General features: G+C 34.9%; 117 protein-coding genes, 6 tRNA genes and 3 riboswitches (1 of these 126 only partly in view). Of the genes, 40 read left to right on the top strand and 83 right to left on the bottom strand.

The window, feature by feature from the left end; translation table 11 throughout:
* From ANASTE_RS01185 to ANASTE_RS01170, 5 genes are all read left to right on the top strand, one after another.
* Window positions 1–166: the 3' portion of a hypothetical protein gene (locus tag ANASTE_RS01185; RefSeq protein ID WP_039944579.1), read on the top strand. 149 nt of this gene lie to the left of the window's left edge; 166 of the gene's 315 nt are visible here — the last part of the coding sequence; its start codon lies off the left edge, out of view; its stop codon occupies window positions 164–166.
* Window positions 167–286: 120 nt separating this feature from the next.
* Entirely contained in the window at window positions 287–601 is a 315-nt protein-coding gene (locus ANASTE_RS01180; RefSeq protein ID WP_007049035.1) for a hypothetical protein, read from the top strand.
* A gap of 4 nt (window positions 602–605) precedes the next feature.
* Window positions 606–1523: a phage major capsid protein gene (locus ANASTE_RS01175; protein WP_039944576.1), complete on the top strand. Its 918-nt coding sequence runs from the start codon at window positions 606–608 to the stop codon at window positions 1521–1523.
* Between the two features lie 68 nt (window positions 1524–1591).
* On the top strand, window positions 1592–1765 hold the full coding sequence (locus ANASTE_RS11635; protein ID WP_187361994.1) for a transposon-encoded TnpW family protein: 174 nt from the start codon (window positions 1592–1594) through the stop codon (window positions 1763–1765).
* A gap of 88 nt (window positions 1766–1853) precedes the next feature.
* Window positions 1854–3506, top strand: a complete 1653-nt coding sequence (locus ANASTE_RS01170) for a recombinase family protein (RefSeq protein WP_007049032.1) — start codon at window positions 1854–1856, stop codon at window positions 3504–3506.
* Window positions 3507–4074: 568 nt separating this feature from the next.
* On the opposite strand, the gene ANASTE_RS01165 is transcribed toward ANASTE_RS01170, so the two are convergent.
* The 3 genes from ANASTE_RS01165 to ANASTE_RS01155 all read right to left on the bottom strand — a co-directional run bounded on the left by ANASTE_RS01165 (window position 4075) and on the right by ANASTE_RS01155 (window position 5257).
* Window positions 4075–4151 (bottom strand) — tRNA-Ile (locus tag ANASTE_RS01165).
* A gap of 25 nt (window positions 4152–4176) precedes the next feature.
* A tRNA-Pro gene (locus tag ANASTE_RS01160) sits at window positions 4177–4252 on the bottom strand.
* Window positions 4253–4486: 234 nt separating this feature from the next.
* Window positions 4487–5257: a TMEM164 family acyltransferase gene (locus tag ANASTE_RS01155; RefSeq protein WP_007049031.1), complete on the bottom strand. Its 771-nt coding sequence runs from the start codon at window positions 5255–5257 to the stop codon at window positions 4487–4489.
* A gap of 510 nt (window positions 5258–5767) precedes the next feature.
* Between ANASTE_RS01155 and ANASTE_RS01150 the strand changes: the two genes are divergently transcribed.
* Window positions 5768–6301: an inorganic diphosphatase gene (locus ANASTE_RS01150; protein ID WP_007049030.1), complete on the top strand. Its 534-nt coding sequence runs from the start codon at window positions 5768–5770 to the stop codon at window positions 6299–6301.
* Between the two features lie 128 nt (window positions 6302–6429).
* Window positions 6430–7338 (top strand): Ppx/GppA phosphatase family protein, encoded by a 909-nt coding sequence (locus ANASTE_RS01145; protein WP_039944574.1) that lies wholly within the window; start codon window positions 6430–6432, stop codon window positions 7336–7338.
* Window positions 7339–7375: 37 nt separating this feature from the next.
* Here the strand turns inward: ANASTE_RS01145 and ANASTE_RS01140 are convergent, their stop codons facing one another.
* The 4 genes from ANASTE_RS01140 to ANASTE_RS01125 form a co-directional block, all read right to left on the bottom strand.
* A complete protein-coding gene (locus ANASTE_RS01140; RefSeq protein WP_007049028.1) occupies window positions 7376–8713 on the bottom strand; it encodes an MATE family efflux transporter in 1338 nt (445 codons plus the stop codon).
* Window positions 8714–9092: 379 nt separating this feature from the next.
* Complete coding sequence (nifJ, locus tag ANASTE_RS01135) at window positions 9093–12605, bottom strand: pyruvate:ferredoxin (flavodoxin) oxidoreductase (RefSeq protein WP_007049027.1); 3513 nt, start codon at window positions 12603–12605, stop codon at window positions 9093–9095.
* Window positions 12606–13248: 643 nt separating this feature from the next.
* A complete protein-coding gene (locus ANASTE_RS01130; RefSeq protein WP_039944572.1) occupies window positions 13249–14571 on the bottom strand; it encodes a replication-associated recombination protein A in 1323 nt (440 codons plus the stop codon).
* A gap of 506 nt (window positions 14572–15077) precedes the next feature.
* A complete protein-coding gene (locus ANASTE_RS01125) occupies window positions 15078–16214 on the bottom strand; it encodes a GGDEF domain-containing protein (RefSeq protein WP_007049025.1) in 1137 nt (378 codons plus the stop codon).
* 112 nt (window positions 16215–16326) lie between these two features.
* On the opposite strand from ANASTE_RS01125, the gene ANASTE_RS01120 reads away from it, so the two are divergent.
* Window positions 16327–16860, top strand: coding sequence for a cysteine hydrolase family protein (locus ANASTE_RS01120; RefSeq protein WP_198004092.1), 534 nt, complete (start codon window positions 16327–16329; stop codon window positions 16858–16860).
* Window positions 16861–17030: 170 nt separating this feature from the next.
* On the opposite strand, the gene ANASTE_RS01115 is transcribed toward ANASTE_RS01120, so the two are convergent.
* The 6 genes from ANASTE_RS01115 to ANASTE_RS01090 all read right to left on the bottom strand — a co-directional run bounded on the left by ANASTE_RS01115 (window position 17031) and on the right by ANASTE_RS01090 (window position 22067).
* On the bottom strand, window positions 17031–17690 hold the full coding sequence (locus ANASTE_RS01115) for a phosphatase PAP2 family protein (RefSeq protein ID WP_007049023.1): 660 nt from the start codon (window positions 17688–17690) through the stop codon (window positions 17031–17033).
* Window positions 17691–17797: 107 nt separating this feature from the next.
* Window positions 17798–18457 (bottom strand): helix-turn-helix domain-containing protein, encoded by a 660-nt coding sequence (locus ANASTE_RS01110; protein ID WP_007049022.1) that lies wholly within the window; start codon window positions 18455–18457, stop codon window positions 17798–17800.
* A gap of 445 nt (window positions 18458–18902) precedes the next feature.
* The gene (locus ANASTE_RS01105) at window positions 18903–19835 is read right to left on the bottom strand and encodes a DMT family transporter (protein ID WP_007049020.1); all 933 of its coding nucleotides are present in this window, start codon (window positions 19833–19835) and stop codon (window positions 18903–18905) included.
* A gap of 14 nt (window positions 19836–19849) precedes the next feature.
* Window positions 19850–20671, bottom strand: a complete 822-nt coding sequence (locus ANASTE_RS01100) for a Nif3-like dinuclear metal center hexameric protein (RefSeq protein WP_007049019.1) — start codon at window positions 20669–20671, stop codon at window positions 19850–19852.
* Window positions 20640–21362: a tRNA (adenine(22)-N(1))-methyltransferase gene (locus ANASTE_RS01095; protein ID WP_007049018.1), complete on the bottom strand. Its 723-nt coding sequence runs from the start codon at window positions 21360–21362 to the stop codon at window positions 20640–20642. Before ANASTE_RS01095 ends, ANASTE_RS01100 begins: the two co-directional genes overlap by 32 nt.
* A gap of 629 nt (window positions 21363–21991) precedes the next feature.
* Window positions 21992–22067 (bottom strand) — tRNA-Asn (locus tag ANASTE_RS01090).
* Between the two features lie 251 nt (window positions 22068–22318).
* On the opposite strand from ANASTE_RS01090, the gene ANASTE_RS01085 reads away from it, so the two are divergent.
* The gene (locus ANASTE_RS01085) at window positions 22319–22948 is read left to right on the top strand and encodes a CatB-related O-acetyltransferase (protein ID WP_007049017.1); all 630 of its coding nucleotides are present in this window, start codon (window positions 22319–22321) and stop codon (window positions 22946–22948) included.
* 168 nt (window positions 22949–23116) lie between these two features.
* Here ANASTE_RS01085 and ANASTE_RS01080 read toward each other — a convergent pair whose 3' ends face one another.
* Window positions 23117–23638: a TetR-like C-terminal domain-containing protein gene (locus tag ANASTE_RS01080; protein ID WP_007049016.1), complete on the bottom strand. Its 522-nt coding sequence runs from the start codon at window positions 23636–23638 to the stop codon at window positions 23117–23119.
* Between the two features lie 131 nt (window positions 23639–23769).
* Here ANASTE_RS01080 and ANASTE_RS01075 point away from each other — a divergent pair, with 131 nt between their 5' ends.
* Entirely contained in the window at window positions 23770–23994 is a 225-nt protein-coding gene (locus tag ANASTE_RS01075) for a hypothetical protein (RefSeq protein ID WP_007049015.1), read from the top strand.
* A 283-nt stretch (window positions 23995–24277) separates the two neighbouring features.
* Window positions 24278–24353, top strand: a tRNA-Asn gene (locus ANASTE_RS01070).
* A gap of 546 nt (window positions 24354–24899) precedes the next feature.
* Here ANASTE_RS01070 and rpoD read toward each other — a convergent pair.
* The 5 genes from rpoD to ANASTE_RS01045 form a co-directional block, all read right to left on the bottom strand.
* Complete coding sequence (rpoD, locus tag ANASTE_RS01065) at window positions 24900–26111, bottom strand: RNA polymerase sigma factor RpoD (RefSeq protein ID WP_007049013.1); 1212 nt, start codon at window positions 26109–26111, stop codon at window positions 24900–24902.
* The gene (gene dnaG / locus ANASTE_RS01060) at window positions 26111–27934 is read right to left on the bottom strand and encodes a DNA primase (protein ID WP_007049012.1); all 1824 of its coding nucleotides are present in this window, start codon (window positions 27932–27934) and stop codon (window positions 26111–26113) included. The genes rpoD and dnaG overlap by 1 nt, the downstream gene beginning before the upstream one ends.
* A 618-nt stretch (window positions 27935–28552) precedes the next feature.
* Window positions 28553–29557, bottom strand: coding sequence for a deoxyguanosinetriphosphate triphosphohydrolase (locus tag ANASTE_RS01055; RefSeq protein WP_039944569.1), 1005 nt, complete (start codon window positions 29555–29557; stop codon window positions 28553–28555).
* 489 nt (window positions 29558–30046) lie between these two features.
* Entirely contained in the window at window positions 30047–30712 is a 666-nt protein-coding gene (locus ANASTE_RS01050; RefSeq protein ID WP_007049009.1) for a site-2 protease family protein, read from the bottom strand.
* Window positions 30713–30723: 11 nt separating this feature from the next.
* Window positions 30724–31494, bottom strand: a complete 771-nt coding sequence (locus tag ANASTE_RS01045) for a murein hydrolase activator EnvC family protein (RefSeq protein WP_007049008.1) — start codon at window positions 31492–31494, stop codon at window positions 30724–30726.
* 113 nt (window positions 31495–31607) lie between these two features.
* Between ANASTE_RS01045 and ANASTE_RS01040 the strand changes: the two genes are divergently transcribed.
* Window positions 31608–31693: transfer RNA gene (locus tag ANASTE_RS01040), tRNA-Leu, on the top strand.
* A gap of 348 nt (window positions 31694–32041) precedes the next feature.
* Here the strand turns inward: ANASTE_RS01040 and ANASTE_RS01035 are convergent.
* Window positions 32042–33001, bottom strand: coding sequence for a reverse transcriptase family protein (locus tag ANASTE_RS01035; RefSeq protein WP_007049007.1), 960 nt, complete (start codon window positions 32999–33001; stop codon window positions 32042–32044).
* A gap of 673 nt (window positions 33002–33674) precedes the next feature.
* On the opposite strand from ANASTE_RS01035, the gene ANASTE_RS01025 reads away from it, so the two are divergent.
* The gene (locus tag ANASTE_RS01025) at window positions 33675–34745 is read left to right on the top strand and encodes a BtrH N-terminal domain-containing protein (protein WP_039944568.1); all 1071 of its coding nucleotides are present in this window, start codon (window positions 33675–33677) and stop codon (window positions 34743–34745) included.
* Between the two features lie 183 nt (window positions 34746–34928).
* Here the strand turns inward: ANASTE_RS01025 and ANASTE_RS01020 are convergent, their stop codons facing one another.
* The 8 genes from ANASTE_RS01020 to ANASTE_RS11165 form a co-directional block, all read right to left on the bottom strand.
* The gene (locus ANASTE_RS01020) at window positions 34929–35201 is read right to left on the bottom strand and encodes a hypothetical protein (RefSeq protein ID WP_007049004.1); all 273 of its coding nucleotides are present in this window, start codon (window positions 35199–35201) and stop codon (window positions 34929–34931) included.
* A gap of 807 nt (window positions 35202–36008) precedes the next feature.
* Window positions 36009–37535 (bottom strand): cardiolipin synthase, encoded by a 1527-nt coding sequence (cls, locus tag ANASTE_RS01015; RefSeq protein WP_007049002.1) that lies wholly within the window; start codon window positions 37533–37535, stop codon window positions 36009–36011.
* Window positions 37536–37788: 253 nt separating this feature from the next.
* Entirely contained in the window at window positions 37789–38352 is a 564-nt protein-coding gene (locus ANASTE_RS01010; RefSeq protein ID WP_007049001.1) for a glycerol-3-phosphate responsive antiterminator, read from the bottom strand.
* 611 nt (window positions 38353–38963) lie between these two features.
* Window positions 38964–39317 (bottom strand): DUF1667 domain-containing protein, encoded by a 354-nt coding sequence (locus tag ANASTE_RS01005; RefSeq protein ID WP_007049000.1) that lies wholly within the window; start codon window positions 39315–39317, stop codon window positions 38964–38966.
* Window positions 39317–40576, bottom strand: coding sequence for an NAD(P)/FAD-dependent oxidoreductase (locus tag ANASTE_RS01000; RefSeq protein WP_007048999.1), 1260 nt, complete (start codon window positions 40574–40576; stop codon window positions 39317–39319). The genes ANASTE_RS01005 and ANASTE_RS01000 overlap by 1 nt, the downstream gene beginning before the upstream one ends.
* 1 nt (window position 40577) lies before the next feature.
* Entirely contained in the window at window positions 40578–42029 is a 1452-nt protein-coding gene (locus tag ANASTE_RS00995; protein WP_242648085.1) for an NAD(P)/FAD-dependent oxidoreductase, read from the bottom strand.
* 346 nt (window positions 42030–42375) lie between these two features.
* Window positions 42376–42627, bottom strand: a complete 252-nt coding sequence (locus tag ANASTE_RS00990; RefSeq protein ID WP_007048997.1) for a hypothetical protein — start codon at window positions 42625–42627, stop codon at window positions 42376–42378.
* 256 nt (window positions 42628–42883) lie between these two features.
* Complete coding sequence (locus ANASTE_RS11165; RefSeq protein WP_007048995.1) at window positions 42884–44197, bottom strand: patatin-like phospholipase family protein; 1314 nt, start codon at window positions 44195–44197, stop codon at window positions 42884–42886.
* Between the two features lie 203 nt (window positions 44198–44400).
* Here ANASTE_RS11165 and ANASTE_RS00980 point away from each other — a divergent pair, with 203 nt between their 5' ends.
* The 3 genes from ANASTE_RS00980 to ANASTE_RS00970 all read left to right on the top strand — a co-directional run bounded on the left by ANASTE_RS00980 (window position 44401) and on the right by ANASTE_RS00970 (window position 46535).
* The gene (locus tag ANASTE_RS00980) at window positions 44401–44718 is read left to right on the top strand and encodes a terminase small subunit (RefSeq protein ID WP_007048994.1); all 318 of its coding nucleotides are present in this window, start codon (window positions 44401–44403) and stop codon (window positions 44716–44718) included.
* A gap of 482 nt (window positions 44719–45200) precedes the next feature.
* Window positions 45201–45707, top strand: coding sequence for a hypothetical protein (locus tag ANASTE_RS00975; RefSeq protein ID WP_007048993.1), 507 nt, complete (start codon window positions 45201–45203; stop codon window positions 45705–45707).
* 9 nt (window positions 45708–45716) lie between these two features.
* Window positions 45717–46535 carry a hypothetical protein gene (locus ANASTE_RS00970; protein WP_007048992.1) on the top strand — a complete coding sequence of 273 codons (819 nt, stop codon included), beginning with the start codon at window positions 45717–45719 and terminating at the stop codon, window positions 46533–46535.
* A 112-nt stretch (window positions 46536–46647) separates the two neighbouring features.
* Here ANASTE_RS00970 and ANASTE_RS00965 read toward each other — a convergent pair whose 3' ends face one another.
* Together ANASTE_RS00965 and ANASTE_RS00955 are read right to left on the bottom strand one after the other, a co-directional pair.
* Complete coding sequence (locus tag ANASTE_RS00965) at window positions 46648–48309, bottom strand: glutamine--tRNA ligase/YqeY domain fusion protein (RefSeq protein ID WP_007048991.1); 1662 nt, start codon at window positions 48307–48309, stop codon at window positions 46648–46650.
* 447 nt (window positions 48310–48756) lie between these two features.
* The gene (locus ANASTE_RS00955) at window positions 48757–49830 is read right to left on the bottom strand and encodes a hypothetical protein (RefSeq protein WP_007048989.1); all 1074 of its coding nucleotides are present in this window, start codon (window positions 49828–49830) and stop codon (window positions 48757–48759) included.
* A gap of 467 nt (window positions 49831–50297) precedes the next feature.
* On the opposite strand from ANASTE_RS00955, the gene ANASTE_RS00950 reads away from it, so the two are divergent.
* Window positions 50298–50903: a 3'-5' exonuclease gene (locus tag ANASTE_RS00950; protein WP_052294574.1), complete on the top strand. Its 606-nt coding sequence runs from the start codon at window positions 50298–50300 to the stop codon at window positions 50901–50903.
* A 376-nt stretch (window positions 50904–51279) separates the two neighbouring features.
* Here the strand turns inward: ANASTE_RS00950 and ANASTE_RS11830 are convergent, their stop codons facing one another.
* From ANASTE_RS11830 to ANASTE_RS00905, 12 genes are all read right to left on the bottom strand, one after another.
* Window positions 51280–51450, bottom strand: a complete 171-nt coding sequence (locus tag ANASTE_RS11830) for a hypothetical protein (RefSeq protein ID WP_007048987.1) — start codon at window positions 51448–51450, stop codon at window positions 51280–51282.
* 66 nt (window positions 51451–51516) lie between these two features.
* Complete coding sequence (locus ANASTE_RS00945) at window positions 51517–52002, bottom strand: hypothetical protein (protein WP_007048986.1); 486 nt, start codon at window positions 52000–52002, stop codon at window positions 51517–51519.
* A 275-nt stretch (window positions 52003–52277) separates the two neighbouring features.
* On the bottom strand, window positions 52278–52586 hold the full coding sequence (locus ANASTE_RS00940; protein ID WP_039944565.1) for a GIY-YIG nuclease family protein: 309 nt from the start codon (window positions 52584–52586) through the stop codon (window positions 52278–52280).
* Window positions 52587–52920: 334 nt separating this feature from the next.
* Window positions 52921–52996: transfer RNA gene (locus ANASTE_RS00935), tRNA-Lys, on the bottom strand.
* 95 nt (window positions 52997–53091) lie between these two features.
* Window positions 53092–54567 carry an Ig-like domain-containing protein gene (locus ANASTE_RS00930; protein ID WP_007048984.1) on the bottom strand — a complete coding sequence of 492 codons (1476 nt, stop codon included), beginning with the start codon at window positions 54565–54567 and terminating at the stop codon, window positions 53092–53094.
* An 863-nt stretch (window positions 54568–55430) separates the two neighbouring features.
* On the bottom strand, window positions 55431–55589 hold the full coding sequence (locus tag ANASTE_RS11630) for an SHOCT domain-containing protein (RefSeq protein WP_007048983.1): 159 nt from the start codon (window positions 55587–55589) through the stop codon (window positions 55431–55433).
* Between the two features lie 269 nt (window positions 55590–55858).
* Window positions 55859–56122, bottom strand: coding sequence for a DUF3795 domain-containing protein (locus tag ANASTE_RS00925; RefSeq protein WP_039944562.1), 264 nt, complete (start codon window positions 56120–56122; stop codon window positions 55859–55861).
* Between the two features lie 185 nt (window positions 56123–56307).
* Window positions 56308–56562: a TfoX/Sxy family protein gene (locus ANASTE_RS00920; RefSeq protein WP_007048981.1), complete on the bottom strand. Its 255-nt coding sequence runs from the start codon at window positions 56560–56562 to the stop codon at window positions 56308–56310.
* Between the two features lie 16 nt (window positions 56563–56578).
* A complete protein-coding gene (locus tag ANASTE_RS12275) occupies window positions 56579–56803 on the bottom strand; it encodes a hypothetical protein (protein WP_256146284.1) in 225 nt (74 codons plus the stop codon).
* A 47-nt stretch (window positions 56804–56850) separates the two neighbouring features.
* Window positions 56851–57228 carry a nitroreductase family protein gene (locus ANASTE_RS12270; RefSeq protein WP_341271222.1) on the bottom strand — a complete coding sequence of 126 codons (378 nt, stop codon included), beginning with the start codon at window positions 57226–57228 and terminating at the stop codon, window positions 56851–56853.
* Between the two features lie 196 nt (window positions 57229–57424).
* Window positions 57425–57889: a hypothetical protein gene (locus ANASTE_RS00910; RefSeq protein ID WP_007048978.1), complete on the bottom strand. Its 465-nt coding sequence runs from the start codon at window positions 57887–57889 to the stop codon at window positions 57425–57427.
* On the bottom strand, window positions 57889–58422 hold the full coding sequence (locus ANASTE_RS00905; protein WP_039944561.1) for a PadR family transcriptional regulator: 534 nt from the start codon (window positions 58420–58422) through the stop codon (window positions 57889–57891). The genes ANASTE_RS00910 and ANASTE_RS00905 overlap by 1 nt, the downstream gene beginning before the upstream one ends.
* 218 nt (window positions 58423–58640) lie before the next feature.
* Here ANASTE_RS00905 and ANASTE_RS00900 point away from each other — a divergent pair, with 218 nt between their 5' ends.
* Window positions 58641–59525 (top strand): helix-turn-helix domain-containing protein, encoded by an 885-nt coding sequence (locus ANASTE_RS00900; RefSeq protein WP_007048976.1) that lies wholly within the window; start codon window positions 58641–58643, stop codon window positions 59523–59525.
* 403 nt (window positions 59526–59928) lie between these two features.
* Here ANASTE_RS00900 and ANASTE_RS00895 read toward each other — a convergent pair whose 3' ends face one another.
* From ANASTE_RS00895 to ANASTE_RS11625, 7 genes are all read right to left on the bottom strand, one after another.
* Complete coding sequence (locus tag ANASTE_RS00895; protein WP_007048975.1) at window positions 59929–60339, bottom strand: hypothetical protein; 411 nt, start codon at window positions 60337–60339, stop codon at window positions 59929–59931.
* A gap of 281 nt (window positions 60340–60620) precedes the next feature.
* Window positions 60621–61130 (bottom strand): flavodoxin domain-containing protein, encoded by a 510-nt coding sequence (locus tag ANASTE_RS00890; protein ID WP_007048974.1) that lies wholly within the window; start codon window positions 61128–61130, stop codon window positions 60621–60623.
* Window positions 61123–61572, bottom strand: coding sequence for a MarR family winged helix-turn-helix transcriptional regulator (locus ANASTE_RS00885; RefSeq protein ID WP_007048973.1), 450 nt, complete (start codon window positions 61570–61572; stop codon window positions 61123–61125). Before ANASTE_RS00885 ends, ANASTE_RS00890 begins: the two co-directional genes overlap by 8 nt.
* 13 nt (window positions 61573–61585) lie before the next feature.
* Window positions 61586–61975, bottom strand: coding sequence for a hypothetical protein (locus tag ANASTE_RS00880; protein WP_007048972.1), 390 nt, complete (start codon window positions 61973–61975; stop codon window positions 61586–61588).
* Window positions 61976–62138: 163 nt separating this feature from the next.
* Window positions 62139–64709: a heavy metal translocating P-type ATPase gene (locus ANASTE_RS00875; protein WP_007048971.1), complete on the bottom strand. Its 2571-nt coding sequence runs from the start codon at window positions 64707–64709 to the stop codon at window positions 62139–62141.
* A 237-nt stretch (window positions 64710–64946) separates the two neighbouring features.
* Complete coding sequence (locus ANASTE_RS11825) at window positions 64947–65102, bottom strand: hypothetical protein (protein ID WP_007048970.1); 156 nt, start codon at window positions 65100–65102, stop codon at window positions 64947–64949.
* Window positions 65103–65223: 121 nt separating this feature from the next.
* Window positions 65224–65388, bottom strand: coding sequence for a ribbon-helix-helix protein, CopG family (locus ANASTE_RS11625; RefSeq protein WP_083781728.1), 165 nt, complete (start codon window positions 65386–65388; stop codon window positions 65224–65226).
* 324 nt (window positions 65389–65712) lie between these two features.
* On the opposite strand from ANASTE_RS11625, the gene ANASTE_RS00870 reads away from it, so the two are divergent.
* Entirely contained in the window at window positions 65713–66255 is a 543-nt protein-coding gene (locus ANASTE_RS00870; protein ID WP_007048968.1) for a beta-class carbonic anhydrase, read from the top strand.
* A 664-nt stretch (window positions 66256–66919) separates the two neighbouring features.
* Here the strand turns inward: ANASTE_RS00870 and ANASTE_RS00865 are convergent.
* The 10 genes from ANASTE_RS00865 to ANASTE_RS00820 form a co-directional block, all read right to left on the bottom strand.
* Window positions 66920–67516, bottom strand: coding sequence for a DNA-3-methyladenine glycosylase (locus ANASTE_RS00865; protein WP_007048967.1), 597 nt, complete (start codon window positions 67514–67516; stop codon window positions 66920–66922).
* Window positions 67517–67634: 118 nt separating this feature from the next.
* Window positions 67635–68060 (bottom strand): hypothetical protein, encoded by a 426-nt coding sequence (locus tag ANASTE_RS00860; protein ID WP_007048966.1) that lies wholly within the window; start codon window positions 68058–68060, stop codon window positions 67635–67637.
* 79 nt (window positions 68061–68139) lie between these two features.
* Window positions 68140–68463, bottom strand: coding sequence for a hypothetical protein (locus tag ANASTE_RS00855; RefSeq protein WP_039944559.1), 324 nt, complete (start codon window positions 68461–68463; stop codon window positions 68140–68142).
* Window positions 68464–68606: 143 nt separating this feature from the next.
* Entirely contained in the window at window positions 68607–69782 is a 1176-nt protein-coding gene (locus ANASTE_RS00850; protein ID WP_007048964.1) for a phosphoribosylaminoimidazolecarboxamide formyltransferase, read from the bottom strand.
* A 42-nt stretch (window positions 69783–69824) separates the two neighbouring features.
* A riboswitch (ZMP/ZTP riboswitch) is annotated at window positions 69825–69908 on the bottom strand.
* A gap of 181 nt (window positions 69909–70089) precedes the next feature.
* Window positions 70090–70842 (bottom strand): GNAT family N-acetyltransferase, encoded by a 753-nt coding sequence (locus tag ANASTE_RS00845; protein WP_007048963.1) that lies wholly within the window; start codon window positions 70840–70842, stop codon window positions 70090–70092.
* A gap of 391 nt (window positions 70843–71233) precedes the next feature.
* Window positions 71234–71446, bottom strand: a complete 213-nt coding sequence (locus ANASTE_RS00840) for a cold-shock protein (protein ID WP_007048962.1) — start codon at window positions 71444–71446, stop codon at window positions 71234–71236.
* A gap of 286 nt (window positions 71447–71732) precedes the next feature.
* Complete coding sequence (locus ANASTE_RS00835; protein ID WP_007048961.1) at window positions 71733–73331, bottom strand: collagen-like domain-containing protein; 1599 nt, start codon at window positions 73329–73331, stop codon at window positions 71733–71735.
* A gap of 193 nt (window positions 73332–73524) precedes the next feature.
* Window positions 73525–74580 (bottom strand): glycosyltransferase, encoded by a 1056-nt coding sequence (locus tag ANASTE_RS00830; protein ID WP_007048960.1) that lies wholly within the window; start codon window positions 74578–74580, stop codon window positions 73525–73527.
* Window positions 74581–74757: 177 nt separating this feature from the next.
* Entirely contained in the window at window positions 74758–76143 is a 1386-nt protein-coding gene (locus tag ANASTE_RS00825; protein WP_007048959.1) for an MATE family efflux transporter, read from the bottom strand.
* Window positions 76127–76726 carry a cytidylate kinase-like family protein gene (locus ANASTE_RS00820; protein WP_007048958.1) on the bottom strand — a complete coding sequence of 200 codons (600 nt, stop codon included), beginning with the start codon at window positions 76724–76726 and terminating at the stop codon, window positions 76127–76129. Before ANASTE_RS00820 ends, ANASTE_RS00825 begins: the two co-directional genes overlap by 17 nt.
* Before the next feature lie 187 nt (window positions 76727–76913).
* Here ANASTE_RS00820 and ANASTE_RS00815 point away from each other — a divergent pair, with 187 nt between their 5' ends.
* Together ANASTE_RS00815 and ANASTE_RS00810 are read left to right on the top strand one after the other, a co-directional pair.
* Window positions 76914–77363 (top strand): MarR family winged helix-turn-helix transcriptional regulator, encoded by a 450-nt coding sequence (locus ANASTE_RS00815; protein ID WP_007048957.1) that lies wholly within the window; start codon window positions 76914–76916, stop codon window positions 77361–77363.
* Window positions 77364–77404: 41 nt separating this feature from the next.
* Complete coding sequence (locus ANASTE_RS00810) at window positions 77405–78214, top strand: alpha/beta fold hydrolase (RefSeq protein WP_007048956.1); 810 nt, start codon at window positions 77405–77407, stop codon at window positions 78212–78214.
* Window positions 78215–78253: 39 nt separating this feature from the next.
* Here the strand turns inward: ANASTE_RS00810 and ANASTE_RS00805 are convergent, their stop codons facing one another.
* The 4 genes from ANASTE_RS00805 to ANASTE_RS00790 form a co-directional block, all read right to left on the bottom strand.
* Window positions 78254–79693: an alanine/glycine:cation symporter family protein gene (locus ANASTE_RS00805; RefSeq protein ID WP_007048955.1), complete on the bottom strand. Its 1440-nt coding sequence runs from the start codon at window positions 79691–79693 to the stop codon at window positions 78254–78256.
* A 100-nt stretch (window positions 79694–79793) separates the two neighbouring features.
* Window positions 79794–79891, bottom strand: a riboswitch (glycine riboswitch).
* A gap of 189 nt (window positions 79892–80080) precedes the next feature.
* Entirely contained in the window at window positions 80081–81082 is a 1002-nt protein-coding gene (locus ANASTE_RS00800) for an asparaginase (RefSeq protein WP_007048954.1), read from the bottom strand.
* Between the two features lie 4 nt (window positions 81083–81086).
* The gene (locus ANASTE_RS00795; protein ID WP_007048953.1) at window positions 81087–81500 is read right to left on the bottom strand and encodes a potassium channel family protein; all 414 of its coding nucleotides are present in this window, start codon (window positions 81498–81500) and stop codon (window positions 81087–81089) included.
* A 60-nt stretch (window positions 81501–81560) separates the two neighbouring features.
* Complete coding sequence (locus tag ANASTE_RS00790; RefSeq protein WP_007048952.1) at window positions 81561–82892, bottom strand: sodium-dependent transporter; 1332 nt, start codon at window positions 82890–82892, stop codon at window positions 81561–81563.
* Window positions 82893–83137: 245 nt separating this feature from the next.
* On the opposite strand from ANASTE_RS00790, the gene ANASTE_RS11820 reads away from it, so the two are divergent.
* The gene (locus ANASTE_RS11820; protein ID WP_007048951.1) at window positions 83138–83311 is read left to right on the top strand and encodes a hypothetical protein; all 174 of its coding nucleotides are present in this window, start codon (window positions 83138–83140) and stop codon (window positions 83309–83311) included.
* A gap of 550 nt (window positions 83312–83861) precedes the next feature.
* On the top strand, window positions 83862–84053 hold the full coding sequence (locus ANASTE_RS00785) for a hypothetical protein (RefSeq protein ID WP_007048949.1): 192 nt from the start codon (window positions 83862–83864) through the stop codon (window positions 84051–84053).
* A gap of 10 nt (window positions 84054–84063) precedes the next feature.
* Here the strand turns inward: ANASTE_RS00785 and ANASTE_RS00780 are convergent, their stop codons facing one another.
* A complete protein-coding gene (locus ANASTE_RS00780) occupies window positions 84064–84999 on the bottom strand; it encodes a DUF1848 domain-containing protein (RefSeq protein WP_007048948.1) in 936 nt (311 codons plus the stop codon).
* Between the two features lie 163 nt (window positions 85000–85162).
* On the opposite strand from ANASTE_RS00780, the gene ANASTE_RS00775 reads away from it, so the two are divergent.
* Window positions 85163–85627, top strand: a complete 465-nt coding sequence (locus tag ANASTE_RS00775) for a TspO/MBR family protein (protein ID WP_007048947.1) — start codon at window positions 85163–85165, stop codon at window positions 85625–85627.
* A 195-nt stretch (window positions 85628–85822) separates the two neighbouring features.
* On the opposite strand, the gene ANASTE_RS00770 is transcribed toward ANASTE_RS00775, so the two are convergent.
* Window positions 85823–86242, bottom strand: a complete 420-nt coding sequence (locus ANASTE_RS00770; RefSeq protein WP_007048946.1) for a hypothetical protein — start codon at window positions 86240–86242, stop codon at window positions 85823–85825.
* A gap of 33 nt (window positions 86243–86275) precedes the next feature.
* Here ANASTE_RS00770 and ANASTE_RS00765 point away from each other — a divergent pair, with 33 nt between their 5' ends.
* The 14 genes from ANASTE_RS00765 to ANASTE_RS00695 all read left to right on the top strand — a co-directional run bounded on the left by ANASTE_RS00765 (window position 86276) and on the right by ANASTE_RS00695 (window position 96615).
* Entirely contained in the window at window positions 86276–86650 is a 375-nt protein-coding gene (locus ANASTE_RS00765) for a TnpV protein (RefSeq protein ID WP_007048945.1), read from the top strand.
* 206 nt (window positions 86651–86856) lie between these two features.
* Window positions 86857–87204, top strand: a complete 348-nt coding sequence (locus ANASTE_RS00760; RefSeq protein WP_007048944.1) for an antibiotic biosynthesis monooxygenase family protein — start codon at window positions 86857–86859, stop codon at window positions 87202–87204.
* On the top strand, window positions 87204–87548 hold the full coding sequence (locus tag ANASTE_RS00755; protein ID WP_007048943.1) for a DUF3795 domain-containing protein: 345 nt from the start codon (window positions 87204–87206) through the stop codon (window positions 87546–87548). Before ANASTE_RS00760 ends, ANASTE_RS00755 begins: the two co-directional genes overlap by 1 nt.
* A gap of 4 nt (window positions 87549–87552) precedes the next feature.
* Window positions 87553–88458 carry a helix-turn-helix transcriptional regulator gene (locus tag ANASTE_RS00750; protein WP_007048942.1) on the top strand — a complete coding sequence of 302 codons (906 nt, stop codon included), beginning with the start codon at window positions 87553–87555 and terminating at the stop codon, window positions 88456–88458.
* A gap of 66 nt (window positions 88459–88524) precedes the next feature.
* Entirely contained in the window at window positions 88525–88695 is a 171-nt protein-coding gene (locus ANASTE_RS00745; RefSeq protein WP_007048941.1) for a cysteine-rich KTR domain-containing protein, read from the top strand.
* 497 nt (window positions 88696–89192) lie between these two features.
* The gene (locus tag ANASTE_RS00740) at window positions 89193–89711 is read left to right on the top strand and encodes a sigma-70 family RNA polymerase sigma factor (protein ID WP_039944555.1); all 519 of its coding nucleotides are present in this window, start codon (window positions 89193–89195) and stop codon (window positions 89709–89711) included.
* 85 nt (window positions 89712–89796) lie between these two features.
* Complete coding sequence (locus tag ANASTE_RS00735; RefSeq protein ID WP_039944554.1) at window positions 89797–90222, top strand: RNA polymerase sigma factor; 426 nt, start codon at window positions 89797–89799, stop codon at window positions 90220–90222.
* 83 nt (window positions 90223–90305) lie between these two features.
* A complete protein-coding gene (locus ANASTE_RS00730; protein ID WP_007048938.1) occupies window positions 90306–90773 on the top strand; it encodes an RNA polymerase sigma factor in 468 nt (155 codons plus the stop codon).
* Between the two features lie 152 nt (window positions 90774–90925).
* Window positions 90926–91978, top strand: coding sequence for an AAA family ATPase (locus ANASTE_RS00720; protein ID WP_007048937.1), 1053 nt, complete (start codon window positions 90926–90928; stop codon window positions 91976–91978).
* 337 nt (window positions 91979–92315) lie between these two features.
* Window positions 92316–93281 (top strand): MobV family relaxase, encoded by a 966-nt coding sequence (mobV, locus tag ANASTE_RS00715; protein ID WP_007048936.1) that lies wholly within the window; start codon window positions 92316–92318, stop codon window positions 93279–93281.
* A gap of 8 nt (window positions 93282–93289) precedes the next feature.
* A complete protein-coding gene (locus ANASTE_RS00710) occupies window positions 93290–94144 on the top strand; it encodes a ParB/RepB/Spo0J family partition protein (protein ID WP_007048935.1) in 855 nt (284 codons plus the stop codon).
* A 67-nt stretch (window positions 94145–94211) separates the two neighbouring features.
* Complete coding sequence (locus ANASTE_RS00705; RefSeq protein ID WP_007048934.1) at window positions 94212–94442, top strand: YdbC family protein; 231 nt, start codon at window positions 94212–94214, stop codon at window positions 94440–94442.
* Between the two features lie 71 nt (window positions 94443–94513).
* A complete protein-coding gene (locus tag ANASTE_RS00700) occupies window positions 94514–94705 on the top strand; it encodes a stage II sporulation protein R (RefSeq protein WP_187361992.1) in 192 nt (63 codons plus the stop codon).
* A 53-nt stretch (window positions 94706–94758) separates the two neighbouring features.
* Window positions 94759–96615 (top strand): recombinase family protein, encoded by a 1857-nt coding sequence (locus ANASTE_RS00695; RefSeq protein ID WP_187361991.1) that lies wholly within the window; start codon window positions 94759–94761, stop codon window positions 96613–96615.
* On the opposite strand, the gene ANASTE_RS12325 is transcribed toward ANASTE_RS00695, so the two are convergent.
* The 7 genes from ANASTE_RS12325 to ANASTE_RS00660 form a co-directional block, all read right to left on the bottom strand.
* Window positions 96534–97061, bottom strand: coding sequence for a methyltransferase domain-containing protein (locus tag ANASTE_RS12325; RefSeq protein WP_083781726.1), 528 nt, complete (start codon window positions 97059–97061; stop codon window positions 96534–96536). The genes ANASTE_RS00695 and ANASTE_RS12325 overlap by 82 nt on opposite strands.
* Window positions 97062–97096: 35 nt before the next feature.
* On the bottom strand, window positions 97097–98449 hold the full coding sequence (gene rlmD / locus ANASTE_RS00685) for a 23S rRNA (uracil(1939)-C(5))-methyltransferase RlmD (RefSeq protein ID WP_007048931.1): 1353 nt from the start codon (window positions 98447–98449) through the stop codon (window positions 97097–97099).
* A 130-nt stretch (window positions 98450–98579) separates the two neighbouring features.
* On the bottom strand, window positions 98580–99200 hold the full coding sequence (locus tag ANASTE_RS00680) for a class II aldolase/adducin family protein (protein ID WP_007048930.1): 621 nt from the start codon (window positions 99198–99200) through the stop codon (window positions 98580–98582).
* A gap of 111 nt (window positions 99201–99311) precedes the next feature.
* Window positions 99312–100253 (bottom strand): NAD(P)-dependent oxidoreductase, encoded by a 942-nt coding sequence (locus ANASTE_RS00675; RefSeq protein ID WP_007048929.1) that lies wholly within the window; start codon window positions 100251–100253, stop codon window positions 99312–99314.
* A gap of 22 nt (window positions 100254–100275) precedes the next feature.
* A complete protein-coding gene (locus ANASTE_RS00670; protein WP_007048928.1) occupies window positions 100276–101694 on the bottom strand; it encodes a PTS transporter subunit IIC in 1419 nt (472 codons plus the stop codon).
* 14 nt (window positions 101695–101708) lie between these two features.
* Window positions 101709–102011 carry a PTS sugar transporter subunit IIB gene (locus ANASTE_RS00665; protein WP_007048927.1) on the bottom strand — a complete coding sequence of 101 codons (303 nt, stop codon included), beginning with the start codon at window positions 102009–102011 and terminating at the stop codon, window positions 101709–101711.
* Window positions 102012–102025: 14 nt separating this feature from the next.
* Window positions 102026–102472: a PTS sugar transporter subunit IIA gene (locus ANASTE_RS00660; protein WP_007048926.1), complete on the bottom strand. Its 447-nt coding sequence runs from the start codon at window positions 102470–102472 to the stop codon at window positions 102026–102028.
* 216 nt (window positions 102473–102688) lie between these two features.
* On the opposite strand from ANASTE_RS00660, the gene ANASTE_RS00655 reads away from it, so the two are divergent.
* On the top strand, window positions 102689–103366 hold the full coding sequence (locus ANASTE_RS00655; RefSeq protein ID WP_007048925.1) for a helix-turn-helix domain-containing protein: 678 nt from the start codon (window positions 102689–102691) through the stop codon (window positions 103364–103366).
* A gap of 29 nt (window positions 103367–103395) precedes the next feature.
* A complete protein-coding gene (locus tag ANASTE_RS00650) occupies window positions 103396–104667 on the top strand; it encodes a BglG family transcription antiterminator (protein WP_007048924.1) in 1272 nt (423 codons plus the stop codon).
* 36 nt (window positions 104668–104703) lie between these two features.
* Here the strand turns inward: ANASTE_RS00650 and ANASTE_RS00645 are convergent, their stop codons facing one another.
* The 11 genes from ANASTE_RS00645 to ANASTE_RS11145 form a co-directional block, all read right to left on the bottom strand.
* Complete coding sequence (locus ANASTE_RS00645) at window positions 104704–105126, bottom strand: YjdF family protein (RefSeq protein ID WP_007048923.1); 423 nt, start codon at window positions 105124–105126, stop codon at window positions 104704–104706.
* A 153-nt stretch (window positions 105127–105279) separates the two neighbouring features.
* Entirely contained in the window at window positions 105280–106023 is a 744-nt protein-coding gene (locus ANASTE_RS00640; RefSeq protein WP_007048922.1) for an ABC transporter permease, read from the bottom strand.
* A gap of 1 nt (window position 106024) precedes the next feature.
* Complete coding sequence (locus ANASTE_RS00635) at window positions 106025–106741, bottom strand: ABC transporter ATP-binding protein (protein WP_007048921.1); 717 nt, start codon at window positions 106739–106741, stop codon at window positions 106025–106027.
* A gap of 55 nt (window positions 106742–106796) precedes the next feature.
* Window positions 106797–107555 (bottom strand): MerR family transcriptional regulator, encoded by a 759-nt coding sequence (locus tag ANASTE_RS00630; protein WP_007048920.1) that lies wholly within the window; start codon window positions 107553–107555, stop codon window positions 106797–106799.
* Between the two features lie 69 nt (window positions 107556–107624).
* Window positions 107625–108041, bottom strand: coding sequence for a DUF3795 domain-containing protein (locus ANASTE_RS00625; RefSeq protein ID WP_039944549.1), 417 nt, complete (start codon window positions 108039–108041; stop codon window positions 107625–107627).
* Window positions 108042–108120: 79 nt separating this feature from the next.
* Window positions 108121–108807 (bottom strand): amino acid ABC transporter ATP-binding protein, encoded by a 687-nt coding sequence (locus ANASTE_RS00620; RefSeq protein ID WP_007048918.1) that lies wholly within the window; start codon window positions 108805–108807, stop codon window positions 108121–108123.
* A gap of 11 nt (window positions 108808–108818) precedes the next feature.
* The gene (locus tag ANASTE_RS00615) at window positions 108819–109469 is read right to left on the bottom strand and encodes an amino acid ABC transporter permease (protein ID WP_007048917.1); all 651 of its coding nucleotides are present in this window, start codon (window positions 109467–109469) and stop codon (window positions 108819–108821) included.
* Window positions 109470–109708: 239 nt separating this feature from the next.
* Complete coding sequence (locus ANASTE_RS00610; protein ID WP_007048916.1) at window positions 109709–110518, bottom strand: amino acid ABC transporter substrate-binding protein; 810 nt, start codon at window positions 110516–110518, stop codon at window positions 109709–109711.
* Between the two features lie 195 nt (window positions 110519–110713).
* Complete coding sequence (locus tag ANASTE_RS00605; protein ID WP_007048915.1) at window positions 110714–112318, bottom strand: Na+/H+ antiporter NhaC family protein; 1605 nt, start codon at window positions 112316–112318, stop codon at window positions 110714–110716.
* Between the two features lie 157 nt (window positions 112319–112475).
* Window positions 112476–112644: riboswitch (Lysine riboswitch) on the bottom strand.
* A 115-nt stretch (window positions 112645–112759) separates the two neighbouring features.
* On the bottom strand, window positions 112760–113149 hold the full coding sequence (locus tag ANASTE_RS11150) for a response regulator (protein ID WP_007048913.1): 390 nt from the start codon (window positions 113147–113149) through the stop codon (window positions 112760–112762).
* The gene (locus tag ANASTE_RS11145) at window positions 113109–115340 is read right to left on the bottom strand and encodes an ATP-binding protein (RefSeq protein ID WP_341271221.1); all 2232 of its coding nucleotides are present in this window, start codon (window positions 115338–115340) and stop codon (window positions 113109–113111) included. Before ANASTE_RS11145 ends, ANASTE_RS11150 begins: the two co-directional genes overlap by 41 nt.
* Window positions 115341–115343: the final 3 nt, after the last annotated feature.

The following is a 115343-nucleotide window of genomic DNA, read 5'->3' as shown; positions in this document are numbered from 1 at the left end:
TTGGAGCATTTTCGGAGATTTATTCGATGCAACATTTCTATCCCGTAAGGACTTAGAAGATTTTATCATCAGCAACAATCTTCACGAGTGGACAGAAGAAGATGACAGGATATACAACAAAAAACTTTCTAACTTCTGTCAAAACAAGTGTCGCATTGAACTTTAACCCCTAGGGGCGGTGCAAATCTCCACGCTTTCTTTTACCGTGGAACGGCGTGGGGTCTTGCGTACAAACAAGGCGAAATCAAAGGGGTAATTAAACCTAAATCAAACACAACAATTTTTTATGAGAAAACGGAGAAATAAACACATGAATATTGATAAGAAGGTTGCACATTATTTACGCAATACATGGATCGATTTTCAGACATTTTACATTCTGGATATCGTCCCTCAAAACAAAGATGACGCTGTTGTTATTCTTTGCCCGCTATATCCAACTGAAGACAAAGTGTTCTTTGTCTGGTATCAGGGCAAACAGTATCCTTATCAGTCATTTGACCATATGATGGATGCACTTATAGAGTGCAGACATATCTCACTCAGAGAAGCTGATTCTCTTAAGAAAAAATATATTAACACCAATGCAAAGGAGATTTAAGATTATGAATTACGACACTTTTACAATTGAATCCGAATCCTACAGAAAAGCATTCTGGAACACGATGATGAAAGGAAAAGGCGTTCTGTATAGTACTATGGGAAAAGGAAACGCCGGAAGTGATATGTTCGTTATTCCATACGACAGTAATCGTATGTTTATGGATGCATTAAAGAAAGAATATATCTTCAGAAATATCTGCACAAGCATTACCACTATTGACTCTGATTTGGATATTTGGCTTTCTGATAGTGATGAGCCAGCCGAATGGGTAGTAAGCAATACCGACCGTTTTATAAAAGATGTAGCATCATCTTTCACTAAGAAAAAGGTGAAATGCCACAAACTTGCCATCATCGATAGAATGGATATGGATTTTATGCAGGATATGAAATTCGACATGGAAGACTTCCTTGTAAACCGCTTTGCTAAAAGATTTGGTAAATCTGAGGAAGACGCATTTGTAAATGGTACTGGTGTAGATATGCCTACAGGATTTTTGCATGATACCGATGGCGCTGAGGTCGGTGTAACAGCAGATGCACTTACCTATGATGATGTCATTGCGCTGTATTTCTCTACCAAACAGGAATATCGCACTAAGGGTGTATGGTTAATGAACGATGAAACTGCACAGAAGTTACGCACTCTTAAGGATAAGGACGGTAACTACATTTGGAATCACATCAACGACACTATCATGAGCAGACCTGTGTACATCTGCAATGCAATGCCAAGCACAGATAAGATTATCGCATTTGGTGACTTCAGCTATTACTGGATCATCAACCGTATGCCAATCTGCGTACGTGCTTTGACAGAATTATTTACCATGCATCACCAAGTAGGCTATCTTGCACATGAGTATCTTGATGCAAAACTAATACGTTCTGAAGCTGTTAAGCTGCTTCAGCTTAAATAAAAATTATCACTCCTAAGGGAGTAGCGTTCTGTTACTCACTTAAGAGTAAATGAAAAGAGGTGGATTCAGTGAAAAGTAAATCTGGTGTAACTGAACTTCAGATCGGGAATACCTTATTTATCATAGAATACGAAACAAGTGCTACGGCTGCCGAAACAGCCTACGATAAGGTAAAAAGGCTTATTACAAGCCATGCAAACGACCATGAAAAGTTATCAGAAATAACACAATTATCAGCGTAATATAACTCGACTAATGCCGAATAGTACGGTAATATGACAATACCCTTACTGGGTGTTCCGCTTGAAGGCTGTCGGAAAGGAGTAGAAAATGAATAATTTAAACAGACAGCCTTATGATGCAGCCCCCGAAAAGATAACTGCACTCTATTGCAGATTATCTCGTGATGATGAACTTCAGGGTGACAGCAACAGTATAAAGAACCAAAAAGCAATATTAAAAAAATACGCTGATGATAACGGATTTACTAACACTGAATTTTTTGTTGATGACGGTGTGAGTGGTACAACCTTTGACAGACCGAGTTTTCAAAGAATGATAGCAGAAATGGACGCAGGTCATATCGCAACGATTATTGTAAAAGATATGAGCAGACTCGGTAGAGATTATCTCAAGGTAGGTTATTACACAGAGATTGCTTTTCCAGAAGCTGAAGTCAGATTTATTGCCATCAACAATGGAGTTGACAGCATCAATCAGCAAGACAGTGATTTTACACCATTTCTTAATATTATTAACGAATGGTACGCCAAGGACACAAGCAAGAAAATCAAAGCCGTGTTTAAGGCTAAGGGCGAATCGGGAAAGCCACTTTGCACAAATCCACCTTATGGATATATGAAAGACCCTAATGATAAGAATCATTGGATTGTGGATGAACCTGCTGCAGAAATCGTAAAAAGGATATTTCAACTATGTATCGAGGGATACGGTCCAAGTCAGATTGCAAAGAAACTTGAAAATGACAAGGTGCTTACGCCTTCTTTCTATTTCAAAGAAATCGACTTGTATCCGACAGCACTTACTACCGAAGAACCTTATGCATGGGTGCCTAGGACGGTAGCAGATATTCTTGACAGGCAGGAATACCTTGGTCATACGATCAATTTCAAGACAAGGAAAAAATCCTATAAGCTAAAGAAAACGATAAAGAATGACCCATCAGAATGGCAGATTTTCAAGAATACACATGAAGCTATTATTGATGAAGATACATTTCAAACGGTAAAGCGAATTCGTGACGGAAGGCGCAGACCTACACCGCTCGGAGAAATGCCGGTACTATCCGGCATGGTATTCTGTGCAGACTGTGGTTCAAAGTTATATCAAGTCAGAGGCAAAGGCTGGAGTCATGACAAGGAATATATGGTCTGTGCCAACTATCGCAAACGAGGCAAAGACACCTGCACTTCCCATCAAATACGCAATGTGGATATTGAAAATGTTCTACTTTACATGATTCAGCAGGTAACAGCGTTTGCTAGAGAGCATGAAGATGAGTTTGTTGAGATGGTTACAAAGTCCAATGCCAAAGCAGTCGAACGTGAAATTCGTGAAAGCAAGAAAGAATACGAACAATCGCAGACCAGAGCCAGCAAGCTCGACACCATTATTCAAAAGTTATATGAGGATAATGTAGAAGGTAAAATCAGTGATGAGCGTTTTGCGAAAATGTTAGCAACTTATGAAACCGAGCAGAGTCAACTAACACATCGTCTTGCAGAACTTAAGCATATCATCGATGCAGCAAAAGAAAAATCTAACAATGTAGACAGTTTCCTTCGATTGGTTAAAACTTACACAGATATCAAGGAACTTAACGCTGAGATCATCAGAACTTTTATTGAAAAGATATATGTTTACGGAAACGAAAAGCCTTGGGATAGGAACACCAAAAAGCTAAAGGTAATTTTCAATTTCATTGGTGAAGTAGATATTCCAAGCAATGTAAAAAAGGCATAGCCGATTATTACGACTATGCCGATATTTTACAGGATTACAAATCCCTTATTGAGTTGCCCTTTGGTTTATCTCTTTTTTATTTACATAAATATATTTTCTGTATTTAATCAGTTTTTTTGTAATTTCTTATAAAAATAATTCAATATGAAATTTATAAACACTTTCTATCATTATTACTATGCATTTAATAAAAAATTTATTATATTAATTTTTAAACTGATTATAAAATATTCACAAGCTTTGCTTGATTTTATTTTCAAGTAAAATATCATTTCTAATTTATATACTGAGAATTATTAAGATTATACTCGTTATGCTAATATTTTCCTGATAGTTACCGACTATTCATAAAATAATACTTCGGATTTTTTCGAATATAAAACAATTTGTTATGATCATTTTTATACTTTAATTTATACTCATAATGCTTCTTTTTACCTGATAACTAACGACTATTCGCAAAAATTAACTTCGTTATTTTCCGCTCATATGAAATCATTCACTACGCTTATTTTTATACAAAAGCATAAAAAACGTCTTTCTGCAGAAAGACGTTGATTTCATATAATGGTGGGCCTTCAGGGACTCGAACCCCGGACCGTCCGGTTATGAGCCGGATGCTCTAACCAACTGAGCTAAAGGCCCCAAAAATGTGTCTTGAAAAAAATAATGGTCGAGGTGAAGGGACTCGAACCCCCGGCCCCATGGTCCCAAACCACGTACGCTACCAACTGCGCTACACCTCGACTTGACACAGGTAATATAATACATGATAAATGTAAAATTGTCAAGAGAATAATGTAATTTTTTTCATGTATTTTTTATAATTTTTTAACTGTTTAAAATCAAAAAAATTCTCATTCGAAATTGATGGATTTGACAGTTTTATTTACTTTGTCTCCCCTTTTAAACATTATTTTTATAAGTTTGGTGTGATTTCACACATCTATATAAAAATCAATTGAAATACGATAATTAAATTAAATTTCTGCTTTTTCTTCTACTTCTTCATCTTTATGAAGAGAGTATTTTTCCTCAGTCGTTTTATTATAGATCATCCAAGGAAGATATGCTATAAGAGCAAGAACTATACTTAAAACTATAAGTATAATGGTTCCAAGGGCTCCTCCCGCCGCTGATGTGACCAAAGACGGTATATAACAAAACATTGTATTTAAATAATCAAATCCGCTTATAAAGCTTATAAGAGCGTTAAAAGCAATTAAAAGAACTATAAACACACTGTAGTTGATTACCGACCTTATACTTTTTATATTCTTGTATTCTATATGGGTAAAATACATTGCGGAAAATATAACGAATATATTGCAAATAAAAAACTGGTAATATCTGAAATGATTTATACCATACCCCCCAAAGTCCGCGAATATAAAGTTAATTGCGGAAAAGAAAGAAATAAAGTAAAGTAAATCAAAGAATATTTGTTTTCTTGTTGCATACAGAAGTACTGAAAGTATCATTGCCGCAAAGGTAAAATCAAAAGGAACGGCATATATTATATTCGCTTCCCCGATGATTGCATAATTCCAAACTATATATATAACTTCAAAAAGAAATGCAAAGAAACCTAAAAACAAAAAATACCATTTACCATTCCCGCTTCTTCTTATTTGTCTTCTTCGTAAAAATAATATACCGCATATTAAAATACAAATTCCAAGTGGTATCAAATGATAAAGTCCGAATCTCGAAAAAGCCGAAGATGTATTTTGAATGCTTAAAAAGTCCATATATTCCTCCTATGATGATAAAAAATCTATAATTTATATGTCATATTTTATATTATAACATTAAATAATAAATTTTTGAATTACCTTTTCCATATATTATGTGTATTTAAATAATAATATAAATATTAATTGGGGAAATTTGTTCTTTTGTTGCAATAAATAACGAATAATATTTAGAGTACCTATCTTAATTTTAAGATTAAATATATAAATCTTCTAAGTATAATAAGGCTCATAACTATTTATTAAAAGATTAATATATAAAAAAGACAGCAAGAAATTTTTCGAGGGGGATTAGTTAAACCTACTAGTTAATCTGAACACTTATTATTTTACAGAAGTAAATTTAATACAATTCTTTTTGCAGGATATAAGATATTTTTATTTATTTAGGAGGTTATCATGATTTCGGAACATATTTATGATACAAAATAATAAATTTTTGTATTGCATTTTCCATATATTAGTGTAAACTTAAATAAAGATATTCATTTATAAAGGAGGACTTATATGAACACCATTTGGCATAATATAGATAAGTCTAGAATTAAAGCTGATGATTTTATAGCTTTTATAGAAATCCCGAAAGGAAGCAATGTAAAATACGAACTTGACAAAGAAACAGGATATATCATCGTAGACAGGATTTTATATACTTCTACTCATTATCCGGGCAACTACGGATTTATACCGAGGACATACGGAGAAGACGGAGACCCCCTCGATGTAATAGTTCTTTGCAGTGAAAAGATACAGCCGACCAGCCTTATCAGATGTTACCCTATCGGGGTGCTTAATATGATAGACGACGGAGAAAACGATGAAAAGATAATAGCTATTCCTTTCAATGACCCCACATATAATAATTGCGAAACCATAAATGATTTACCTTACCATATATTTGAAGAAATACAGCATTTCTTCAGTGTATACAAAACTTTGGAGCATAAAGAAACCACAGTCGAAAAGGTACTTGGAGTAGATGACGCAAAAGAAGTAATAGAAAGAGCAATCGCTCATTACGATAAACATTTCACTAAATAATAAATATGTATCGAAGAGAACCCTTTTGGGTTTTCTTTTTTATATAAATTTAGTATAATACTACATAAAATAATAATATTATACACGTTAATCCTAATTGTACTTAATTGAAAGGAAAGGAAGATAAAATGAAATACGCAGTGATAGATATAGGTTCAAACTCCATAAAGCTAAGAGTATACAAAACAGAAAACGATAAAATAAATATACTCTTCTCAAATAGGATAACAGCGGGGCTTGCATATCATATAGAAGATAATATAATGACGAATGAGGGTATCATAAAAGCCGCAGAAGTGCTCAATGAATACATCGAACTAATAAAGAACTTTTCGGTAGACAAGTATTATATCTATGCAACCGCCTCCATAAGAAATATCAAAAACACAACGGAAGTCATTGATGAAATATTTAGACTGACTGAATGCAAAATAGATGTTTTGAGTGCCGAGGAAGAGGCAATGCTGGGATTTAAAGGTATAATGGAAGATATAGATATTACAGACGGACTTATGATAGACATAGGAGGCGGGAGCAGTGAAGTAGTTTCGTTCATAAACAGTAAAAACAAGGAGAACATAAGCTTCCCTATCGGCTCGTTAAATCTATATAAGAAGTTCGTAAGAGACTTTTTACCGACAAAAGAAGAAAGAAAAAAGATATCCGAGAAAATATCAGAGGAGATAAATAATAAGAGTTCCTTAGATTTTGAAAAATATAAAGATTTCAAAAACATATGTATAATCGGCGGAACGGCTTATTCACTGTTGAAGCTTATAAATGATCATTTTGATTTGAATAAGGATAACATAATAATAGAAGTAAATAAATTCAAGGAATTGAAAGAACTATTATCAAATGATTATAATAAAGCAAAGGAACTGATAATCAAATCATGCCCCGACAGAGTTCATACCATAATCCCCGGGATATTGATACTGGACACTATCATAAATAAAACATACGCAGAAAACATTATAGTCAGCGACTACGGATTGAGCGAAGGTTATCTGCTCAGAAAAATAGAAGAAGTATAAAAGAATAAAAAAGGATTCCGATATTTACAGCGTCCTTTTATTTTACACCACTTATTTCCACCCTTTTCAGCCATGTCTTTTTCTTATAGTATACAAATACAATAAGAGCACCGACTATCCAAGAAATGATTTCGCTGTAAGCTATTATCCTAAAACCGAATACAGACGCAAAAATATAGGAAAGAACCAGTCTTACAAAAAGGCTAATAACATTACTCATTGCAGTGATAACTACACTCCCCGTCCCCTGCAGAAAACCGACGAAGAGATTATGAAGAGCAAAGAATATATAAAATATACTGCATGTGTAAAGGAAAGTCTTTCCGATATAGCATACTTCATCGGAAACTCCGAACATATAAAGGAAACTGCTTCCTCCCAAAACGACTATCAAAGCGGTAAGTATCGATACGGGAAGGATTATAATTGCACCTACTTTAAATCCCTTTTCTACCCTCTCTCTGTTCTTAGCACCGACGTTTTGAGCGGTAAAGGTTGACAGTGCGCTTGACACATTTATCACCGGAAGCAGAGACAGGCTGTCTACCTTATACGCAGTGGTTATATCCGCAACTACGTTGGAACCGAAACCGTTCATTATATTTTGAAGAAGCAGAGAACCGAATGAAACTATGCTTGACTGAAGAGCTACGGGAAGTCCGAGAGAAAAACCCGCTCTTAACATATTTGAATTCACTGATTTAAAACTAAGCTTAAAATGTAGTAGTTTATACTTGATAACTGCCACAATTACAAGATAAACCGCAGAAAAACACTGTGCAGTTATTGTAGCTATAGCAGCCCCGGAAACTCCCATATGAAAGTTTATAACGAATATCAAATCAAGAACTACATTGGTAAAAGCCGCAATGACTATGGCTATAAACGGATTTCTGCTGTCTCCTATCCCTCTAAACAGTGCGGAGTATATATTGTAAACAGTCAAAAACGGTACACCCAAGAATAATATCCTAAGATATGAAACCGTAAGATCCATTATATTGGACGGTGTATTCAAAAGACATGCTATTCCCTCGGTAAAAACGGCACAAACTCCGCTTACCAAAGTGAATATAATAGTAAGGGTTATCACAAAGGAAGCTGTGATTTTAGGTATAAACTCTTTTTTATCTCCTCCGTAATAATTGGATACCAAAATAGACACCCCGGTAGTAAATCCCATCAAAAGGTTTGGTATAAGGAATGTGATACCGTTGGTTGCCCCTATTGCCGCAAGAGAATTTTCCCCTACCACATTACCAACGATTACGGAATCCACTATGGTGTAAAGTTGCTGAAGGATACCGCTTAGAATAAGAGGCAGAGAAAACATTATAAGTATTTTAAATATATTACCTTTTGTCATATCTTTCATAAAAAACTCCAATAAAAAACAAAAAGACTCTAAAAAGCCTTTGTTTTATAATAAATATAGTAACACTATATCTTAAAAAGTACAATATCATTTTAAAGAGAATTTTTATTCAAGTATCATCATATTAAATAATTATATTATAAACATTAATATTTTATATCGAAACGCTTCATTCAAAAAAAGCATGTAATAATTTTATTTATTTAAGGAAAACAAGATACTTTTTTATACAATAAAATAAAGAATATCATTTTATACTGCATACTAGGTTCATTTTTACGCTCCATGGATAAACAAAAATAATAAATATAAATAATCATTTTAATATTTTAAATAAAAAAGACACCCAATAGGGTGTCTTTTTTATTTAGAGAATATATTATTCTTGTTCAGCTAATTTTTTGTATCCAGCATATCTTTCCATAGCGTCTTCTTTGTTCTTTTCGAATAAAGCGTCTGCTTTATCAGGGAAAGCTTTAGCAAGAGAAGCGTATCTTCTTTCACCTTTGATGAAATCAAGGAAACCGTCAAATTTAGGTTCTTTGCTGTCTAAGATGAATGGGTTTTTACCTTCTGCCAATAGTTCCGGATTATATCTGTATAAGTGCCAGTAACCAACTTCAACAGCTTTCTTAGCTTCTTCCCCTGCTTTAGTCATGTTTATACCATGGTTGATACATGGAGAGTAAGCTATGATAAGCGAAGGTCCGTTGTAAGCTTCGGCTTCTTTGATAGCTTTGATTAATTGGTTTCTGTCAGCTCCGATAGCAACTTGTGCTACGTATACATAACCGTAAGTCTTAGCCATCATACCTAAGTCTTTCTTCTTAGTCTTCTTACCTGAAGCAGCGAATTCAGCGATTGCAGCTGCAGGAGTAGCTTTTGAAGATTGACCGCCTGTATTGGAGTAAACTTCTGTATCGAATACAAGAACGTTAACGTCTTCGTTAGAAGCCAGTACATGGTCAAGTCCGCCGTAACCGATATCGTATGACCAGCCGTCACCGCCGAACATCCAGAATGATTTCTTAACCAGTTGGTCTTTGTTAGCTAATACGTATTTAGCGTCAGCATTGTCACATCCGCATGCTTCAAGAGCTTCAACTAACTTAGCACTTGCTTCTTTACTTTCTTCGCCTTTATCTTTAACGTCTAACCAAGCTTTTGCAGCATCTTTAACATCAGCTTTTACACTGTCGTCAGCTACTAAGTTTTCAAGTTTATGAGCGATAGTATCTCTCATTTTCTTAACACCTAGGTACATACCGTAACCGAATTCAGCGTTATCTTCGAATAATGAGTTAGCCCATGCAGGACCTTGTCCTTTTTCGTTAACGGTATAAGGTGTTGTAGGAGCAGATGCACCCCAGATTGAAGAACAACCTGTAGCATTTGCGATATACATTCTGTCCCCGTATAATTGTGTAACAAGTTTAGCAACAGGAGTTTCAACACAGCCCGCACATGCACCTGAGAATTCTAGTAATGGTGTTTGGAACTGACTTCCTTTTACAGTAAATTTATTTACATTTACATCTTTCTTAGAAAGGCTCATTGCGTAATCCCAATGTGCTCCTTCTTCTTCAAGAACATCATCGATAGGTGTCATACTGATTGCATTTGTAGGACAAATTTCAACACATTGTCCGCATCCTAAACAGTCATAAGAAGAAACTTGGATTCTGAAGTTATATCCTTCAACTCCCGGTCCTTTTGCTTCTAATGTTTCAAAACCTTCCGGAGCATTTTTCTTTTCTTCGTCATCTAATAAGAAAGGTCTGATTGTTGCGTGAGGACAAACGTATGAACATTGGTTACATTGGATACATTTGTTTGCGTCCCATACAGGTACGTTTACGGCAGCACCTCTCTTTTCGTATTTAGCTGTTCCGTTAGGGAAAGTACCGTCTTCATAACCGTCAAATGCAGATACAGGAAGTGTATCACCTTTTTGAGCGTTCATGATATCACATACGTTTTCTACGAAATCAGTTCTTTCAGCTTTTGCTTTTGGTTCGTTGTCAGCTGTTTTCCAGCTTTCAGGAACTTCGATCTTAACAAGTTCGCTAACGCCGTTTTCGATAGCAGCGATGTTCATATTAACGATCTTATCACCTTTTTTACCGTAAGTTTTTCTTACAGATTCTTTAAGAAGTTTTTCTGCTTCATCATAAGGGATAACTTCCGAAAGTTTGAAGAATGCAGCCTGCATGATCATGTTTGTTCTTCTGCCAAGACCGATTTCTTCAGCTACTTTTGTAGCATTTATTGTATAGAATCTGATATTGTTGTTAGCAATATATTGTTTAGCTTCTTTTGGAAGATGTCTTTCAAGCTGATCCATATTCCAAACTGTGTTAAGAAGGAATATTCCGCCCGGTTTAACATCGCTTACCATGTCATAGCTTTCAGCATAAGCTTGTGTTGAACAAGATACGAAGTCAGCATCGGCGATTAAGTAAGTTGATTTGATTGGTTCTTCACCGAATCTTAAGTGAGATACGGTAACACCGCCTGATTTCTTAGAGTCATATGCAAAGTAACCTTGAGCATACATATCAGTGTTATCACCGATGATTTTGATTGCAGATTTGTTAGCACCTACAGTACCGTCTGAACCAAGACCCCAGAATTTACAAGAAATAGTTCCTTCAGGAGCTGTAACGATATCTTCTTTTACTTCAAGTGATTTATTTGTAACGTCATCAACGATACCGATCGTGAAATCATTTTTAGGATTTGCTTCTTTTAAATTATCATAAACAGCTTTGATATGTGAAGGTGTAGTATCTTTACTACCAAGACCGTAAATACCGCCGACGATCAAAGGAGCGTTTTCTTTTCCGTAGAAAGAATCTTTGATGTCTAAGTATAAAGGCTGTCCCGGTGCACCGGGTTCTTTTGTTCTGTCAAGTACAGCAACTCTCTTAACTGTCTTTGGAAGAACTTCAAACATGTATTCAGGAGCCCATGGTCTGTAAAGATGAACTTTTAATAGACCGACTTTTTCTCCGTTTTTGTTTAAATAATCGATTGTTTCTTCGATTGTATCACATACAGAACCCATTGCTACGATGATGTCTTCCGCATCTTCCGCACCATAGTAGTTGAAAAGTTTGTAATCTCTGCCTGTGATTTTAGATACTTCTTTCATGTAATCAGCTACGATAGCAGGAATAGCTTCGTAGAATTTATTTGAAGCTTCTCTTGCTTGGAAGAAGATTTCAGGTCCCTGACAAGTACCCTTTGTTGTAGGATGTTCAGGGTTTAATGCGTTATTTTTAAATTCTTGAACTGCATCATAATCAACCATTTCAGCTAGTTTTTCATAAGGCATTTCTTCGATTTTTTGGATTTCGTGACTTGTTCTGAAACCGTCAAAGAAGTGAATGAAAGGAATTCTTCCTTTGATAGCACTTAAGTGAGCAACACTTGCAAGGTCCATAACTTCCTGAACAGAGTTAGAAGCAAGCATAGCAAAACCGGTTTGTCTTGCAGCCATAACGTCAGTATGGTCGCCGAAAATATTTAAAGCGTGTGATGCCAAACATCTTGCAGATACGTGGAATACTCCCGGAAGTAATTCCCCTGCGATTTTGTACATATTAGGTATCATAAGAAGTAGACCTTGTGATGCTGTATATGTACTTGTTAGAGCACCTGATGATAATGAACCGTGCACCGCACCCGCAGCACCTGCTTCCGATTGAAGTTCAATAACATCTACAGTTTCACCGAATATATTCTTCTTGCCTGAAGCTGACCATTCGTCAATGCATTCAGCCATTGGAGAAGACGGTGTGATTGGGTAAATTCCGGCAACTTCAGTAAAGGCATAAGAGCAATAAGCAGCAGCCGTATTCCCATCCATAGTTTTCATTTTTTTAGCCATAATATAATATATCCTCCTAAAAATATTTATCTTAAATTATATTATTATATATTTACATCTTTCCCATTATAATAAAAAATACTTAAAAAATAAAGGATAAACTTAAAAAAATTTCAAAAAAAGAGGATTTTTACCAAATTAAAACAAAACCTTTAAACAAGAGGGTTTGACAGCGTTTTCAGTATAAGAAAAAGCTCACTTTTTGTTATATGTATTATTACATATGTAACCATAAAGTAAGCTTTATTATTTATTTATATTATTGAAAAAAAAGTAACCCAAAAAGAATTCAAATCATGATTAATATCATTCTTTGATACGCTGAAAATCCATAAAACTGTAATACTAAAAGTATCTCGGATATTATATGATAAATTCAATTACCTAAATTTTATTTAATGATTTTAATTATCTTTTATATGAGATTATTTTATACAAAATAGCTTTGATTTAAATTATTTAATCGCTTTTAAAATCATGTTAAATTTTATGATCAAAACAAAATTCATTTGCAGTAAAAATATTAATAAAGATGATTTATTATTATATTTTTCATAAACGTTATTAAAAATATATTTATAGTAATAATTTCGTTTACTTTCTTATTAAAATTATATAAATTTAATAAAAACAGCAAATATCCCTACTTCCTCAAATTCTCAAGATACCTCTTCAAATTCCCCTCTGCCCCGTTTTCCTTAGGCTCGTAATAAACCCTGCCTTTTATTTCATCGGGCAGATAATCCTGTTTTACATAATCATTTTCAAAGTCGTGAGGATATTTATATCCAACCCCTATGCCGAAGTCTTTCTCTCCTTTATAATTTGCGTTTCTTATATGAAGAGGAACTTCATAGTTAGGCTCGTTTTCTATGTCACTCATTGCCTTATTTATCGCCATATAAGAAGCGTTACTCTTAGGCGAGGAAGCAAGGTAGGTAACGCAATGCGCAAGGTTTATCCTAACTTCCGGCATACCTATGACTTCCACCGCTTTAAAAGTGCTTACCGCCAAATCCAAAGCCTTTATATTTGCATTCCCAATATCTTCGGAAGCAAATATTATCATCCTTCTCGCTATGAATTTCGGATCTTCCCCTGCATATAACATCTTTGCAAGATAGTATACGGCGGCGTCGGGGTCCGAACCCCTCATGCTTTTTATGAAGGCACTTATGGTGTCATAGTGTTCGTTATCCCCTTTGTCGTAGGTGACTTTTTTCTTCTGCATACATTCCGCTATTATATCTTTATTGAGTTTTATCACTCCGTTTTCATCTTTAGGCGTGGTAAGATAAGCGAGTTCAAGTGCATTCAAAGAAACTCTTGCGTCCCCGCTTGACATCAAAGAGAGGTAGTCTATTGCTTCTTCGTCTATTTGTATATCGTAATTTCCAAGACCTCTTTCTTTGTTTTTTAAGGTGTTTTCGATTATCTTCCTGACATCTTCTTTTTCTATCTTTTTAAGCTTGAACAAAGTAGAGCGGGAAATCAAAGGAGAATTTATTTCAAAGAAAGGATTTTCCGTAGTCGCACCTATCAATATGATAGTCCCGTCTTCAACACTTGGGAGAAGTGCGTCCTGCTGTGATTTATTGAACCTATGGATCTCATCTATGAACAGTATGCTTTTCTTTCTCTCCATTCCCAGATTAGCCTTAGCATTTTCGATTATTTCCCTAACATCCTTGACTCCGCAGGTAACCGCATTTAAACTGTAAAAATAAGAGCTCGTTTTATTTGCTATTATCCTGGCTAAAGTGGTCTTTCCGCACCCGGCCGGACCGAAAAGGATTATGGAACTTATCCTGTCCGCTTCTATCATCCTGTTTAGAAGTTTCCCCTCTCCCACGATATGTTCCTGACCGAAGAACTCGTCCAAGTTTTCGGGCCTCATCCTAACCGCCAAAGGAGCCTTTGTCTTTAATTGTTCCTCTCTAACATCATCAAATAAATTTCCCTGCATTTTTTTCTCCAATATATTTTCTTTATAATCAAACACTTCGGGGACTCTGCCCTTTAAAACGATTATATTATTTTCTAGTAAAAGATTTCTTAAAAAAATTAAAATCTTGTTAAGTCTGTTATACAAAATTAGGATGTAATAACAAATACGATAACATGAGCGAAAAAGTCAAAATCCATGAATATATAAAAACTATTTCCAAATGGCTGTAAATGTCATCAACTATATATCATAACATTAAAATCATGCTGACTTTTAATTTCTGCGACATGAAATCTTTAACCAAAGTTAAAATTTAAATTGAATTATGTTTCTGTCAAAATGAACGAAACAACTTTGTTGCTCATGATATCAAGAGATTGACCTTTTAATTATTACATTAACTCGACAGATAATTACGAAAAATAGAATTGCAAATATTATTTTATTTACCTTTTCATATAAATCCTCTGCAAATAAATATCATAAACTCACATTTTAAATTTATCAATAATAATATTCGATTTTTAAATCCTCTTATGGATCCTTTTTTCTTTATACATATTCTCATCTGCTTCTGCAATAAGTTTTTCAAGGTCAAAATCTTTACCTTGCGTATAAGAATATCTGATACTTAAACTGAGATTATATCCGCTCGTTATGTTTTCGTTATAAGACTCTACAAATTTATCCATTTCCTTTATGACCCTATCCGCCTGAGTATCATCATTTAAGCTTATGACCACGGCAAACTCGTCACCTCCGTATCTGGATATAAAAGAATGCTTTAAAGAAAAAAATTTCTTCAATATTTCCGAAGTCTTGATAAGAGCTTCGTCTCCTGTGTTGTGTCCGTAAGTATCATTTATATTCTTAAAATCATCTATATCCATCATAAAGAGATATAATCTTTTGCCGCATTTTAAATTTCTTGCGGCAGAATTTATATATTTAACAAATCTTCCTCTGTTATTAAGTCCCGTCAAAGCATCCAGCGATATTTGTTCATTGCTCATATTTATGTATATAAGTAAAAGAGAAAGAGAAGCGGCGGGCCAAAGCACATTTAAATCATATTCAAATATTTGAAGGACTCCTCCTATTATCGGAAGTATTGGAAAGAGTGCAAGATAAAGACACTCATCCTTCTTTGACTGATATATCTCTTTTTTCCTTTGAATCATTGCTATAATGCTGGAAGCAATCAAATATCCGAAGTTTATTATAGTTTGAAGTGCAAACATACTCCCCCTTACATAAGTATAATCTTCAACATAAAAAATTAGCTTTCTAAAAGGAGTCGTGATATTTAGGATAAGAAAAAGAGTCAAAGGCACAGCCAAAAACGCCCACTTCAACTTACCCATATCCATATTTCCGTACAATTTAATGTATACAAATATCATCCAGAAAAAGGCTATGATACAAGACAGAGAAAAATATATTATATCTACGAAGTAAAGTACAATCTCTGAGTAATCCCAAACTCTTTTATCAAAGAACCACCCAAGGGCATCAAAAAAGAGAACAAATATGACCAGTATCATAAGAAAAGAAAGTATCTTGTTATCAAAGCTGTAATTATTGCTTTTCCTTACGTTGAGATATATTATGAAAATCATTATCATAAAACATATATCTATTTGTATATGAGTTGCTAACATTTTTCCGTCCTCCCTCTTTTATTAATTTTATTTTATCATAATAATGAAACAATAACTATCGAACATAAATAAAAAACTATGTTATAATATGAAAAAACAAAAGGAGTTAAATATGGACGCTTTGATAATAGTAGATATGAGCAACGATTTTGTAGACGATAAAGGCGGGCTTACCGCGGGAAAACCAGCACAGAACATAGTAGGTGATATGCTCGAAACAATAAAAAAATACGATAAGGATAATAAGATGATAGTATTTGCCATGGACGCTCACGAAGAGAACGACAAACACTTTGAACTTTGGGATAAACACAATGTCAAGGGAACTTGGGGGCAAGAGCTTTATGGTGAATTAGGCGAATGGTACGAAGAAAATAAGGATAAGGAAAATGTGATATGGCTTGACAAAAGCGAATATGACGCTTTTTATAAGACCGACTTAGCAAATATACTCAATAAAAACAATGTTGACGAAGTACTTATCGGCGGAGTGTGTACGGATATATGCGTATTCAATACAGTTTACGGAGCATATAAGGAAGGATTTAAGACAAAGGTAGATAAAAAACTATGTGCCACCTTTACGGATAACGGGGAAACATTCTTAAATCAAATGAACGCTATTTATAAAACCACTATAATATAAGGTTTTCCTATAAGGGACGCTGTCCCTTAGGAACCCTGCGAAGTTTTTTCCGAAGAAAAAAACTTCGAGAAAAATTCTTCCACTGCGTGGTGCTAAGCCTTCGGCAAAAGGCACCGCGCCCAGCGGCGCACTTTATCCAATATTTATGCGCATAAATATTGGTCGGGTTTTTAAGGGCGGACAGCCCTTAACCATTTTACAAAAGCATAGTATAACATCACAAATGCAAAAGATATAAGTACTCCGGATACTATATCGGTAAACCAGTGAACACCGGAAAGAAGACGACCGACAACGGTCAGTACAAGAACTATCGATGATAGCGCTTCGGCAGTATATCTAAGGTTCTTATTTTTTATCCTCGTGTGAAATTGATAGATCGCAGTGGACATGATGAATACCGCAAGCATTGTATGAGTGGACGGAAAAGAAGCTTCGAGGTTCCCGTCTACTAATATAGGACGGTAATTTATAGTTAGGTTTTCAAATAAGACATAAAATGCGATTATAATTAGATAAAACCCTCCGAGAAGCAAAATATCCTTGTCTACTTTAAATAAACTCTTTCTTTTGATTAGCTGAATCAAACCCAAAATACCAAACCCAAATGCGGTCAGTAAAGCGATAGCCCCTAAAACCTCAGTGATTTTATACCATATACCGCTACCCCCAAAACTGTCAAAAACAAACTTATTGATAGCAGACAGACCTATCATGGATCGGTTCGGTCCTGCCGCTTTGACATCTACTTTTATTACCATAAAAGTAAAAACCGCAAACAGTATAAATAATACACCGGAACATATAAAACTTTTTTTAACTCTTTTCATTTTCTTACCTCCATAAATCAAGTTTAATTACATCCGCTAAAACCATATCATGGAGATGATAAATAAGTAAGAGCCGGACTTTCACATATATGACACTAATGGTGTCATCACTGTTTAAATAAACAAAATACCTTTAAAATAAATATAATGAAAAATAAAAATGCCATATAAGGCTGATTAGACACGATAAATATCATAACGGCAACAATACTTAATATAACCGAAATATAAGTATTGTACCTTTTCCAATTATCGTTGTCATAATTTTGAAGCACGAGCTCCATTATCCCATAAACCGAGCATAAAGTCAAAATCAAGACATAGGGAATAAAAACATAATTTTCAATCCCCTTCAAAGAAAACAGGGATACAGATAATACTTTACTCCCCGACTTCAACCCAAATAAAGGAAGGAAGAACAGAGTAATTGTAAAAACATCAAATAACCCAAATAATATATTTTTAAATGTTTCACCTTTTTTCTTATTATCTTCCTCGACAAGAAGTATAATTTCATCTCCACAAAGGAGTTCATCTATGGTAACACCAAATACCCTTGATATTTCTTTCAAAGAATCGATACTCGGATATCCCCTGCCCGACTCCCATTTTGATACAGCCGTCCTTGAAACGAATAATAAAGAAGCAAGTTCTTCCTGCGTCAAGCCTTTTTCTTTTCTTATTAACACCAGTTTTTCATTAAATTCCACTTCTATCTCCAAATGTGATTTTTTTATTATTCTGCGTAGAATATCAATTGTAGTCATAAAATGATAAAAAAACAAGGTCAATTACCTTGTTCTTTATTATATAATTATTAAAATCAAAGAAGTAAATCATATTTACCCTAAACTTTTTAATACATTATTAATTATAAATATAATTTATCACCTTATTACACAGTCTAATTATTTTGCGTCTTACATTGCTGTATCCTTGCTAACACCAAAACTTTCGTAAAATAATTATTAACCCTCATGCTTTTATTATATACATCTTCTGACTCAGCTTTACATATCGTTAATACTTATAAAACCACTGTCATATATAGTTACATAATCGTCATATTTAAATAGACTTATCATATGAGCGATATTAGTATAATAATGCCAAAGAAAGTGTGTTATATAAAGAAACAAAACATTATATTTTTTAATTATAAGCATGTGTACAAACAACTTCATACTGATTATTATATTCTATATAAAACCCCTAACTGTCAGTTTCAAAGGATTTACCCCCGTTATCCTCGTCTTTGCCCAGCAAATTCACTCCGAACACTCCCGCCACGATTATCGCCGCTCCAAGCATTTGAATAAGGGTAAAAGGTTCTTTCCTTACAAACACTCCCGCAATTACGGAAATTACCGTAATGAGATTTGCAAAGGCTGCCGCAGGTGCTATAGGAAGATTATGCAGGGTAAAATTATAACAGAAAAATGCAAGAACAGAGGAAACGGTTCCGAGATACATCAGTATCAACAGAACTTTCACATTTGTAAACGCAGCGATATATCCCCCAAAACCTTTAGAATAAAATATTGAAATAATCCCAAATGATATAGCAGCAAACCACATCATAAAGAACGTGACTTCTATAGCGGTGAACTTTTCACAGACTATTTTGTTCATTATATTATATCCCGCTCCGGAAATAACAGCACCGAGCAGGCACAATATACCTATTGTCTCGGAAGTACCTCCCGAACTGCCCGAGCCTGTTACGACTATTACGGAACCTATCACCGAAAGTACGATAAAAACCCACTGTAAAAATGAAGGTCTCTCTCTTAAAAAAATCACCGCAAGGATACATACGACAACGGGAATAGTCGCGATCATAGTCCCGGAAAGTGAAGACGTGGTAAGTTTGACCCCGTAGGTTTCGAATATGAAATACAGTAAAGGTTCAAACATAGCCAGTAGTATCAAAAGTTTCAAATCTTTACCTTTATAGTTAAGCTTGAATGCACCGAAGAAGTAAAGAAGGGTTATAAATAAAGCAGCAAATAAAAATCTTACCGCAGGAAGCTGCAAAGGGTGAAGTACAGTAAGCACTTCACTTGTAAAGGCAAAAGAAATGCCAAATATAAAGGAATACAAAAATCCCGTTATATATGGCATGATTTTCTTATTATTACTCATTTATTTACCCCTGCTTAAACGAAATAAGCGAAACTTTCAACATTCTTTTCTTCAGACTTGATAAGTTCTATCTCATGGAATTTCATTTTTAGCAGTTCATTCATTATTTCAAGGAAACAAATTTCCGCATTGTAATGACCTACATTTATAAGGACAATGTCATTGTCTACAAATTCCTGCATCTCATGATACTTTGTATCGGAAGTTATAAATACCTTTGCACCTTTTTCCTTGACCATTTCAAGTAAATCTCCGCCCGCTCCGGTACAAAGAGCTACTTTACTGAGTATTCCGTGAGTGTTGTAATTGTTTGTTACCTTTAACACATTTGTGTTATAAGCCTTTTTAACTTTCTTTAAAAGTCCGTCGATATTAACCGGCATCCTTGTATCCAAATTACCTACAGCACCAAGCCCGAAAAGATTTGCATCGTCTTCGCATTTATCGCTTACGTATCTTTCCAAAGGCTCTATTTCGCTTAATCCGAGCTTTTTCGCCATAAACATATTAAGACCTATCGTGGAAACATCCATAGGCGTATGAGCGGAATAAACATTGATATTGTTCTTGATAAGTTTAAATATCATATCCCCTTTTATACTCGACTGTTCTATATTCATCGAAGTAGAAAAGAACAAAGGGTGATGTGATATTATCATATCGCAGTGTTCTCTTATTGCTTCGTCTATTACTTCATTTGTGATATCAAGTGTTATAAGTATCCTTCTGACTTCATCGTTCCTGTTTCCAAGCTGAAATCCGGAATTGTCCCACTCATACTGAAAACTCTCGTTTGCAAATACATTAATATACTCTATTACATCTTTTACTCTCATAATCTTTTTTTACCCCTTCCAGCCTATTTATATAATCAACCGCTTTTTCCTTCGCCCTTTTGGCATTTTCGGAATTTTTACTTTTACAATTCTCTATTATTTTTTTATTTACTCTTATTTTATAATCTATAAATTCGATAAAATTTTCATTTCCTTCTTTAAAAAGTTCATATCCCAAGTCAAAGAATATCTCATCGAATTCTCTATTATCTTTCTTTGGTATGACTTTTAATATATTATAAAAGTGATGTCGGTCTTTTACCAAATCCTCTTTTACAATGGTATAGCCGTTTTCGTAAAGATACTTTCTAACGAGGTTCACACTGTTCATAGGTTGGAGTATAAGATAATCAAATCCTTTTGCTTTTGTTTTATCTTCTTCGAGAATACTTATTATAAGCTCACCGCCCATACCGCATATGGAGACTGCGTCGATATCCCTCGTTTCTATATCTCTAAGTCCGCCTGTGAGTATAAACTTAGCCTTATCCCTCATTTTATATAATTCAAAGTTTTCCTTTGCATTAAAAAGAGGTCCCTCATTTATATCACTGACTACAGCTTTATTTATTATATTATTTTTTATCAGGTGAAGCGGTAAATATCCGTGATCGGAACCTACATCCAAAAATGTATCGCACTTTTCCGCCAAATCATACACCGCTTTTAGTCTTATATCCAAATTAACCATAATTATTCCTTTAAATAACAAATTTAGTATACCATAAAATCCTTGATTTTAAAATAATTTCTTTTCAAGAAACAAACAAATAAGGGATTTTACCCCTTAAACATCTATAAGTGACGCTGTCCCTTAAGAACCCAGCGAAGTTTTTTTAGAAGAAAAAAATAACTTATGGAAACTCGCAAATATTGCTGTTGCAAATCCGCTCGTGCTGTTTAACGTGCCGAGGCACATCCGGATTTTTTTAATCCAGCCCATTTTTCAAATGGGTAAACAGTCAAAATGCTTCCGCTAAAGCCTCGGCGGCTTATAGAGACCAGATTTTCTGCAAAATGCTGCTCCCAACTCCTTTAATAAAATTCTTATCCTTTATTAAAGGTTATAAATCTCTCAGGTAATCTGGATATGTCCCCGGGAGGATGTTTAATATCCCTTTTGCCGAAGGCTTGGGCACCACGCAGTGGAAGAATTTTTCTCGAAGTTTTTTTCTTCGGAAAAAACTTCGCTGGGTGTAAGGGGCAGAGCTCCTTAGGTAGGTATATTTTTATAATAAAAAATCCCGAGAATAATCTCGGGATAAATGTTAAGGTTTAAGACCTTTTGATATATTTTAACTTTGATTTTGTATAAAAAAATGGCTCCCCAGGTAGGACTTGAACCTACGACCTTTCGGTTAACAGCCGACTGCTCCACCGATTGAGCTACTGAGGAACGCTACTTAAACTATTATACATATCAGGAAAAATATGTCAAGAAGAATTTTATATAATTTAAAAAATTTCAATTAATTTAAATATATATAATCATAGCAAATATTACCTTTTATACACTTATTATAAGATAGCATTTAATGTTTGAATATGATATTATCTTATTATGAATAAGAGAGGTGGTAACAAATGAAGCTTTGCATTGCTTTTACCGGATTAGCTTAAAAAAATCAAATATAATAGGAGGATTTTATGACTATTCCGGAAAATAAAATATACCCTCGTAAGGGTGATAAAGAAACGATTTACTTAAAAAATGTGATTACAAATGAAAACATAACCGTGGGAGACTTTACAATGTATAATGACTTTGTAAACGACCCTGTACAGTTTGAGAAGAATAATGTTTTATATCATTATCCGATAAATAACGATAAACTTATTATTGGCAAGTTTTGCTCGATAGGATGCGGTGCAAAATTTCTATTTAACAGTGCCAATCATACGATGAAGTCCTTGTCTTCGTATCCATTCCCGCTGTTCTTTGATGAGTGGGGGCTTGACATAAAAGATGTTGCTCAGTCTTGGGATAATAAAGGCGATATTGTAATTGGAAACGATGTATGGATCGGGTACGAAGCGGTCATTATGGCTGGAGTTACCATAGGTGACGGTGCAGTCATCGCGACACGTTCAGTGGTAACAAAAGATGTCGAACCTTATACTGTCGTCGGCGGAGTTCCTGCAAAACCCATAAAAAAGAGAATTGACGACAAAACCGTGAATTCTTTACTTGAAATAAAATGGTGGGATTGGGATAAAGAAAAAATAAGGGAGAATATCGAAGCAATAAAATCGGGAAATGCAGAAAATTTAAAATAAACTTAAAGGCAGCTTAAGGAAATTATCTCTTAAACTGTCTTTATATAATTGGACTAAAAAAACTATTACTTGAAATATGTAAATAATTTAGCCTATGATTTTAAGTATATGCTATATGAAAAAATCATTTTAAAATTCTTATATAAATCACTGATATCAAATCAAGTTTTATTTTCCTTGATATTCTTCTTTTATTATTTCAAAAAGTTCTTTTGATGATAAATCACAGCCGTCATTGAGCCACATCTTAATTATTGAGGTAATTCCCGCTCTAAAAAACTCCATATGATATTTTATGTTTTTATCGTCGTAATATTTTTTTGACAAATTAGTATCATATCTTGTAATATCGAAGGAATTATCAAGCCCCAATTTGAAATATGTCTTATAAAACAATTGATTTTCCTTGATATGCTCAAATAGCTTTAAATAATCATTTGAGTTATAATTATTACTATGCTCATCGGAGTATAAATCATTGAAATCTTCAATCATTTTATCCTTTATTTTTTCAGCCAAATCTATAATATCCAAGTAGTTTGCATAGAAAGTAGAACGGTTCAGTTCAGCTTTTTTACAGATATCTGTTACGGTGATATCTTTTATGTCACTATACTGCATCAAATCGAAGAATGCTTTTTCTATCTTCTTCACAGATTCTTTTCTTCTTTTATTATTCTTTGTATTCATAATACTACTGTCTTTCTTATTTATTATTCCAACAAATATTCATTTATTGATGATTGAAATGCTGTTTTTATCATATTATACTAAAATCATATTAAACAGACAAGTGTCGGTGATTTAAGAAAGGGGCTAAAATGGCAAAATCAAACTTGGTAAAGATAAATAAAATGATAGAAGAAAAGGTCAAAGGAGGTTACAAGAGAGTCGAAGATACCGTAACTGGGAGCTATAAGAAAATAGAAGACAGGGTAGTGGACACATATGAAAAAATAGAAGATAAATTTGTAGATAATTATTTGACTGAAGATGGAGAAACAATAGAAGAAGCAAAGGTGAGATTAAAAAACAAGAAAAAATAATTTTATATTTTTGGTTTACGAATAATTCGAATTATTATTTTTTTATTTAACATGATTTTATTGTTCGTTTAAGATTATATAAGGATCATTTTATATGCTTTATAATAATAAAGAGCATTATTCAATAAATATTATAAAAAATAAATATTTTGTGTATATTATATCCGATATTGAATATAATAATGAAGTACGATTTAATACCGATTTAAATTATAAAATTGATTTTATGGATAAAAAAGGTATTGACATCTAATAATAGATGTGTATAATAATTAAGTAGCGTTCCTCAGTAGCTCAATCGGTGGAGCAGTCGGCTGTTAACCGAAAGGTCGTAGGTTCAAGTCCTACCTGGGGAGCCATTTTTTTATACAAAATCAAAGTTAAAATATATCAAAAGGTCTTAAACCTTAAAATTTATCCCGAGATTATTCTCGGGATTTTTTATTATAAAACATACCTACCTAAGGGGCTCTGCCCCTTACACACCGCTAATCTTTGTTCGCCCAAAGATTAGATAAAGGGCTCCACTCAATCGCCGTGGTGGCTTTAACGCTCTCACATATCCTAAAAATCTCTGCCCGAGATTTTTGGATTGAGAGCTACCCCTCCCCTTTACATAAAAAGTTATTAATTCAATTTAAAATAAAACTTTCAATGTAAGAGGCTTAGGGCAGCGATGTTAAATCTTTAACAGAGATAAAATAAGGGAACTTTCAAATATTTCTAAAACAAAACTGCTTATTTTATTCATTAAGCTAAAGCTTGAATTGTAAAATTCGACTTGAGCTCTGCAATAGCGTGTAAGGGACAACGTCCCTTATAGGTGCTTAAGGGGTGAAACCTCTTATTTGTTTGTTTCTTGGAAAAGAAAACAAAAAAGACCCGCATACCGCAGGTCTTTCATTTTATAGAAAATCTCTTAATTTTTTACTTCTGGTAGGATGTCTTAACTTTCTTAAAGCCTTAGCTTCTATCTGTCTTATTCTCTCTCTCGTAACGCAGAATATATCCCCTACCTCTTCAAGTGTTCTCGGTCTGCCGTCTTCAAGCCCAAACCTTAGAATAAGTACTTTTGCTTCTCTGTCGGTCAGAGTTTTCAACACTTCGAAAAGCTGTGTCCTAAGGAGCATATAACTTGCGGCTTCTTCGGGAGCCACCGCATCGTCATCGGGAATGAAATCTCCAAGGTGAGAATCTTCTTCTTCTCCGATAGGAGTTTCAAGGGATACGGGATCCTGAGATATCTTCATTATGTCTCTTACTTTTTCTTCCGGTAAACCCATTTCTTTAGCTATTTCATGAGAATTTGGGTCTCTTCCCAAATCCTGAATAAGCATTCTCTGAACTCTCTTGAGTTTGTTTATAGTCTCTACCATATGTACCGGTATCCTTATGGTTCTCGCCTGGTCGGCTATGGCTCTTGTTATCGCCTGTCTTATCCACCATGTAGCATATGTAGAGAATTTAAAACCTTTTGTATAATCGAATTTTTCAACTGCCTTTAAAAGACCGAGGTTACCTTCCTGTATCAAATCAAGGAATGACATACCCCTGTTCACATATCTCTTTGCTATACTTACCACAAGCCTTAGGTTTGCTTCGCAAAGTTTCTTTCTCGCTTCAACGTCTCCGCTTTCTATCTTTTGTGCAAGGTCAAGTTCTTCTTCAGCACTGAGTAGATCAACTTTACCTATCTCTTTCAAGTACATCCTTACGGGGTCGTTTATATGTACCGATGGTTCATATGCCTTAGCTTCGGCTTTTTTGACATCTTCGTCTTTTATATCTTCATCCAAAAGAGCATCAACATCTTTATCCGATTCGTCATCATCCTGAAGCACAACGCCTTCTTTGAAGAAGAACTCCAATACTTCATCTATTTCGTCGGAACCGAAATTTAAATCCGTAAAATGCTGGTTCATTTCTCTTTGAGAAACTACGCTTTCTTTTTTAGCCCAAGCCTTTATATCTTCAACCGTCTTTAATTTTTTGACTTCCGCTCTGACAGGATCTTTCTTAACTTTCTTTTTGGTTTTTGCTTTTGTATTTATAACTTCTGTTTTTACTTTTTTATCGTCACCCATATTTACTGCTTTACTTACCTTTTTTTGAGTCATTATATAAGTGTACCTCCGTTTTTGGCTTTCAAAAGCTCTGATTTCAGTTTGTAGAATTCGGCTATCAAAACATCCAACATTTCTTTATCTTCAGATTCCTGAATATCTCTTATGGCAAGCTTAACCTTTGTGATTTTTTTGTTTATATTGTTAACCATCAGCGTTTTCTTTGCCTGATTTAAATCATCACTATCTATATTTTGGTCCAAAGACACAATTCGTGACATAGTTGTAGCCAATATATCATTATAATCAAATAGTTCTATAAAGTCAACCTTTTTTCCTAAGTTTATACAAGAAACTATCTTTTCATATATTTTTTTATAATCATCACCCACCAATATATCTTCATCTAAATTTACTTCTTTTATCTTATCGATATCGAGGGCATTGTCTATCATATATTTCAGTATCATCTCCTGAGCACTTATGATTTTTTGTTTTATCTGATGTTTCCTTATATTCTGCTCTTTGTCATCCTTTTTACCCTCCTCCAAATGATTGGGCGTTATGAAGCTGTTTGTATTCACTTCCTTTTCTATGGTTGATATTTCGGCTTTTGTCCTCTCGTGAAGATATTTGATATAAAATTCTTTTCTTACATCATCATCTACTTTTCCTATTATGACGCAGGCTTTTTTTATAAAATCCACTTTTTCCCAATTATCCAAAAGATTATGATTATCTTCAAGGAGTTTTATTCTAAACTCTATGCTGTCTACGCCATTTTCTACCAAATTATTAAATTTCTCTATGCTATTATTTAATATGTAGCTGTCGGGGTCATCTCCCTTCGGCAGTCTTACTACTTTTGGATAAATATTGGCACTCTCAAGGATCTCGCCGGCTTTTATCGTCGCGTTAAGACCGGCGTTATCGGAGTCGTACATTATGACTACGTTTTTTGTATAGCGATTTATAAGCTTTGCATGGTTGATGTTAAAGGCAGTTCCCAAAGTGGCTACGGCGTTATTTATCCCGTTATTCACCAGAGATATAACGTCCATATATCCCTCAACCAATATAAGAGGCTTTTCGCTGAGTTCTTTCCTCGCATTATTCAAGTTATATAATGTAGAGTTTTTCTTGAATACCAAGGTTTCGGGAGAATTCAAATACTTCGGAGCATTCTTCACATTCTTGAATATCCTTCCTCCGAAAGCTATCAGCTTCCCGTTGACGTCCTGTATGGGAAACATTATCCTATCTCTGAAATAATCATACACTCCCCTCTTATCGTTTGTACGTACCAGCCCTGCTTTTATAAGAGTATTCACTGAATACTTCTTTTCTTTTACAAGATAGTTATATAAATTATCGAATTCGTTTATGGAATATCCAAGACCGAATTTCTTTATCGTTTCTTTTTTCAGTCCTCTGTCGAGCAAATATTTTAGAGGCACACCGCTTTTCATCAAATTCTTATAATAATAATTCGCACTGTCTTTTATGCAGTTATAAAGCTCCTGCTTTTCATTGTAGCTTATTGCGTTCTCGCTTCTTCTGGTATAATTACCGTTTTCTTCGTACTGAACATTTACCCCTTCCATATCCGCAAGGAGTTCCACAGCTCCGCTGAAATCCAGCTTATTCATTTCCATGAGGAAATCGAGGACATCACCGTTCGCATTGCAGCCAAAACAGTGATATCTGCCCATTTCGGGAGTTACCACAAAAGAAGGTGTCTTTTCCGTATGAAAAGGACATCTCGCCTTATATCTCGTACCGGACCTTTGAAGAGGTACGTACTGATTTATGATACCTACTATATCCGCATCGTCTACGAGTCTGCGAATAAAATCTTTTTTAAAATAACCCTTCATATTCCTCCTTAATAATTTTCTTTTTTCTTTTTTAAGAAACAAACCTCTAAGGGGCTCTGCCCCTTACACCCTGCTTAATCTTTGCTCGCCCAAAGATTAAGAATAAATGGCTTCACTCAAACGCCGTGATGGCTTTCAACGCAGTTGGATTTTCTAAAAATCTCTGCCCGAGATTTTTGAAACAACTGCTATCCCAACCCTTTTAATAAAAGTTCTATTAAATATTAAAATTAATAACTCTTTCAGGTAAATAGCGGATGAATGACTTCAGTAAGTTTAATATCTCTTTTGCCGAAGGCTTAGGCACCGCGCCCAGCGGGGTCGTTTTATCCATATTGTAACTGACCCAAAACTCCAAAGGAGTTTTGTAAATCTTAACTTTAGTTAAGATTTAACTGAGCAAAGCTCAGAGGTCAACAGGAGCAAATGCCATTTATGAGCATTTGCGAATGGTTTCTATGTGCATTTGCAAATCTTGCCTTTGGCAAATTTGCTCATGTTATCGCATGTGTTACCACATCTAAATTTTGTTCCTCAAAATTTAGTAAGCCTTCTTACGAAGTCTTCCGATAGTCAAAATATGGTCAGGTTTTTAAGGGCGGACAGCCCTTAACCATTTTACATTCCCCAAATAGTACTCGGAATAAACAATTCCTTATAAGTATTTATAGCAAAAATATCGGACATACATGCAACGTAGTCGCATACGCTCCTGCTCAGTCCGTCAGATTCTACTCTTTTATAAAAATCAGTCGGCATTTTTTCCGGATGCTTCGTATAATAATCGTAAAGCCGTTTTACTATAGCCTTACCCTTATTCCCTTCTTCGATTGCCATTTTGGAATGATATACATTTTCAAACAAAAATTTTCTCAGTCCCATTGTCGCTTTATAGATTTCATCGCTCATTTTTATTTTATCTTTATGTAAACTGTTTTTGATTATATCCATTATCATGGTATTTATCCTCTGTGAATTAGTATTCCCGAGAACTTCCGTAAATATTCCGGGAATATCTTTCTCTTTGAGTACTCCGAAACGAACGGCATCATCTATATCGTGATTTATATAAGCAATCTTATCTGAAAAGAAAACTATCTCTCCTTCTAAGGTAGAAGGCTTGAAACCGTGACAGTGGTTCTTTATCCCGTCAATCACTTCATGTGTAAGATTGAGCCCTCTGCCGTCGTTTTCTATCCTCTCAACCACTCTTACGCTTTGAATATTGTGTCTGAATTCAAAAGGACATATCTCATTAAGTACCTGTTCTCCGCTGTGACCGAAGGGAGTATGTCCAAGGTCGTGTCCCAGAGCTATGGCTTCCGTCAGGTCTTCATTGACTTTAAGTGCCCTGGCGATACTCCTGGATATCTGAGATACCTCGAGAGTATGAGTAAGCCTTGTCCTGTTGTGATCTGTCTCGGGAGAGATGAATACCTGCGTCTTATGTTTAAGTCTCCTGAAAGACTTACTATGTATTATCCTATCCCTGTCCCTTTCGAAGTCCGTCCTTATTTCACAGGGGATTATACTTCGTTTTCTTCCCTTTGTATCGATGACTTTAAAGGCATATTCGCTGAGTCTATTAAGTTCTTCCCGTTCTTTTTGTTTTCTTATGTTCATATAATCTCTTTCTGCGGGCAAATCCCCGCATACCACATTCTGTAGGGCTCTGCCCTACGACCCGCCAGTATTTTTCCTAAGCAAAAAATACTGGACAAAATGCTTCCACTCATTCGCCGTGACGGCTCTTAACGCTTCTCGATTTCCTAAAAAAACGCTACCCGCGTTTCTTGAAAGAGAAGCTACCCCACCTCTTTACATATAAAGTTTTATCTTTAATTAGAAGCTATAACTCTTTTAGGCAATTTGTATATGTCTCCGGGAGGATGTTTAATATCCCTTTTGGCGAAGCCTTAGGCACCGCGCACAGCGGGGTCGTTTTATCCATATTTTGGACAAGCAAAATATGGTCGGGTTTTTAAGGGCAGACAGCCCTTAACTATAGGTTGTAGGGCAATGCCCTACAAAATAGATTGTAAGGCTATGCCTTACGAATTCGCACGCAATGCGTATAATTATATTTATTATAACATATATATACTCCTTTGGTTATATCTTTAAGAAATCTTTATTTAAAACTTTATTGTTTTTTATGTAAGAATATTCCTGCTTATCCTTTTCACTTTTCAAATTATTGAATAAGAAGACGGAAAGAAGTATCAAAAGTACGTTTTTACTTCCGAGAAGGAGCACATATACTCCGAGGAACAGCAAACTAAGGTCTACTATAAAACTTATTATAAAGACGTATTTAAAGGCATCGGGTTTACTGAGCTTTATCTGAAGCAGTGAAAATATACACCTTGAAGCATCTAAAGGGATAGTTGGAACGAGATTAATAAGACCTATTAATATATTATAAAAAATAAAAAAATCGTATGAAGGGATATAAATATAAAAACTTGCAAAGACGATTATTCCCGCAAATATAAAATTGGCAAGAGGTCCCGAGAAGTATAACAGAAATTCCTTATCGGGACGCATATCATGACTTACATATGAAATTTTAGCGCCGAAAGGAAGAAGGGAGACATTATTCACCCTAACGGAAAATATCCTTGCGGTGATAAGATGTGCGGTCTCGTGGATAAACAGTGAAAAAACAAATATCAGAAAATCCACGAAACCGCTTTGAGAATATATTATAAAAAGCGCAAAAACGCTTAAAGACGTCAAAGTAAATTTATTTAAAAGGGATTTAAACTTCTTGTTCATTAAGTTGTGTCCTATTCTGTTTTGGTATTATTATCCGTGGTTTTGTTCGTGTCCGATTTGGTATCCATATATGTAAGAGGGTCTACCGCAGTATTATCCACCCATACCTCAAGCCCGAGAACATCTCCGCTGTCGTTATTATCCATGGAACCTATTATATTACCGCTGGTTACCGTATCCCCCACCTTTACAAAAGTAGTCTTGACACCGTCGTAAATCACGTTTGTGTTGTTGCCCACATCAAAAACCACCCTGCTCCCGCCGTAAGAACTGGATACCACGTTTGTTACCTTACCGCTTGCCGAAGCAAATACTTCTTCGCTCTTTTCGGTTTGTATCTCGATACCTCTTGGCTTTACGGTAGTGTTAAAGACAGGGTGAGTCTTATCTTCAAATTTCGTTATGACTTCCCCGCTCACCGGCATTTCCAATTTGAGTTCACCCCTCGAAGAACTTACCGCAGTGCTTTTGCCTCCGTTAAATACGCTGGCAGTGTTATTTACAAAAGAAACGACCTTGTCCTTTGCCTTGCCGAAAGAAAAGACATCACTACTGAATACGCTGTCTATCTTAGATGTAACGGAAGTCGGAAGAGATACATCTAACATGTCCAATGTTACATAAGAAAGCGCCAGTATCACTACGAATATCATCACATTCAAAAACCTGTCTTTCTTCACAGGCGCCTTTTTGTTCCTGTTATAACTATTATAATTCCTGCTTCTGCTGTTATAAGAAGTTCTTCTGTTTCTTTGATTTTTTTTACTTCTACCGCTTTGCATAAATATCCCTCCTAATAAAAGTCCTATTTAAGTATATTAAGAGGTAAATAAAATATTCATAAATATTTACTTGAAATGGAAAAGCTTTTTTTGTATAATATGAAAAGTAATATGCGGATGTGCTGGAATAGGCAGACAGGCACGGTTGAGGGCCGTGTGTCCCACGGACGTATGGGTTCAAGTCCCATCATCCGCACCATATAAAGAATTCAAGGGGCTCGGCCCCTAAAACCCCGCCAATTTTTACTTGTCTAAAAATTGGATTTAACGACCCCGCTGGGCGCGGTGCCTAAGAGCTTCGCTAAAAGAGATATTAAATTTACTTTTAACTTTCATATGCTGATTACCTAAGAGAATTGCATATATTATAAAAGTAAAATAATAAATACTTATTATATAAGTTTACAACATCAAGTTGATGTTGTTTTTTATTGTTTATGTTCATCATATAGTTTAATTATTCTCTTTAAAATAATATACGAAACTTAACAAATTGTTATAAACGATTTGTTATTATTTTCTATGAAATTATCATATAATTTTATTACTAAAATTTTTTTAAATATTTATAAATACCTACAAAAGCATTTGGCTCAATTTGTCTTGATGATAAGATTAATCCTCTTAATCTTATTTTCGATTTGCTATCATTTGGATGACTTTTTAAATATTCAAACTCTTTAATTATTTTCAGTCTAAGCGAATTAGGTATTGATAATTGTCCGTTTTTATCTATTATTACACCAGTTATACGTTTAGGATATCCATTTAAATATCTTTTAAATTTAGAATTTGATATATTATAATTATACTTATTAATAATTCTTTTTATTTGTTTAATAAAATCATATGAAATTTTATTAAAAGAAGAAAAAATAATATCATCTACGTAAATTGATACATTTATTGAATTTTTATTAGCTAAATTATATATTTCATCAAACATATCTTTATTAACTAAATAAGATAAAAGTTGACTTGCAGGAGAGCCAGAAATAAGATGATTCTTACAAAATATATTTTTATATTCTAAAAACTTTTCTAATTTTTTATTATTTTTTATTTTTGTTCTAGTCAAATCAACAGTAGTTAAATTTGTTAATATATACGCTATATCAGAAGAACACTTAAAATATGTTAAAAAAAATAAATAAACCTTTTCTCTTGATATATTAGGGAAAAATGATTCTAAATCTATTTTACAAACATATTTATTTCCCTTATGTAAATAGGCATTATCATAATATGATCTACCCTTTACACCAGAAAAAACATAATTGGGCATTTGTAATAGAGAGAGTATATTTTTTAATCTAGATTGTATTTTTTTTAATTCTAAATCGGGAACCTCAATTAATCTTTTTTTACCATTTTTATTATCTATATATGGTGTTATCAATTGAGTGATATATGATTGTTTGAAAAATTTTTTATCAGGAATTTTAAGAAGATATTTTAAATAATTTTTATTTGATAATTTATATAAAGGTGACTTTTGAATTTCCATAATTTCTTTCTTAAAAGGCGAGTTGACTACTGATTTCCAATAAAGATAATTATTTGGTAGACAAAATTAATTATCTCATTTAATAAATCAGTTGATATAGTTAGTACTATTAAAATAAAAATAATATAAAAATTTAAATTTATTTTAACATATACATTATTGTTACAAAATAAATTAATTTTATTTGTAACTTTTTTATTTTTTGTCTCCTTCATGATGTCACCTCCTTTGCATTTATTGCCTCAAAATTATTGAGGTCTCCCAATCAATAAAACAAAGAAGTTACAAGTAGTCTTATATCTATTTGTCAACTCTTTAACCTAATCTCCCTTAAAGGAAATAATACACACTATTACTATTATACTTTACTTATATAATCATTATTTTCATATTATATATTAATATATAAACATAATAATACAGTGTTCAATAAAAATCTCACTAACTAGTAATGAGTCATTCATCAAAAGATGAACCATAATGGGAGAAAATCTGACTACAAATACTAACAAATAAATTATACCATATAATATGAAATTTACAAAATATAAAATTTTATTATTATATTTTTAATAATATTAAACTACCTCATATCACTATTCTTTCCCTCCCCATTGACTCTGACACGATGTCAGATAATATAATGGTTCCAAAACATAGGAGGATAAAGATTATGAAGAAGATAATAACGGGGATAAAGCACCATTTGGACGATTATGAGTGCATGTGGAACGGTATCGAGGACATATACATGAACAAAACCAATGAAAAGATACCCGATCAGTTTTTCTTTTCCATGGCGGGATTTTGCGGGTTTACCTACCTTCAAACCAATAAATCGGACATAAAAAGGATGGTATCTTTCGGCGAAGGCAGGACAAAACAAATGTATAAATACCTTGCCCCGATAGTGGGGTTTGATTATCAATTCAGTGAATGCAGGACACCTGAGACGGCACTTACAAAGGCAAAGAGGGAAATAGACATCGGTAACCCCATTGTGATAGGGGCTTTTGACATGTACTACTTGGAATATCTTCCTAAACTTTATCACAAAGAGCACATACCTTTTCATTATTTTTTGATGATAGGATATGACGACAAAGAAGAAAAGATATATTTGTACGACTGCGGAAGGAAAGATATCCAGGAGTTATCATATAAAAATGTCCTGCTTGGAATGAACGCAGAGTATCCGGGACTATGTAAACCCAACACCATTTGCAAGATAACGATGAACAAACCGAAGGATAAAAAATATATTATAAAAAAATGTTTGGAAGATAAAGCAAATTTATACATAAATCCTCCGACAAATTTCATGGGAGTAAAAGGAATAAAGAAGTTAGCGAATGAACTGCCTAAATGGGAAGAAGAAATAGGTAAAAAAGAGACAAGAAAAGTGATTTTGAATATGATAAATTTCTTAGGAAGCGTGCCAAAGACACCAAACAGACTTCTCGGAATAGACGAACCCGATGACATAACATATATGTGCTCAAGGGATAAGTTTGGGAGAGTACTTGATGAAATCGGCAATGAATATGATAATTTATACTTTAAACGATCAAGCGGTTTATTTAAAGAAAGCGGAAAAGAGTTTACAGAATTATGTGATATTTTTATCGACTATATTTTGAACGATAAGGATATATTCGAAAGAGCAAGTCAAATCATAACAAAGATAGGACGTATCGAATATGAAGCATATACGCTTATAAAACAAGGATTAAAAGAACTGTAGATATGATTTTTACCAACAAGCAAAATAAATCAATAATATTTATAAAAGAGGTATCCCCTCTTTTTTATTTGACTAAATAATCATTACCTGCAAAAGCCTTATTTATATCATATATTCAAATGACTTAAAACAAGTATAAACATCTTCTTACTATAACAGGAATATGTTATAGTCTCCTAATAATCATACTTTAAAGAAGCATATGAAATACAAACTGACTATCAGAATAAAACCGTACAAACAAAATAAAAATGTAAGGATAATGATAACGTTCCTGTTCCGATATTTGCAAAATGTTTTACCGCATTTAGAACAAGCCTTAAAATCTTTATTTATTCCCCTTAGTGCACAAGCACTATCTTTTATTCTTTTTTCACCCTCTGAAGCAAGGTTTTTCGTAACTGCATTATCATCATTTGATTTTTTATCCGCATTAAGCTCTCTATCTTTTTCCATGACTTATTATCTCCGATAAGCCTTATCAAAACCAAATATCTTACTTTTAGTCACAGTAGTGATATAATACAAATATTACATATTATGATATTTTTCGGCTATATCAACCAAATTTTTCTTACATAAAACATTAAATACGTAATACTATTCAATAGTTACAAAAAGTAAAGTTTTTTTACCTTTTTTAATGTGTTGCCTGATGATTTATTCTGTACCTCCTTAATATATTTAAGCTTACAACTACAAAAAAGCAAAACGATAATATCTGTAAATAAGCAAAAGAAAGAATATCATGACCTTGATATTCTTTCCGGAAAATTCTTTTTATCATATTTAAATAATTTATTTGTGATTAATTAAAATGACATTTAAATTTTATAATCAAGTACATTACTCTTAGCTCAATAATCAACACTTTCAGGCAACATTTATATGTCTAAGTAATATAATTTTAATATTAAGACAGTAAAAACACTGATTTATCTTTCTTAATAAATATAAAAGTTCTAATTTAGCAATCAATAATGAAACATCGCTTTTATATAATCAGGATATGACAACATATAATAAGTCAGCTCTTTTTTATCGAAGGCTTGGATACCATGCCAAGAGGGGGGCGTTTCTTCCATTCTGTGATTATTAAAAGACTTCGAAGAAGGCTTGTTTAAATTTACTTAAGTAAATTTTAGATGTGTGAAACACAATTAATAACACGATTTCTTAGTTTTCTGTGCAGAAGATTTGCGTCAGCAATATTTGCGAATTAGGGCAAGCAAAGATTAAGCAGGGTGTAAGGGACAGCGTCCTTTAAAGTTGAGATTTAAAGATATTTAACACATATTGAATGACCTTGGTTTTCTTGGAGCGATGTATCCACTCATCAAAAGTTATTTCATCACAGTCCTTTAAAAGTTCAAATATTTCATATTTTAGTTCGTTGGTGAATTCCGTATCGGGAATGAAATTCCCGCATTCATAGTGAAGATAAAAGCTTCTGAAATTCATATTTATTGTTCCTACGATACTTGCGAACTCATTTAAAATTATTTTGCTTCTTATTAAACCTTTATTGTATTCGTATATCCTAACTCCGTTTTTAAGTAGTCTGCCGAAGTTATATTCGCTTAAATATTTAGATGCTTTCTTATCGAATACTTTAGGAGTTATTATCCTTATATCAACTCCGCTCTTTGCCGCAAGACAAAGGCAGTCGACCATTTCGTCATCTGGATTTAAATACGGGGTAGTGAGGTATAAAGTCCTTCTTGCGGTGCTTATAAGATATTTATACATATCTTCCGCGATATGGACATAATTAGCGGGACCATCGGCAAATGGCTGGCATACAATACCGCATTTCATTTCATAAGAATTTTTATATTTCTCGAATTCTGTTATTTTATTGTCGGTTGCCGCATTCCACATTCCTATGAATATAAGGGTAAAACTCCATGTACTTTCTCCTTCAGTTCTTACAGCACAGTCCTTATTATAAATTTCATTTTCCTGTAGATTTATAAAACTGTCTTTTAAGTCAAAGCCCCCCGTATATGAAATATTACCGTCTATTACTATTATTTTTTGATGAGAACGGTAGTTGTAATATTGTTTAAATGCGTTCTTGTGTATTTCATTAAAAACAGTAACTTCCATTCCGATCTCTTCCAAATGTTCCTTTAATCCCTTCGGTATGTTAAGTATGGAACCTATATCGTCATAGATTATTTTTACCTCGACACCTTCTTTTGCTTTTTCCTTTAACAGTTCATATATTTCATCCAATACTTTCCCTTTGGATACAGTATAAACGCTTATGAATATAAATTTTTTGGCGTTTCTTATATCCTCTTTGATATTTTTATATGCTGTATCCCCGGAAAAAAAGAACTTAGTGATATTGTTTTTATATGGGGGATAGTGATAGTTGGTCAGATATGACGACAGTCTCTGAGCGTCTATATTATCCATGTTATAAAGTATTTCATCGTCTGTTATCTGTTTATAATTTACCCTGTCTATTTGCTTTTGAATAAGGGAATGCTTTCTTAAATTTGAGTGCTTCTTACCCCAGAAATCATACATTATGTGTCCCACTATGGGAAGAAGAAGGACAATTGTCATCCAAAACATCTTATATGCCGAATTCCTTTCTTCCGCCATTAAGTGCATCAGTACAATAACGCTCAGCACTTCAATAAATGTATATACTATTACCGCATGGTTTTTAAGAAAATAGGTAAGCAGTATCATAAATGCTATTTGTATCAAAAATAAAAATGCTATGAAAAGTATTCTCATTATGGTACCTAAACGGTTATTTCCTTTATTTTTCATAAATACCTCTTATATAGATTTTATGTAATTTTATATTTATTACACTTTGTTCGTTATTTTTTTTCTTTTTTACTTTATAGGATTGAGTTATATGTTTTAAATTATTTTATATATCAAACCAAATAAAACTTTCTATCAAAAAAAGCGAATCATTAAGATGTTATGAAGTCTTATAATTCGCTTTTTGCATGGTTTAAAGAAAAAATCTTTCGATCATCTTTTATTATAAATATTTTTTATATTTTCGTCAATATTATATTATCAATTTTTCACTTGAAGATGATACACCTACAGCCCCGTTCTTTATACATGATATAACTTCATCTTTCGTTTCTATCATTCCTCCGGCTATAATGGGTACGTTTACCTTTTCTCCGATCAATTTGATAGCTTTAGGCGCAATACCGGGCAGTATTTCCACAATGTCGGGTTTTACTTCTTTTATGAGTTTAGCTGAAGAAACTATAGTGGGAGAATCCAGTGCGAATACTCTTAAAATACTTGTTAGATTAAGGTCTTTCGCTTTGTTTATAAGTGCTTTTTTAGTGGTCAGTATCCCGTCGGGATTCGTAAGTTTATATATGTATTCCAGAGCAATGGGGGAAGATGAAAATCCATGTACCAAATCTACGTGAATAAATGCCATTTTTCCCGCATTTTTGATTTTCTTTACCTGACTTACCAAATGATCCATATCCGTATGTATGATAAACACGACTTCAGCTCTGCTTTTTATTGCTCTGTCGGTCTCTTCTTCACTTCTTACCGATACTATTATAGGATTTTTCTTTAGTGCATCTATCAATTTCTTGTTCATAAATTCTCCTTTTTTCTTTTTTAAAGAAAGAAATAATCAAGGGGCTCTGTCCCTTACACCCTGCTTAATCTTTGCTCGCCCTAATTCGCAAATATTGCTGACGCAAATCTGCTCATGTTATTTAGTGTACTTCGTACACATAGATTTTAATTAATTAAAATCTAAAAATCTTCTTGTGAAGATTAAAATTAGTCAATTTAAGAATAAAAGGCTCCACTCAATCTCCGTGGTGGCTCTTAACGCGGTCGGATTTTCTAAAAATCTCTGCCCGAGATTTTTGAAACGACCGCTACCCCGACCCAATATAGGAAGTTTTATCTTATATTAAAGATAATAATTCTTTCAGGTAATTTGGATATGAAAGTGGGAGGACGTTTAATATCTCTTTTGCCGAAGGCTTAGCACCACGCAGTGGAAGAATTTTTATCCCTTTTTTGTTTCTTCGGACAAAAAAGGGCAGGGTTTCTAAGGGACTCCGTCCCTTAGAAGGTTAGCCCTACAGAAAGTTCTTGTTTTCGCAGGAATAATTATACCATTTACGAACAAAAAAATAAACCCACTATATTCCTATAATGGGTCTGAATGGATTTTATGATATACTATTTTTGATTTTAGCAGTTTCTCGTTACAAGAAGATCTGCTCCCGTACCGCAGATGTCTTTTACAACTATATCACCGATTCTAACCGGAGCTTTTAGGACTACGGAGTTGATTTCTTCCATAACTTCGAATATCTTTGCTTTCGGTACTCCCGCATTTGTTCTTACCGAAGTCACATTATCTCTTCCGCCTTCGACTTTAATAGTAGATGTAACTACTCTCTTAGGCTCTACGACTTCTTCTTTGGCGTATTTGTCTCCTCTCGGACAAGTATTCCCGGTTACCGAAAATACTTCTTTTCCTTCGTATTCTACCGTTAAGGCACATCCTCTAGGACAGCATATGCACGTTAATTCTCTTTTCATTATTTATCCGCCTCCTCGATTTCAAAAGTAAGTTCGCCTTTTTTATCTTTTATCAAATCTTTCTTGATGTTTATGTTTATCATTTCTCCGGGTAAGAATTTAAGTTCTTTCTTTCTTAAAATTTCTTCTCCGTTAAGTTTTGCCACGACGTATCCCGCAGGCACTACTCTGTTTACTCTCATGAACATGGATACGTCTTCTTTTAAGTCTTTTGAGGAGATTTTCTGAGGAACGGTATAAGATATGGGAGCCACTGCTTTTGTCACGATATCTTCGCTTACATCGTTTCCTTCTTTGATATATTCCGCAGCACCTTTACCTGCGATAAACCCTTCGTTTGAAACGAAGTCTACAAGGTCGTGTACCTGAAGTACGTTCCCGCAGGCGAATATGCCTTCAATGCTCGTTTGTCTGTTTTGTGATACATAAGGTCCTTTTACTCTAGGGTCGATTTCTATTCCCGCCATATTTGAAAGTTCGTTTTCCGGGATAAGTCCGACGGATAATAACAAAGTATCGCAAGGTATCACTTCTTCGGTCCCTTCGATAGGCTTTTTGTCTTCGCCGACCTGAGCAACCACAACAGCTTCAAGCCTTTCCTTACCTTTTATATCCACTACGGTATGAGCAAGCTTTAGCGGTATATCGTAGTCTTCGAGACACTGAACGATATTTCTTTGAAGTCCGTTTGAGTAAGGCATAAGTTCAAGTACGCATTTTACCTTTGCACCCTCCAAAGTCATCCTTCTTGCCATAATAAGTCCGATATCTCCCGAACCAAGGATCACTACTTCTTTACCTACCATGTAACCTTCCATATTTACAAATCTTTGAGCTGTTCCCGCGGTCATTATACCGCTTGGACGTGAACCTGCCATGTTAAGGGCTCCTCTGGTCCTTTCCCTGCAGCCCGTAGCCAGTATTACCGCCGTAGGTCTTATGGTCTGATAACCCGTTTCTTTATTTAAAAAATGTATCGTCCTGTCGTCTTCAAGTTTGATTACCATTGTGTCAAGCATAACATCTACGCCAAGACGCATTATAGTATCTATATCTCTTCCCGCGTATTCCGGACCCGCAAGCTCTTCTTTAAATCTGTGAAGTCCGAAACCGTTATGGATACATTGGTTAAGAATACCGCCTAACCTCATATCTCTTTCGAGGATAAGTATGTCCTTTACTCCGTTTTCTTTTGCCGAAATAGCAGCGCTGAGTCCAGCAGGACCTCCGCCGATTATTACTAAATCATAGTTTTTCATCTTAGTTGTTACCTCCCTTGTTAAGTTTTCCGGTTAGAATATAAGATTCTTCGCCTTTCTTGGTAACATCTTCATAGTTCATATCGTATTCTCTCTTTATGATTTCCATTACCCTAGGAGAACAGAAACCTCCCTGACATCTTCCCATACCCGCTCTCATTCTTCTCTTTACGCCGTCTAAGGTCGTTACCTTGATACCTCTGTGAAGGACGTCTACTATCTGACCTTCCGTGATAGTTTCACATCTGCATATAACTCTTGCAAATCTAGGGTCTTTTTTGATGAGTTCATTGATTTCTTCTTTAGACATATTTTCCATGTCCACATATCCTCTTCTATTAGGATCGAAATCTTTGTTTTCACTTAATTCAAGTCCCGCTTCTTTTAAAATATCAACGAGCATTTCGGCTATCGCATATGAAACCGTAAAGCCCGGAGACTGTATGGCAGCGGCATTGATAAATCCTTTTGTGGAACTTTCTTCGATAATGAAGTCCTGTGTATCCGTAGTCGCTCTCAGTCCCGCAAACTGAGTGATGACTTTGCTTTTGTCGAGTTTGTTTATAAGAAATCTCTCCGTTTGAGCCCATACTTCGTCTAAAGTTTTTGAGTCTGTAGAAACATCTTCTTTATCGTCTATGTACTCTGCGTTAGGACCTACGAGTATATTTCCGTCCTGAGACTGTGTAAGAGCTATACCTTTTGAATGTGCTTTCGGAGTAGGGAATATGACAGGATGAACTTTTGATGATTCACAGCTGTCAAGCAGCATATATTCACCTTTTCTTGGTGTGATTTTAAAGTTCGTTTCCGCTATCATGGAAGAAATCTTGTCCGCATATACACCTGCTGCGTTTATCACGTATCTTGCTTTATATTCATTGTCCTTTGTCTTGACCGTAAATACGTCTCCCTCTTTCGTGATATCCGTTACTTCTTCGTTAAGGTTGAATTCAACACCGTTCGTAATAGCATTTTCGGCTAATGCAACGCAGTATTGGAAAGGCATTGCGATACCCGCAGTCTTACAGTAAAGAGCTGCGATGACTTCGTTTGATATATTGGGTTCGATTTCGTGTATCCTGTCGATATCGATTATTTCCGTTTCGACTCCGTTCTTATTTCCGTTTTCCTGAAGTCCTTTGAGTGTTTCGATATCTTCTTCGTCGAATGCGAGAACGAGAGAACCGCATCTTGTATGACCGAAATGGAGTTCGTTATCCAAAATAGTAAACAGCTCGTTTCCTCTCTTTGATAATTTAGCCTTGATAGTTCCGTGAGTTGCGTCGTAGCCTCCGTGTATCATTCCCGAATTGGCTTTTGACGTCCCGCATGAAACATCTTCTCTTCTTTCCAAAACGCCTATGTTTAAATCGTACTTGGAAAGTTCTCTTGCGGCAGAACAACCTACCACACCTGCACCGATAATTAGCACATCATACATTTCTTTCATATTTTCCTCCTTGTAAATACAAAAAAACAACATACACACTTAAGGTCTTTAAGCGTAATATGTTGCGGTTTCTCTTCTAATCTCTTCCGCTATTTAATTGTAAATTGATATTTTTATATATTATATAACTTTCTTCCAAGAATTTCAAGTCCTTTATGTGACTTTTGTAAAGATAATTATAATTAGATTAATTTTGTAATCTAATTATATTATATTCCATTTTGTTTAAATTGTCCTTACCTTTTAATATTTACTGCATTTTTATTTAAATATTATTATAATTAAAAGATTTTTGAAATGAGTCATTTAACCCACGAAAAATTAAATATTTAAGATTTGACAGATCTTAAAGCACCTCTTTTATACGTTCATAAACATCGTTTACCTTTTCCATGAAACTCATCAGACAGCTCCCGTCTTCATGATCATTTAATATATCGAGTAAATCCGATGCTATCAAATCGGCTGCCTCTTCGTTCTCTTCTTTCATATCGGAATAGTCCATATCCACAAGTACCGCAATGTCCGTCTTGAAATCATCGGTATCGCTTTCACCGTTCAAATAATCTTCGATGATTTCCAAAGCTTCGTCTATCATATCTTTACCTCGCCTATATATTTTTAACAATTATATCATGACTTTTTATTCAATACAACAAAATATATTAGAGGTATGACCCATTGTAAGGGGCTCTGCCCCTTATAAATATCATATACCCCCCCTACAAATATCATCAAAAATGTAATAAATAACAAAAAACGTTCAAAATGCGAAATATCCATGTTTTATTGTGGAAAACTGTGGATAACCTGTTAGTATGTTGATAACTTTCGGGATATTTCGGGTTTTAGCCTTAAAAATCGGCTTTTTCTTTGTTGATAATCTTCGGCATGAGAGAAAAATCATCATAATTCAGTCTGTTCATTATTATAAAAGATGTAATGAATGCTATGGTTATTTTAGGTGAAGTCGTATATAAAATAGATTCGATAAGAGAACTCCTGTTGCTTGCAAAGATGAGCAGAGAAAGAAGTGTTTTCTTTTCGAAATTCATATCCGCACTCATTGCGAGGTTGAATATCCCCCCGTCGAGAAGTGAAGATATCTTCTCTTCGTTTAATATAAGTTCATTTACTTCTCTTATTATTTCAAGTCTGAATTCTTCGTATGAATACTCTTTTATAGGCTCAAGACCAACAACGTCCGCGGTTATTTCAAGTGCCGCCATAAAAAATCTTTCATCTCTTATGGGTATATCACCATAGTCGTATCCGTTCTTATCTTTATAGTAATCGTTGATAAACTCTATATAACTTTTTATCCTCTTGTCGCTTATAAAGAAATTAGAAAATCTGTCATCCATTATAAGCCTTGATATATCCCTTGGTTTGAGGGATATATCGTAACCGTTCATAGGTCTTTTGACATAATAATGACTTGAGAGATATTCGTCATTATATAGTTTCGTATCCAAATATCCCTTATTTATATTTTCTTTCAGCTGTTTGCTGTTGAATAAAAACTGACCGTAGAGAGTATGCTTGCTTATTATGGTATGAACGGTAACATCGTCTGCGACTTTTTTCTTTGTTATATTGCTTAGAGGAGGATTTATATCTACTTCGATTATATCCTTGTAGCCTCTGTCTGCCAAAGGACCTCTTGGAAGGTTATCATACACTCCTCCGTCAACGAAGACCTCTTCGTCTATTTCCTGCCTGTAAAATATGGGATAATTTGCACTTGCAAGGATATAATCTATCATCTTGCCCTTTGGCATATCCTCCTTGAATATGATTATAGGCTCCAAAGTCGTAAGGTTAAAAGTAACGACTCCGAAATCTATATCGCTTTTTCTTATCTTCTCTTCGTCCAGATTAGCCCTTAATATTTCTTCCAGCTTGGATATGTCCCTTATCCTGTCTACCATGTTGCTGTCTTTGTTATATATGGTTTCGGGAGTTATCTCTGTCCAAAGCTTTATCGCCTTTTTAAAATCTTTTTGAGCTACCAAAGCTCCGTTTACCGCTCCGATACTTGTACCGCATACCGATTTTATATTTATATTTTCTTCTATCAAAGCTCTCCATACTCCTATTTCATAGGCGCCTCTGACGCCTCCTCCTCCGAGGGCGAGAGCATAAGTCTTATTCCTGTCAAATTTCATTTTAGTTACCCCTTAATGTTTATATTTATATTTTATCATAATATCTTGGCGTATCTAATAAGTATATATTAAATTAATTGTATTTTAATGTTTAAATATGTAAAAATACTTGATGAATTTTTTCTCTATAGTGATGATAACATTTAGATTAAATAAGCACGGCCGTGCTTATTTTTTTGTACTGCTATATAGGGAGGGATTATTTGAAAAAAGATAAGACAAAAGAAGACTTGAAATTAAGTGACGTTATAGATGAAGTTAAGAAAATTGCTTTTCATAATCTTTCTGACGTGGTCATTTTGGAGAGTGAGGGGCTAGAACTAAAGGATTTCGATTTTGAAGACAAAGCCATCAAATCCGTGGAATTTACCAATGGAAAACTAAAGCTTCAATTTTACGACAAGTTAAGAGCTCTTGACCTTCTAAGCAAGATACTCGAAAAAGATACTGCAGAAATTGCAAAAGACGAAGAGGAAGAAAGTGTGATAGTAAATTTCAAAAATATCAGCGATTATACCTAAAAAATATAAGGGGGCTATGTACCTTTGATTTCCCGTTATTTTTTGACTATCGTAAGATTTAGAAAAAAGGCTAACTAACTTTTGTGTAACAAAGGCGGTGACACATACGATAACATAGCAAATTTTTTGTAGTCAAGATCCCGAAATGCACATAGAAACCCTTGGGAAATGACCATAAATGGTATTCCATGCACTTCATAATTTCATAATCTCGCTGACTGCTTAGATTTGCTCAGTGAAATCTTAACCAAAGTTAAGAGTTCTAAAACTCTGAAGGAGTTTTAGGGCAGTCACTAAATGAACAAAACGCCCCGTCAAGAGAGGTACCAAAAGGATTTAACAAAAAGAGATAGTAAAACCCCTTTCAAGGTTTTGGGTCAGCCAAAATGAGCAGACCTTTACGGCGACATCCTAAAAATAATATAAAAAACGGCAGTAGAAAAAAGAAGTAATTTTAAATTTTATAAAAGCAGGAGGTATGTATGAACGTAAAAGAAATAAGGATAAACGCACAGCTGATGTGCAACAAATCAATCGATAAATCGATGTGCATAAACTATATCAACGAAGGGATAAGGGATATTATCTCAAAGGGTATAAATGCGGGAGAAGTAAAGAAAAGAGAGCTGTTCGCATTTAACACCAAGTGGTATCCGATAAAGGCAAAAGACGAGATAAACAGAGTTCTGTTAAAACTCAAATACATAATAAACGAACAGAACAAGAGAACGAAGATGTATATAAAAGTGGGAGATGAAGTGATGTTCGACCTTATGGGAAGATATACATTGTTTTATGTACTGCTTCCAAATAAAGTCAAATCGGAGGACGATGAACCGGGGATGAAAGAATGTTATCACGACGCACTTTCCGCATACTGTGCATACAGGGAAAGGCTGAGATTTTACGGAGCCGATGACGACAGCACAAAACTTTTATACGAACTTTATAATCAAAGGATATTCAGTACCGACGGCGGTTACTATTAGGAGGCAGATATGAAAATCAAAAACAGAAATTTTATGGCAAGTGTAGGAGATGCATCTACGGGGATAGCCGGACCCGACGCACTTATTGCGGACATCGATAACATCATCGAAGCACTTTCAAACTTAGATGACGAAAACATAAAAAGTCTGTCAGCAGACAGAGTAAACACGAGTGATAAAGAAACCTTGACGGAAAGTCTAAACAAGCTTACAAATAAAATATATGAAATCTTAGGAACAAATACTTTGGATGGCGAGGTAGAAAAAAGTCTCAAAGATTTGATAACTCATTTAAAGGATAAGAGTAATCCTCACGGAGTGTCACCTTCCGTTCTAAACGTATATACAAAGGACGAGATACTGTCTTACTTCGGGGCTTCAAACAATACCATGAGCTGTGAAGTATTTGAAGTTACGGATATAATCGACGGCGGATTTAAATATAAAGATAAAGAAGGCGAAGTCCATACTTCCACCATAGATACCGACGGATATTATATATTTACCCTTCAGGGGAAAAGCGGTTATAAACTCGGATCAAATGCCGTTGAAGCGATAGTGAACGACGCCTTGTTCAGAACGGAAGCCTCGGGAGGGCTTAGGGAAATAAAAGAAGAAAACTCAGACGGATTTTCAAAGAAAGTCGGTGTAAGCGGATTATTCACAGGCTGTGAAGTCACATTCAAATACTTTTCCAGAATAAACTTCTATTCAAAACATGCAATAAGCCACATAAACTCTTCCGATGAACTTATACATATCGGACCGAACCCCAAAATGGACTCTAATAATATAGATACGCCGATTTGGTTTGATACCAGTAATTAAAGGACGGAGTCCCTTACAATGGGGCGTAGGGCGAGCCCTAAAAGATATTGCATAAAAAGGTCTTAGGAAAATCCTAAGACCTTTTTATTTTTGGGCCGGCGCACCTTAATGTCTATTTTTTAGGCGGTCTCCAGCTTGATTTAAGGGAGACTATCCTGTTGAACACTAGTTCATCTTCTTTGGTAAGCTTAGGGTCAACGCTGAAGTATCCGTTCCTAACGAACTGGAACCTCTCTCCCGCTTTAGCTTTTTTCATGAACGGCTCTAAATATATTTCTCTTTCATTAAGAGAATCGGTGTTTACCGTATCGAGGAAGTTTTCGCTTGATACTTCGGTATTGAATAAAGGTTCCAAAAGCCTTGCCTTTGCTTTTATGGCAGTTGTCCTTTCGACCCAGTGTATCGTTCCTTTTACCTTTCTTCCGGTAAATCCGCTTCCCGATTTTGTTTCCGGGTCATATGTGCATTTAAGTTCCACCACTTCTCCATTTTCGTCTTTTATCACTTCATTGCATGTAACAAAATATGCTCCTCTGAGCCTTACTTCGTTACCCGGGAACAGTCTGAAATACTTCTTAACGGGAACTTCCATGAAGTCTTCTCTTTCAACGTAAAGCTCTCTGCCGAAAGGAACTTCTCTCTTTTCTCCGCCTTCTATATCCTGATTGTTTTCCATTTCAAGCATTTCGATTTTGCCTTCGGGATAATTTGTAATGGTAAGTTTTAACGGATTTAAAACTGCATTTACTCTGTCTGCTTTGAGTTTTAAATCGTCTCTTATAAAGTGATCCAGCATTCCGCTGTCCACAAGACTGTTGGATTTGCTTACTCCGATTTCTTCGCAGAAATTTACGATAGCTTCGGGTGTGACCCCTCTTCTTCGAAAACCCGAAATCGTAGGCATTCTAGGGTCATCCCATCCATCGACGTATCCTTCGTCAACAAGCTGTCTTAAATACCTCTTGCTCATTACCTGATTTGTAAGGTTGAGCCTTGCAAATTCAATCTGTCTCGGTCTTTTTTCTTTATAATCATCAAGATTATCCAGTATCCAGTCATATAAAGGTCTGTGGTCTTCGAATTCAAGAGAACAAAGTGAATGAGTTATCCCCTCGATAGCGTCTTCTATAGGATGAGCAAAGTCGTACATAGGATAAATACACCAATCGTCTTTAGTGTTGTGATGTTCCTCGTGTACTACTCTGTAAAGTGCGGGGTCACGCATGTTCATATTAGGGCTTGCCATGTCTATCTTGGCTCTTAACACCTTTGAGCCCGTTTCATATTTACCCTCTTTCATTTCTTTGAAAAGCTTAAGGTTTTCTTCCACGCTTCTGTATCTGTAAGGAGAATTTACTCCCGGAGTCGCTAAATTCCCTCTGTTTTTCTTCATTTCTTCATAGCTTTGGTCATCTACGTATGCAAGTCCCTTTTCTATAAGTTCCACCGCATAAGCATACATCTTATCGAAGTAATTGGAAGCATGAAGCTCTTTTGCCCAATCAAAACCCAGCCAGCTTATATCTTCCTTTATGGATTTTACATACATCGTATCTTCCTTTGCGGGATTTGTATCGTCGAAACGAAGATTTGTCTTACCGCCGTACTTCTTTGCGGTAAGGAAGTTTATGCAAATAGCCTTAGCATGTCCTATATGCAAAAATCCGTTCGGTTCGGGCGGGAAACGAGTGTATATTTCATCCTTATCGTATACTCCCTTTTCTATATCTTTATCTATTTCATTTGTTATAAAGTTGGACTTGATCTCCCCCATTTAAACGCTCCTTTTTGTACTTATCTTTACCATTATAATACAAATTTATTAATTATTAAAGAGAAAATTTTTTTTAATAAAAATCAACATTTCTATTGGTTGTGACCTTCGATCTTCAAAATATTTACCTATCCGAATATTTAGGTAAAAGTACATCACTCAATCACTATGACGTCTTATAAATCGGTCGAATTTTGACTATTTACTGTTAGCATTAGAACTTTTAAATAACACGATTTCTTTAGTTTATTGTGAAAAAATTTACGTTAGCAATATTTGCAAGTTTCTTCAATTATCCAACCGCATAAAAATCCCTGTGACTTTAATGGAAGACTTTTTCCATCTTTTTTGACTTTAGGAAAAAGATGGTTGCCCTTTAGGGCAAAACCTAAAAGATTGCAAGGTAAAACCTTGCACAAAAAATGTCTTAGGATTTTCTTAATACCTCTATTCATATCGAAGATCCCTGTTTTCCATAGCCTCCGACTGAGTTGTCGGATTAAAAACAAGGTCTCCCTTTTGTACGGGAGCATTTTCGTTTATTATATCATCGTCACAGGTCACACTGAACTGAGATAATATCTCTTCATTCGGTTCGCCGGTGCCATCATTCAAATCGCTTTTTTCAGAAACTTCTTTCATTATGAGTTCTATCATTTCATCCTCGGGAGTTTTTATGACGTTTTCGTCTTCTTCCCATGAAGTATCATCTCCCTCACTAGACTGTACATCTTCTATGCTGTCACTGTCAGCTTTATCACTTTCAAGCCCATTTCCAACTTCATCGATATTTTCGTTTACAAATATATCCGATGTGTCCGAAGGATATTCTTCTTCATTTCTTTCCAAAATATAATCTTTATTTTCTTCTATGACTTCTTTTTCACTATCATTTATTTCATCATAAATATTACCTCTGATATTTTCATTGCTGTCATCTTTAATATCTGAAGTATTATCTTCACCTATTTCCGAACCACTTCCTATTTCTTCATCACCCTTAATATAAGGCTCATCTCCGTCGGTTTCATCATTGGAATCATTACCCGTATCACTGTCGTCTTCGTCGCTTACTTCAGCATCGGTTATGTCATCCTCACCGTCAGCTCCGCCGTTTTCAACGCCTTCATCATCCCTATCGGACAAACCTGGTGATATTCCTGCCTGTTTTTCTATTTCGTCCAAATAATAGGAGCTGAAGCTTTTTACCAATTTTCCGAGAAAAGTATTGCTGTCTTCAAGGTAACGAAACATCCCGTTGCTCCCAAGCCAAGTCAGGAATGTAAGCCATATCCCGTCTCCCGTACTAAGTATCCCGTCCATAAAGGTCTTTACAAGCCCCATACAGACTGCTGTGCTGATTATAAGAGATATAATCACAAATATCCATGAACTTATGTTAAATTTTTTAAATATATTCTTGGTAAATTCAGTAGCGAACATTACTATGCCGGAAAAAATAAGAGCCAGCACCAAAATTTCCAAGAAAGATATTATCCCTTCAATATAAAAACTATCCATTTATTTATCCTCCCACACTATCTTATGGGAAATACATATTTTATGTGTATGAGGGATAATAAAATAATCTAAAATACCTTTGCTCCATATTTATAAAAAGGTCTGAGTATATGTCTGAAGATAATGGTATTAAATCAAAACAAAAAACGATATAGTCACAAAGAAGTAAAATCAAAGGATTTATTTGTATGTATGATAATAAATAAAAAGGATATATGGACATTTAAAATATAATACTTTTTTATGCCTATTATTCCAGCTTTACATCATCCCATTTGACTTAAATAAATCTAAGTATTTGAATAAATTATAAAACTTTATCATATAAGAAAATACTAAATCAAAAATATATCAAAAAGTATAAAAACAAGGATCGATTTTGTAGTATTTTGTCGTAAACTATCGACTTTTAAATTAAAATGATTATAATTTAATTAAAGATATATAAAGATAAGGAGATGAATATCATGATGGATTTTAAATATAGAAAATATAAGGGAAAAGATATGTTCGATTTTCCCGAAGACTATACGGTAATAGATATAGAAACCACAGGGCTGAATCCCGACGAAAACGAGATAATAGAAGTCGGAGCCGTAAAGGTAAGAGACAGAAAAATAGTTGACGAATTCTCTTCCTTCGTAAGTCCGAAGAAAGATATCATAAGCCCTGAAATCAGAAAACTTACGGGGATAGACGAAGCGATGATAGAGGGTGCTGACCAAATAGAAGATGTGATACCGAGGTTCAACGAATTTATCGACGGGGAGATACTCCTCGGTCATAATGTAAACTTCGATATAAACTTCTTATACGACAATTACGAACGTTACAGTGATTTTTATCTAAGCAACGACTATGTGGATTTACTTAAAATATCAAGGAAACTCAGTCCGGAATTTGAAAACCACAAGCTGGAAACAGTACTGAAGAAACTCGGTATAAAAGTAGACCAGCAGCACAGAGCGGTTTCGGACTGTATCGACGCACATCACTGCTTTGAAAAGTACAGGGAAACCATCATAGCTCAGTACGGAGATGTAAGTGTTTATAAGATGATATTTAATCTGTGATTTTATCTTGCGGGGTTTTTCTCCTCACAATTTGCTTTAAAGGTATTTGAAAATCAGTAAAGAGGCTGTTTAAACAATTATATAAAGATTTTTTTAATAAAAGTTATGACTATTTTATATAAAAACAATACTACAAAAAATCCAAGTATCTTAATCAACCATATATCATTTTAATAATATTTTATAAAACAAACAATAACTCATTCACATAATTAAAAAAGTTAACAGAAATCATTTAACAAGCAATATCAATAACAGTTAAAAAAGCTCTTTGATTATGAATGAAACTCAGCTTTACAAAAAAAGCCGGTCGGAAATCTCCGACCGGCTTTTAGAGTTTAAGGGACAATTCCCTATATGTTCATTTTAGGATATACTAATCATCAAATTCCTTTGAATAGTTATAATCCACCTTTATAAGTTTTCCGCCAAGTTTCTTTTTGTTTATTCTATCCTTCGCATATAAATACGTTCCAAGGGCTCCCACTATCATCACCGAACCCACTATAGATGCTAAAATAATTTTACTTGTATTGTTATTTTCCATACGTTCGTCCTCTCTTACAACTTTATATTATTAATTATACAACATGAAAAATAAAAACTCAAACATTTAATCAAGTTCTAATATTATCTTAATCGACATTACCCCCACATAAGTTTCAAGGTCCTTTATGCCGAACACGTTATCCACCTTGATTTCCATAGGCTCGTATTCATTTCCGAACAGGGAATTAAAGCTCCTTTGTATACAGATTATCGGCTCTTCGTCTTCGATATCGCTTATACTTGAAAGAGTGATAGTCGACTTTTCGTCTATGCCGTAGCTTATGGATTCAATGTTCATCTGGTCTATACCCATGTTTCTCGACGAATTTATCAAAATAAGGTCGGAAGAATTAAGAGCCTTCTTAAGATTAAAAATCTTGTCTTTTCTGTTTATCTTATCCAGAAACACCACGCTTTTATAAACGTTACCGCTTTTCTCGGTCAATTCTCCGCCGCATTTTTCAAGTATATCTCCCAGAGAAACACTTCTGTCCGTAAAAGAATAAATCTTTATGTCTTTTCCCTTTAATTTTAAAAATATTTCTTCCAAAATAACACTCCCGTATTTAATTAGTGTTATTTTTTGTCTTTTTAAAAAGATTATTCAATTATTTGTTTTTTATTTTTACAAAGGAAAACGAAAGCAGTTCTCTGCTAAAACTTGGAAATTCTTGACTTGTCGTTAAATTTAAAGAATTTTCAATTTAAAAACAAATGGAAATTTACAAGTTCATATCAAATATAATTGTAAATTTCCGTTAATTGCTTTACTAAAAAGCTTTTATGAACATTAACTCGTTAATATTTCTTTTTAAAAAAGAAAATTTATATTATTACATTATAATCCCCTTCGTTCACCTTATCTCCGACGATCTCTCCCAGCCTTTCGGGCTCACGGATAAGCGCTTCCTTATCCGCCTTTTTAAGCCTTTTTATATGATACTCAAGCTTAGACGCACTTTTCCTGTTTTCGCATGTAAAATAGCTCTCAAGCTTCTTCGCATGGTGCGTCATAGTATACTTTGCACATTTTTCATTCCTTGTGAAATGTTCGTTCATCCTCTTATTGATATCTGTTGTTATGCCGGTATATATGGAATTGTCTTCACATCTTAGCATGTATATGTAGTACATGGTTTCTCCTTCTTTTCAGTTTAAAATATATTAGCATGTTTTTAATAAGGTGTAAATGGGGATGTTTGTGTTCTAAATGATTTGATTATGAAATAAAAAGCAAATAAAATCAATTCAAATTAATATTGATTATTAACATGAAAAACAAATCGGAAAACACCAAAGGAAAATTAAATGACTATTTTGAATTTAAAGAAGAAAATAAAAAAGCGGTTTAAAAAATAAGTGGCTCAGAAGTGGCTCAAATTAGAAAATATCACAAAATGTGTAATTATCATAAAAATAAAAAAAGCCTTGAAACGCTTTATTTCAAAGGCTTTGAGCTTTCTTAAAATGGTGACCCAGCGGAGATTCGAACTCCGGACACCTTGATTAAAAGTCAAGTGCTCTGCCAACTGAGCTACTGGGTCATTCACTGTCTCTGACAGCTTAATTAGTATACTAAAACAACCAAATTATGTCAATACCTTTTTTCAATTTTTTTTAATTTTTTTCACTCTATTTTTTACTGCCAAATGAAATCCGGATCGTAAACATATTTACTTCCTTTTTTCTTGAAAGGTGCATTGTGATTGTCTTTACCTGAGGCTTTCTTTATTGCACTGAAAGTTTTGCCTTTCTTATTCATTATCTCAAAATGAAGATGGGAACATGTAGCCCTTCCGGTTCTTCCCGATTTACCGAGATAAGTCTTTGTCGAAACTGTCTTTCCTACCTTTGCATTTTTGGAAAACTTACTCATGTGAGAATATAAAGTCTTTCCGCCGCCGGGATGTTTTATAACTATATATTTTCCCCAGCCTCCGTTATTTGCAACCTTGACTATCTTTCCCTTAGCCGCAGGATATATACTCTTTACTCCGACGATTATATCCACGCCTTTGTGACCTCTGCTTCCACCGTAAAGACTCTCTACGTTATATCTCTTTTTACCCGCACTTTTCCCAACGGGCCAAGACATCTTAACGGGAGTGTGGACTTTCACGGTAAAAGTCTTCTTTGCACTCTTATTGTATTTTGCGTAAGCGGTTATTTTGACAGTTCCCTTTTTCTTTCCCTTTACCACTCCTTTTGAATTTACCGTGGCAATTTTTGGATTTGAACTCTTCCACGTTACGGATTTGTTGTTTGCACTTTTCGGATAAGAGCTCGCTTTAAGGGTCAGCGTCCTTCCAACGTTTATATTATGCTTCCTTACAGAAGCTTTTATACGCTTTTTATTTGAAACTTTTATGGAAGTTGCGACTTTATACGCACTGACCTTCTTTTTATCGCTTATTTTGTCGCTCTGCGAGGAAGAAACGCTGAAATATGTTGCATATGGTTTCTTTGTACTCTTTGCGGTCACTTTATAGGTATCTGCACTCGTCTTCTTTACAGAAAAACTTTTATTTGAATAATTTAATTTATAACTTTTATTGTAGGCATTGCTCGGTGTAAATTGCACTTTTAAAGTAGTGGACTTGTTTTTGTTGGTCTGAAGCACTACATGGTCTTTGCCGTACTGCTGTGAACTCGGTTTGAGTGTTATATCCTTTAGCTTTACTTTTACTCTTACTTTACAGCTCGCCTTTACTCCGTTATCGCTGTATGCGGTTATAACGGCATCTCTGTAAGTGATACCCTTTTTTATCATATCCTTTGTGTTGATATTTTTAGCACTGACTTTTCCGTTTTGGTCTACGGTAGCTACAGAAGTATCCGAACTTGACCACTTTATGGAGTCTATACTCTGTGCATTCTTCGGACTTACGCTTAGGTCAATCTTAAAGCTTTCTCCTTCATAAACGCTTTTTGAAGTATCACCTACCTTGATCGAAGACACTAAAATAGGAAGCGCGCTTTTATCGGCTTTAGAGTTATTATTCTCTTCGGTCGCTTCAGTGTTGGCTTCCCTATTATTCTCTTTTGTATTAAATTCGTTTTTACCGTTCTCGACGGGCTTAACAGACCCATCCTGCGTCTCATACGCAAAAATCATATTATTTGCACTACAAATAAAGCTTAGGCATAAAGTCATAGTTATCAGAATGCAAATACATTGTTTTTTCAAATTTCCAATTCTCATTATTAAAACCCCTCAGTTCGCTTAATAAAAATTTCCCTCTTAAAATTCTTAAAATCCCGCATGGAATTCTTAATTTTTTCTTAATCTTTTAAATATATGTTTTGCCATTATATAAAATTTTCATACCCTTGTCAAATTTTACCCCCCGTTTTGAGTCAAATCAGGGTGTATTTCTTGTAAAATTTTGTCGGATTTTATACTATTTTCTTAAAGGATTTTTTCTTTACTTAAATCTTATGTTTCAAATAATATAAATATCAATAAATCAATATCTCTTAAATTTCATTACCCCTCAGAACTTCTTTTATTAAAAGTATCTCGGAGATTTTAATAATTCGGTTTTTTTATGATATAAAAACTATTTTTGATTTTATATCAACTGAATTTGCACTTCTTTTTCTATGCATTTTTCATTTAAAATCAAAGTAAAATATTTTTTTTCGAAATTTTTTTTATTTTTACCGCATTCCGACCGATATTTATACCTATATAATATCTATATCGATAGTTTTTGGTGAATATTTTTTTAGAGAAATATAGTTCAAAAAGACTGAAGTCCTTACACAATTTATAATAGACTGAGTCTTTGGAATCATGTGCAGGATATTAACCCGCAGCACACATTTTGTAAAAAAACGCTATTCCTCCTCATTTATAAAGAAAGTTATTTCTTAACTTAAAGCAAATAACTATTTTAAGTAATTAACGAGTAATGGACTAAAAAAAGAGTATGCAATAACTTACATACTCTTAATATCTAATATATTACATTTTAATTATAACCCTAAAATATCTTTTTTCTTATTTTCGAATTCTTCTTTAGTTATAGCACCAATATCCAACAGTTCTTTTAATTTTTTAACTTTTGCTATACTATCATCAGCATTTACGCTGACATTGCTATCATTATCCTGATGTTTTTTTATATTTAGCATAAATATTTATAAGCGAATGCAAATACACCGAGAGCCAAAAGTCTGGTAGCTGTAACTCTTTTTTCTATTTGCTGAGGAGTTTCAAAATTTACACTTTTAATATCACTCATCTAGCTATAATCATTGATAAAACCCTATGATTCATATCTCTTTTTCAGCCGTTTCAATATTATCATTTACTGTATTGCTATAACCATAACATTCTTCGTAATAAATAATTAAATATATAAAAGTATATATTGAGAGTATCCGTTTATTATTATATATTTTTACTTTTCTTCATCTCTCCACTTTTTTAAATTATCCAATCTGGGCTTTGGATCAAAACCCATTTCAGTACCCATAGTGCTTACGACTTCGCAGGGAAAATCTTTGCACTCCCCGCAGTGATGATAATCTTTATCCTCCGCACACTTCTTCACGTGACAATCTCCGCCCCAAAAAGGCTTTTCCATATTTAAGCACCCGATACAGTCTACGTCTTCTTTTCTTTCGCATTCACTGCACGGTACTCCGCATCTCGATTCATATATTTCTTTATCTCCTATTTATAACTATTTATATAATATTTATTAACAAACTCTGTTCATAGCTGCAGCAAAAGACTTTTAAAACTCTGACATAAACCTCAGAATTAACTGAAATTTCGGTAAAATTTACGAAGTATAAAAATATAATCTGCATTCCAAACTATTAAAATCTCTTACCTTAATTATTTTTATTTATAATTACTATAAAATTCTTTTAATTTATCTTTTACATCCTGAGGTAAATCCTTTTTCTTTATTCCTCTTACTGCGCCCTCAAGTCCGTAGAGCTTCATCAAACATGAAGAAGGGTCTATCGCCTTTAGCTTTATCCATGCTTCTTCGCTTCCCGTTTCTATCAGCTTTTCGGGAGTATCTACCCCCGCTTTGATAAGCTGTTCTTCCACTACTTTTCCTATGTTCGGCATTTCGCTTAATTTACCCATAATGTTACCTCCGTCATTATATTACTTTATAATCGCAAATTTTTATAAGTCCGTCTTCCGATTCACTCTCTTTAAATATATTTCTGCTAAAGTCCAGACCTTCATGTTTCAAAGATAATTCCAAGAAATAAAGAAGTATCCCCATATCTATGTTGTTGTAAAATGGCAGGTTTGTTCCGGGAATAAAAGACTTCATTTTATCTTTTTTAAATACTTTAATATTGTCTTCCCTAGTTACTATCCTCCAAGGCTGTGAATTGCATGCACTGGGAGCAAGTCCCGCATTTTTTACTGCGTTAGTGTATACATATCTCCCTTTAAGATAACGCTTAAATCTTTACGTTTGAATTCATTTATACTCTTTCTGAAATCATCTTCTCTGCATTTGCCGACGGAAAGCATTATTACAAATTCCATATCATTTTGTTTAGTCTCTTTAGCCTTTGCCATACCATACCAACAAGCACCTATATTCATTTCGGACAGTAATAAATCAACCTGCTCCATCATGTAACCTGCATTAAGCAAATAATTATCCTTATTTTCGATGTAGAAAAGTATACTGTATTCTCCTCTTTTTGAAGTGGTTTCATCATTACTCACTATTTTAAACTCTGCTTTTATATCTTCTATCAAGGGTTTGATTTGTGTGAAATGTTCTTTTATTATATTTATTTCCTCATTCTATATACTAATCTTTTTATCAAACTTCCTTATAGATTTCCTCTTGAAAATCATGTTATATAAATCTTTCATTTTTTACTCCTTATAAGTTTATTTTGTTTAACTAAGGGGCGCGGAATCTCGCGAAGCGAGGCGTAGTGCCCCGAGATAATAATATTTATATCTTACTTACGAATATTTAATAAACTTCTATATATCCCTCATAATTTTTTGCCCTTTCGATAAGCTGACCTTTAAGTCCCATCGTAAATGCAATATCACTGCTTCTTATTGAAAGAAGTTTATCGCCTGACTTTAAATCTAGCTTATCTATCATATCTTTTGAAATCTTGATTTCTCCGTCATTGATATTCAAATAAGCATAACTCCTCCCTTTATATTTGATAAGCTCCCCTTCTTTTAGTTCATAATTCATTAACCGAGGATTATCATAAAGAATTCCTCTTAACTTTGAATTTTTAAGAAGTCCTTTTCTGGTAACACAAAATCCGCCTGTCGACTTGCTTCCGGAAAATATAAAAACCTTATCCTCTTTTACCATTTCATATTCTTCCATAGCCATACTTGGGATATTTAACGTGTAATCTTCTTTTATAACAGACCATCCAAAGATATACTTTCCCTCTTTTGTGACCTGAGGCATTATTTCTCACCCTCTTGTCTATAAGTTTTTATAAATTCATCGCTCCATTCCTTCAATGCTTCCCCAACCATCAGCTGCTGTTTTAATATCGTCTTTCCGGTAAAAGGTATATGTTCTCTCTCCTCAATCTTTTTATCTACCACAGAATAATATCTATCTATTTCTTTACTTATATTTTCCGCTAAAGATAATCCCAATTCTTTATCAATATTGTTTAAATTAACTATCACCGCATTGAAATCAAGAAATACATTTACCATTTTTTCACTCGTCTTTTTCATCAAAGAAATAAAATAATCATTTCCCTTATCAGTAATGGAATAAATGACTTTTCCCAGTGTACTGTTTTCATTATCGGTCTTCCCATTTATATATCCTTTATCTTCCAGGGTAATAACCTTTTTATATACGGAAGGAGTACTTATCTTTACCCATTTTGAAATATGTCTGTACTCAACATTCTTTTGAAGGTCATAAGCACTCATCGGTTTTTCTTTTATCATTCCGAGTATTATTAAATCTATTGCCGACATAGCCCCCTCCTTACTATACTTTATAGTAGCAATAATACTATAAAGTATAGTAAGAGTCAATACCGTTTTCTTCCTATTGATAATAAACGGTGATTTCCTTATACTTAAACAAAGAAATGCTACGTTAAGTAGCATAGAATTATAGGAATGTAAACTATGCTTGCTTGTTATAAAAATATAATTATCTATACTTAAGTCATAACACAGGAGGAGATAAAATGAAATTTTCACAAAAACTAAAACAAATAAGAAAAAAATTAAACTTGTCTCAGGAACAATTTGCGGAAAAGATTGGAGTATCAAGACAGGCTATAACAAAATGGGAAACAGAAGGCGGTATAGCCGATATAGATAATATAATTAGGATACCAAAGGAATTTGATATTTCCATAGACGAACTTTTAAAAGAAGAAAAGAATATCAATAATAAAAAAGATTTTTTATATTCAAGTGAAACAAAGTATGATATTGAAAATATCATTGATTACGACATAAATATAAACGAGGTGTCGGAAGTCGTTTTAAAAGGTGTAAGCGGAGAAAAAATTATTGTAAAGCTTGCTTCAAATACAATAGATGATATAGAGAAACACTTTAAAGTAAAGATAGATGAAAATAAAAGAAGTATAGATGTTGAAATAAAAAAAATCGGAGAAATCACAATGTCAGAAGCAAAAGACGAGCTTTCTGTATTGATTTATATTCCATATGAACTGTGCAATAAAATAGAAATCTATACTATATGTGATATATTAAAAATCCAAGACTTGAAGGACAAAGGTATTGAAGCAGACGGAAAATTCGAAGACATATTCGTTTACGATTATTACGGACACCTTGAACTTAATTGTTCAAATGATATGAACATCACTTATAATGAATTTAATGGAAGGATCGATATAAATCAAATCAAGGCAACATCAAAATTAAATATCCCGACAAATAGCACATTTAATATAAATAAAAAAGGCAGAAGTAATAATATCTGTTTTAATTTAAACAACCAGCCAACAGAAGAAATTGAACTTATCCAACAAAGCAAAAATTTGATTGAACTGTCTGGAATAGGAAGCGAGCTTATTATAAATAAATACACTAAATAACATCTGCTTTATCTTAAATGACTTAAAGATTAAATAAATCAAATAGATAAATCTGCAATATAATTGACTTTATGATAATAATAAATAACTCATAGTAATTAGATTTAGTAAATAATAAAAAAGACATGCATTATTATAACGTATGTCTTTTTTTGAATTATTTTATTTATAAGACTTTAAATTATAAAATACGAAAACAATAACATTAAAATTAAAACTAAATATTGATTTAAACATATAAGATATTTTGACTATTGATCGATCGTTAGAACAAATAAATTTAACAAAAGTAAATTTATTTAAGCTTTAGCCCCAAATAACAGGATTTTTTAATTCTCTGTACAGAGGATTTGTATAAGCAGTATTTGTAAGTTCCCTTATTTTTTATCCTTTTAAAAGTAATTTATTCATCTTCCCCAAGCTTAACTTTCAAATCTTTAACATAAGTATTCTGCATTTTCTTTAAATTCATAAATAAATGAGATAATACTTCCATGACTTTACTTTTTATATAAATCTCTTCGATAAATGTTATTTCTGTACCGCCGTCTTCCGTTTCTCTGAACTTTCCGACCCATACCCCATTAAAATTTTTATTTTCCATATCGAACTTGTATAAATAAGGTTTTTCTTTTGTCGTTATTTTAAAACAGGTGGAAAATCCGTCTTTGGTATATTCAACAAAATTTACTTCGTCAAGCACCTCTATCCTGTCTAAATCACTTCTCCAAGAAAAATCTTTGTTATTTGTCACAACGTTCCACACTGTATTTATATCACTTTTAAATGTAGCGGTCAATTCCGATTTTCTCATTTTATTTCCCCTTTTATCAACATTTTACTTAATATAATACTACTTTCAATACTCTGTATTGTCAATCAAATAATATTAATACTATTTTTGTCACAAGTTCTGTCCGCAAAACTTTCTTTAAATCAATTTAGATTAATTTAATATATTGTTATTTACAAAGATTAACATATATTTTAAACATGCATTATTTTCTTATTGATAAAAAGAAAAGACTTATTATATTTAATAATAAATCCCTCTTAAATGATAATTAACAACAAATCCTATAATATATCACACTATTATATTTCTTTCACATATGTTGTCAAATCTTTTATATTATCTTTACTTACAAATGAAATGGGCTTATCAAAGGCATCCAGCATTTCCTTATGCTCGCCGGGGTCTTTTTTTAACATCTTTTTCATCATGTTCATCATCATTTTTTCCATAAACGATAGTTTAGAATAGTCAAAAGCACCTCTGAGATAGAATATTTTTATCTTGTTCAGCTCCTCTTCTGTAAAATTACTTTCAATATTTTTCTTTGTATTTTCATTATATTCACTGAACCCTACGGGGCAAATTATTATATTTTTAAAATTATTAAATACATTTTTTATTTTATCGATTTTGTTTATCTTTGAAGCATAAACACCGGATACAAAAATAATAGTATCAAAATCTTCTTTTTTAACGGAATCAAACTCATCTATATCAACTGCTTTGATATTAAGTTCATTTCCTATCATATCGGTATATTCCTTAGAACTGCCATGCTTTGAAGCATAAATCAACATTATCTTATTCATTTTTCATCTCCTCTATATTATCACTTAATCTAAGGAATACTTCCACGACGTTTTTTAAATCCTCGTCTTTAGTACCTTTAAAAAGATTTGTCATAAACTCGTTTTCCTTTTCTTTATAATCCCTTTGAAGTTTTTCGCACTTATCTGTCATTTTTATAAGACTTCGTCTTTTGTCATTCTCATCTCTAACTATTTGAAGATATCCTTTATCTGTAAGCTTATTTACTATCTGCTTAACATTCTGATGAGAACTTCCTACCATCTCTGCCACATCAGAAAGGCTGGGATACTCTTCCTTAAATGTATCTATAACGACTAAAACGAACCACTGCTTTACCGTTATCTCCTCATAAAAACTGTCTCCTAAGACCTGAAGTTTATTTGATAACATAAAAAACAAGCCAAAAATCAAATGTTCGTTATCATAATTCGGTAGTTTCATAATTCTTCCCTTTCTAATTTGTTTTAATTTTATATATACTTATCGGAGCTAATAGCGTTGTTATAACTACGACAGTCCATAAGTTCCCGGTGGTTATATTAAATAAAGAAACAAAATCCATAAAGTTTCCTCCGGAAGAATAAATACTGAACAAATCAAATAAATTTGTCAGTAAAAACCATATGAAACCTATGATAAAAGCTTCTTTACCAGATTTTAATTTAAGACCGGGAATAAAAATAAATGATATTATCATTATAGTTAAAATAAGGATCGCCCCGCTCAATATAAGTCCGACTTTTTCTCCAAAATAAGGAATTAAAAGAAATTCTCTAAGTCCTCCATTTAAAAATGCAAATATAAAAATAAGTATCCAAATCAATAAACTCTTTATAATTTTCATTGCCCCTCCATTTATGTAATATATTACTTATATTAAGTAATATATTACATATTTATATTTTTGTCAATAAAATAATTTAAAATTTCAATAAAATATCCAAACACCATACCTAATAAATCATTAAAAAAACGAGGATACCCTCGTTTTTTGGAATATATAAAATTTATTTTATTTTTACAACTTTATATCCGGCATTCTTTATAACATCTTTTAATATCTTATCCTCTACAGGCTTATCAAGAGTTATATATGCGGATTTAGCGTCCAAATCCACCTTTTCCACTTCTACACCATCTACATCTTTAAGTGCCTTTTCCACCGCTGACGTACAGTGTGAGCAAGTCATACCTTTTATCACTATCTGCTTTTTGTTATCTGCCTCATCTTTTATAACTTGATCGTTATTTGTATCATAGCCTTTAGCTGTTTTCTTACCATGTTCCACTTTAAAGAATTTAAGCCTTAAAGCATTGGTTACTACGCATACACTGCTTAGACTCATTGCCGCCGCACCGAACATAGGTCTTAAGCTCCAGCCTAAAGCTGTGTAAAATACACCTGCCGCCAAAGGGATACCTACGCTGTTATAGAAAAATGCCCAAAACAGATTTTCCTTTATATTTTTGATGACCGCTTTACTTAGTTTTACAGCGGTAACGGCGTCCAGTAAATCACTTTTCATAAGAACGATATCTGCACTTTCTATAGCAACGTCGGTTCCCGCACCTATTGCAATTCCGACATCCGCTCTAGCTAAAGCGGGAGCGTCGTTTATCCCGTCTCCGACCATTGCGACCTTTTTCCCTTCGCTTTGAATTTCCGATATCTTAGCTTCCTTATCATCGGGAAGTACTTCAGAAATAACTTTAGGAATTCCGAGTTTTCTTTGTATTGCCTTTGCTGTCCTTTTATTATCTCCTGTAAGCATTACCACGTCTATATCCATTTCTTTAAATAGATCTATAGCTTCTTTGCTCGTTTCCTTTTCCACGTCCGCAACTGCGATAATCCCTATAACGCTTGTATCATCAGAGAAAATAAGAGGAGTTTTTCCGTCGTCAGCCAAAGTATTTATTGTTTCTTCGTATTTACTTATATCTATATCCTGCTCATTCATTAAAGCTCTGTTGCCGGCATAGTAAGTCTTATTATTTATTCTTGCTTTAACACCTTTACCAAAAACAGCTTCAAAATCAGTAGTATCTATATCTTCGATTCCTTTTTCATCAGTATATTTTATTATAGCTTCCGCCAAAGGATGTTCGCTTGACTTCTCCAGTCCCTTTGCTATTTTCAACAGTTCGGTTTCATCCAAATCGGTATTGATTATGTCGGTTACTCTCGGTTCCCCTTTTGTTATGGTCCCCGTTTTATCCATTACCACGGTATCTATACTGTGAGCTATCTCAAGAGCTTCTCCGGATTTTATGAGTATACCGTTCTCCGCTCCTTTTCCCGTACCGACCATTATGGCAACGGGCGTTGCAAGTCCGAGTGCACAAGGACAGGATATAACAAGCACAGCTATACCTATGGAAAGTGCAAATTCAAAGCTTTGTCCCATGATAATCCAAACGACGGCGGCAACTACGGCAATGGTAATCACCACGGGAACGAATATCCCCGAAATCTTATCAGCTATCTTTGCTATTGGCGCTTTCGAAGAACTGGCTTCTTCAACAAGTTTTATGATTTTATTTATCGTAGTATCTTCGTTTACGTTCGTAGCCTCAAACTTGAAGTACCCCGACTTATTTATGGTAGCGCCTATTACTTTATCTCCCTCAGCCTTTTCAACCGGGATACTCTCCCCTGTTATCATAGACTCATCTATACTTGTAGAACCGGAAACTATGACTCCGTCAACGGGAATACTGCTCCCGGGCTTTACTATTACTATATCGCCTTTTATTACTTGTTCCGCAAGGACTTCGATTTCTTCTCCGTCCTTTTCGACTAAGGCTGTTTTGGGAGCCAAATTCATAAGTTTCGTAATTGCTTCGCTGGTTTTTCCCTTTGATCTGGTTTCAAGGTATTTACCTAGGGTAATAAGGGTAAGTATCATACCCGCAGATTCGAAGTATAAATCCATGCTGTACCTATCTACGATACTCATATCTCCATGTCCGAGACCAAACCCTATCCTGAATATGGCAAATACTCCGTACACAACCGCCGCCGAAGAACCTATGGCGATTAGAGAGTCCATATTGGGACTTAATTTGAATAAAGTCTTGAACCCTACTATATAGTACTTCCTGTTAACGTACATTATCGGAAGTACAAGCAGGAACTGAACAAAAGCAAAAATAATCGCATTTTCATTTCCATGGAATAAATGCATAATGAAATCGGGAGTTTTAAATCCCAAAAATCCGTCGAACATATGGTACATTGCTATATACATAAGCGGGATTAGGAATATAAGTGAAATTATAAATCTGTTTTTCATTGATTTTATTTCGTCTTCGCTGTCCTTTTTGACACTGTCTTCTTTTTTATTTTGAACAGTATCATTCCCGTCATGAACCATTGCACCGTAACCTGACTTTTCAACAGAAGAAATAATATCCCCGCTGGTTAAAGTACTTTCGTCGTAAGATACATTCATGCTGTTTGTAAGAAGGTTTACGCTTACGCTGTCCACACCCTCAAGCTTTGACAGATCCTTTTCTATCCTTGACGAGCAGGCAGAGCAGCTCATACCCGTTATATCATATTTTTCTTTTTTCATTTTCTGCTCCTTTTAAAAACAAATATAGTTTTTAACATATGCCAATTATTATTTACCTAAAGTATATCATAGTTCCCCATTATGTCAATAGGAAATAAAAAATACTCTTTTAATTATTTTTATTAATATATTTATATTATACTATTTATTACTTATTTATTATATCATGTTAGTCCTTGCAAACAAATATTTTCTTGTTATATCGTGTAAGATATTTTTATTTAATAAAAAAAGACCCTATTCAGAGTCCTTTTTATTTTTTTCATTATAAGAATTATTTATTATTTGCTTGATTGCTTCATCCTTTGTTATTTCATATTGCATACAGTAAGCATTTAATATATGCATGGTTTCTTCGTCCAAATCAATATCCAAATAAATATAGTCTTTCATAAAAAATACCTCCTTTATTGTCCTTGCCAAAAGAAAGTATGCAGTGTATAATATTTACATACTCCTTTTGGGGTTGAACGTCCACATGAAAATCTTTGCCGGATTGGTGGGCGTTCTTTTTTTATTTTTTAAGCTTTCCTATCCCTACCCTTATTGCTTCTGCTCTTGAAAGACCTGATTCTTCGCAGTATTCATCTAAAATCTTTAAACTTCCTTCGTCCAGTCTAACCGTTACTTGTACACGTTTTGGGTTATCGGTAGGTCTGCCTAACTTCTTATGAGCCATATGATACACCTCCATTTTTGAATCTCATAATACGATTATATACTATTTTATTTGGAATGTCAATAAATCATGTAAATAATAAATAGGATTTATATATATGATATATATGGTGTTTCTATAGAAAATACATCTAAATCTTATTATAAACAGAGTAAAATCATTGATTTAAAATATTAAAAGATTAATATATGGTTAGTTTAAAATACATGTATAAAAAACAGTAAATAAACATCAAAGTTATTTTAATAGACCAATAAATGATATATAATATTACTTAAAGATAAAAAGAGGATAAAACATCCGACAAATATTAAGAGGTATAAAATGAAAGAATTGATTGAATATAATAAAAAATTTGTAAAAGACAAGATGTACGAAAAATACATAACAAGCAAATATCCAGATAAGAAAATCGCTATACTTACTTGTATGGATACGAGACTTACAACTCTTCTTCCCGAAGCTCTCGGAATAAAAAACGGAGATGTAAAAATAATCAAAAATGCGGGAGGAGTGGTTTCACATTTGTTCGGAAGTGTGGTAAGGAGCATTTTGGTTGCTATATACGAACTAGGTATAGAAGAAATTATGGTAATCGAACATACGGACTGCGGGGTACAGAATATAAACAGCGATATGATGATAAAAAAGATGAAAGAAAGAGGTATAGAAGAAGAGAAAATCAACTTTATCCGCCACTGCGGTATCGATTTCGATTCATGGCTCGCGGGATTTGACTGTGTGGAAGAATCGGTAAAAGAATCGACTGAAATGTTAAGAACTCATCCCCTAATACCAAAAGATATAGTAATAAGAGGCTTTATAATGGATTCCGTTACGGGAGAACTTTCAGAAGTTTATATATAAGGGGTTTCTCCCCTTAAACCTCCTCTGTAGGGTTCCACCCTACAACCCGCCAATATTTTTCCAAAGATAAAAATATTGGATAAAAATCTTTCACTCAGTCGCCGTGATGGCTTTTAATGCGGTCGAATTTGACTATTCGCTGTTCGTCAGAACAGATAAATTTAACAAATGTTAAATTTATTCAAGCTTTAGCTTGATGAATTACACGAGCGGATTTGCTTTAGCAATATTTGCGAGTTTTTTTATTTAATCTCTATCATAGATTTTTGAAACGATCGCTACCCCAAACCTCTATAATAAAAGTTTTATTTCTTAATTACATTTGACGGGGTGGGAACAGTCGCTATAAGCCGCCGCGGCTTGAGCGGAGATTTTGACTGCTTACCCATTCGAAAAATGGTTTGAATTTTATTAAAATCCAGATGTGTCTTGGCACATTAACGGGCACGAGCGAATTTGCATTAGCAAAATTTGCGAGTTTTAAGTTACTTTTATTCACAAATATCGCTGAGGCGAATTTGTTCATGTTGACTTCTGTGCTTTGCACAGTGATATTTTAACAATTGTTAAAATATCTAAAACTCTTTCAGAGTTTTTAGTTAGACAAAAAGTACCGGGGTTTTAGGGGGAGAACCTCTAATGTAAGTTTAAAGACCGACAGCCCTTATGACTTTACTTTAATGGAAACAAAGGGATTATCCTTTATGGAAAACCTCCAAAGCCTGTCTTTATCTTCTGCGGCATAATCTATATTTATTCTTTTGGTTATATCGACATCTTTATCTTCGATAGATATCCCCTCTTCAATATAAAGATTTGAATTACACAGATCCATTCCGTACTGCTCTTTTGTTATTCCCATAGCCTGACAAAGTTTAGCCGGACCGTTAGTAAGATTAATTAAATTATCGGTCTTTCGTCTCTCTTTCATCAAATCTATTCCGTAGGTAGGTTGTATACCTCTTATAAGTACTCCTTGAGGTTCCCCCTCAATTCCGGTCACGATATTGATATTAAAGTGCATTCCATATATAAAATAGACATAAGCATATCCGCCTAATCCAAATTGAATCTCTGTCCTTTTCGTTCTTTTATATTTATAAGAATGACTTGCTTTATCTATAGCTCCGTTATAAGCTTCGGTCTCGACGATAATCCCTTTCGCAATTCCCTCTTTTGTCTCATGAACAAAGACCTTCCCAAGTAAATCCCTGGCTACTTTGACACAGTCCTGCAAATAAAAATCTCTTTTTAACTTCATATTAACCTCATTATTTATATAGGTATTTTATCCTTAAAACTCTTTTAATCAATAAAAATAATCGGCAAAAACCGATTATTCTATATCATATTTGTTAGTTATTACATTTTAAAAATATTTAATCAACCTCTATTTCAACTTTACCGCTTACATCAGTACCCTTAATGATTAAAGTATAAGTTCCCTTATCCTCTACCTCAAAGGTATATCCATGCGTTCTATAAGCTTCAGCAGTAAAGGTGTCTATACCTTCATCATCTTTTAAAGTAAGTCTTAAAGAACCTTTTTCCAATTTATAATCCACAGTGATATCCGCATTATCATTTAAATTTAATTTATATTCTTTCTTTCCTTTAAAATCATTCAAGCTGATTTCCAGTTCGTTGTCATCCTGCACTGCCGTAATGTCATCGTCTTCCAAGATATTCATATGATTTTTGTCATTTGATGAATTGGAATGATGTGAATTATCGTAAACTTCGCATCCCGATAAGATACCAAGAGACATAAATATACACATAAATAAAATTGATGCTCTCTTCATTATTCTCTCCTTTAAAAATAAGCTAATATATCAAAAGACATAATAGTTATGAAACAAATACTTCTTAAACTCAAATCCATTATAAATTATGATGTTCATTATCAAAGTAGTGATGAACATTATTATGATGAGACTCACTACGATGAGTGCTGTAATCATCATGATATTCTTTATCATGATATATGTTATTATCATTATGATTTTCATCGTTTTCATGATGATTCTTATAATTATCATAATTATTCGTATATGAATAATACGCTTTATCATTATCACTGTAATTTATATCATTATCATAAAAATCAGCTCCGTTAACTCTCATTGAAGAGCTGTTACTGCCGCAGCCGGAAAATGCGACAAGCCCCATCAAAAAACATGAACAAAGTATCAAAATTTTCTTCATAACCATTTCCCCCTTATCGTTGATTATATTATACAACTAATATATTATTTTAGCAAAACAATAAAAAATAATAATTAAGAAATAAAAGAACAGCCTGCCGAAGCCAGGCTGCCCCTTGGAAGTTTTTAGGAAATTATATTATATTAATGGTGGAACAATCTGGTACCGATAAACGACATCACCAAGTCGTATTTATCACAAGTTTCGATAACATTATCGTCCCTTATTGAACCACCTGCTTCGGCTATATATTTTACACCGCTCTTAAATGCCCTTTCAATGTTGTCTCCGAACGGGAAGAAGGCGTCTGAACCGAGTGAAACATCTTTCATTTCTTTTAAGTAAGCCTTCTTTTCTTCTGATGTAAGTACTTCCGGCTTCTTCGTAAACACATTTTCCCAGCTGCCGTCTCTTAAAACATCATCGTGTTCTTCTGAAATATATACATCTATTGCATTGTCTCTGTCAGCTCTTCTTATCCCCTCTTTAAAAGGGAGATTCAAAACTTTGTCATGACTTCTTAAAAACCAAGTGTCGGCTTTATTTCCCGCAAGTCTGGTACAGTGTATCCTAGACTGCTGTCCCGCACCTATACCTATTGCCTGTCCGTCTTTGACATAGCATACTGAATTTGACTGAGTATACTTAAGAGTAATCAGAGATATGATCAAATCTCTCTTTGCATTCTCACTCATATCTTTATTTTTTGTAACTATATTTTTAAGCATTTCTTCGTTTATTTTTATGTCGTTCCTGCCCTGTTCAAATGTAACTCCGAACACTTCTTTAGTTTCTATCTTCTGAGGTTCGTAATTTTCATCTATCTGAATGACGAGGTAATTTCCTTTTTTCTTCTTTTTAAGTATTTCAAGAGCTTCTCTTGAATACGAAGGTGCGATTATACCATCGGAAACTTCTTTAGATAAATACATTGCCGTCGCTTTGTCACATTCGTCGGATAATGCGGCAAAATCACCGTAAGAAGACATCCTGTCAGCTCCTCTGGCTCTTATGTAAGCAGAGGAAATATCCGTAAGGTCGATATCGTCATCTACAAAATACATTTTTTTAAGCTTTTCATCAAGAGGCATACCAACTGCGGCACCTGCCGGAGAAACATGCTTAAAGGACGCGGCTGAAGCAAGACCCGTCGCTTCTTTCAATTCCTTTACCAGCTGATAACTGTTAAATGCATCCAGTAAATTTATATACCCGGGTGTACCGTTTAACACCGTTATAGGCAGATCTCCCTTTTTCGTATATACTCTTGCCGGTTTTTGATTTGGGTTACAACCATACTTTAATTCGATCTCTTTCATTACTTATATACTCCTTTATAATCAAAAAAGCCCACCAATCCAGGCTCATGCCCAGACGGTCGGCTTATAATAATCATTATACTTCACGTGGTAAACTCCACTTTTCCGTCAGTCGTATAACTAATTAAAATATAACATTTTTTACTTATTTAGTCAATATACTTTTATTTATTGATATTAACTATCAATTTTTTTATATTTAATATCACAATAGTTAATTTAATTACTAAAAAAATATCGTTTATTTTACTTCATATAAGGTGTCAATTTTATTATATAACATTTGACTTATAAAATTAGACTACTTCTATTTTTTAAGTATCCTCTTTAAAGTATTAATATCCGAAAGTAAGTTCACTGTCTCAAACTTCCCATTATAAAACACAGCCCAGTTATTGAATACACAAGGAAGTCCTTTTGCCTGCTTTAGTGTTTTTACTTGAATCAAAGACAATGGTACATCATTTTCTTCACAATACTTTTTAACATAATTTATTTTTTGATCCACATACGGACACTGCATATCATAATAAATTGTCAGATCTTTATTATCAATTTTCTCTTTTTTTGCATTTCCGGCGAATTTTGGAACTGTGCCGTCAAAAGAAAGAGCCAGAAGTTCATATCCGTTTTCAGTATCATCAACGACCTCAAAACCGTATTTCTTTGCAAATGACTGATCGGAAAGCCAGGACTTTTGTCTTTTTGAGCCAAGCATACAAATCCCGGATTTGCCATTTTCTTTTGCATCATTCAAACAATACTCCATAAGCTCCCTGCCATATCCTTTACCCTTGTACTCACCCAATACCCATAAGCAGTATATATAATAATAATTATCACCTACTATAGGTACCCAAGATACTTCAAGAGGAGCGTATTCTATAAAAACAGTAGCTCTCTCGTTTAATTTTCTAAAAACGTGTCCTTCTTTCAATCTGTCAGCAAGCCACTTCCTCTTTGCATCTATACCGGGATGAAATTTTCTAGTACGTATAATGCAGCATAAATGTTCATCGTAAAGATTATCTTCCGTTATATTTATAAAATCAGTACTCATATATTCCCTCACTTAAAAATTTTATATTACTTATATTTTACTGTAATAATAAATAAATCACAAGCAGATTAAACACTGTCAGCTTGAAATAAATTTAAAACAAATTCTTTGATTTCATACATATCATTGATAAAACTATAAAAATACTTATTATAAAATTCACTGTTTAATAATAACAATACAGATAATATTTACTAAAAAATTTAAAACAAAAAATTAACATAAAAAATTATTTATATATTTTATAAAATAATTTGTCCCCAATAATATATAACTGTAATTTTTAAATTTTTATATTATTTTGATATTTTAGTATCAGAATAACTATTCTTTACATGAAAAACCAAATAAAAAAAGCAGAACATTAAGTTCTGCTTTAAAATCAAATTTATTAGCAAGCTATTACGTTAACAGCTCTGAATCTGCTTTTATTTTTTGTATCAGCTTCAACGTCATAAGTAACTTTTTGTCCTTCATTTAAGCTTTTGAAACCTTCGCCTGAGATTGCACTGTAATGTACAAATACATCTTCTCCTGTTTCATCGTTAGATATAAATCCATATCCTTTTTCTTGGTTAAACCATTTTACTGTACCATTGTTCATAATGATACCTCCTTAATATTATTTATAAATCCAAAACTGCACGAATTTTTATATAACTTAAGATTGTAATTTTAAGAACATACATATGTGGTACAATTCTTTTACTGCTCTTATAGAAAATAAAAAAACATGATTACAAGCCACCTAAAAAATGACTCAAAATCATGTATCATTCTGTTTAGTGATTTACTATGTACTTAATATATCATAAAAGAAATCAAAAGTAAAGCATTATTTGACCGCACTTAAAAATAAATGCGGCCAAAGTATATTTTTATCTTTATAACTATGCTATTTTAATTATTACCATTATTGCATTGGTTATTGTTACACTATTATTGTTATTTCTTAATGAAACTGTAGCAGGCATCGTACCCGCAACGTAAAACATTGAATTTCCGCTTGCAAGCTCTGTATCTATATCGCTTTTTAAACTTGCACTTGAATCTGAATTATATATTGTTGTATTGTTTTGTACTACCGAGAATGAAACTGTATAAGGATAAACTACTCCCGTACCAGCAGCGCTGGCTGTTAAATGATAGTATACCTGATATAGTCCCGGTTCACTGATTATGAATTCAGGTGATCCATCCGTATGAGAAAAGCTATTTCCAACTAATGTTGTAGTTCTCTCAAAAGATATCAAATCAGATGAATTGTAAGTTGAAGGGTTTTCATTCACTGCCGCAACAACTTCCTGCTGACCTGCGGCACCTGTTGCGCCTGTTGCGCCCGTTGGTCCGGTTTCACCGGTAGCACCAGTTGCACCAACAGCCCCATCTGCACCCGTCGGTCCGGTCGGACCGATTTCACCTGCTAAACCTTGAGCTCCGACTTCTCCGGTAGCGCCTGTAGCACCAGTTGCTCCTGTTGGACCAGTTGGACCGGTAGGACCTGTTGGTCCTGTCGCACCGGTTGCACCTGTTGGGCCGATATCCCCAACTTCACCTTTTTCGCCTTCGATACCTTGCTCACCGCTGTAGCCCCTAGGACCGGTAGGGCCTGTTGGGCCTGTGGCTCCAGTTGCACCGGTGGCTCCTGTTGGACCGGTAGGTCCTGTTACACCTGTTGCGCCTGTGGCACCGGTTATACTTGCACCGGTTGCTCCTGTGGCTCCGGTAGCTCCTCGAGGACCAACCTCACCTTGAACTCCCTGACTTCCGGTAGGACCGGTCGGTCCCGTAGCTCCTGCTGATCCGGTCGCTCCCGTTGGTCCTGTTGGACCCGTTATACCAATACCTGTGGCTCCGGTAGGACCGGTTGGACCTATTTCTCCAGCCAGACCTTGTGCTCCTGTAGCTCCCGTCGCGCCGGTTGCACCGACAGAACCAGTAGGTCCTGTTGCGCCTGTTTCACCTCGTAAGCCCTGTGGTCCCTGAGGTCCTTGTGCACCCTGAATACCTGTAGGTCCGGTAGGTCCTGTAACACCGGCTCCAGTTGGACCTGTCGCTCCGTTTGGTCCCGGAATACCTTGCGGACCGGCTATGCCGGTAGCACCTGTAGCGCCGGTCGTTCCGGAAGGTCCCGTCGGACCTTGAACACCTTGAGGTCCCTGAGGTCCTTGAACACCTGTTGCTCCGGTTGCACCTCTAAATCCCCTTGGTCCTTGAGGTCCAGGGCATCCTGTAGGACCCATAGGTCCGGGACATCCTCTGGGTCCTCTCGGACCTGTTGGTCCGGGTACACAACATCCAGGATCAGGCGGAGGAGGGCAAGGACATCCCGGCTCAGGGTTACAACCGCAGTCGTAATCATAATCGTTCGGATAGTAATCACCGGGTTCCATATTACATGAATTTTCGTTTTCATGACAGCCATAATCTCTATTCATGCCATTTCCGTTTCTGCCGTCCAGAAAGCTGTCAAAATCAAAATCATACATTAAATTATATCACTCCTTAATTTACTTATATGAGAACATAAACTTATTTAATATTAATATCACAAATACATTTAATCTAATAGTTACAATATACATTAAGCTGCAAATATTACTTAAATCATTTTATTATTAATATCACAAAGACATATATTGAACTTATTAATCATTGATTCATTCATATAAGAAAGTAAACTTACTTATTAAGTTTGTCTTTAAAATACTTTTTATTAAGTTTGTATTCCTTTGAAGCAGGTTTAAATAAGCCTGCTAATTCATTATATTCATTTGCAAGTTTTATGTTACCGATTTTGTCATAACATACACAAAGCTGTATCAAAGGGATATAATTGTAGCACTCTTCCAAAATAAATCCCCCGAGGCTGTCTTTTTTTTCACAGCACAAAGCCCTGTTATACCAATATATAGCCTGATCATATTTTGATTTAGACATAAAATAATATCCTAAATCACAGCATACTTCTGCCCTGGGAATATCATATTTAAAGCTCTTAAACAGTGCTTCTATCGCAAGCTCATCTTCTCCGACTATATCATAGCATTTATAAAGAAGCCTTGCCGCATCTATTTTATTCTCAATAAAACCATCTTTTAAAGATAAAAACCTTTGAAACATCCCTATCGCTTCATGATATTTTTGATGATAATAAAGCTCTCTGGAGTAATAAAAAAGTTCTCTGGGATTTAATTTCACCCCGTCGCTGATAAGCTTTTCGAATATCCTTAAATTCCTATCCGGGTCAGAAACTTTCAGTTTTCTATGCGTTACCGCAATATTGGAATGTATAGTTATCCCGTATGGTGCTATAGCCTCATGAACAGCACCTTTCCATAAATCTCTGTGAACGTTTTTAAGAAGTCTTTCTCTATAATAAGAAAATATAACATTCCCTTCGCTGTCAAAAGAAGTGTTATATTTCATCATTACCACATCGGTATTTTTATCTAATGTTTCTTTTAATTTAATAAAGTCTTTCCTGTCTTTTTCCTCTATAACATCATCCGCATCAAGCCATAGGATAAAATCTTTATCGGCTTTTGAAAATGAATAATTCCTTGCAAGGGAAAAATCATCCGCCCACTTAAAATCATATACTTTATTAGTATATTTATAAGCTATTTCCTTTGTCTTATCCTTTGAACCTGTATCTACTATTATTATTTCATCGGCAATATTTTTCACACTGTCCAAACATCTGCCCAATACATCTTCTTCGTCTTTTACTATCATACATAAACTTATTGTAATCACACTTATCCCCTCGTTTTTAACCAAATTTATATATAATATGAAAAATAGAATATTTTTGTTACTTTAAAAATCAATGAAAATTCCGTTGGTTTTAAATTAAATAATTAAACAATAATAAAAAAACACCCCAATAAAGGAGTGTTTTAATTTTAAAACTTATAGATATTTCAAATCTCTGTGATATATCCTATATATAAAGTATATACATAGGCTCACACCAACTATTTCGGCTATAGGAAATGCCCACCATGTAGCATTAATCCCCCAAAGTTTGGATAATATGAATGCAGCGGGAAGAAGCACCGCAAGCTGTCTTACAGCTGAAATTATAAGACTTGCTATACCGTGTCCCAAAGCCTGGCATACAGACATTATACAAATCGAAACCCCTGCAATAAGATAGTGGATACCTATTATCCTAAGTGCGGGAACACCTATCTGCATCATAGTATCGGAAGCATTGAATATCATAAACAGTTTGTCGGGAAGGAATTCAAATATCAAAAACCCTATAAACATTATAATGACAGCATATACTATGCCTGTCTTTAAGGTCTTGGTGATCCTGTCTTTCTTCTTAGCTCCGTAGTTATATGATACGATCGGTACCATACCGTTATTAAGCCCGAACACAGGCATGAATATAAAACTTTGAAGCTTGAAGTATACTCCGAACACCGCTGTCGCGGTAGATGAAAATGTTATAAGTATCTTATTCATTCCAAATGTCATTACCGAAGCTATGGAAGACATTATAATTGAAGGAACACCTACGGCATAAATCTTCTTTATTATATTTAGAGAAGGTCTGAAACCTTTTAAATCGATATCTATTTCATGATTTTTATAATGATTGAAGAATATACCTGCAATAGCGGCAACAATCTGTCCTGTAACGGTAGCAAGGGCAGCTCCGCCCACTCCCATTTTAGGAAATCCGAATAATCCGAATATCATTATCGGGTCTAATATAATATTGATGATAGCACCCAGCCCCTGAGTATACATATTATATATTGTTTTACCCGTAGACTGAAGAAGTCTTTCAAAGGTTATTTGAAAGAAAACCCCAAATGACAGGATACAGCATACTCTAAGATAAGTAGTTCCCTGATTTACTATATCAACTATATCCGTCTGAGTCCTAAAGAACATATTTGCTCCGAAAATACCAAATAACAAGAAAATCAAATAACTCATTAAAGCGAGAAATATCGCATTCTTTGCAATTTTATTTGCGGTATCATATTCTTTTTCTCCAAGAGATTTTGATAAAAAAGCATTAATGCCTACCCCTGTACCTACGGCGACTGCAATCATTAGGTTTTGTATGGGAAAAGCGAGGGATACCGCAGTAAGTGCGTTTTCACTTATCTGTGCCACAAACATACTGTCTACTATATTATATAAAGCCTGTATAAGCATCGATATCATCATGGGAAGCGACATCGAAATCAGTAATTTGTTAATGGGCATGACACCCATTTTATTTTCTTTTCTTTCTTCTAATTTTATTTCTTTTTCTCTAGCCAATATATTCACTCTCCTTTATGTCAACCAAATCTTTAATGATTTTTACGGCAGTATCAAGCCCGAGATTACTGTTGATTACCAAATCGTAATTTTGAGCTCTGCTCCATTTCCTGTCCGTTTGATAGTTATAATAAACAGCCCTTGATTTGTCGGTTTTATGTACATATTTTTCTATATTCTTTTCATTTACCTTATAAACTTCTTTTACTCTTTTTACTCTGTCTTCTTTCGGTGCATGAATAAATACCCTTATACAGTTTTCCTTATGCCTCAAGACATAGTCTGCACACAGCCCTACGATTACACAAGGTCCGTTATCTGCTACTTTTCGTACTATATCACTTTCAGACGCACTCACTTGATCTTCAACGGGAAGATTTTCATAACTGAAAGAAGTATCATAAAAGAAACTTAAAGGTCTTCTGTTTTCTACGTTTTTAATAAAATCCGACGCAAGCCCCGTTTCTTTTACCATTAAATTTATAAGTTCTTCATCATAGAAAGATATACCCAGCATTTCAGCAAGCTTTTTGCCTATTATACGTCCTCCCGAACCGTACTCTCTTCCTATGGTAATAACATAACTTCTCATAATCTACCTCCTAATGTTGGTATTGCAACTAATGTCGTAAACAAAAAAACAGCAATTCCTACTGCTTTAGATTAATTTTAAGCTAATATGATGTATTTGTCAACAAGTTAAGATGATATTTCTTGACTTTTTGAAGTGATGATTATAATATAAAAGTTGCAAACGAAACTATTATTTGGAGCCGGACATGGATAAAAAAATAAAATTCAATATAATAAAATACACTTCGAAACTGCATAGGAAATCTCAGATGTATGTAAATGAGCAAGTGAAAAATTTGGACATAACGGGAGGTCAGGTCCCGTTTATAAAAATACTCTGCGAAAACGGAGAAATAATACAAAATGAATTCTGCAGATTTTTGGATATGGATAAAAGTACTGTGGCAAAGATGATGGTTAAACTTGAAAGCGAAGGCTATATTATAAAAACAAACAATAAAACGGACAATCGATCAACATATATAAAGCCGACGAAAAAATCATATGAGATATATCCAAAACTAAAGAGGATAGAACAAAACTGGTTCAATGAAATCACAAATGATTTTAGTGATATTGAAAAACTAATATTCTTTGATTTGATAAAAAAAGCAACTTATAACGCAGGATATTTTTTCGACAGGTGCGATAACTAAATCAATGCTCCTTTCATACAATAGTGTGAAAGGAGTTTTTTATGCTTTATGTAAAAGTAGAAAACAATGTAAAAATTGCAGTTTACGATTTAAACTCTGATGCTTGTAAGACAGTAGTAATGATACACGGCTGGCCTTTATCAAATAAAATATTCGAATATCAAAAGCGATTTCTCGCAGAATGCGGATACAGAGTAATAACTCTGGATTTAAGAGGTTTCGGAAATTCTGACGCTCCGGCATGGGGATATGATTACGACACACTGGCAAGGGATATATATAAGGTAGTATGTAAATTAAATTTACGCTATTTCACTCTTATCGGATTTTCCATGGGAGGTGCAATAGTATTAAGATATATGAATAATTATGACGGATACGGAGTCGAAAAATTGATACTCCTCGCAGCTGCGGCACCAAGCTTCACAAGTTATGAAGGATTTCCTTACGGAGTAAGCAGAGACTCTGTAGATGAACTTATCAATTCAGCCAAAACAGACAGAGCAAAATTCTCAAAAAATTTCAGCGAAAAACTATTTTACAGCCCCCATAGTGAAGAAATAAAAAACTGGTTCTATGATATTTCTCTCTCAGCTTCAGGCATCGGCACGGTAGAAACCGGATATTTACTGAGAGACGAACGCGGTATGAAAGACTTATGCAGTGTACGCGTCCCAACGGGAATATTCCATGGTAAAAAAGATGATATAGTACCATATGAACTCGGAGTTATCCAGCACGAATATATAAGAGGTTCAAAATTATTTACCTTTGAAAACAGCGGACATGGTATTTTTTACGATGAATTAAAAAAATTCAATCAACAGCTGTTAAATTATCTTAGAAGTTAAAAAGAGTTCCCATAAAGGAACTCTTTTTATTTTATATTTTTAAGCTTCCTGCTTTTTCTTTCTGTTTTCCCTGTGCTTTCTTCTAATAAAATACTTCTTGGTTTCATATACGACGACTCCGCTAAGTGCAAACAGAGCAATCATATTCGGAAGAGCCATAAGCCCGTTGAATATATCTGCTATGGTCCATACAGCTTTAACCGTCATATAAGGTCCTATAAATACAGCAAATATATACAGCCATCTGAATGCTTTGATATATTTTACTTTCCCTCCCGATAAGTATTCAAGACATCTTTCGGAGTAGTAATCCCAGCCTAAGATAGTAGTAAAAGCAAAGAACACCAAACACATCATCAAAATAAATGATGATACCTGTGCCGGAAGAGGAAGTCCCTGATTAAATGCGTAAGTCGTAACCCCCACACCTTCCAAGCCGCTTACCTGCCATGCTCCCGTTATTACTATGGAAAGACCGGTCATTGTACATATCAGTATCGTGTCTATGAATGTACCTGTCATGGAAACAAGTCCCTGACGGACAGGTTCTTTTGTTTGAGCCGCAGCCGCTGCTATTGGAGCAGAACCAAGTCCCGCTTCATTTGAGAATATACCTCTGGCAACTCCCTTTTGCATAGCGATTATCATACTTCCGACCACACCTCCGGTAATCGCCGATGGATTGAATGCCCCCTGTACGATTACTTTGATTGCTCCGGGGATTGCAGAAAAATTACATATCATAAGTAACAAACATATCGTAATATAAATAACCGCCATAAAAGGAACGATTATCTGAGAAACATTGGCTATACGCTTGATACCTCCGATAAGTACAAGTGCAACGCAAATACTGAGTATAAAAGAAGCAATGATTACCGCCCATGAATATGTACCGATATGAGGTATAGTAACGCTCCATGACATGTTAGGGTCAAAGAAGTTCTTTACCGCAGAAGTTATCCCATTCACCTGAGAGAATGTACCTATCCCGAAAAGCCCTACACACACCCCAAAAAATGCAAATATCTTTGCAAGCCATTTCCAGTTTTTTCCCATACCATGCTCGATATAGTAAAAAGGTCCTCCCAATGTATGATTATCCCTATCTATTACTCTGTACTTAACAGCAAGCAGACCTTCCGCATACTTAGTAGCCATTCCGAAGAACGCCGCTATTTCCATCCAGAATAAAGCTCCGGGACCGCCCGCTGCAATAGCCGTCGCGACCCCTACTATATTCCCTGTCCCGATAGTTGCGGAAAGGGCGGTACACAAAGCCGCAAAAGAAGTGACTTCACCATCTCCCCCTTCTTCATTCTTGACCATATATTTTAGAGCCAACGGAAGTTTACGAAGCTGTAAAAGCCCAAGCCTTAAGGTAAGTAAAATACCTCCCGCCAAAATAAGTATTATAAGAGGCGTACCCCATACCAGGTCATCCACCTTTGTTAAAAATGCATTGATAATTCCCCACATGATTTTGATCCTTTCTGTTTTTAAAATAAAAGATAAAAAAAGAGCTAAATATCATCATACTTAGCTCCGAATAATAAACATTATTTAACATAAAATAACTTTATTATACTCTGTCCTTTTGCCTGAGAGATTAATGTAATGTTATATATTACATCTTGCACCTTCGGCACTCCTTAGAGATTCTCCAGAGCCACATCCGTTCATAGTCCTTATCCTTTCGGACACCTGAGAGTTTTACTCCTTCGGTAAGGTTTGACCTACTTTCCTACAAACTTCTTCTGCTTAATTATTATTTGATTTTTATATACCTGTCTTATTATACACAAAATGACATAAAATTACAAAAAAATTTAATAAAAAGTAAGGATTTATTTCCTTACTTTTTAATTAATCTATCCTTAAAATGTCATGATTTATTTTTTTGTAAAATAATTTCTTGATTTCATTAAATTCTTTCGTAAGGCTCGTTATCCACATGAGCTTTACCACTACCGACTCTGTAGTCATATCATATGCTTCCAGTACGTTATAATTTGCCACTGCTCTATGCCCTACTTCGTATAGTTTCGCATCACTGCCTTCAAGCATCACCTGAGTTGAAAGCACTGCGATTTTTCCCTTTTTGGTAATCATTTCCAGCTTATCAAAAAAGTTTCTTTTATTATGAAAAGGAAGTCCGCCGACCCCATATCCCTCGATCACAATCACATCATATTTATCCGATATATAATCAAGGACATCAGGTTCCATTCCCGGTATCAGCTTAAGTAAAAAGACTTTTGAATTAATGGTTGAATAAAATGCTGTATCATTGTCTTTTCTTTCTTTTTCAACATATTTTATTATCCTATTTTCATCTATAAAAGCAGCCACCGGATAATTTATACTTTCAAAAGCATTATAACTCTTTGAACGTAACTTTCTTGCTCTAGTGCCGACTATTGCCTTTCCGCCAAGTACGAGATAAACTCCATGAATATCATCATCACAAGCAAAAGTAAAACTGTCTATCAAGTTTTTCTTTGCATCTGTAATATCCGCATTGATTGGTTTTTGTGAACCTGTGAGTATAACGGGCTTTTTAGGATTTTGAACCAAATAAGAAACAACCGAAGACGTATATGCCATAGTATCCGTTCCGTGAGTTATTACAAACCCGTCATACTTTTCATATTTTTCCTCGATACATTTAACGATTTTTAACCAATGTTCGGGTTGTATATTTGTAGAATCCACGTTAAAAAGCTGTATATAATCTACCTCACATATACCTTTTATTTCAGGGATATAAGATATAAGCTCCTCTGCGGATGTATTTGGCTTCATTCCGCTATTTGTTTTTATGGAGGCTATGGTGCCTCCCGTTGCAATAAGAAGTATCTTTTTCATAAACCTATCTCAAATCTTTGATTTTACCAGATATCTCTTCCAGTTCTTCCTCTGAAAGATCGGGAAGTCTTTCCAATTTATCCATGAATACTGCAAGAGTTTCTTTTCTTTGAAACTTATTTATTTCGGTATAGAAGTTTACAACTACGCCCGTGATTATTGCTATTACAATAATAGAATACATAGTCAAAAGGATTGATAATATCTTACCTATAAAGGTAACGGCAACAATATCTCCAAACCCTACAGTTGAAATGACACTGTAAGAATACCACAGACCGGACATAACAGAAGTTATCCCGGGTTCAAAAACAGCAAACAGGATAGAACTTAGAACAATATAAAAAACAAATCCTATGAGTATCTTATCTGCTTTGGTCCTCTTTAGCACCATCAATAAAAGTTTTAATTTTTTCATATTATTATTCCTTAAAATCCATTAAATATTTCAAATATGATGTTTATAATATATTTTTATTTATCCTATGATTTTGGTATATATATTTATAAATCCCGTAACGGTGACTATCAATACAAGCACAGGGGTTATATATTTAATACAGAAAAGCCATATCTTCTTAAGCTTAAAAGGATGTCCCGAAGACTCCATTTCATCTATAAGTTTAGTCGTATCCCACTTCCATCCCACATAATAGCACATGAATATACCCCCTAACGGAAGAAGGATATTATCCGTTATCATACCTATAAAATCAAAGAATGTATATCCTAATATGCTTACATCAGCCAAAGGACCGAAAGACAGGGAAGAAAATATCCCAAGGAAAAATATAACTATAGTCAAGATACCTATTGATTTCTTTCTATCCCATTTTAGACTGTCTATGGTAAAAGACGTGCTTACTTCTAAAAGTGCGATAGCACTGGTAAGAGCCGCGAAGAACATAATAAGGAAGAATAAAAGCGCGAATATACTTCCTCCGCTCATCGAAGCGAATACTTTGGGAAGAGTCCCGAATATAAGGCTCGGTCCCTGTCCGGGTTCAAGTCCGAATGAAAACACAGCAGGGAAAATCGCAATCCCCGCAAGGATCGCCATGCAGGTGTCAAGCAAAGCAACATTAAGACAGCTCTTTTCTATGTTCTCCTTTTTCGATAGATAACTTCCGTAAGTAATTGTTATACCCATACATAAACTAAGAGAATAAAAAACCTGACTCAAAGCTGTATTTATAGAATCAAAGGTAAAATTACCGAAGTTTGGTTTGAATATAAATTTAAGCCCCTCTCCTGCTTCGGGAAGAGTAAGCCCTCTGATTATGATTATTATGATCAAAACAAATAACGTAGGCATCATTATTTTGCTGGCTTTTTCTATACCGCTCACACCGAAAAAACAAATCACTCCCGTAAGAAGCATAAATATAAAATGCCAAACTATAGGTTCAACGGGACTTGAAATAAACGCTTCAAAACTCTCTGGAGCATTAAAGGTCGTAAGATAGCTAAAGAAATATTTAAGCATCCAGCCGCCGATAACACTATAATAAGAAAGTATCAAAAAAGCGGACAGAACGCCAAGTATCCCTACTATCTTTGCACGCGGATTGATGATTTCGTATGCCTTGACCGGATTATGTCTGCTCATACGCCCTATAGACATTTCCGTTATCATAACCGGTATACCCAGTATCAATATAAAAAATAAATATGCTAGAAGAAAGGGAAACCCTCCGTTTTTACCCATTAAATATGGGAATTTCCATAGGTTTCCAAGCCCGATCGCAGCCCCTGCGGTCGCCAGCAGAAAACCTATCTTGCTTGCCCATTGATTGTTATTATTCTTCATTTTCGTCCTCCGATTTTTACACTAACATATATTATACATAAACCTGCAAAAAATGACAGTAAAACATTATAAATATATACATTTTTATATGATATTTAGTATTTCTATAAGTATACGATTAATTCAAAATACAAAATATAAAACACAAAATTTTTATACAATCTTAATAGGATTTATAAACAGCTGAACACTATCTTAATACATGAACGGATATAATAGTGAGTATAAAAAGGAAGTGAATAAAAATGAAACATTTAAATTTTACTTTAAAAAACATGAAAGAAAAAAATATTATTATACATCCTTATATATCATACATACTCGCCGCAATATGCATACCTAGCGTTATTATTGCAGGTGTCATAATAAGCGTAACATTAGTTATGTATCCATTATCCATAATACTTGGATGGGTATAAATATATTTCATTTTCCCCTAAAGGATATAAGATTAATCCTATATCCTTTTTATTTATTATCATTTTACTAAAGCACTGTATTTCATAACAAGAAATACATTTTCATATTTAATATATTACTTAACGACATTATCATTGACAATATAATAAATAATACGATATAAGCTTTATAACTTATTCTTTATATGAAAAATATTAATAATATATAAAAAGATTAACATAATTGTTAAGTCAATTTTACTTCTGTCTTTTAAAATTTTCCGGTAATTAAAATACAATTTTTTTTAATAAATTTATAGACAATACTTAATAAAAATATAAAGAAATATAAAAGTATAAATGTTACCTCTATATTATTATTTGAAATATATAGTACTAAATTATTTTTCAAATTTTAAAAGTACTTTTCCCTTAAAAAAACAAAAAAAAGAAGATATCAATCTTCTTTTAATTCATTATCTATTGCTTAAAAATAGTAATTTATAACAAGTACAAAACTTAAGAATATCACTTTTAAATCGGCTAAAAATATTTATGAGGTGATAAAAAAATGAGATATAAAAATTTAAATGACTTGATAGCATCGAGCTCCGGTTCCAGAAAATACTTCTTGTCATTACCTACGTCGGTACAATTGGAGCTTCATGACCAAAACGATTATATTCATAGCTTGTACGATCTACACTCAAATGCGGAATATATATCAAAATCGGAATACATTTCAAAACCCGATTTAAGATAATATATAAGTATTACAGCAAGCTCATTTGATTTTCTTTAAAAGATTCAACTCTTCTTTCATATATTTTGTCACCTTCTCTAATATTATCACAAAGTATTGGAGAGTTGATATCGTATAACTTAAGATTATCCTCTACTGTTTTTTCATTAAAATTAGCATAACAATATCTACATCCGTTAAGACATGTATTATACGCACCTATATCAATACTTTCTATACATCCGCATATGGCTCTTTGATTTTTATCTTTATTTGCTTTTATTTTACAGCCTATAATATTTTCAATCAATGTTTTATCTATACAGTGCCCCTGCCTAACTCCATATTCACTTAAATCAATTTCTTCCGCACATGTTTCAATACTCATATCGTTTTTTTCTGCAATGATTGATAAATTTTTAGCTAAGAAAATCATTTCTTCCTTATTTAACTTTTTCAAATTCAACCCTTTAGTATTTTTTAGAGTTTTATCATATAAATCAATAAAGCTTATTATTACCTTATTCGTATACCCCTTTAAATTATTTGCTATTTTTTCAAAAGCTTTTAAATGATAGTTCTTGTTATATTTATCGCTAAGCAAAATAGGGTCATATCTCCAAATGACATTATCTTTCCCTATCTTATCGGATAGCCTTTTAAATACTGTAATCAGATCTTCACTCTTATTAGGTAAATTAGGTTCTATATCTTTACCGTAAGATGTTAAGGTAAACTGAAAATAATAATCATAACCTTTGAGTTCATCAAGCTTGTCTATCATATTTTTAGGATTTTTAGTCCAAAAAACTATACAATCCACCACATCTTTAGTTATATCAACTTTACTTATTTGCTTTTTATTAAACGGATTTCTGATATACACATATCCGTCTTTGATCCTATTTATAAACCAATCGGAGTAGTAATTGGGTATATCCGTTCTCCTGCTGGCACTTATAATCATTTTTATACACTCACTTTCTTATATTTTTTATATCATAACACATTTATTCCCTTACAAATTCGAACTTTTCAAATCTTAAATCTTATTTAGATTTTAAAGTTATTATATTTTGGAATTAATTACATAAATTATAATAATGAGAATTTTAATATAGGAGTTACAAATGAAGAACAATATCAAAACTTTTATCATATCCGTACTTATACCCCTTTTGACGGGAGGACTTGCAGGATTATTAACAAGCAAAAGCATGGTAATATATAAACACTTAAATCTTCCTCCTCTATCGCCGCCTGAATTTATTTTTCCCATAGTATGGACAATTCTTTATATTTTAATGGGAATTGGAGCATATTTCATAATAATATCAAATTCAAGCATAAGGACCGAAGCACTTAGAACGTATGCCCTTCAGCTGGTGCTTAACTTTCTTTGGACCATAGTATTCTTCAATATGAGAAACTTCCTTTTGGCTTTTATGATACTTATTGCTTTATGGGCTTTAATAATAAAGATGATAATAACATTCAAAAATATAAAACCTATAGCAGGCTATCTGCAAATACCATATTTACTTTGGGTCACATTTGCGGGATATTTGAATTTTATGGTGTTTATTTTGAATTAAAAAAAGGATAAGTTTTAGGGATTATCCTTTTTTGTTTTAATCATACATTTGTCATATATATATTCTACATTAAATATAGAGATATATATTTATATTTCAAATTTAAATTTTAGTTAATAATTAATACAAAGAATGTATTATTAATTAAAATATTAATTATTAAAAAATATATATAAATTCATAAAAATAACTATATTATTTCCCAGCGACAACACAAATTGTTTTATCTTTACCGGAATAAGATTTGCCTGCCACATCATCATATAAATCAATATTTTCAAAACCAGCATTTTTAATTTCAGACACGATAGACTCTTTTGTAAATACCTGATTCCAAATATTATAACATTCAATATCTTCTTCGGTTATAACCAAATACTGCTCCAAAGTATTTAAGGTGTCTTGATATATGTGGTTGCGCTGAATACATGCATGTTCTTTCTCTGACCAAAAGCCGTATTTATTGTATTCAATGATCTCTTTCTCTTCAAAATCATCAATAAATTTCATTGTGAAACCATCTAAAATCAAAAGTCCGCCTTGTTTTAAAGCTTTTCTTGCCTTTGTTAAAATAACCTCTCTGTCTTTAGGATGTAGGACGGATTTTGCGGACATTCAAAATAAAAAAGAATGTGGAGGTAACAGACAATGGCAAAATCATTATTTGAGGAACTGGGCGGCAAATACGAGCGGCAAGGAGATTACTTAATCCCGTGCTTAACCGTACCCGCCGGAGAAGAACAGCCGATAGGCACATGGGGACAGCGGCATCTGGACTATCTGAAGAAGTACCGAAAGGTTACATACATCAATCTTCTTACAAGCGGCAGGCTCAACGCTTATCTTGCCGACATTGACAGGCAGGCGCAGGAACACTTTGAAAGGCTCATAAAGGGCATGAAACAGACACAGGGTATCACAGAACAGCTAAAGGCAGAAAACGCCTTAGAATGGACAGGAAGAATGAATAACATAAGGGCGTGTGCGAGGGAGATTGTGAACAAGGAAATTATCTTTGCATAGGGCAGGTAAAGTGGCAGAGTGTAAAAACTCTGTCGCTTTTCTTTTCGGGAAGTTTCGATTAAAGTTCGTATTTGCCAGAAGGAGTTTTGACATGATAAAATGTGAATAGCTATATCATTATAGTTCACATGAAAATAAATAGAGGAATGCGACATGCTTGTTGTCACATTCCTAATGTTATAACTAAAATGAAGGAGGAATGAAATATGCCATTTACTGAAATATGTATTTATCAAGTCAAACCGCAAAAGGTAGAGGAATTTGAAGCTCTAATGCATGAAGCCAAAAGCCTTTTGGAAAAACAGGAGGGATTGCTTCTGCTTCGGTTCGCCAAAAGAGGGTATCGCATAGACATGGAGCAAATTAAGGAGGGACTTCCACCTCTTAAAATCAACCGTATTGTAAAAAGTGTTAAGTATATGCTTTACTGGGAATTTGATACGAAAGAAAGCTATGGAGCAGCACAAAAAAATCTTTATGACAGCTATTGGAAGTCTATTGAAAAATGTTTAATAGTTCCGCACGACAAATATTTAGGAGAGGGAGTGTTTTAATGGATTTCGCATATTGTGGATTAAATTGTAATGAATGTCCTGTTTATTTGGCTACTATCAGCAAAAATACAGATGAACAAACCAAATTGGCAAATGAATATTCAACCGATACTGTAAAATTCTCAAAAGAAGATATGTATTGTTTGGGATGCCATTCTGATACGGTGTCACAAAAGATGTGCGGTGATTGTGATATAAGGCTATGCGGCGTTAAGAAACCTTATGGAAGTTGTGCCGAGTGTGACAAATTTCCATGTTCTATACTGAAAGAAAATTTAGGTGATAATTCAGAAAATTTGAATCATTTAAAACAGCTTGCCATTAAACACAAAAAGGCAGAGTGATAATATGCAGATAGACAGACTTATTCAAATTGTGTTTCTCTTGTTAAGGCATGAGAATATAACTGCGAAGCAACTGGCAAAGGAACTTTGTGTTTCCGCCCGCACGATATATAGGGACATCAATATACTTTCGATTGCGGGCATACCGATTACATCACAAAAGGGATATGGCGGAGGATTGTCGTTATTACAAGGCTTTTCGCTGGATAAATCTTATTTTACGCAGGAAGAACAAAAGAATATTATACAGGCGTTGCAGATTCTAAAGTCGTCAAATTATCCTAACGCTGATAAATCATTAAACAAGATTGCTGGATTGTTTAGCCATAATTTACAGTCCGAATGGTTGGAGATTGATTTTTCCTATTGGGGCAGTCCAGAAAAGGAACGGAACAATATTACGGTTTTAGAACGTGCGATAATCAATAAGTATGTGATTACGTTCACTTATTTTAATGCAGAATTGACAATCACCAATCAGATTGTCGAGCCGTTGAAATTAGTTTTCAAATCTCATGCATGGTATCTTGTTGCCTATTCAAAGCACAAAAATGATATTCGCACTTTTAAGATGTCCCGCATAAGGGAGCTTCAAATAACAGACCAATTATTTGACCGTGAATTACCAAAGGATTTTTCTATTACCCCTGCCTACAAGGAAGAATACAATACACCCATATTCGTATTACATTTTTCGGAAAAGATAGCGTATAAAGTTTATGATGAATTTCAAGAGAAATATATTAAAAAATTAGACGATGGAACATTGGAAGTGACTTTTAGATACCAGTTTAGTGATTGGACTTTCCTATATCTGCTTTCTTTTGGGGAATATGTTGAAATTATTGAACCTATTGAAGCAAGAAATATTCTAAAGGAAAAGGCTAAAAGAATATCTGCCATGTACTAACAATGGCGGGAAAGTAGAGGTTTGCCGTAATTTAAAGGATTATAAATAGCAATTATAGGAGTGCATATGAAAGAAAAGTGGATACACTGTCCTGTTTGTGGTAACAAAACCCGTGACAGAATTAGAGAGGATACGGTTTTAAAAAATTATCCTCTCTACTGTCCAAAATGCAAGCAGGAAACATTGATTGAAGTAAAGAATTTGCAGATAACAGTCATCACAGAGCCAGACGCATAAGACGCAGAGCCGATGAACAAGTGAGCAATCACAGTTTATCGGCTCTGTTTCTGTCTATAAGGTTTTAAGGCGAACGCCCACCATATAAAAAAACGGCGTGTGGTGGGCGGTATTGCTATGCCCGAAAAGACTTAACAGACACTCTCCAGACCTGTTTTAAAGTTTGGAGGGATTTTTTATGTCCTTTTTTCGGGCAGTAATTCATCTGCTCATGCAATGCAGAGTTAATCCATACATAGCATATCGAGGAATGGCAGAAAGCCAGTTAAAAAAATCCCTGCCTATGCAACGCTACTTCTTGCCATGAAACCAGAAGTAGAATCTCCACTTAACAGAATATGTATTTCCTATAACCGTAGAGGTCACAGAACCTTTGCGGTTTTTCTTTTGTCGTTTTTTATCAAATTATGCCGCAGGGCTGTATCTGGTATTCATTGCCGCTCCCCGCCCCCTCCATCTGGATTTTAGCATTTCAAAAATTCAGATGGGAGGTACTTATGGTGAAGTATGCACCAAGAAAAGTATATATCAAAGAGAATAGCGGCTATGTGGAGCTGTCCTATCGGGATTTCTGCCGCCGCAGGCAAGCCGACCAGAGTTACATGGACAAGCTGTTTATCCCCGTGCAGGGCTGTCTGATTGAAGTCGTGCGGGAACAGTACGCAGATTTCTACAAGGAGAAAGAGCGGTGGCGTTATCTGAAAAAACTGGACACGAACCACAAGCTGCTCTCATTGGAGGGATTTACAGACAGCGAGGGGAATGTACTTGACTTCGTTGTTGATGAAGCGGTGGATGTTGCGGAAACCGTTGTCCATGCAGTGATGGTGGACAGGCTGAAAGCCGCCCTGCCTTTATTGTCAGGCAGTGAGCAGGCATTGATAAACGCAATCTTCTTTGAGGGACTTTCCGAGAGGGAAGTCGGGCTGCGGTTGGGCGTGACACAGAGCGTTGTGAACAAGCGCAAAGCCAAAATCCTTGCGAAGCTGAGAAAGATAATCGAAAACAAAATTTAAGGCGTTCAGCCCCCTTGTTTTTTCCTTTGGGAAAATGAGGGGGCTTTTTCTGCCCTCTCAATCAATTTCGATTGGAGGAAATAAGATGGCATACAACCACGGACGGGAGGACAGGAAATGGCGTATCTGGAAAGAAGCGGAAGAAAAGATTTTGCGTGAGTGCGGCGTTGACGAAGCGGTCATTGAGCAAATCCGCACAGACGATAGGGCAGATTTTAATTCCAACAGGCGGTTTTACCGATGGGCGAGCGACTTCGGCGAATACCTTGAGGGCATGGCAGACAGGGAGAAGCAGACGGAGGTAAAGTCTGTTGCTGAATTACTGGACGAGATTGAGAACGAAACTCTGTACCTTGCCTTAATCACGGTGGACAGGCGCACGTTACAAATCGTCCTGCTGAAAATGCAGGGCTATTCCACAAAGGAGATTGCCCCGCTTGTGCATTTAACGGCAGGGGCTATCTATGCAAGGCTCAACCATCTGCGGAAGAAGCTACGGAAAATTTTATGAGCGGCTAATATATCCCGCTTTCCTATGGGCTATCTGGTGGGGAGGGAAAAACTCTCCCCTACTTTTTAGCAGGAGGAAAGAAAATGGCATACGGGGCAAAGACATACACGCTTCGGGAGGAATCCACCGAAAGCGGCACAAGGTATTCCATCAGCTTTAAGGACGGGCAGGGGGAACACCACGAACTGGAAGTATCAGAACAGCTATTCTTTGAATTTCGGCAGATGGAGCGCAGGAACAGAAATCTTCAGCAATGGAACCAGCGGCACAGGGAGTTTAACGAGGTATGGGACGAAACGCTTTACAGACGTGCATTAAGAGTGCCTAAAACGCTTGATGAAAGAATGATTGAAAAAGAAAGAAATGAAATGTTCTATAAGGCGGTTGCCCGACTGCCAGAGATACAAAAGCGGCGTTTCCTGCTCTACTACGAGTATGACCTCAACTTTTATCAGATAGCAGAGATGGAGCATTGCACCGCTTCCGCAATTCAAAAGTCTGTTTCAGTTGCAAGGGGAAAGGTCAAGGCAGAAATGAGGAAGTATCTTTAACCTTGACGACTACTGCCCGAAAAAGAAATCCGTTTTGCGTGGGACTGGCGGTATTACATACTCTCACTTCTTTTTGTGGGAGTAAATCTATTTTAAGGAGGTCACGCCTATGCGTAACAAAACCAAAGACACCGCCCGAAAGGAGGAATCCCATGCAGAAGCTTCAGACAGTCAGCGCCGACACGCTCCTCTATGAGCCACTTGAGAAGCCGTCCTTTGTGGTGGACGGTCTGATACCCACGGGCTTAACCCTGTTCTGCGGCTCACAGAAAATCGGCAAGAGCTGGCTCATGTTAAAGCTCTGCCTATGCGTGTCGCAGGGAATCCCCTTGTGGGATATGCCGACACAGGAGGGCGACGTGTTTTACCTCTGTTTGGAGGATACCTTCTGCCGCATACAGGACAGGCTGTTCCGCTTGACGGACGAAGCAAGCGGGCGGCTTCACTTTGCCGTGGCAAGCGATAAGCTGTCAGACGGTCTTATCGTGCAGTTGGAGGATTATCTGAAAGAATGCCCCGACAGCAGGCTCATTGTCATTGACACCTTGCAGAAAATCCGCACCGCATCCAAAGACAATGCCTATGCAAGCGATTACGGGGACATCTCCCTTATCAAAGACTTTGCCGATAGGCACTCATTGGCGGTCATTGTCGTACACCACATCCGAAAGCAGAATGACAGCGACGTGTTCAACAAAGTGTCTGGCACGACGGGATTGACAGGGAGTGCAGACGCAACCTTTGTTCTGGAACAGGAAAGCCGTGCATCCAATGCCGCCAAGCTGTATGTGACGGGCAGGGACACGCCTTATCAGGAGTTTACGCTCCGTTTCCGTGATTGCAGTTGGGAACTGGTGGAGAGGAAAGAACAGGAACAGCTTGCCAAAGAAGCGATACCAGATATTCTCTTTCGGTTAGTGGATTTCATGCAAGGCAGGGAGGAATGGACTGGAACGGCAACGGAATTATTGGACGCTCTGGGGGAAACAGGGACAGCGGCGAATGTATTGACGAAGTGGATGAACGAGTACCGCCTTGATTTCCTGCTTGAAAACCATATCCGCTATGATTTCAGCCGCAGGAGCAGCGGGCGGATGATTTCCCTTGCAAGGCAGGAAGATGTGGAGGATGACGGTCATGACGATGATGACGGTGTTTTTGGGATACCCCCGCCGCTGTCATCCCTACGGGAGAACACCCCGTAAACGCAACATGCAGGCGTGGGCATTACTCGCCCTTTTCGGCTCGTAATGCCACCCCTGCGGTCAGAAAAATCTTCTGATTTTTCCGACTGCGTTTACAGGGTGTAACACACTACACTTTGCCCTGCAAAGTCGTGTGCCAGACGTTCCCTCTGGACTCCCTTATGGCAGGGCTTTGCCCTGCTTATCCTACGCTTTCCGCTTCGGATAAAAGAATGTCGGCGTGACGGTTACGGCTCTTATGAGGGGGTATACCAAAAACACCGTCATCACCGTCATGACCGTCACGCACCAAAGACAGGAAGCGACAGTTACCCGCCGAAAGAAAGGAAGATGAATTATGCCCTATGCAATCCTGCGTTTCCAGAAACGTAAAGCAGGCGGCGTTGCGTCTTGCGAACGCCACAACGAGCGGAAGAAAGAAGCCTATAAAAGCAACCCTGATATTGATATGGAACGCTCCAAAGATAACTATCATCTTGTGAATCCGCCCCGTTACACCTACAAAAAAGAGATAAACCGAATGGTAGCCGAGGCGGGATGTAAAGTGAGGAAAGACAGCGTGATGATGGTGGAAACGCTCATCACCGCTTCGCCAGAATTTATGAACAGCTTACCGCCCGAAGAACAAAAAGCCTATTTCCAGACGGCTCTTGACTTCATTTCGGAGCGTGTGGGAAAGAGGAATATCCTCTCCGCAGTCATCCATATGGACGAGAAAACGCCCCATATGCACCTATGCTTTGTGCCGCTTACGCCCGACAACAAGCTATCAGCAAAGTCCATTTTAGGCAACCAGAAATCCTTATCCGAGTGGCAGACCGCCTACCATGAGCGGATGTCCGCACGGTGGAATCAGCTTGAACGGGGGCAGTCCTCAATGGAAACGAAGCGGAAACACATCCCCACATGGCTCTATAAGTTGGGCAGCAGGCTGGATAAACAGTATGCGGAAATCGTGTCTGCCCTCTCCGACATCAACGCCTTTAATGCAGGCAAGAAAAGAGATAAGGCGTTAGAACTGCTCTCCGCATGGCTTCCAGACGTGGAGAAATTTTCTAAGGAAATCGGGAGACAGCAGGCGTATATCGACAGCTTGAAAGAGAGAATCGGGCAGGAATCCGATTATGCGGGGCGTATGCGTGATGAAAAGTACGAGCAGGAACTAAAGGTACAGAAAGCAAACCAGAGGATATTTGAGTTGCAGAAAACCAACGAGCAGATGGGGCGGCTGCTCTCCAAAATCCCGCCAGAGGTATTGGAAGAATTGCAGAAAAGTAATTGGAACAGAGCGAAAGAAAGGTAGGAATGTGAATGAAGAAACAGGATTTTAAGGTATTAAAGACCTCAGATTTGTACCCATTTCCAGACAACCCTTTTCATGTGGTGGAGAATGAAATGCTGTCAGAGTTAGCGGAAAGCATTAAGGAATTTGGAATCGTAACGCCGATAATTACACGCCCGAAAGAGGACGGGGACGGATATGAAATCATTGCGGGACAGCGGCGTGTCCGTGCTTCGGAGCTTGCAGGGATAAACACAATCCCCGCTTTTGTCCTGCCCTTAGACCGTGACCGAGCCATTATCACTCTTGTAGACAGCAACTTACAGCGTGAAAATATCCTGCCGAGCGAGCGGGCGTTTGCCTACAAGATGAAATCTGAAGCCATGAAACGGCAGGGTTTCCGCACAGATTTAACCTCGTCACAAGTTGGGACGAAGTTGCGGACGGACGATAAAGTGGCACAGGGCTTCGGCGTGGGCAGGATGACCGTGCAGAGATTTATCCGATTGACGGAACTGATACCGCCGATTTTGCTGATGGTGGACGAGGGGAAAATCGCCCTCACGCCTGCGGTGGAGCTGTCCTTTTTGAAGAAAGAGGAACAGGAAAATTTATTCGCCACGATGGAAAGCGAGGAAGCAACGCCCTCACTCTCACAGGCACAGCGGATGAAAACCTTGAGCCAGAGCGGGCGGCTTGACATGGATATGATATTTTCCATTATGACGGAGGAAAAGGGAAACCAGAAAGAAACCGTGAAAATCGGCATGGAGCGGTTAAAAAAATATTTCCCGAAAGGCACAACGCCGAAGCAGATGGAGGACACCATCATCAAGCTTTTGGAGCGTGAATTGCAGAGGAAACGGGGCAGGGACAGCCGCTAATCTTCTCTTTTCGGGTAGTAAATGCACAGAGTATCCAAGCAAAGAAAAAGTAGAATCGAGGTAGGAAATGAAAGGAATACAATATGAATTTGTAAAGGAAATCGCCGTGTTGTCGGCAAGCGGAAGCGGCTATACAAAGGAAATCAATTTAATCTCATGGAACGGGAAAGAGCCGAAGTATGACATCCGCAGCTTTTCCCCCAACCGTGAGAAGTGCGGAAAGGGAATCACGTTGACCGCTGATGAAGCGGCGGCTCTCCTTAAAGCATTGCAGGAAGAATTGAACAGAGGGGATTGATTGTGTCTGATAGGCAGGGTGGGGATGTTTCCAGACGTTCCCCTGCCCTGTCTGGAAAGGAAGATTTGAGTATGGGCGAGGATAAGAAAGCGAACAAAAAGAGAAAGCGCATTGTGGCAAGACAGCCAGTGCAGATGATTGTCAGCCGTGAATATGTCGGCACACAGACCGTTGCAGAGGCATTTATCCCGATTATCTCCGAGGATATACGGAGGGAGATTGCCAAAGATGACACCTTCGACAATGAGGGTATATCCGCTTAGAATGTACGCAATGGAACATGAAAACAGTTAGGGCAGATACGGAGTTTAACAGTATGGCAGGAATCAAAGAAGAAAAGAAAATCTATTTAGTCGGCATTTACTGCCGCTTGTCAAAGGATGATGGGACGGATAATGAGAGTGCGAGCATTGCCACACAGAAATCCATCCTCACGGATTATGTGAAAAAGCAGGGCTGGCATCTGGCAAAAACGTATGTGGACGACGGTTACTCTGGTACGAATTTCCAAAGACCGAGCTTCCAGAACATGATTAAGGACATTGAAAACGGGCTGATAAACTGCGTGATTACGAAAGATTTATCACGTTTAGGGAGGAATTACCTTGACTGCGGCTTATATCTGGAAGTCTTTTTCCCAGAGCATAATGTGAGGTATATAGCGGTCAATGACGGCGTGGACACGCTAAATAAATCAGCGATGGACATCACCCCATTCCGCAACATCCTAAACGAAATGTATTCAGCCGATGTGTCGGTCAAGATAAAATCGGCGTACCGTGCGAGGTTTCAGCAGGGAAAATTCATGGGGACATATGCACCCTATGGATATATCAAAGACCCTGCCGACCACAACCATCTGCTGATTGACGATAAAGTAGCGCACGTTGTAAGGGAGATATTTGACCTTGCATTGGCAGGAAACGGACTTGGAAAAATCCGTAAGCACATCAACAGCCAGCACGTTTTACGCCCTGCCGCTTATGCGGCGGAGCAGGGGGCGGCAGGCTATGAGAGATACTTTGAGGACAACGAAGAAAACCGCTATATATGGAGTGAGAACAGCTTGAGGAATATTTTAAGAAGCCCTATCTATGCGGGAAACCTTGCAGGCTACAAGCGGATTGCCGCCAATATGAAAAGCAAGAAAAGACCGTCCAAGCTGCCAGAAGAATGGGAAGTGATCCCCGACACCCATGAGGGCATAGTCACACAAGAAGAATTTGATACTGTCCAACAGCTTATGACGAGCCGCAGACGGGAAAAGAATAAGGGCGACTTTGAGAATATTTTTGCAGGCATTATCAAGTGTGCGGACTGCGGCTATGCTCTGCGGGCTATGAGCGCAAACAGGAGGAAACGCCCCGACATTATCGACTGCGTACAATATACCTGCAATAATTATGGCAGGTACGGCAACGTCATGTGTACCGCACACTCTATTGAAGCAAGGGATTTGTTCAACGCCGTCCTTGCCGACATTAACCGCTTTGCGGATATGGCGGTGAATGACGAGCGGGCGGTGAGGGCGATTGAGAAGCGGCTCACGGAAACAGACCAGAGCAGGGCAAAGGCACTGGAAAAGGAACGGAAGAAACTAAACAAACGTCTTGCGGAGCTTGACAGGCTGTTTTCCTCTCTCTATGAGGATAAGGTCATGGAGCGTATTACCGAGCGGAATTATGAAATGATGTCGGGGAAATACCAGAAAGAACAGCTTGAAATCGAAGCGAGATTGAAAGAGGTAACGGAAACTCTTAATGAAAGCTACGAGAAATCGCAGGGAATCCGTGACTTCCTCTCCCTTATCCGCAACTATCAAGGCTTAAAGGAACTGGACGCAACAGTGGTAAATGCACTGATAGACAAGATACTTGTTTCAGAGCGTGAGAAGTCAGTGGACGGAACAGTGAAGCAGGAAATCAAGATTTACTATAAATTCATCGGCTTTGTCGGTGAATTACATATCACACCCACAAAGCGGTGGACAGCATTAAAGCCTAAGAATTGTACAGTGTGCGGTGTTGAATACGTCCCCCACTCCGCAATATCGAAGTATTGTCCAGAGTGCAGGGGAAAGATAAGAAAGGTTCAAGGGACAGAAACGAAACGCAGGAGCAGGGAAAGAAAAAGACAGTATGTATTGAACTGTCCGCAAAAAATGACCGACTGAGGCAGGACTCCAAAGTCACAGTAAATCAAGACCGCAATGTCAAATTTTTCTTCATAATCTATATCCAAATAATTTTTATAATGATATTTTATATTAATACCTTTTTCTTTTGCATGCTTTTTTGCATATTCAATGGAACGCTTAGAAAAATCTATCCCCGTAACATTAAATCCGTTTTTATAAAAAAGTTCATCATATATCCCGGGTCCACATCCTAAATCCAATAACTTTTTATTTTTCGTGTCACCTAATAATCCGCTGATCCAATCAGCTGACTTCTTTATAAATTTATGATTTCTGGTCGCACCCTCGGACTCTGGATTTATATGCTCTTCTAACATATACTTAGATATATTTTCATCATCCCAAAATGCGGACGTGCTCTTTTCATATACATCAGGTTTATTCTTTATATAATTTATTAGCTTTTTGTTTGTGCTACTCATATTTGAGTTCCTCGGAACTTTCCTAATTTTTATATTTATTTTGTTAATAATACTACCGTCTCCACATGCCCCGTCTGCGGGAACATATCCACGGCTCTTACCTTATCCACTTCATACCCCGCTTCGATAAAGAAAGGTAAATCTCTTATTAATGACGTAGCTTTGCAGCTTACATATACGAATTTCTTCGGCTTAAACGAAATGATTTTATCTATTGCCTTTGGATGAATACCCGCACGAGGAGGATCCAAGATTATAAGGTCGGATTTCACATCTATTTTATCCACTTCTTCGAGGACATCTCCGCAGATAAACCTGCAGTTATCTATATTGTTAAGTTCCGCATTGATTTTTGCCGCTTCGATAGCTTCTTCAACTATTTCTATTCCATACACTTCATTTGCTTTATCACTTAGTATTTGAGTGATAGTTCCTGTACCGCAGTATAAATCCAGTATCACATCACTCTTTTCTTCCCCGATAAAATCTTTGACTACGGAATATAACACTTCACTTCCGAGAGTATTCGTCTGGAAAAATGAAAAGGCGGAAATCTTAAAATCAAGTCCCAAACATTTTTCCATTATATAATCTCTTCCATAGATGATTTTTACTTCATCTGCTATTACGGCGTCCGAAAACGAGTCATTGATAGTGTGGAGTATACCGACTATTTCTCCGTCTAAATTTAATTCAAGAAGCAAATCTTTATACTCTTCTATGTTTATTTTTTCCTGAGATGTGGTTACTAAATTCACGAGTATCTGTCCTGTGTACATCGCTTTTCTTATTACCAAATGGCGAAGAGTTCCTTCTTTGGAAAATTTATTATAATGTTTTATTTTCTTATGGGTAAAATACTCCAAAGTTTTGCTTAATATGCTTCTGTAATCTCCGTCTACAATATGACAGTTATCTGTTGAAACTATATTATGGTGCTTGCCTTTTTCATGCATACCGAGACACAAAGGTCCGTCCTTTTCCATATCCCCGAAAGAAAACTCCATCTTGTTACGATACTCCGTATCCTTAGGAGACGAAAGGATAGGCAGAAATTCTTTGTATTCTATCCCCGCTTTATCAAACAGCCCCTTTATATATTCTTCCTTAAACTCAAGCTGTTTTTCGTAAGTGATATTTTGAAAAGAACAGCCTCCGCAAATGTTGAATTTATCGCAAATAGGCTCTATTTCATAATCCGCTTTTTTTATTATGCTGTTTATATTTCCTTCCGCTCTGTTCTTTCTTACTTTCTTTACGAACACTTCCGCGGTTTGTCCGGGAAGTCCTCCTTTTACTATTACTTTCTTATCGTCGTAAAACCCCATGGATTTATCCATGGAAATCCTTTCTTTTATATCAAGTTCAATAATATCTTTCTTCTTCATATTTACCTCATTTAATTCGATTTACTTTATATATTTTACATTATAAGACACAAAAAGTAAAACTTTATAACAAAAAAACACAAGGTATAAAACCTTGTGTTTTTTCTTTTATTCGGTTTTAAATAATTTATTATGAACCAAAACGGGATAAAACTTCATCATAGTTCGGTATGGATTTTGTTTTACCGATTTGGTTAGCGATGACAAATGTCTTTGTAGTTTCTTCCATTGCTTCAATGAGCTTTGAACAATCTTCCAAATCTTTAGCTACACATATTACCCCGTGATTACCCAGCAGACAAATATTTTTATCCTTTAATGCATCCTCAAGTCCGTTTGCTATTTCCGTAGTTCCCGGCATTCCGAAAGGTATACATGGTATCTCGCCCTTGACAGCTAAAAATGCGGTACAGCAGTCTATCTTCACACTTTCGCACTGAAGAGCATAAGCAGTCAAGTAAGTACAGTGACAGTGAATGACAGCATTACAATCGGGTCTTGCGAGTAAAGCCGCTTTATGAAGTCTGTACTCGCTGGAAGCCTTCAATGAGCCTCCTATTTGTTCTTCGCTGTCTAAGTCGATTACTGAAATCATATCTTCATCGAGGAATAATTTTCTCTTTCCCGACGGCGTTATATACAGTTCGTTTTTGTTTCTGTCAACGATGGAAATATTACCTTCCATAGCATTGACATAACCTTTATTCTCAAGTATATGAGAAAATTTTAATACCTCTTCTTTATAATTCATACTTTAACTCCTGTTTATTTTAATTTCTTCCATATATTTTCCATAGGTTTTCCCTCACAGTATCTTATAATATGGTCTATAACCAACTTATTTGTCCATACATTATATACTTCATAAGTCAACGATGCCATATGAGGGGTCGTAATAACGTTTTTCATCTTTAGAAGAGGATGATTTTTTTATAGGTTCTTCCCAAAATACATCTAAAGCGGCTCCCGCGATTTTTTCTTCTTCAAGGGCTTTAACAAGTGCCTCTTGTTTTACCACAGCTGCTCTGGCAGTATTGATGAACAAAGCAGAAGGTTTCATCATGTTGAACCATTCATCATCTATGCTCCCTCTCGTTTCTTCCGTAACGGGAAGATGAATGGAAACTATATCGCTGTTTTTAAGTAAATCTTCTACAGTTGAAGGTATGGCACCGTCTTCTTCCATCTTTTCTTTTGGAAAGTATGGGTCATATGCCATAACCGTCATATTGAAAGCCTTGCATATTTTCGCAACTTTTCTGCCTATTGCACCATAACCTACTATACCTACGGTTCTGCCGTAAAGTTCTCCCCCAAATCCCATAGTCATATATGGACTGCCTTCATCGTAATTCCAATTTACATCTTTCTTTTCTATATAGTCAAATACATTATCCTTTTCTTCTCCGAGATAATATCCGTCATGCATACCTATCATGGCTTGATTTATCTTCTTTAAAAGCATTATCATAAGACCAACCGTAAATTCCACTACAGCAACCGCATTCCTCCCCGGACAGTGACCCAAAGGAATACCTCTGTCATGCAGTGCCTGCCAATCTACCATAGTAGGGGTCCCTCTCGCGTTTATAAGGAATCCAAGCCCGTTATCCGCCCATTTATCTATCGTAGTCTTCCCTGCATATTCACCCATAGTAACAATGATTTCATTTCCGCTTAGCTTATCACATAAGTCTTCTTCACTCATATCGTTAGTTTCAATATATGTTATATCACAATACTCTTCAACTTTTTTGTATTCCTCATCGCTCAGAGGGATACATATTCCCAATTTTTTCTTCATTCCATAAACCTCCTATAAACCGCTAAGCAGCGTCGACCGAAACATTATCGGTAACATCTTCCATGCCTCTATATGCTTCTTTTTCAACAAAATCCAAGATTTTATTTTTATTCTTTTTAAATAATACATAGAATAAAATATCAGCAACTATGACCCCGCCTATAATAAGAGGATTTCCTGAAATGAAAGCATACATAACAGCAATCCCGATAGGATGGTCAACAGATCCCCAAGCTGTAACAAGAGTAAGTCCCGCAGCTATTTCTATTCCGACACTTAATGCTATTTGAGTAAACATAGGAGCTATCAATGTACTTATATATAAAGTTAAAATCAATTTACCTAAAGCGGAAATAACACTTTTAACGATATTACCGTTGGACATAGAAATAAACGTAAGCATTCCGTAAGGTATAGCCACTAAATTCAGAACAGGTAAAACTTTGTTTCCCGGAAGGATGAATGCTAATAACAATATTATAGGCATACAAATCAAACCTGTTGTGAGTCCTGCTGTTTCTCCGTAAACCGTAGCGTCATTTACAGAAATAATCATATCTTTTCCTTTTGCATTTTTTCTCGCCGCACTTGTAATAGAAGTGAAAGCACCTGCAAAAATAATTGCGATTTTTGGGAATATTGTCATAACAGCTGATGTAGCTATAGTACAAGTTAGAATAGAACCCAGACCTTCAAGAGTTAACATCCTGTCAAAGTTTCCGGAAATCCCAAGTATCAAACCAACTATTGCACCTAGGACCATCGGGTCACCTATAAATCCCAATCTTTTCTTTAATGTGGTTGGATCTGCTTTAATTTTATATAAACCAAACTTGTTAAGCAGCCAGTTCATAAAGAAAGCATAAGGAGCATCGCCCGCAATATGTAACATGGATACTGTACAGCCTTCATAACCGTAATAATTTGCAAACCTTCTGGAAATAAACTCTGCACATACAGTAGTGAATAATAAAAGTACTAACATACATCCGAAACTTAACCAGAAATTTTTAGTTACCAAATAACACATGGAACCGTAAATCATATAAGAATAATTGTTCCATAAATCGGTCGCCTGAAAGACATTAGTAAATTTTGTGGCAAACATCAATAGCTGCAACGCAATACAAAGTCCCATAAACAACAGACCTATATTAGTCGAATAAGCTATCATAGCACCAGCCTGCCAGCCTATATCGAATATCGGCAGATTGATTCCGCTTACATCTACCATCCTTTGAACTACAGGAGCTATTACTCCGCTGAAAGAACCTATGAGCAAGTTAAATCCTTCCAAACCTATCCCTATAGATAGTCCCGAAATAAATGCTTTTTTAACAGGTACTCTCATAAACAATGCAATAATAAATATCATAACGGGAACGATAACAACCGACCCCAATGTATCTAAAATATTTTTTAATACTTCTAGAAAAGCCATTTCATTACCTCCTTTTATTTTCCTGCATCATGAAATATATTCAATGCTTTTTCTTTAAATTCATCAACTCCCATACCCGTAATAAGTCCGATAGAACTCAAAGCAGGTATACCGTAATTATCTGATATCGGACTTGCATGTGCGATCAAATCAAATTTTTCTCTTGCACATATGGTTTCCATTTCCGATGGCATGGTTTCGACAGCTTTTACACTGTATCCCTCATCGGTAAACATATCTATAAGCATATTTGCTACCATTGAAGATGTAACCGTACCTGAACCGCAAACCGACAATATTTTAATTTCTTTAGACATAATTCTTTCTCCTTTTATATATAAGAATTTACAATTTCATAAACTTCATCTTTTGTACTCGAAGCTTTTAAACTTTTCAAAGCATTTTCATCCTGCAAAAATACCATTAATTTTTTTAACAGTACCAATTGCTTTTCGGGATCGCTTATTGCAAGCATCAATATCACTTCAGGGTATAATTCTATTTCCGGTGAACCCATTTGTCTGAACATTACGGGTTTTGATAAAAATCCCACCGCTATCGACGGTCTGTTCACATGACTGTCCGTCGTATGAGGAACAGCCACATCAAAGGCAACAGCAGGCAGTCCCGTAGGATATTCTTTTTCTCTGTCTACTACTGCTTTACAAAAAGTATCCTTTACCGCTCCGTCTTTTTCAAGTACATCCGCAAGCATTCTTATCGCTTCTTCACTGTTACTGCAATCCATATCCCGCAAAATATATTCTTTTTTAAGCATATCCTGCTCCTTTCATTCGTTTTTTAATGCGCATTTCCTTTTTACAATTATATCTTATCAGAGATAAAGACAAATAAAAATATAATAGTATTTCCAATTTAAGCGGAAGGATTATTATATAACTTTATTTCTAAATCAAATGGAAATATATTATAATGAAGTGAGATATCATCTTATGTTATACTTAATAAAAAGGAGTAAAAGAGGTGTACTGTAATGAATATGCGTACATATCAGGTGTTGAAATATTTATCCGATAATAATTTGACATCATATACAGTTAAAGATTTATCGCTTAAATTTGAAGTAAGTGACAGAATGGTCAGAAATTATCTTTCATATATTGAAGATTTTTTGATTGAAAACAATATGCAGGACCTGTTATACAGAAACGGTGATAAAATCAGCTTTGCAGGTACGAAAGAACAAGGTGAAGAGCTTCTGAACATAATAATAAACGGAGGCTTTTACGAATATAAGCTTACATCCAAAGAAAGACAGTTTATTATCAAGCTTCTTTTATTTATTAATAACGATCATTTGACATTATCGGATTTTGAAAAAATATTATTTACAAGCAAAGTCACGGTTTATAAAGATTTAAAAAAAGTATCGGACGAACTCGAAAAGAATGATATCAAGTTAAATGAAAATAAAAGATTTGGATTCCTTCTCGATATGGATGAACATATAAAAAGGAATGAGATATATAAATTGATAAAAACATTAAATATATCCAGCAAAGAATTTTTGGAATACGATACCCACAACATATGTATTTGGTTTATACATAACAAATTAAATTTAAATATTTATAAAAATAAAGTAAAAACAGCATTATCCATTACAGAACAGATAATAAACATTATGTTAAAACAAAGAAAAAAAACATAAATGAAAAATATATACAAATTTCAAAGCATTTGCTTCTGCTATTATACGGAGATACGATAAAAGAGGAGTATATAAACGAAGAAGTATGTTTCCTCGCCGATTACCTAATGAAAAAATCGTCTCTTAAAACTGAAGGCAAAGATACAAATCAGAAGATAAATTTTTATATCATAGTAAAAAGTTTCTTATATAGACTTACATGCGAATATGATATAAATTTTTTAAACGACTATAAACTTCAGGAGTTTCTTACAGCACATATAATAAGCCTTTACAACAGACAAAAGAATAATGAAAAAATAATAAATCCATATAAAGAAGACTTATTAAAAAACTATAAAAAAGATTATGAAATAATATCGGAAAATATTTACATACTTGAAGAAGACCTCGGTATAAAGCTGGATGATAATGAAATGACATATATACTGATGCATATCGTCGCGGCATTGGAAAGGATGAAACAAAACGTTGACGAATTAAGAGTGCTTGTAATGTGTCATGCGGGAATAGGAACTTCACAATTTTTAGCGGAAAAACTAAAAAATCAATTTAAAATAAAAATAGAAGATGTAGTTTCATCTCATTATGTAAAATCGAGATTATTTATAAAGCCCGAAGAATTTTCACAAAAGTACGACCTAATAATTACGACCACACCTTTAATGGGCGCTCCCATACCATGGATAGAAGTAAATCCTATCCTTACAAATGAAGATGTAGATAAAATAAATAAAACGCTTAATGAAGTATCGAGAAATTTACCTATCAAAGAAGAAACGACCATAAAAAACAAAACGCCTTTAACTTCAGTAAAAGAAAAGAAAACAAATGAAAATAGCAAAATACTTTTCTCAACACTATTAAAAAAAGAAAACATATTACTTGATAAAAATGTAGAGGATTGGAAATCTTCAATAATAATAGCGGGAGAACCTCTATTGTGGGAAAAGAAAATAACGGCGGATTATTTAAGAGCAATGGTAAATAATGCTTTGGACAACGATCCGTACTTCGTATTTGCTCCGGGGATCGCTTTGGCACATGCAAACCCCAAGTACGGAGTCATTGAGCTTGGAGGAAGTTTTTTAAGATTAAAAGAACCTGTTCACTTTGGACATAAGAAAAACGATCCCGTTAAATTTGTCATTGCACTTTCAGTTCTCGAAGGTAAAGATAATTTGGATATGATATTTAAATTAATGAATACACTTTGCTCGAAAGAAGCCTTTGAAGAACTTGTAAATGCAAAAGATTATATGGAGATAATAGATATATTTAAAAAATTCGAGAAACAATAATGTTTAATAATTATATCTTATAAAAAAACACAAGGGTCACCTACCCTTGTGTTTTTTCTTCTTTTTCATCTGTCTGAGTTCAAAAAGTCTTTCTTCTTTTTCTTTATTTTCTTCTCTGTTTTTACTTTTTACTTCAAGTTTTCTTTCTTCATACTGCTTTTTAAGTAAATCCTGAGATTTTGTAGAAATACTTTTCTTTTTCATTTCCTTACCGACCATGCGTTTCATCCTTTTGGGGTTTATTTCCGTAATATCTTTTTTTCTATCACTTTGATTGACCCTTATAAATTTAAGCTTGAAATAATTATTGTTTAAAAATTCCAATAATTCTCCGTCGGTCGGTTCTTTACCGAAAGTTACTTTTGTGACTTCGAGCTTCTTCCCATATTCTCTTTCGATAACCCCCACATAAAACGGATCTTCGAAGAAAACAGTAAGCTTTGATTTGACTTCATCCAAAGAAATCCCTCCTTTTAAGTATTAACAAAGAAAGGACAACCAAGGAGGCAGGTTACTTATAACTATAGTTACGTCCGGACTACCAACCGAACAGTGTTTTTATCTTTGCAATTTAAATATTATCCATTTAATTATATAATGTCAAGATGAATATTATTCCCACCTGAAATACTTTATAGATATAATACTGCATACAGCTGTTATAACTACCATAACAAGAAAAGCGGGCAATATATTTTGAAATTCAAAACCAAGCACCGCCGCTTTTAATATTTTTATCCCCTGTGTCAAAGGCAGAAAATTTACAATATCCTGCATGACTTTAGGCATTATTTCATAAGGAAGAGTTGCTCCCGAGAAAATAAGCATAGGAAAATATAAAATACTGGCAATTACCGAAGCAGTCTGAGTGTTTGGAGCAATACCTCCTACCATTATCCCTATACTGAACATTGTAAACATTACAAGTATAAATCCTCCCATAAAAGTAAATATTGACCCTTTAACGGCAAAGTCAAAAAACAAAAATGAACAAATATAAAGCAGTATCAATGATACAAAAGAGTATATTGCATAAATACTTACCTGCACCAGTAAAATCGTGACTTGATTTACGGGTGTTACTTTAAATCTCTTTAGTATCTTTTTATTCCTGTAATCAGAAATAACCAAAGGAAGCCCCATCAATCCTCCCGCACATATCCCTATAGTGGATATGGAGCCGAAAGACAGTGATAAAAATGAATATTCAGTACCATCATAAGCGGGCTTACCATTGAATACCAATCCCAAAACCACCAATATAACAAGAGGCATACATATTGAAAAAATAAACATATCCATTCCTCTCAATGATAATTTAAATTCTGTCTTAAGCATTTTACAAAATGTTTTCATATCAGTTTTCCTCCCCCGAATACCATAAATACGCATCTTCAAAATTTTCATAAGGACTGTTTTTAATGGCTTTATCTACACTGCCTCTATATACTTCATTTCCCTTTTTTAGTATCAAAATATTATCACAAAGTTCTTCCACTTCATCCATAAAATGAGATGTAAGTAAAATAGTAAGTCCTTTTTTCTTTAAATCAAGAAGACATTTCCAAACATCCCTTCTCGCCTTTGTATCAAGACCTGTCGTAAGCTCATCTAAAAATACCACTTTAGGATTTGGTATCAAAGCTAAGACTATAAATAATCTCTGTTTCTGACCTCCGGAAAGTTCTGCAATATAATTTTTCCTCTTCTCATATAATCCGAACTCTTTTAAAAGGATATTATAATCCTTTGTATCATTGTAAAGACTTTCTGTTTCTTCACATAGTTCCCATATTTTTATCTTATCAGGATAGTTTGTTTCCTGAAATTGAACACCGACTTGTTCAAATATATTTTTTCTCTCGTTTTTAGGACTCATACCTAAAATAAAAGCACTGCCACTGTCCATAGAACGAGTCCCTAAAATACATTCTATTGTAGTACTCTTTCCCGCTCCGTTAGCACCCAGCAGCCCAAATACTTCGCCTCTTTTAACATCAAAGCTAAGATTTTTTACTACACTGACTCCTTGATAACTTTTGCTTAAATTTTTAACTTCAATAGTTTTTTTCAATATATATCTCCTCCTATATTTTTACAAAATAATAACACCATATAAAACTATGGTGTTAAAGTGGAGGGTTGTTTTTATAATCGATTTTAAGTTTTGCAATTTCTTCTTTTATGATTAAAGCATTAACCTTTGTGGTACTTAAAGATTTAAGGAGTTTATCACAAGCGGTTATTATATCCTCGTCATTTTCCCTCATCCCTATTACTTCTTTTATATCTATATCAGGATCGACCGATAGTTCATTTAACATTCTTAAGATTGAAGACAAAGAGTAATTTGCACATCTCAAGGTTCGAATTATCTTAAGTTTTCTTATATCTTCATCGTTATATATCCTATATCCGTTTTCTTTCCTCTTTATCTTTATCAGTCCGTTCATTTCCCAGTTCCTCAATGTATCTATGGAAATATCAAGAAGTGCGGATACTTCTTTTCTTTTTAGTACTTTTCCATTCAATTCATAATCTTGATTTAAAAGCTTCTTAGTTATTGTAATGGCTTCTTCTGCATTATTAATTTCCATATCCAATTGATTTATATAATCTTTGACCAACATCAATGATTTATCATAATCCATTTTAGCAGAAGTTGTTATTATTTCTATAGCCCTCTTTCTGAGTCCGTTTTGCAGAACCTCTATACTTAAGGCTCTTCTGGCAATCTTAAACTGTTTGATATGTAAATCTGTAAATACTCTATATCCGTTCTCTAATCTGTTTACTTTTGGGATAAAGCCTATTTCTTCGTAAAGCCTTACGGTGTTTGGATGTATACCAACTATTTTTGCAATCTCGGATGTCTTATAAGTATTCATTAATAACCTCCTTTTTAACACATTTTATCATTTAATAAAACTCAGGTGATATAATGGAGGGTTTTTGTATCAAAGTATTTCATTATAGTCTTTATTGCATTCACTGCAAACTCTGTCGTGAATGGAGATTATCCCCTTACATTCACTGCACTTATATTTTTCTCGCTGTTCAAGGATAAATACTCCGATTCCTTTTTCTCTGACAGTTAAACTGTTTTCTATCAAACTTACCTTATATTTCTTATAGCTTCTCTCTAGATTTTTTATCAGCTTACACGGAAAATCACCGCATTCATAACAGTATTTATATCCCTGTTCTCTAACGCAGTCTTTGATTTTACAAACTCTGCAGTGCTTAGGTTTATCTCTGTCCCCCTTTAAGCATCCCTCACAAGGTCTTTTACTGAAACAGTGTCTGTAACAGATCGTACAGTTCATCCCGCAGGGTGCAAACATGATTTCATCTGATACTTCAGGCATTTTCATAATATATCTCCTTTTATTAATTATATCATAAACGTAAGCATAAATAAAAAAGGTGTGATAATATATCACACCTTCATAATTATTCATTTTCAAATTTACCGAGGAATTCTTTCATTCTTGTATTTTGAGAGGCAAAGACTTCTTCGGGGCTTCCCTGTTCGACGATATATCCGTTTTCCATAAATATTATATAGTCAGCAACATTCTTTGCAAAATTCATCTCATGGGTAACTATGACCATGGTCATATCCTCCGCAGCCAAATCCTTTATGACTTTGAGTATCTCCCCTGTCAGTTCAGGGTCCAAAGCCGATGTCGGCTCATCGAAAAACAAAATGTCGGGGTTCATGGCAAGTGCCCTTGCAATAGATACCCTCTGCTGCTGCCCTCCCGATAATTCGCAGGGATAAGCATTTTCTTTATCTTCAAGTCCCATTTTTTTAAGAAGTGACTTGGCTTCTTTATAGACTTCGTCCTTATCTCTCTTCTGAACTTTTATGGGAGCATTTACTATGTTCTTCATGACCGTATGATGAGGGAATAAATTGAAATTTTGGAATACAAGTCCGAAACTCCCCTGGTAATTTATTTCGCCGCTGTCCTTTGTTTCAAGGTTTGTAGCACATCTTAAAAGAGTGGATTTGCCGGATCCCGAAGGACCGATTATACAAAGGACCTCTCCCTTTTCTACTTTAAGAGAAATATCTTTTAATACTTCTACATCATCAAAACTCTTTTTAATATTTTTCATTTCAAGTAAACTCATGATATTCCTCCTTATTTATAATAGCTTAACTTCTTTTCGATACCTTCCATTACAAAGGCAACTATAAAGTTAAATATGTAGTAGAACAGTCCAGCAGCGATGAACGCGGCTACGGAAGACTGAGCCGCAGCGATCTGTTTCGCCATTGTAAACATTTCGGGTATCGCTATAACGAAAGATAGAGATGTATCTTTTACCAGTGTTATCACTTCGTTTGCAGTAGCGGGAAGTATCCTCTTTATTACCTGCGGAAAAATAATAATAAAGAAAGTTTGGAATTTATTGTATCCAAGCAATTTTGCGGCTTCATACTGTCCGTCGGGCATAGATTCTATCCCCCCTCTGTATATTTCCGCAAAATAAGCAGCATAGTTTACCGCAAACCCTATAAGCACCGCAACCATTCTATAACTGCTGGAAATCTGCATACCGAATATGTAATACGGTCCCCAAAATACAACCATGAGCTGTAACATAAGGGGTGTTCCTCTCATTATTGATATATAAATTTTAACCAGCCACCTTACAGGTGCTATTTTTGACATTCTTCCAAAGGCTACTACAAGCCCGAGAGGAAGAGAAAAAAGCAAGGTAAGCACAAATATTTCTATAGATGTTACCATACCGCTGCTTAAATCGGTAAACATTGCTCCTAAATTCATACAGTTATACTCCTAAATACTTTTATCACGTTTATTGTGATTTATTTATATGTCTGTTATATTTACTTTAAAGATCAAAATTATATTCTGCCTTAAATTTGAATAAAACACAACCTATTTTTTAAATCTTTAAAATATTCTTTTTTTATTACGGTCATTTTATATTATAAAATATATTTTCAAATAACCGATTTTTTATTTATGCTCTAAATAAATATATAAATAACAAAGTTATAAATCTATTTACCTATACAAAGTGAACCCGGAACTCCGAAGTCTGCATATTTATCTGCAATCTTATTTACTGTTCCGTCTTTAGCCATTTCATCTAAAGTTTTTTGTACTTTATCTCTAAGTTCTGTATTACCTTTTTTGAAACCAACCGCATATTTTTCCGAAGAAATAACTTCATCCAATACTTCAAAATCGGAAGCATTCTTTCTTGAATTTATTTGATAATTTGCGACACCTATATCCATTGCTATAGCATCGCATGCACCCGATTCAAGATCCATAAATGCAGAATTATAATCCGCAACTTCGGTCAAAGTAGCAAAAGTAGACGCTAATTTCTTCTGATCTCCTTGAAGTGCCGCAAGTGCAGAAGAGTCTTTTTGAGTTTCTACAGTCTTGCCTTTAAGACCTTTAAAGTTTTTGATCCCTGTTTTCTTGTTTACTACGATTATTTGTTTATTGTCTATGTATGGTTTTGTCCATGTATAATCGTCTTCTCTTCCGTTCATCGTAAATCCGTTCCAAATACAATCAATTGTTCCGGAGTCGATTTCCATATCCTTTGAATCCCAGTCAACAGGTTGTTTTTTTAGTGTCCAGCCGTTACGGTCGCAAACTTCCTGAGCTAAATCAAGGTCAAAACCTATATAATTGCCGTCATCATCTTTATAACCGTATGGAGGGAATTCAGCATCAAATCCTACCACAAATGTTTTGTCATCATTTTTTGCATTTTCGTCTTTGCTTCCGCATCCGAATAAAGTAAGTCCGGCTACCATGAATAAAGCAAGTACCAAAGCTAATTTCTTTTTCATAATCTTAATATCCTTTCACCCTTTAAAATTTATACGCTTAAAATACTTAAGCTCTTTTATATTAGCATAATTTCACATTTTTTTCAATATTCAAAATATTTATTAAATTAAAGTTTTAATTATTATTTTAGATAAAAACGATAAATAATTATTTAAAACAAAAAAGACACCTTATAGGTGTCCTTTTTATGTTTATTAAGCACTTACATTTCTTTTCTTGATAAAATACAATACTCCTATCATAAGTATGATACCAACAGGAAGAGATATCAATGCACTTTGTGTAAATCCTGCAACTATATATGTAATAAAAGATATAACAGCCGCTGTAATAGCGTAAGGAAGCTGAGTGGATACATGGTTAACATGATTACACCTTGCCCCTGCGGACGCCATGATAGTTGTATCCGAAATAGGAGAACAGTGGTCTCCGCATACCGCTCCTGCCATACAAGCAGAAATTGAAATGATCATAAGTGTAGGATTATTTGCAAATACATCAACAACGATAGGGATCAATATACCAAATGTCCCCCATGAAGTACCCGTTGCAAAAGCAAGGAAACATCCAACAAGGAATATAATTGCAGGAAGGAAATTCATAAATCCTTTTGCGCTGTTTTGAACAAAGTCTGCAACGAATACACCTGCTCCTAAGCTATCTGTCATTGCTTTTAATGACCATGCAAATGTTAAAATTAATATTGCAGGAACCATAGCTTTAAATCCTTCAGGTATACAATCCATACATTCTCTGAAATTAAGTACTCTTCTGAATACATATAAAGCAATCGTTATTACAAGAGCAAACATACTTCCGAGAGAAAGCCCTACAGATGCGTCACTGTTTGAGAAAGATTCAACAAATCCTGTACCTGAGAAAAATCCGCCGCTATATATCATTCCGATAAGACAGCAAGCAATCAATGTTAAAACAGGTATCACAAGGTCGATTACTTTTCCTTTATCATTTACTTCATCCTCGGTCTCATCGACATATCCCGAGTTTAGTATAGAATGTAAATCTCCTTTTGAAGCATTATCTTCATGTTTTTTCATAGAACCGAAATCAACTTTCATAAGCACCAAACTAATCATCATTACTATGGTAAGAAGTGCGTAAAAGTTATATGGAATCGCTTTGATAAATATGGAAAATCCGTCTGCACCTTTAACAAATCCCGTAACGGCAGCCGCCCATGATGAAATCGGAGCGATAATACATACAGGTGCTGCGGTAGCATCTATCAAGTATGCAAGCTTTGCACGAGATACTTTATGTTTATCCGTAATAGGACGCATAACGCTTCCTACCGTCAAACAGTTGAAGTAATCGTCAACGAATATGAGTACCCCAAGAGCAATAGTTGCAAGCTGTGCACCTACTCTGGTTTTGATGTGCTTACTTGCCCAGTTACCGAATGCAGCGGAACCTCCCGCCTTATTCATGAGTGCAACCATGGCACCCAGGATAACCAAGAATATCAGTATCCCAACGTTGTAACTATCTGAGAGAACTTTAACTATCCCGTCATTAAGTATGTGCGTTACAGATCCTTCAAATTGTCCGCCTGCGTAAAACACGCCTCCGATTAAAATACCTATGAACAGAGAACTGTAAACTTCTTTGGTGATCAAAGCAAGAATAATCGCAATAAGAGGAGGAAGTAATGACCATATAGTAGCATACATAGCCGGCTTTGCCTCACTTGCTTCGGCACCTAAAATCGGAAAAGCCAGCATTATTATAAAAATAAAACTAGCAAGACCGGTATAGATCTTTTTCTTTGATGATTTCATATTAAACCCCTTTAATTTTATACTTTACAGCATTACGTTTATCGTTTTTTAATAAATAAAAACATATAAAAATCACTTTTTAGCCAAACGCTGCCAATAACTAAAAAAGCCATAAATGACATACAAAAAAGTAAAACGCATTTATGGCAATTATTTGCTTTAGGATAGCGCTCCACATCTTTGTGACAGTACATTACATATTCTGTAATATACCAGGACTTACTTTTTCGGTAAAAATAAATCCTTCGGCAGTATCCCCTTTCCTATATAAAATCACCGCAATTCCATTATATAATACTGATGAACACCGCACCTCTATCATTTTACACTTACTATTAATTTTTACCATGTTTAACGAATATTGTCAAGTTTTAAATATTCATGATACATATTATATGTATGATTTATTATTAAACTAAAAAATAAGAGGTAAAATACCTCTTATTTTATCATTTCATTCATTACAGACATTAATTTATTTATATCAAAAGGTTTGGTTATATGAGCATTCATTCCGGCTTCTTTTGTTTTTCTTATATCGTCGCTGAATGCATCTGCCGTCATTGCGATTATAGGGACCGTCTCACTGTCATCTCGTCCTGAATTTCTGATTTTCTCGGTTGCCTCATAACCATTCATTATCGGCATCCTGATATCCATTATTATCAAATCATAATAATTTTCTTTATTTATCAAGTATTTTTCCAAAGCTTCTTTCCCATTCTCTGCCTTTTCTATATCTGCTCCCGTATACCCGATTATTTCGGAAGCTATATCCATATTGAGTTTATTATCCTCTACAAGAAGGTATTTTTTTACCTTTAAAATCATAATTTTTATTTTCTATTTTATCTTCTTTTACAGTTTTATTTTTTATATCATCCTGAGACTTCAAGTGAAGTATAACAGTAAATTCACTTCCCTTATTGATCTTACTTTTTACATATATTTCACCGTTCATCATATCAACGATATTCTTTACTATAGACATACCAAGACCGGTACCCTCTACATTTTTAATTATGGATTCTTCGGATCTGGCAAAAGGCGTAAATATTTTATCTTTAAACTCCTCGCTCATTCCTATACCATTATCTATAAATTTAAATTCATAACTGATATAATTTTTATACTCAGGAGTGATTTCCCTTATAAATATTTGAATATTTCCATTTTTGGGAGTAAATTTTACAGAATTGCTCAATATATTTAAAAATATTTGATTTATCCTAAGAACGTCTCCTTGTACAAAAGCATGATTAATTTCTTTATTTAATTTAACTGTTATATGTTTATCCCTTGCTGTCGGTAAAATAATATTTAATACATCATCGATAATACTATCTAAATCTAAAGGTTCTTCATTCAAAGTTACTTTTCCGCTCTCTATCTTAGACATATCAAGCACATCGTTTATCAAGTCAAGTAAATGATTGGAAGATGTCTCTATTTTATCCAGACAATCCTCAAGTTTCTCGACGTTATCCTTATTGTTCTTCGCTATGACTGTCATTCCCATTATTGCATTCATAGGAGTTCTTATATCATGTGACATACTGGACAAGAAGTCTGTTTTTGCATTATTCGCATTCCTTGCCATTTCATATGCATCTTTCAAAGCTTGATTATGAGCTTCCTGCTCAACTTTGATATCACTTACGTTCCTTATGGTCACTGTAACCATATATGGTTTATCATCTCTTATTTCAGATAGTATATATCCTGCTCTGTTCCATATATTACTTCCTTTATAATTACATTGATACTCTATTTCGAGTATTCCATCATGCTCGATCAAAGCTCTTATAAAATTCTTTTTATTCAACAATTCAAGCAAGTCTTTTTGTTCATCCTGGGGAATATTTTCTTTTATAAAACCTTCGACATAATTAAAGAAATCATTGATTACATCAAAATCATCATATTCATCTTTGATTTTAACTTTAACACACTGCTCACTTTCCAAATTCAGCTCAAACACAGCATAGTACATATCACTAAGCGAATTTATGAGCCTTATCCTATCGTGTTCAGCCTCTTTCAATGTCTTTATATTTTCTATATCGCTTTCCGTAAACAACTCTTCAAGCTCTTTTTTACTGTTATATAAATTCACAAAAGGAATATATATAAGTATATCAATGACTATCAGCGCGATTTGAAGGATTACCCCGTTTATACTTTGAGTTGAAAGGTATCCGCTTACAAATATAGGGCAAGCCCAGTTTACATTTTGTGTTATTACGGGAATAAATCCTATAATAGTTGAAAAATAACTAACGACCAAATTTACTACGGGAGCAATCAAGAAAGGAATACAAAAAATAGGATTAAAGATAACCGGCACACCATATGTTATGATTTCATTAATATTGAAAAGAGAAGGTATAAATCCAAATTTGGATATTTTATGAACATTTTCTTTCTTTTTATTAATTACTAAAAATATTATTACAAGTGCTAAAGTTGCACCGCACCCACCGATATTCACAAAAGAATTCAAGAAAACCGTATTAACGATCTCATGTGGGACAAAACCATTGGACATAGCTTGAATATTCAAATTCAATAAATCATTCAAATAAACGTCATTTACCTGATACAGTAAATACGTCCCATGCACGCCGAAAAACCAAAGAGACTGTATCATAAGCATATATACAATACCTTGAATGAGCTTATGTACACCTATCAACTGAAAAAATTTATATAGTAGATCGGCTAAGATATTTTGAAGGCTGCCGCCGCTTAAAGCAAAAACAATATAACTTAACAATGCAAATAAAATCAGTATTATTGCAATCGGGAATATCGAAATTATCATCTTATTCAAAATAAAAGAGTTATCGCTGTCTTTTATTTTTAGAATATTAAGTCTGTTGATTTTATCAAACAATTTTACAGATACGACAGCAGATAATATAGCCGAAAAAGTACCGGGAGCGCCGAGATATGAAATATCAAAATTTTCATTAGATACTCCAAGTATAAGCAAAAAAGAAGCACAAGCAGCAAAGGGAATAAA

The sequence above is a fragment of the Anaerofustis stercorihominis DSM 17244 genome (genome assembly GCF_000154825.1).
Taxonomy (GTDB): Bacteria; Bacillota; Clostridia; order Eubacteriales; family Anaerofustaceae; genus Anaerofustis; species Anaerofustis stercorihominis.
This window is presented reverse-complemented; position numbering and strand designations above follow the sequence as displayed.

Coding starts and splice junctions, on each gene's coding strand:
- ANASTE_RS01180 (WP_007049035.1), top strand. CDS start 287: ATGAGAAAACGGAGAAATAAACACATGAATATTGATAAGAAGGTTGCA.
- ANASTE_RS01175 (WP_039944576.1), top strand. CDS start 606: ATGAATTACGACACTTTTACAATTGAATCCGAATCCTACAGAAAAGCA.
- ANASTE_RS01170 (WP_007049032.1), top strand. CDS start 1,854: ATGAATAATTTAAACAGACAGCCTTATGATGCAGCCCCCGAAAAGATA.
- ANASTE_RS01155 (WP_007049031.1), bottom strand. CDS start 5,257: ATGGACTTTTTAAGCATTCAAAATACATCTTCGGCTTTTTCGAGATTC.
- ANASTE_RS01150 (WP_007049030.1), top strand. CDS start 5,768: ATGAACACCATTTGGCATAATATAGATAAGTCTAGAATTAAAGCTGAT.
- ANASTE_RS01145 (WP_039944574.1), top strand. CDS start 6,430: ATGAAATACGCAGTGATAGATATAGGTTCAAACTCCATAAAGCTAAGA.
- ANASTE_RS01140 (WP_007049028.1), bottom strand. CDS start 8,713: ATGAAAGATATGACAAAAGGTAATATATTTAAAATACTTATAATGTTT.
- nifJ (WP_007049027.1), bottom strand. CDS start 12,605: ATGGCTAAAAAAATGAAAACTATGGATGGGAATACGGCTGCTGCTTAT.
- ANASTE_RS01130 (WP_039944572.1), bottom strand. CDS start 14,571: ATGCAGGGAAATTTATTTGATGATGTTAGAGAGGAACAATTAAAGACA.
- ANASTE_RS01125 (WP_007049025.1), bottom strand. CDS start 16,214: ATGTTAGCAACTCATATACAAATAGATATATGTTTTATGATAATGATT.
- ANASTE_RS01120 (WP_198004092.1), top strand. CDS start 16,327: ATGGACGCTTTGATAATAGTAGATATGAGCAACGATTTTGTAGACGAT.
- ANASTE_RS01115 (WP_007049023.1), bottom strand. CDS start 17,690: ATGAAAAGAGTTAAAAAAAGTTTTATATGTTCCGGTGTATTATTTATA.
- ANASTE_RS01110 (WP_007049022.1), bottom strand. CDS start 18,457: ATGACTACAATTGATATTCTACGCAGAATAATAAAAAAATCACATTTG.
- ANASTE_RS01105 (WP_007049020.1), bottom strand. CDS start 19,835: ATGAGTAATAATAAGAAAATCATGCCATATATAACGGGATTTTTGTAT.
- ANASTE_RS01100 (WP_007049019.1), bottom strand. CDS start 20,671: ATGAGAGTAAAAGATGTAATAGAGTATATTAATGTATTTGCAAACGAG.
- ANASTE_RS01095 (WP_007049018.1), bottom strand. CDS start 21,362: ATGGTTAATTTGGATATAAGACTAAAAGCGGTGTATGATTTGGCGGAA.
- ANASTE_RS01085 (WP_007049017.1), top strand. CDS start 22,319: ATGACTATTCCGGAAAATAAAATATACCCTCGTAAGGGTGATAAAGAA.
- ANASTE_RS01080 (WP_007049016.1), bottom strand. CDS start 23,638: ATGAATACAAAGAATAATAAAAGAAGAAAAGAATCTGTGAAGAAGATA.
- ANASTE_RS01075 (WP_007049015.1), top strand. CDS start 23,770: ATGGCAAAATCAAACTTGGTAAAGATAAATAAAATGATAGAAGAAAAG.
- rpoD (WP_007049013.1), bottom strand. CDS start 26,111: ATGACTCAAAAAAAGGTAAGTAAAGCAGTAAATATGGGTGACGATAAA.
- dnaG (WP_007049012.1), bottom strand. CDS start 27,934: ATGAAGGGTTATTTTAAAAAAGATTTTATTCGCAGACTCGTAGACGAT.
- ANASTE_RS01055 (WP_039944569.1), bottom strand. CDS start 29,557: ATGAACATAAGAAAACAAAAAGAACGGGAAGAACTTAATAGACTCAGC.
- ANASTE_RS01050 (WP_007049009.1), bottom strand. CDS start 30,712: ATGAACAAGAAGTTTAAATCCCTTTTAAATAAATTTACTTTGACGTCT.
- ANASTE_RS01045 (WP_007049008.1), bottom strand. CDS start 31,494: ATGCAAAGCGGTAGAAGTAAAAAAAATCAAAGAAACAGAAGAACTTCT.
- ANASTE_RS01035 (WP_007049007.1), bottom strand. CDS start 33,001: ATGGAAATTCAAAAGTCACCTTTATATAAATTATCAAATAAAAATTAT.
- ANASTE_RS01025 (WP_039944568.1), top strand. CDS start 33,675: ATGAAGAAGATAATAACGGGGATAAAGCACCATTTGGACGATTATGAG.
- ANASTE_RS01020 (WP_007049004.1), bottom strand. CDS start 35,201: ATGGAAAAAGATAGAGAGCTTAATGCGGATAAAAAATCAAATGATGAT.
- cls (WP_007049002.1), bottom strand. CDS start 37,535: ATGAAAAATAAAGGAAATAACCGTTTAGGTACCATAATGAGAATACTT.
- ANASTE_RS01010 (WP_007049001.1), bottom strand. CDS start 38,352: ATGAACAAGAAATTGATAGATGCACTAAAGAAAAATCCTATAATAGTA.
- ANASTE_RS01005 (WP_007049000.1), bottom strand. CDS start 39,317: ATGAAAAGAGAATTAACGTGCATATGCTGTCCTAGAGGATGTGCCTTA.
- ANASTE_RS01000 (WP_007048999.1), bottom strand. CDS start 40,576: ATGAAAAACTATGATTTAGTAATAATCGGCGGAGGTCCTGCTGGACTC.
- ANASTE_RS00995 (WP_242648085.1), bottom strand. CDS start 42,029: ATGAAAGAAATGTATGATGTGCTAATTATCGGTGCAGGTGTGGTAGGT.
- ANASTE_RS00990 (WP_007048997.1), bottom strand. CDS start 42,627: ATGATAGACGAAGCTTTGGAAATCATCGAAGATTATTTGAACGGTGAA.
- ANASTE_RS11165 (WP_007048995.1), bottom strand. CDS start 44,197: ATGAAATTTGACAGGAATAAGACTTATGCTCTCGCCCTCGGAGGAGGA.
- ANASTE_RS00975 (WP_007048993.1), top strand. CDS start 45,201: ATGAACGTAAAAGAAATAAGGATAAACGCACAGCTGATGTGCAACAAA.
- ANASTE_RS00970 (WP_007048992.1), top strand. CDS start 45,717: ATGAAAATCAAAAACAGAAATTTTATGGCAAGTGTAGGAGATGCATCT.
- ANASTE_RS00965 (WP_007048991.1), bottom strand. CDS start 48,309: ATGGGGGAGATCAAGTCCAACTTTATAACAAATGAAATAGATAAAGAT.
- ANASTE_RS00955 (WP_007048989.1), bottom strand. CDS start 49,830: ATGGATAGTTTTTATATTGAAGGGATAATATCTTTCTTGGAAATTTTG.
- ANASTE_RS00950 (WP_052294574.1), top strand. CDS start 50,298: ATGATGGATTTTAAATATAGAAAATATAAGGGAAAAGATATGTTCGAT.
- ANASTE_RS11830 (WP_007048987.1), bottom strand. CDS start 51,450: ATGGAAAATAACAATACAAGTAAAATTATTTTAGCATCTATAGTGGGT.
- ANASTE_RS00940 (WP_039944565.1), bottom strand. CDS start 52,586: ATGTACTACATATACATGCTAAGATGTGAAGACAATTCCATATATACC.
- ANASTE_RS00930 (WP_007048984.1), bottom strand. CDS start 54,567: ATGATTTTTGCGTATGAGACGCAGGATGGGTCTGTTAAGCCCGTCGAG.
- ANASTE_RS11630 (WP_007048983.1), bottom strand. CDS start 55,589: ATGCTAAATATAAAAAAACATCAGGATAATGATAGCAATGTCAGCGTA.
- ANASTE_RS00920 (WP_007048981.1), bottom strand. CDS start 56,562: ATGGGTAAATTAAGCGAAATGCCGAACATAGGAAAAGTAGTGGAAGAA.
- ANASTE_RS00910 (WP_007048978.1), bottom strand. CDS start 57,889: ATGCCTCAGGTCACAAAAGAGGGAAAGTATATCTTTGGATGGTCTGTT.
- ANASTE_RS00905 (WP_039944561.1), bottom strand. CDS start 58,422: ATGTCGGCAATAGATTTAATAATACTCGGAATGATAAAAGAAAAACCG.
- ANASTE_RS00900 (WP_007048976.1), top strand. CDS start 58,641: ATGAAATTTTCACAAAAACTAAAACAAATAAGAAAAAAATTAAACTTG.
- ANASTE_RS00895 (WP_007048975.1), bottom strand. CDS start 60,339: ATGAGAAAATCGGAATTGACCGCTACATTTAAAAGTGATATAAATACA.
- ANASTE_RS00890 (WP_007048974.1), bottom strand. CDS start 61,130: ATGAATAAGATAATGTTGATTTATGCTTCAAAGCATGGCAGTTCTAAG.
- ANASTE_RS00885 (WP_007048973.1), bottom strand. CDS start 61,572: ATGAAACTACCGAATTATGATAACGAACATTTGATTTTTGGCTTGTTT.
- ANASTE_RS00880 (WP_007048972.1), bottom strand. CDS start 61,975: ATGAAAATTATAAAGAGTTTATTGATTTGGATACTTATTTTTATATTT.
- ANASTE_RS00875 (WP_007048971.1), bottom strand. CDS start 64,709: ATGAAAAAAGAAAAATATGATATAACGGGTATGAGCTGCTCTGCCTGC.
- ANASTE_RS11825 (WP_007048970.1), bottom strand. CDS start 65,102: ATGAAAGACTATATTTATTTGGATATTGATTTGGACGAAGAAACCATG.
- ANASTE_RS11625 (WP_083781728.1), bottom strand. CDS start 65,388: ATGGCTCATAAGAAGTTAGGCAGACCTACCGATAACCCAAAACGTGTA.
- ANASTE_RS00870 (WP_007048968.1), top strand. CDS start 65,713: ATGAAAGAATTGATTGAATATAATAAAAAATTTGTAAAAGACAAGATG.
- ANASTE_RS00865 (WP_007048967.1), bottom strand. CDS start 67,516: ATGAAGTTAAAAAGAGATTTTTATTTGCAGGACTGTGTCAAAGTAGCC.
- ANASTE_RS00860 (WP_007048966.1), bottom strand. CDS start 68,060: ATGAAGAGAGCATCAATTTTATTTATGTGTATATTTATGTCTCTTGGT.
- ANASTE_RS00855 (WP_039944559.1), bottom strand. CDS start 68,463: ATGAAGAAAATTTTGATACTTTGTTCATGTTTTTTGATGGGGCTTGTC.
- ANASTE_RS00850 (WP_007048964.1), bottom strand. CDS start 69,782: ATGAAAGAGATCGAATTAAAGTATGGTTGTAACCCAAATCAAAAACCG.
- ANASTE_RS00845 (WP_007048963.1), bottom strand. CDS start 70,842: ATGAGTACTGATTTTATAAATATAACGGAAGATAATCTTTACGATGAA.
- ANASTE_RS00840 (WP_007048962.1), bottom strand. CDS start 71,446: ATGAACAATGGTACAGTAAAATGGTTTAACCAAGAAAAAGGATATGGA.
- ANASTE_RS00835 (WP_007048961.1), bottom strand. CDS start 73,331: ATGTATGATTTTGATTTTGACAGCTTTCTGGACGGCAGAAACGGAAAT.
- ANASTE_RS00830 (WP_007048960.1), bottom strand. CDS start 74,580: ATGATAGTAAAAGACGAAGAAGATGTATTGGGCAGATGTTTGGACAGT.
- ANASTE_RS00820 (WP_007048958.1), bottom strand. CDS start 76,726: ATGAGAAGTTATGTTATTACCATAGGAAGAGAGTACGGTTCGGGAGGA.
- ANASTE_RS00815 (WP_007048957.1), top strand. CDS start 76,914: ATGGATAAAAAAATAAAATTCAATATAATAAAATACACTTCGAAACTG.
- ANASTE_RS00810 (WP_007048956.1), top strand. CDS start 77,405: ATGCTTTATGTAAAAGTAGAAAACAATGTAAAAATTGCAGTTTACGAT.
- ANASTE_RS00805 (WP_007048955.1), bottom strand. CDS start 79,693: ATGTGGGGAATTATCAATGCATTTTTAACAAAGGTGGATGACCTGGTA.
- ANASTE_RS00800 (WP_007048954.1), bottom strand. CDS start 81,082: ATGAAAAAGATACTTCTTATTGCAACGGGAGGCACCATAGCCTCCATA.
- ANASTE_RS00795 (WP_007048953.1), bottom strand. CDS start 81,500: ATGAAAAAATTAAAACTTTTATTGATGGTGCTAAAGAGGACCAAAGCA.
- ANASTE_RS00790 (WP_007048952.1), bottom strand. CDS start 82,892: ATGAAGAATAATAACAATCAATGGGCAAGCAAGATAGGTTTTCTGCTG.
- ANASTE_RS11820 (WP_007048951.1), top strand. CDS start 83,138: ATGAAACATTTAAATTTTACTTTAAAAAACATGAAAGAAAAAAATATT.
- ANASTE_RS00785 (WP_007048949.1), top strand. CDS start 83,862: ATGAGATATAAAAATTTAAATGACTTGATAGCATCGAGCTCCGGTTCC.
- ANASTE_RS00780 (WP_007048948.1), bottom strand. CDS start 84,999: ATGATTATAAGTGCCAGCAGGAGAACGGATATACCCAATTACTACTCC.
- ANASTE_RS00775 (WP_007048947.1), top strand. CDS start 85,163: ATGAAGAACAATATCAAAACTTTTATCATATCCGTACTTATACCCCTT.
- ANASTE_RS00770 (WP_007048946.1), bottom strand. CDS start 86,242: ATGTCCGCAAAATCCGTCCTACATCCTAAAGACAGAGAGGTTATTTTA.
- ANASTE_RS00765 (WP_007048945.1), top strand. CDS start 86,276: ATGGCAAAATCATTATTTGAGGAACTGGGCGGCAAATACGAGCGGCAA.
- ANASTE_RS00760 (WP_007048944.1), top strand. CDS start 86,857: ATGCCATTTACTGAAATATGTATTTATCAAGTCAAACCGCAAAAGGTA.
- ANASTE_RS00755 (WP_007048943.1), top strand. CDS start 87,204: ATGGATTTCGCATATTGTGGATTAAATTGTAATGAATGTCCTGTTTAT.
- ANASTE_RS00750 (WP_007048942.1), top strand. CDS start 87,553: ATGCAGATAGACAGACTTATTCAAATTGTGTTTCTCTTGTTAAGGCAT.
- ANASTE_RS00745 (WP_007048941.1), top strand. CDS start 88,525: ATGAAAGAAAAGTGGATACACTGTCCTGTTTGTGGTAACAAAACCCGT.
- ANASTE_RS00740 (WP_039944555.1), top strand. CDS start 89,193: ATGGTGAAGTATGCACCAAGAAAAGTATATATCAAAGAGAATAGCGGC.
- ANASTE_RS00735 (WP_039944554.1), top strand. CDS start 89,797: ATGGCATACAACCACGGACGGGAGGACAGGAAATGGCGTATCTGGAAA.
- ANASTE_RS00730 (WP_007048938.1), top strand. CDS start 90,306: ATGGCATACGGGGCAAAGACATACACGCTTCGGGAGGAATCCACCGAA.
- ANASTE_RS00720 (WP_007048937.1), top strand. CDS start 90,926: ATGCAGAAGCTTCAGACAGTCAGCGCCGACACGCTCCTCTATGAGCCA.
- mobV (WP_007048936.1), top strand. CDS start 92,316: ATGCCCTATGCAATCCTGCGTTTCCAGAAACGTAAAGCAGGCGGCGTT.
- ANASTE_RS00710 (WP_007048935.1), top strand. CDS start 93,290: ATGAAGAAACAGGATTTTAAGGTATTAAAGACCTCAGATTTGTACCCA.
- ANASTE_RS00705 (WP_007048934.1), top strand. CDS start 94,212: ATGAAAGGAATACAATATGAATTTGTAAAGGAAATCGCCGTGTTGTCG.
- ANASTE_RS00700 (WP_187361992.1), top strand. CDS start 94,514: ATGGGCGAGGATAAGAAAGCGAACAAAAAGAGAAAGCGCATTGTGGCA.
- ANASTE_RS00695 (WP_187361991.1), top strand. CDS start 94,759: ATGGCAGGAATCAAAGAAGAAAAGAAAATCTATTTAGTCGGCATTTAC.
- ANASTE_RS12325 (WP_083781726.1), bottom strand. CDS start 97,061: ATGAGTAGCACAAACAAAAAGCTAATAAATTATATAAAGAATAAACCT.
- rlmD (WP_007048931.1), bottom strand. CDS start 98,449: ATGAAGAAGAAAGATATTATTGAACTTGATATAAAAGAAAGGATTTCC.
- ANASTE_RS00680 (WP_007048930.1), bottom strand. CDS start 99,200: ATGAATTATAAAGAAGAGGTATTAAAATTTTCTCATATACTTGAGAAT.
- ANASTE_RS00675 (WP_007048929.1), bottom strand. CDS start 100,253: ATGAAGAAAAAATTGGGAATATGTATCCCTCTGAGCGATGAGGAATAC.
- ANASTE_RS00670 (WP_007048928.1), bottom strand. CDS start 101,694: ATGGCTTTTCTAGAAGTATTAAAAAATATTTTAGATACATTGGGGTCG.
- ANASTE_RS00665 (WP_007048927.1), bottom strand. CDS start 102,011: ATGTCTAAAGAAATTAAAATATTGTCGGTTTGCGGTTCAGGTACGGTT.
- ANASTE_RS00660 (WP_007048926.1), bottom strand. CDS start 102,472: ATGCTTAAAAAAGAATATATTTTGCGGGATATGGATTGCAGTAACAGT.
- ANASTE_RS00655 (WP_007048925.1), top strand. CDS start 102,689: ATGAATATGCGTACATATCAGGTGTTGAAATATTTATCCGATAATAAT.
- ANASTE_RS00640 (WP_007048922.1), bottom strand. CDS start 106,023: ATGAAAACATTTTGTAAAATGCTTAAGACAGAATTTAAATTATCATTG.
- ANASTE_RS00630 (WP_007048920.1), bottom strand. CDS start 107,555: ATGAATACTTATAAGACATCCGAGATTGCAAAAATAGTTGGTATACAT.
- ANASTE_RS00625 (WP_039944549.1), bottom strand. CDS start 108,041: ATGAAAATGCCTGAAGTATCAGATGAAATCATGTTTGCACCCTGCGGG.
- ANASTE_RS00620 (WP_007048918.1), bottom strand. CDS start 108,807: ATGAGTTTACTTGAAATGAAAAATATTAAAAAGAGTTTTGATGATGTA.
- ANASTE_RS00615 (WP_007048917.1), bottom strand. CDS start 109,469: ATGAATTTAGGAGCAATGTTTACCGATTTAAGCAGCGGTATGGTAACA.
- ANASTE_RS00610 (WP_007048916.1), bottom strand. CDS start 110,518: ATGAAAAAGAAATTAGCTTTGGTACTTGCTTTATTCATGGTAGCCGGA.
- ANASTE_RS00605 (WP_007048915.1), bottom strand. CDS start 112,318: ATGAAATCATCAAAGAAAAAGATCTATACCGGTCTTGCTAGTTTTATT.
- ANASTE_RS11150 (WP_007048913.1), bottom strand. CDS start 113,149: ATGATTTTAAAGGTAAAAAAATACCTTCTTGTAGAGGATAATAAACTC.